This is a genomic window from Micromonospora sp. NPDC048839 (assembly GCF_040649915.1).
Classification (GTDB): domain Bacteria; phylum Actinomycetota; class Actinomycetes; order Mycobacteriales; family Micromonosporaceae; genus Micromonospora.
The window spans coordinates 190120-301792 of record NZ_JBEZGL010000001.1; the positions used below are offsets into that span (position 1 = coordinate 190120).

The following is a 111673-nucleotide window of genomic DNA, read 5'->3' on the forward strand; positions in this document are numbered from 1 at the left end:
GACACCGACACCGACACCGACACCGACACCGACACCGACACCGACACCGACACCGACACCGACACCGACACCGACACCGACACCGACACCGACACCGACACCGCGCACCCGGGCAGCACCGACGCGTCCAACGACGGAAACGTGGCGACCGACGGGCCGATCACCGCGAGCGCGTTGCCCGGCACGGCCTTCCATGGCGAGGGACGGGCGCAGGCCGATCCCGACGCCGTCCTCGACCGGGCGCGGGCGGCGCTACCCGGTGTGGCCGCGCACGCTGGTGTGCAGGCCGTGGCCGCCCTGGCCGACGGGACGTACCAGGTCACCCGCGCTGACGGTAGCCAGTTCAACCTCCGGGTGGACAGCGGGCCGGTGGCCGACCGCGCGGTCGCGGCCAGCGCGTTCGACCCCGACGGTACGGCCGTGGTGACGGTCTCCGACCGGGCGGCCGACGCGGTGATCGATCGTGCGGTGGCCCACGAGGTGGCCGAACTGGCCGCCGTCGGTCAGCCACTGGCGGAGGGTACGGCGGTCGTGACGCCGCTCAGCCCCGCTGACGTGGCCGAGCTGGTGACGGCCGCGCACCAGGTCCGGACCGCCAACTCGTCGTCCCGGACAGCGGTGCGGCGGGAGTTGTCCGCGGTTGTGGACCGTCTGGGTCTGCGTGACGGGATGCTCGGTTCCGAGCAGAAGATGGCCGCCCTGCCGGCCGACGTGCGGGCCGAACTGGCCGACGCGACAAGCCACCGTTCGACGTGGGCGAGCGAGCGTTTAGGGCTGCGAGCCGAGCGCCGCACCGCCCTGGCGGAAGCGAACGGGCGCCCGGTCGGCCTGCCGCGGATGAGGACGTACCTGGCCACGCATTTCACCGTGAACACGCTCCTGGTCGCGCTGGCGACGAAGCTCACCCTGGATGCCGGAGGACGGCCGGAGGTCGCCCTGATGCTGGGCGCCGGCGCGGTCGTCGGAGCCGTCGCCACCGGCCCGGCGAAGTGGCTGGCGAAGCGGTCCGGCCTGGCTGCCGAGGACCGGCGGGCGCGGTACGACACCCGCCAGGACGCGCGTACCGCCGCGGAGACGGACACCACCGCGGCCGAGGCACTCGCGGCCCAGACCGGGGACGCCAGCCCGGCGGTCCAGGAGTTGGGTGAGGCGGTGACCGGGCTCGGTGAGCAGCTCGCGGCCGTCCATGAGCAGTTGTGGCAGGGCGAGCGTCGGCAGCGGCTGATGGGCCAGCCCCGCCAGTTCCCGCCGGTCGGCGGTGACCCAGCGGCGGCCGGCCGGGACTCCGGCAACGGTACGACGTCGACCGACGGCCAGGGCGGTCCGTCGCAGGTCGGGCTGACCCCGCACGAGCAGGGGCGACTTGCCGAGTTGCGCGCTCTCGCGGCCCGGCACGACGGGGCGCGGCCATGGGCCCGGCCCGGCGCCGGCCGGGAGATCAGGGCGCTGCTGGACAGCCTCGGGCTGCGGCAGGGCACGCCCGGTGTCCAGCAGCGCCGGGACCTGCTGCCGGCCGACGTACGGCCGCTCGTCGACCGGTTCGGCGGCTCGCGGACGGCGGCGGTGCGGGACCGGGCCCGGGCCGTGGTCGACCGCCACCCGGCGGATGGTCAGCGGCCGGGCAAGGTCGCGCCGTGGTGGATGTCGGTGACGGAGAACGCACCGAACCTGCTGACGGCCGCCACCATCGTGGGGGTCGGCGACATCCTCGGCCAGCTGCAACTCGGCTGGTCCGGCATCGCGGGCGCGCTGGCCGCAGCGGCGACCGGCGTGGCGGTCGACCCGGTGGTCGCCCGCAAGGAGGCCGCAGCCAAGGACGCCCGGGACACCTGGGACGTGGACCATCCGGCGCTGCCGGCGGAGGCGCTGCTGTCGCAGGCTACCCAGGCGCTCATCGACCCGATCAGTGCGGTGGACGCTCGCGCCGCGGAGGCTGTGCAACGCACGGTCGACCTGGGGCAGCGCCTCGCCGACCTGGAACGCCGGCTCGCCGAGTCGCAGCGACGCAACGGTGTCGCCGACTCGTTCCGCAACCTGCTCTTCGGCAATCCGGCCTGGGCCGGGCTGGCCCCGCCGAACGCCAACATTCCTGCGCCGCGTCCGTCCACCGACCCGGCGACGTCGACCGGTCCGGCCGCGGCTCCGTCGGCCGATCCACGCACGCCGTCCCTGCAACGGCTTGCCGAGCTCGCCGCACGGCACGAGGCCGCGGGTCCGATGGCCCGCTCGTCGGTGGCCCGGCAACTGCGGGTCCTGGTCGACCAGCTCGGCCTGCGCGAGGGTACGCCGGGCGTGGACCAGCGCCGTGAGTTGGTGCCGGCGGAGCTGCGGCCGGTGGTCGAGCGGCATGGTCGTCCGGGTCTGCCCGACCGGGCGACGCAGTGGCTGAGCCGCACGCCGGCACAGGCGACGGACAGCACCGCACGGCCGAGCAACGTGCCGAACCTGGGTGTGTACGCGGTCGAGCAGACACCCGGACCGCTGATTCAGGCCGGTACGACGGTCGGGGTGGCCCAGGCACTTCAGGTAGCCGCCGGGGCCGGACCGGGCAACATGCTGGCCGGTGGGCTCCTCAGTCCGCTCCGCGACCTGCTGCTCAAGCGTGTCGAGGCCCGGTTCAAGGACGCTCGACGGACCTGGGACCTGGCCAACCCCAACCCGGCGATGGACCCGACCGCACGGGTGGCAGGACTCGCCGGCCCGTCAACGACGACCCTGACCGACGCCGCTGGTCAGCTCGACGTGGCGTCGCGGCGCCTCGGCGACATCAACGCGACCCTGGAGGGGCTGGCGCAGGGGCGTACCACCGCCCCCGGCACCACATCTCCGGAGACCGGCGCCACCACGCCCGGTTCGACCGACCCCACGGCGGGGGCCGACCCCGCAGCCGCCACTGGAACCCCGGATTCCGCGGCCACCACCCCGGACCAGAACCAGGAAGGGGTCGGTCCGGACCCGCTGAGCAGGGCGGACGCCTGGGAGGTGCAGACGGCCGCGCACCACGTGCGTACCGCTGATCGGGTTTCTCTGAAGCCGGCGTTGCGCGAGCTGCACGCGGTGATCGATCGGCTGGGTCTGCGGGACGGCATGCTCGGGGCGCCGGACCGGGTCGCGCAACTACCCCCCGAGGCCCAGCAGGTGGTTGCCGAGTTCGGTGGCGACCGGTCGGGCCGGGCGCGGCAGCTCCGGACGCTCCGGGGCGAGCGGCGATCCGCCGAGGATGCCCGTCCCGCGGGCATTCCCCGACTGCGGACCTACCTCGTGTCGAGCGTGCTGACCACCGCCGCGACCGCCGGTGCGGCGACCGCGATCGCATTCGCGGTGGCCAGTCCGCTGGCACCGGTGATCCCCATCGCCGCAGTAGCCGCCGCGCCGGTGATCGGGTTGGCGAAGTGGCACGCCAAGCGGCAGAGCCTCGCCGCCGACGATGTGCGTACCCGCTTCGACGGGCGTAGCGATGCCCGGGATGCCGCGAATCGGGTCGACCAGGTCATCGATCGACTGAACGAGCCGGTCGCCGAGCTGGAACAGGCGGCCGACCGGGTCGAGGGTCGCCTGGCCGCCGCCGAGGTGGCCACCGACCGGTTGGCCGAGCGGCTGGCGGAGACCCACCGCCGCAACGGCCTGCTGTCCCGCCTCCTGGGCACCGCCGACAATGGTCGGACCGACCCGGCCGCGACCAACCCGGAGAGCGGCGGCAACCCGGATAACCCCACGGACCCCGCCGGCAACGGCGACCCCGGCACCGACTCGGGGCGGATCACTGCGGCGGCCGTACCGAACTCGGGCTTCCACGGTCTGGGGCGCCCGACGGCCGACCCGGCGGCGGTGCTGGACACTGCCCGTGCCGCGATGCCGCAGGTAGCCACGTTCGCCGGGGTGAACGAGGTCACCGCGGTCGGGCCGGACACCTTCGAGGTGCGCGCGGCCGGCCTGAATCCGCTGCGGGTGCAACTGAGCGTCGGCCCTCTGACCGACGGGGTGGTGGCCCAGTCGACGCGCAACCCGGACGGGTCGTTCACGGTGACCGTCTCGGACCGGGCCGTGGACGGAGTGGTCGCCCGGGCGCTCGCGCACGAGGTCGCGGAACTGGTGGCCCTGCACGAGGCCGGGCAGGCCCTGGTCGGGCCGCTCGACCCGGGCAACGTCCAAGGGCTGATCGACCCGGCCGGGCTCACCGCGCACGACCGGGGTCGGATGGCCGAGATCCGCCAGCTCGCCGCCGAGTACGAGACCGGCGACCAGGCCACCCGCCTCGCCGTGCGGGCCGAGATCGACGCCCTCGTCGACCATCTCGGCCTGCGCGTGGGTGATCCGGCCGCACGCGCGCGATGGGCTGCCCTACCGCCTGACGCGTTGGCGCACCTGATGCGACTGAGCGTGCCGTCGGTGACGCCCGAAGCGGTCGCCGCGGTGCTGAAGGGCAGCCCGACGCCCACCGACGTCGAGCGGTTCCGGATGATCGACTACCGGGCCCGACTTGCCCCGGACTTCCAGGTGCCGGCGACCACCGAGCTCGACGCGCGGCTGCGCGAGCTGGCGGTGCAGGGTGAGCAGGCCCAGACCAGCCTGCCGCGGATGCCCGCGTACGCAGGGCAGATCATCGCCATGCTGCCGGCTCAGCTGGACCTGATCCGGCAGGTGGATCCGCAACTCGCCGACCGGATCGCCGCCCAGGGCGTGTACGTCGACCTGACCGGTCAGTTCGACCTGCGTCCGTACGCGGTGGACAGCCAGCCCGAGATCGGCCTGGGTGACGCCCGGCCGGCGTTCGACCTGGGGACGCCGGATGGCCGGCAGGCGCTGCTGGCCGAGGACCGGGTCCGGGCACGCGCCACGTTGCGCGGCCGCACCAGCGGCCGGCCAGTCCGGCTGCTCAGCACCCACGACTTCCACTACCTGGGCGCGGGTCGGGTGATGGGTCTGGTGCCGGATGCGCTGACCCAGTTGTTGGGCGGGTTCAGCCCGATCGCCGAGGCGACGACCGCGGAGACCACAGTCGCCGTGGGCCCGGCCGAGACCGCCGTGGTCGCCGACCGGGTCACCCTGCCGGCCGCGGAGGCGGGCAAACCGGGCGTGGTGTACGGGCAGGCGCTCGACAGTCGGACCGGCCAGCCGCCGCCGCTGTTCGACGGGCCGCCCAAGCGCGAGGACGTGCAGCAGGGCATGCTCGGCGACTGCGGCATGATCGCGGTGATCGGCGCGGTGGCCGGCCAGGTGCCCGCCGCGCTCGCCGACGTGTTCCACGTCAACTCGGACGGCACGGTGGACGTGCTGCTGCACGAGACCAGCCTGCCCGGCTCGTCGGTGACGCCGACCGGGCGGCGGCTGCGGATCACCGTCCAGCCGGACGTGCCGCTGCAACCCGGCCCGGACGGGCCGCCGCGACCTGGCCGGGACGGCCAGACGGCGTACGCGGACCAGTCGACGGTGGGCGTGGCCTGGGCGTCGCTGCTGGAGAAGGCGATCGCCGCGGTCGACCGAACCTGGACGCAGGACCGCCACGACCAGTGGCAGCGGCAGTGGACCAACCAACCCGGCGTGAACGACACCCAGGCTGCCCCGCTCGGCTATGCGCGACTCAACAACGGCAGTTCGCGGTTGGCGCAGGCGGAGCTGCTCAGCCAACTGACCGGCCTGCCGACGTCGGTAAACCAGCTGGACACCACGCCCGGTCAGGAGGCCGTCGCCGAGGCGCGGCTGGCGGAGCTGTTGGCCGCCGGCAGTCCGGTGATCACCGGCACCCGATCGGCGTCGACGTACCCGACCGGGACGCTTCCACACGGCCTGTACGCCGGACACGCCTACGAGGTGGTTGGTGTCGCCAACGGTGAGGTGCAGCTGCGTAACCCCTGGAACAGCAAACACCCCACACCGATGCCGGTGCGCGCCTTCCTCGACCTGATGAGCCCCTGGTACGCGCACGTCGAGCTGGCCCGTACCGCGACCCCGGCGGTGCCGGGCTCCTCGTTCAACGGGCTGGGTCGGCCGGCGGCCGACGCCGTGGCGGTGGTGGACGCGGCCCGGGCCGCGCTGCCCACCGTGACGGCGGCCGTACGGGCCCACCAGATCGTCGCGGTCACCGCGGACCGGTTCGAGGTGCGGGTGAGCGGCCTGGACCCGCTGTCGGTGCGGGTGGCGGCCGGCCCGCTCGCCGACGGCGCGGTGGCGCAGACGGTGCGGCACCTCGACGGCTCGTTCACACTCACCGTGTCGGACCGGGCGACTGACGCCGCGGTCACCCGCGCGCTTGCGCACGAGGTGGCGGAGCTGGTGGCGCTGCACGACACCGGCCAGGCACTGGTCGGCCAGCTGGACGTGGACCACCGCGACGGGCCGATCGACCCCACCGGCCTGACCGCCCAGGACCAGGGTCGGCTGGCCGAGCTGCGGGTCCTCGCCGCGTCGTACGCCGGCGCGGGTCCGGCGGCCCGGCTCACCCTCCGGACCGAGATCGACGCCCTGGCCGAGCACCTCGGGCTGCGCCTGGGCACCCCGGACTCGCATGCCCGCTGGGGTGTCCTCCCCGGCGACGTGGCCATCCACCTGATGCAGTTGAGTGTGCCGCTGGTGAGCCCGGACTCGATCGCCGGAGTGCTCCGCGGCATGCCGTCGAGCATGGTCGAGCGCTTCCGCGCGATCGACTACCGGTCCCGGCTGGCGCCGGACTTCACGGTGCCTGCGGCTGCCGTGGTGGATGCCCGGCTGCGCGAGCTGGCGATCCAGGGCGAGCAGGCGCAGTCGAGCCTGCCGCGGATGCCGGCCTGCGCCGGGCAGATCATCGGCCTGCCGCCGGCTCAGCTGGACCTGATCCGGCAGGCGGATCCGCAGCTCGCCGACCGGATTGCCGCCGAGGGTGTGTACGTCGACCTGACCGGCCGGTTCGACCTGCGCCCGTTCGTGCTCGACGGCGTATCGGAGATGAAACTGGCGGAGTCGACGGCGGCCTTCGACCTGGGTACGGAGGTGGGGCGGCGGTCGCTGCTGGCCGAGGATCGGGTTCGCACCCGGGCCGCGTACCGGGCCGAGTACGGCGCGAACCCCGCCGCCGTGGCGCTGCTGAACACGCACGACTTCCACTACCTGACGACCGCCCGGGTGCTGGCCCTGGTGCCGGACGTACTGGCCCGGGCGTTGCACTCGTTGGTGCCCGGCGCGCCGCCGCTGGACGTGGAGGTCGAGGCGACGGTCACGGCCCACGAGACCGCGGTGGTCGCCGACCGCGTCACGCTGCCGGCCCCGAAGAAGAACCAGGTCGTCCCCGAGTACGGCCAGGCGCGCGACCCACGGACCGGGCAACCGGCGCCGCTCTTCGACGGACCGCCTCGCCGGGAACAGGTGCGGCAGGGCTTGCTCGGGGACTGCGGGATGCTGGCCAGCGCTGCCGCCGTCGCCGGTTACCGGCCCGACGTGATCGCCCAGCTCTTCCAGCCCAACCCGGACGGCACCGTCGACGTGCTGCTGCACGAGAGCACCCTGCTCGGCAACGCGATCAACCCGACGGGCCGGCGACTGCGGATCACCGTGCAGCCGGACGTGCCGCTTCGTTCCGGCAACAACGGCGTGACCGCCTACGCCGATCAGTCGGCCAACGGCAGCTCCTGGGCGTCGCTGCTGGAGAAGGCGCTCGCCGCCGTGGACCGGACGTGGAGCGCCGAGCGGCACGTGCAGTGGCAGCGCGACTGGCTTTCGTGGCAAAGGCCACCGGATCCGCACATGGCGGCGCCGACCGGCTACGCCCGGCTGAACGTCGGCAGTCGCCCGCGGATGCAGGCGGAGCTTCTCACCCAGCTCACCGGAGTGCCGAGTCGTGCAGCGATGTTCGACAGGACACCAGGGCGGGAGGCCGCCGTCGAGGCCCGGCTGGCCGCACTACTGGCCGCCGGTAGTCCGGTGATCACCGGCACCAAGTCGGAGGATCGCTACCCGCTGGCGATCCGCAAGAGACTCCCACACGGGCTCTATGCCGGACACGCCTACGAAATGGTGGCGGTCAGCAAAGGTCAGGTGCAGCTGCGCAATCCGTGGAACAAGGACCACCCGACGCCGATGACGGTGCGGGAGTTCCTCGATCTGATGGACCCGGAATACGCCTACCTGCAGCCACAGCCGGCCCCGCCAGTTGCGACTTCCGGAGCTGCCGCAGCACTTCCACTTCCGCCTCCACCGTCGCTACCACTTCCACCCCCGCCGCCGCTTCCGCCGCACCTTCCGCCGGCACCGCCGTACTCGCCGGCGCCACCGGAGCACGTGCCCCGCCGGCACACCCTCGGACGGACCCATCTGGAAGAGCCGAGGTTCGTCATCGTGTACTACGCCCTGCTCGCGGGCGACGGTACGGTGAGTGGGCTGGGGGTCGTCGAGCCGTCCGAGCAGGGGCAGCGCTCGGCCCACTGGACGGTGGGCGGGGCGCCGCCCGGTGCGGGGGGGTCCCTGCCGGTCGGCCGGGCGGAGGCCGAGCGGATCGCGCGTGAGGTGCTCGGCTTCGCGCTGCCCGACGAGGCGACGTTGCACGACATGCTGGACGGGTGACCGTGCCGAAGAGAGAGCTGGGAGGAGAGCCGTTGCGCTCCTACACGGACGTCATGTGGATCCAAAACAACGCGCCGTCGGACATCGGCCCGGCCCGGCTCGGCGTTCGGTGGATCGACGAGGGCCCTCCGGTCCAGGCGGAGATCGTCGTGATGCCGCACTGGGACGAGGAGTCCCCCCACTACGAAGTCACCCTGGGCGGGACCTTCCCGGTAGGTGACGAGACCTGGCGCTTCGCGGACGTCGACATGGAGAGCGCCGACGAGTGGCAGGTGATCGTCCGACGGGTCGACGAGAACGAGGTGATGACGCCGCCAACCGGCCACGTCTGGAAGCGAATGCAGCTGCGGCCGTACGGTCAGCTCGACGAAGCGCAGCTGCTCGCGGTCGAGGCCGAACTCGGCACCTCGTTGCCTGCGGACTATCGCGACTGGCTGCGGGAGAACAACGGGGCGCAGCCCGAGGTCGAACATCATGTTCCCGGTCTGCCGTTCGCGCTCACTCCGGAACGTCCCCTGCTCGGCGTCCACCCGCAGTACCCCCCGTTCGACCTGGTGCACGCGCAGCGCGTACACCGGGATCCCTGGCTGTCGCCGGACCTGCTGGTCATCGCGAACCTCTCCGGCGGTCTCCTGGTGCTCACGCTGCGGGAGCGCGACGAGGAACGGGAGGGTGTCTACTTCCTGCCGGACACCGCCCTGGGCGGGCCGGCAGGTCCCGCGGGTGCTGCCGCGCGTGAACGGCACCTCATACCGATTGCCCGCTCGATCGGCTATTTCCTGGGCAGGCTGACCCCGATCGAGCTGCCCGACCTGCCGCCAGTGCAAATGATCTGGCCCGGTGAGCCCGGCCACTCCCAGCACGAGGACCAACAGCGATGACCACGACGCAAACCTCGCAGGCCGTGCTGCTGCCGGTCGGGCAGTTCTTCGGCACCTTCTATCCGGTGGCCGGTTCGGCCGAGCGTTATCACCGGGTCCGCCTCGGCGACGAGGTGTGGGAGCTGGACGACCAGCGCTTCACCCTGTGGGCGCTGGCGCACGGCACCGGCGACCGACCGGCCGAGCAGCCCTGGACGGTGCCGGCGGTATCCGAAGCGGCGGCGAGCCAACTGCCGGGCGTCGACAGTGCGTCGTTGCTGCACGGGCTGCTGGCCGAAGGTCTGGCCGTCGAGGTCGCCCCCGGCGAGGCGGTGGAGTTCGCTCGCCGGCACCGGGTCGGCGCCCGCATGCTCGGGTTGGGCAACAGCGCCGAACAACCCTGGCTCTGGTCGATCGGCTTCTTCGAGCGTCCGGTGGTGAGCGTCACCCGCACGGTCTACGACCTGTGGGAGCGGTGCCCGTCCGGGGAGAGCCTGTGGACGATGTGCCAGGCGCTCGCCGACGAGGAACGGGAGGCCGGCGGCACCGAACCGGAACTGGTTGACCCGGAACGGCTGCTCACCTCGTTCCTCCGCACCGCCCACCCCCTGCTCAGGGCCAGCGTCGTCTACCTGGATCCGCTGCCGTGACCGATACGACGAGGAACCCCGCGATGACCGCTTCGTTGATCCTGCCGGTGGGCTGGTACACCGGGGAGTTCCACCCGGCCGTCGGCGCCCCGGTGAAGTACCACTCGCTGAGCATCGGCCGCCTCTCGGTGACCATCGAGGACCCACAGGCCTTTGCGGTCTGGGCCGCGGCGCACCGCCCCCTCGACCGGCCCGAGGCGACCTGGGACCGGGCTGCGGTTAGCGAGGCGGCGATGCGGCTCGGCGTGACCCACCCGGACCGGATCGTCGCGGAGTTCCTGGAGGACGGCCTGCTGGTGGAGGTCACGCCGGACGCACCGGACGTGGAGGACTTCGCCCGCGCTCACCGGGTGCAACCGCTGATGGTGTCGCTGGGCAACACCCCGGAGGATCCGCTGCGCCACGGCATCGGTCTCTTCGGTACCGCCCCGGTGCTGCGGCTGCCGGCGCTGGCGCACGACCTGTGGCAGTGGAGCAGCGTGGGCGCCAGCCTGTGGGACGTCTGTCAGGTCTTCGCCGACGCCGGCGCGGAGGCCGAGGTGGCGGACACCCGCGAGCACGACCCCCGGCACCTGCTGCGTGAGTTCCTGGCCGTGTTGCCCCTGCTGGTCGGCGCGAACGCCGCCTGCCTGGACGAGGCCCGCCGCTGAGGACCGCCGCATCCGGGACCTGGCCGGCCTGAGAAGCGGCCGCTGGACGGCATCGCGCCGGCTCAGACCGCCTGCGGCAGCATCCCGGCGTACGCGGCGCGGACCGCGGCGAGCCGGTCGCGCCGGAAGCGGCCCGGCTCCCGCCGGTGCAGATCGCGTCCCTGCTCGGTGGTGAAGGCGGCGACGGGCACCACGTCCTCGCCGGGCGGGACGAACTTGAGCACCTCGTCCAGGGCCGCGACGGCCCGGATCAGCGTGGCGCGGGCCCGCTGCGCCGCGTCCCCGGTCGTTACCTCTGCCGGCACCGACCTGGCGTACCCGTCGGCGACCCGGAGCCACTCGCCGGGATCGAGCAGGTGTGACGGCTCGTCCCCGCCGTAGCGGAAATCACCTGCGGGAGCCACGGCGGGCTCGGCCGGCAGCCGGAAGATGAATTCGCGTGGCTGGCCGCAGGTGGGACATTCGCCGGTGTAGCGGGCGGCCAGGTCACCGTCCTCGAGCGCCACGACCGCGCTCTGCCGGGGAAACCGCGTCTCCCCGCAGGAGCAGGGCCGCAGGTCCATGTAGAGGTGCGCCTCCGCGTTCGTGCGACTGGGGGGCAGGATCATGCGCTCCACCGTACCGACCCTTCGCCCTTGCCGACCGCCCCGCACGGTAGCGCCCATGCGTCGACGAGCGATCGTGGCCAGTTTCTGGCACCGTGAGTACGGCGCGACGTGTTGCCGGGTGCCGGTGACGGCCGTATCGAGGGGGTTACGTGGACTTCACGCTGTCGACGCGGCAGGGGCGGATCGGCACCGTGGTGGAGGTCGCCGGCGACCTGGACATGAGCACCACGCCCGAGCTGAGGGACCAGCTGCGTCTGCTGGCGGAGAGCGGGGTCCGTGCGGTGGTGGTCGACCTGACCGGCGTCGGTTTCCTGGACTCCAGTGGCCTGGGCGCGCTCGTGGTCGCCTACAAGGATCTGCGGGAGCGGGGCGGTTCGCTCTCCCTGGCCGGGGTCGGTCGCTCGGTGCGCACGGTGTTGTCGATCACCTCGGTCGACCGGGTCATCGACGTCTTCGACTCGGTAGACGACGCCGAGGAGGCGGCACGGGTGTCGTGACCGCCCTCGCTAGGGGAAGGTGCTGGCACGGGAGGTGTCCGCGCCGGCAGTGCTCGACCGCGATCCCTCGCCCCCGTACCAGTCGATGATGAGCAGTGTCGCGTCGTCGGCCAGGACCGGCCCGGCGATTGCCAGCACCGCGTCGGACAGCGCCCGGACCGCCTCGCGTGGGTGCAGTTGGGAGATGCCGAGCAGGGCGGCGGGCAGGTCCAGGTCGGCGGCGTTGCGTTCACGCATCCCGTCGGTGACGATGACCAGCCGGTCACCGGGCAGCAGGGACACCGCGCCGCTGCGGTAGCCCTCGTCGGGAAACATGCCCAGCGGGAAGTTGGCGGGCAGTTCCAGCGGCGTGGCCCGGCCGTCCCGGACCAGCATCGGCGGAACGTGCCCGGCGTTGAGCAACTCGCACCGCCCGGTCGCCAGGTCGATGCGACCCAGCACGGCGGTCACGTAGGCGCCTCGCACGTTGGCGTGCTCGGCGACGGCCCGGTTGGCCCCCTCGGCCTGTTGGATCAGGCTGTCGCCGCGGCGGCGGGTGTTGCGCAGGCTGCCCACGCCGAGGGTGGCGGTCAGCGCGCTGGCCACGCCGTGGCCCATCGCGTCGGTGACGCTGACGTGCAGCACGTCGCGGGCCACGCTGTAGTCGAAGGTGTCGCCGCCGATGCTGGCGGCGGGCTCCAGCCAGCCGGAGAGCGCGAACGAGCCGGCCTCGCAGGTGAACGAGGCGGGCAGCAGGCGGCGTTGGATCTCGGCGGAGAGAGAGAACGGGGTGCTGCGTTGACCCCATTCGAAGAGGTCGGTGTGCCGGCGGTTGGCGATGACCACGAACGCCAGCGCGTGCGCGGTGCGGGCGATCTCCGCGACCGCGGCGGTGTCCGGCTCGTCGGGCAGGTCGATCTCCAGCAGGCCGATGGCCTCGCCGCGCTCGGTGACGGGTGCGAGCACCGTCCAGTGGTCGTCTCCGGGGAGCACCAGGGTGGTCTGCTGGCGCAGTGCCCGCTCGTAGGGCCCGCCGTCGAAGGGGAAGACCTCGGCGGTCTCCGTGCCCTGACGCCGATCGGGGCGGCCGATGATCGTCTGGTGGGTCAGCCGGACCAGTGCCCGGCCGCTGAGGTCGGCGATGAGCAGCGAGACGCCGAGCGCGCCCAACGCCGTGGCGACGGCGCCGGTGACGGCCTCGACAGCCTCGACCGGAGCGGCCTCCTCGGCCGACTGGAGCATCCCGGCCAGCACGGCCTGATCGTTGTCCTCCACCCGTCGAGCATAGGCAACCACCGGATGCACCGACACGGTCTGCCGGCGGCGCGGTCCGTCGACCCCTCCCGCCGCGGTCACCGGACGACTGCCGGCCGCTCAGGTGAGCGGCCGGCAGCCATGAACGGGTACGAGTCCTCGTGCGGACGCCGACGGGTCAGCCGCGGATCCACCGTGCCGAAGGCCGGCGACCCGGGACCTACCGTTGCCCTCCCGCGACGGTCGCCGGGTTCAGCTGCGGCTCCATCGTTGGTTGGTCCCGCCGTTGCAGTCCCAGATCTGGATGCGCGTGCCGTTGGCCGTCCCGTTGCTGACCACGTCCAGGCAGCGGCCCGAACCAACGCCGGTGATCGAGCCGTTGGCATTGACCGACCACCGCTGGTTGGACTGGCCGTTGCAGTCCCAAATGATCACCGAGCTGCCGTTCGCGGTGCCGGCGCCGTTGACGTCGAGACACTTGCCGCCGAAGACGCGCAGTTCTCCGGCGGCGGTCGCGGTCCAGCTCTGGTTGCTCTGACCGTGGCAGTCCCAGATGATCGCCGCCGCGCCGTTGGTCTGCGAGGCGCCGTTGACGTCCAGGCACCGTCCGGAGGCCGCGTTGCGCAGGGGCGACGTGCCGCCCGGTGGCGGGGTGGTCGGGCTGGCGGTGGGCGACGTGGTCGGCGACGTCGTCGGGGTAGGGGTCGGGTCGGTGCTGCTGAACTGGGTGAAGAACCTCCACACCTCGCCCTTGGTCCAGGTCCGGGCGCCGCTTTCGCCGCCGCCGTCCACCGGGCCGGGGCCGTGCCCACCGTCGAAGGCGGCCCACACCACCGGATAGCCGGATCGGCAGCCGGAGTAGGTGGTGGTGATGTGGGTCAGGCTGCCCGCTCGTGGCTCGGGCGGGTTCTGCGCGGTGCACCCGTTGTTCCGGACGAACCTGTCCCGCAGGGACCGTCCGGCGGAGATGTTGAGCACCGAGTCCCCGAGGCCGTGGATCCCCATGTACGCGATCGGCTGGGTGCCGCCGCTGCACCCGCTGAGCTGCCCACCGGAGTAGACCGCGACGGCGCGGAAGACGGTCGCCCGGGAACAGGCGAGCGAGTAGCTCATGCCCCCGCCGTAACTGAAGCCGAGCGCGAACAGCTGCGTCGTGTCGACGCACAGGTCCGCCTGGATCAGGCTGATCATGTTGTCGACGAAGGTGACGTCCTGGCCGTTCGGGTTGGCCCAGCCGTTGCCGTTGCCCTGGGGGGCGACGAAAATGGTGCTGTTGTTCGCCTGCTGCCGCAGCCCGTAGTAGGACCAGGCCGCCCCGTCCGACCCGCCCCCGTCGACGTCGCCGGCGGTGCCGCCGTTCCAGTGGAATCCGAAGATCAACCGGTACGGATGGTTCCGGTCGTAGTTGTCCGGGATCCGCAGGATGAAACTACGGTTCTGGCCGCTGCTCTGGATGGACCGCTGACCGCTCGTCAACGTGGGCGCCTTGCCGCACCCGGCGGTCGCCGCGGCCGGGACGATGTCCGCTGCCGACGCGGTGGTGCCCAGGCCGCCGGCCAGTGCCCCCGCGCTCACGGTCACGACGACAGCCGCGGCCGTTGCCAGAAGACCAAGGATGGGTCTACGTCTTGTCATGATTGGGCTCCCGCCACTCGACACGAACTGACTTAGGCGCAGGGGTCCACGGCGACACCCACGCCGCTACGACGCGCCACTCCCGTCGCCCCCGCCGACCGCACTCCTGGCGGAGGAAACCGTGGAGGACGCGATGTGCCAATGGCGCCCGGCCGGCTCATCGCCAGAGGTTCTCGCGGCTGGCCCGCCGCCCACGCGGGACCAGTTGGTCGATGAATCGTCGGCGACGGACACCGTGGTTGCCCGATCACCAACGGTTGACCGCCGGACGGTGCCGGATCGCCCGGCTAAACATCGAATCAATTCGCCTCGACGCTAGATCGCACAGTGAAATATGTCAATGCCGTGTCCGGCGGGTTGCGGCCCGGCGGGAGCCTGGGTAGGGCCTGCCCCACCGGCGGCCTTCCCGCTCACTGGCTGTCACCTGGACGGCCCACTTCCTAGCGTTGCAGGCAAGTCATCGAACACGACTCCTGTCCTCCGGAGGTGGCCAGTGCATCCATCCATCGAAGACCCGCCCGCCAGGAACCGAGCACCAGCCGGTACGCCCTCCCGGATCGTCGACGTCGACGCGTTGCGCGCCGTGGCGCTGCTCCTCATCCTGATCGTCAACATCGCCTTCTTCGCCGACGGCTACTCCTTCCAGCTGGTTCCGGATCCCGCGCACGACTCGTGGGGCGACCAGGCCGTTCGGTGGCTCGTCGAGGCGCTCTTCGCGATGAAGGCGTACCTGCTCTTCTCCTTTCTGTTCGGCTACAGCTTCACGCTCCAGCTCGATTCCGCCGTACGGCGCAACGTCGATTTCGCCCCACGATTCCGGCGACGACTGGCCGGGCTCTTCGTGCTCGGAATCCTGCACGCGGTGCTGCTGTTCCATGGCGACATCCTGACCACGTACGCACTGCTCGGTCTGATCCTGCTCGCCATGCGGCGAGTCGCCGTCGGGACCGCGCTGCGCACCGCCGTACTGGTGACCGGCGGTATCGGCTTCGTCCTCGCGCTCGCCGCCACCGGCGGGATGCAGCTGGTCACCGATCCGGCGACGGCGCTCGCGGCCGGGCAGCGGTCGACCGAGGCGCTGCAGGGCGGGTTCGGCTCGCTGATCGCCGAGCACGTACGCCAACTGCCGGCGATGGTCGGCGCGCTCCTCGTGCAGGGGCCGCTCGCCTTCTCGGCCTTCCTCTTCGGTCACGCGGCCGGGCGACGCAAGCTCCTCGCCAGCATCGGCGAGAACCGGCAGCTCCTGCGCCGGGTGCAGCAGGTGGGCTACCCGATCGGCCTGGCCGGCGGCGTCATCTTCGCCTCGGGCGGGGGCACCGCCAACCTGACCGGTCTGACGGCGGGCGTGCTCACCGCGCCCCTGCTCGCGGCGGCGTACGCGGCCAGCCTGCTCCAGTTCTTCAGGAGTGACCGGGGGCGGCGGGTCGTCGCCGTGCTCGCGCCGGCCGGCCGGATGTCCCTGTCGAACTACCTGGGTCAGTCGCTGCTCTGCGTGCTGGTGTTCACCGGCGTCGGGCTCGGCCTCGCTGGCAGCGTCGCTCCCGCGGTCGTCGTCCTCATCGCGGTCGCGATCTACGGTGTGCAGCTCGCCGTCAGCGCGGCGTGGATGGCGCGGTTCCGGTACGGGCCGATGGAGTGGGTGCTGCGGGCCTGGACCGAGCGGCAGTGGCCGCCGTTGCGGTCCGCCGACCGCAGCTCGGCGCCGCATCGATAGGTCTCCACGTCTTGGCAGCGACGCGTGCCTCCGCTACCGTCCATGGGAACGCTCCCACACAGTTGGAAACGTCTATGTGACCAGGAGGCAACACGTCGTGGCTATCCTCTCCTCGCTCCGCAGCAGATCGGTGGCCACCAGCCTGGCGGCCGTCGCGGGCGCCACCGCTGTCGGCGTCTGCCTCACCGTTGGCAGCGCCTCCGCGGGCACGCTGTCCGGATCGCTCTACCGCGACCCGAGTTCAGCGGTCGTACGCTGGGTCGCCGCCAACCCCGGCGACTCGCGTACCGCCGTCATCCGCGACAAGATCGCGAGTCAGCCGCAGGCCCGCTGGTTCGCCAACTTCAACCCCTCCACCGTGCAGTCCGAGGTGTCCGGGTTCATCGGCGCGGCCAACGCGGCGCAGCAGATCCCGGTGCTGGCGGTGTACGAGATCACCAACCGGGACTGCGGCGGGGCCAGCGCGGGTGGGGCGCCGGACCTCAACCAGTACCAGACGTGGGTGACCAACTTCGCCAGGGGCCTGGGCAACCAGACGGTCATCATCATCCTGGAAACCGACTCGCTCGCCCTGCTGACGTGCCTGAGCAGCGCCGAGATCAACGCGCGCAACCAGGCGATCTCGACTGCCACCCGGACCATCAAGTCGGGCAATCCCAACGCCAAGGTGTACCTCGACGCCGGGCACTCCACCTGGAACAGCGCGGGTGAGACGGCCAACCGGCTCCGGGCGGCCGGCGTGCAGTACGCCGACGGCTTCTTCAGCAACGTGTCGAACTACAACTCCACCTCCAACGAGGCGAACTTCGGCCGGGCGGTCATCTCCGCCCTCAACGGCATGGGCATCTCAGGCAAGCGCCAGGTCATCGACACCAGCCGCAACGGCGGTGCCAGCGGCGACTGGTGCGGTGACGACAACAGCGACCGGCGCATCGGGCAGTACCCGACGACGAACACCGGCGACAGCAACATCGACGCGTACCTCTGGGTGAAGCCGCCGGGGGAGGCCGACGGCTGCCGCTACACGGCCGGATCGTTCCAGCCCGACCTGGCCTACAGCCTGGCCAACGGTGTGCCCAACCCGCCCACCACCGCCCCGCCGACGTCCGCGCCGCCGACCACGGCTCCGCCGACCACGGCGCCTCCGACCACGGCCCCGCCGACGACCGCGCCTCCGACCACGGCCCCGCCAACCACGGCTCCCCCCACCACCCCGCCGCCGACCGGTAACGGCTGCTCCGCGTCGGTGGCGGTCAACCAGTGGTCCGGCGGCTTCACCGCGAGCGTGACGGTCACCGCCGGCTCCGCGGACATCAACGGCTGGACCACGACCATCACGCTGCCCAGCGGCGCCGCGGTCACCGGCGTCTGGAGCGCCCAGGCCAGCGGCACCAGCGGCACCATCAGGTACACCAACGTGAGCTACAACGGACGCGTCGGCGCCGGACAGTCGACCACCTTCGGCTTCCAGGGCACCGGCACCGGTCCGGGCGCGTCGGCCATCTGTGCGGCCAGCTGACCCCACCCGATGTCACGAGCCCGGCGCGGAGGACCTCTCTCCGCGCCGGGCTCCGTGCGCGCCCTGCGGTACGGCCCGGCCGGCACCGGAATGACGGACAGGCCCAATGGGGTGGTGGATCCGTCGACTCAGTTGCTCCCGTACACAACGGACTCAAGCAGCAGCTACGGATTGTCCGACCGGTGGTAGGTCGGGATGGCGACTGCCGGTTTCCCGGTGCCGGCTTCTCCCCCTCCGGGACGTCTCGTGGCAGGCGAGCACCGCGAACGCCGCGGCCGTCAGCAGGCCACCGAACAACGGGATGACGCGTACCCCGAACGTCGCCAGCAGGCCCGCACCGATGAGCGAGCCGGCGGCGAGGCCGACGTTGAACGCGACGCTGAGGCTGGCCGATGCCATGTCGGTGGTCGACGGGGCCACCTGCATGATGCGGTGCTGGATTCCCGCGATCAGCGAGCTGAAGGACATCCCCGCCACGGCGAGCAACGGGATCGTCAGTGCCTTGCTCGCTCCCACCCCGTAGAGGCCGAGCATCGCGGCGGTGATGAGCCCGAGCAGGCCCAGTACGACACCGAGCGGGAACCGGTCCAGGACCCGGCCGACCGCCCAGGTGCCGGCGACGCCGAACGAGCCCTGGACGAAGAGCAGCAGGCCGAGGGATGCGGCGGCGAACCCGCTGACGTCGAGGAGGAAGACGGTCATGTAGGTGAACGCACCCATGGCGCCGGTGACCGCGAGGATGGTGGCGACGATGAGCACGACGAAGCGGGATCGATCCGGCATGGGTCCGAAACCGCCCGCACCCTCTTGCGGTGTGCTGCTCGGCAGGAGCAGGACGACCGCGATGCAGGTGACGAAGCCGAGGATGGCCATCGCGAGGAAGGCGGCCCGCCATCCGGCCTGCCCGCCCAACCAGGTGCTCAGCGGTACGCCGAGGACCGGGCCGAGAGCGTTGCCGATCGACAGTCGAGCCACGATGCGGCCGCGGATGTTCGCGGGGAACATCGAGATCGCTACGGGGAACACCACCGCCCAGAAGACCCCGTTGGTGGTGGCGGACACCAGCCGCGCGGCGAGCAACACCTCGTAGGAGGTCGCGAAGGCCGACACCGTCGTCGCGGCGGCGAACACACCGAGGGAGCCGGCGAGCAGTGGGCGCCGGGGCAGTCGCCGAGTGACCCGGGTCAGCGGGAGCGCCACGATCATGACCACCACGGCGTATCCGGTCACCAGCAGACCGGCCTCGGACCTGGAGCGGCCCAGGTCTGGGGCGATCAGCGTGAGCAACCCGATCGGCAGCACTTCGGTGGTGACGTAACAGAAAGTGGCGGCGGACAACGCGGCGAGGGCATAGGCCGCGCGTCGTTGGTGCGCCATTGGCTACCTCCCAGATCCTGGACAAGGCGGAGCAGGAAACAGCCAGGCAGCGGTACGCGGAGGCCCCCTCGATCATCTCGACGGCGTCAACATCGCCGGTGCACTGACGTGATTCCAGCAAAGCGGGTTTTGACGGTAGCATAGACAGTCGGAAATTCCTCGCTGTGAGACGGGCCGACGCTGCCCTCCTGAATGCCGCGCAGCGGGCTGACCGGCTCTGCTCCGGCGGACCGCAACCTCCTTCGATGTCATAGGTGGTAGCCTTTCGGCATGCCCCTCGACGTGTGCCAGCTACCGTTGGTTGGTGGGCACCCCGTGCTCGATCTGGTCAACACACGTGAGCGAGGGGGCGCGTCGCCGCACGACTTCCTGTCCGACAGCTCCGCTCTGCTGCGCTGGTCGGTCCGGGTGGGCGTGATCAGCGACGCGGAGGCCGACGAGATTGGCCGGGCGTGGCGCGACGAGCCCGCGGCGGCGCACGCGGCAGTGGCCGCCGTCCGGGACATTCGCGAGGCGCTGCATCTCGTGCTGCTCGCGACGATCACCGACGCGGACGGCGGCACGGCAGGTGACCCGGTCGCGGCCGGCGCCGCGTTGGTCGCACTACATCAGCGCTGGTCCGGCGCTGCCGCCCGAGCGAGACTCGTGCTCGACTCGTCGCGGGTGCGGCTGACCTACGGCACGGTGCCGGCCATGGTCGTGCCCGACCGGATCGCCGCGGCCGCCCTCGACGTCATGCTGACGGCCGACCTGACCCGGGTACGCCGCTGCCCGGTGCTCGAGGGCGGTTGTGGCTGGCTGTTTCTCGACCAGAGCCGCAGCGGATCCCGCCGTTGGTGCCGCATGGCCGACTGCGGTAACGCGGTAAAGGCGCGACGACTCACCGAACGCCGCCGTGCCGCCCGGACGGCCGGCCCGTAGGCAGTGACGAAGGTTGGCGGGTCAGCGGCCTGCCGTGCTGGTGGACCTCCTGGCTCAGCCGCTCTCGTCGACGAACGTGTAGTAGCTCATCCGGAACCGTTGCAGCAGCGCCTGCATGAACTCCGGACCGGCCTCCGGCGGCACCCGCCCCGCGCCGACCGGGACGCCGTTGTCGTAGAAGTCCTGTGCGAGCGCGCTCCATTCGGGGTCGAGGACGGTCAGCGACACCGCTTGGCCCGGCTGCCAACGGAACTCGGCAACCCGCCGGTTGGTGTGCTGGGCGAACGCGTACAGCGCCACGCGGGTCAGCGCCTGCTCGGTCATACCTGTCTCCTGTTCACCACCGCTTCTCTGGTCACCACGGGCTCGCGAAACGCGCCCCGCCGGATCGCCGCCCGGCCTCCGCCTCGGCCCGACCGCCTTGTGCGGGGTTGGCTGCTGTTCCACTTCGCGTGTGGCGATTATCCATGTCGGACGCGCGGTCGGCGGCCCGGTAGGGTTAGCCCTACCCCGTAGACGAGTGCCAGCATGATCGGTATCCGGCCGCCGTTTCGGAAGGCTCGGGGTATGCACACGACCCGCCGGATGCGCACGCTGGTCGCCGGGGTTACCGCTGGGGCTTTGGCGCTCGCTCCTCTCTCGGCGGCCTCCGCGGCGCTCGTGACCCGGGAGAGCCCTGCCGGGGCGCCGGTGGGGGCACCGGCCGCCGAGCTGACCGGCATCGGGCAGTTGGTGGATCAGGTCGTCTCGACCCAGCTGGCGCGGGACCGGATCCCTGGCGCTGCGGTCGTCGTCGTGGCCGGCGGAAAGCAGGTCTTCGCCAAGGGATACGGCGTCTCGAACGTTCCGGCCCGAACGCCTGTCGATGCGGCCTCGACCGCGTTCTTCACCGGCTCGGTGGCCAAGATCTTCACAGCGACGGCGGCCGCGCAGCTGATCCGGCAGGGCAAGCTCGATCCGAGCGCCGACGTGAACACCTACCTCAAGGCCTTCAAGATTCGCGACACCTATCCCGGGCACCCGGTCACGGTGGCGGATCTGCTGACCCACACGGCGGGCTTCGACGACGACCCGCGCGGGGTCGCCGTGGCCGACCCCGCAGCCGCGCCGGCCCTGGGGGAATACCTCGCCGCGCACCAGCCCGACCGGGTCCGCCCGCCGGGAACCCTGGCGCGATACGACAATTACGGCGTCGCGCTGGCCGGATATCTGGTGCAGGTCGTCTCCGGCCAACCGTTCGCACAATATGCCCAGGACCACGTCTTCGGACCACTGGGGATGAGCGGCACGACATTCGTTCAGCCGCATCCGGCCGCGATCCAGGCGCGCGTGGCGGTCGGCTACCGTCCCGTAGGTCGCGGCCAGGTCCGCGAAGAGGGCCAGTACGGCGCGTGGTCACCGACCGGGGCGGGCACGGTGGCCACCGCGACCGACCTGGGCACCTTCATGATCGCCCAGATGGCCGACGACCCACGGCTCGGCGCGGGCGTCGCCCAGTCGCTGCGGGAGCAACACTTCACGATGGACCCACGTCTGCCGGGGATGGGCTGGATGCTGCAGCACGCGCCGCGGAACGGACAGCCGATGCTGTTCAAGAACGGCGACGTCCCGGGCTTCCACGCCAATCTCGCGATGCTGCCCGACCAGAAGATCGGGATCTACGTGGTCTACAACGGCGACGGGACGAACGGCGTCGCGAGCTGGAACGGCAGGGACCTCATCCACCAGATCGTCGACCGCTACGTCCCGGACACGAGTCCAGCACCGAAGGCGGTCAGCGGGATCGACACGTCCGGTCTGGCGGGAAACTATCGCGTCAACCGCATCAGCCACACCCAGGTGACGAAGGTGGTGGCGCTGCTCTCGACGGCCACCGTCGCCGTGGCCCCCGGCGGCTCGCTGACCACGAGCGGTCTGTCGTTGAATCCGAACGCGGGCGACCAGCACTGGTACCCGATCGGCACGGGACTGTTCCAGGAGCAAGCCGGACAGGCTCAGCTCGCCTTCGACGGCAAGGGCAATCTGTTCACGTCGGACGACCCGACGGTCGCCTTCACGAAACTGGCCTGGTATTCGTCGCCGACCCTGCACCAGATCATGCTGGGGGCCGGCGTGGTGGTCCTGCTGGTGGCGTTCCTCTGGTTCCCGATCCTGGCGTTGGTACGACAGCGGAAGGGCAAGCCGGCGCACTCGCGCTGGGCGCGAGCGGCGCGGGTCGCAGCGTGGCTCACCGGCGGACTGACGACGCTCTTCATCGGCTGGCTCGCCGTGCTGGCGTCAGACATGAACGCCCTCACCGAGTCGGTCGTTCTCGGCTCGGTGGTGCTGACGGTCCTGCTGTCCCTGAACGGAATCGCGGTGGCGACAACGGCGGTGATGATCGCCGGCACGGGAGCGGCGTGGGCCAGACGATGGTGGACCGTAACGGGCCGAATGGCGTACACGATCACGACCATCGCCGCCATCAGCTATCTGATGGTGGCCTTCACCTACAACCTGATCGGAACCCCGATGGGCTGAGGGCGCGCGGCGCGCGCCGCAGCGCACCTGATCACCGTCTGAGTGGCGTCGCCGAAGATCCCGAAGGTGTGGCTCCACGGCCGACCCCGATCCGAGCCCCACCGCATCCGCTCCGCAGGGCCCGACCGAGGGTGACGGGGTCTACCTGTTCCACTACGTGGCTGAGTCGCTGCCTGGGGAGTTGGCCGACGTGGCCCAGCCCGCAACGGGGCAGACGGGCCGGGGGGTACCGCGGGAGGATTCGCCCGAGGTGGTTGGCACTGCAGAGTGGGCGCGAGGCGGTCACCGACCCTCGGCTACGACACGTGTGACGACCAGCGAGCACCGATGAGGGAGAAATACGTGAACGACGAGGTCACCCAGTACATCAACAAGGCGCAGCCGTGGCAGGTCGAGGTTTGCGAGAAGCTGCGCGCGATGATCGACCAGACCGTTCCGGGGGTGGACGAACGACTCCAGTACGGCAAGCCGCACTACCTCAAGAACGGCCACTACGCGGCCGTCATCGCGGTGGCCAAGGCCAAGGTCTCGTTCATGGTCTTCAACGCGACGGACGTCCCCGAGGTCAAGGGATTCCTCCGGGCGATGGGCAAGGGGGAGCGCAAGACCGTCGACATCACCGAAGGGCAGGACGTCGACTTCGGTGCACTCGCCGGCATCCTGGAGAAGACCACTGCTGGCCTGTAGCCGCCGGCATGCCGCGATCGTGCCGGCCGGCGTCCGTCCGGCCGTCCGGCGTTCCAGCACCCGACTGTGTACGACGGCCTCGTGGCCGTCGCTCAGCAGCGGCACGAGCCGATGCCGTCGGTGGATCCGGTGATCAGGACGCGTGCCGTGTGAACTCCTTGGCGCCGGACGAGGCGGTGCCAGACCACTCCTCCGTCGGAGCGGTGCTGTCCGGCCCGGCGAGTCGCTGGTCGTCGACGGGAGTTGCAGGACCGGGTGTCTTGGGCAGTCGGGGTCTGTTCAGGAAGTTGGTGAGGAATAGCAGCAGCACTGCGCCGGCATAGAGCAACGCTCCGATGACGAATGACGCGCGGTAGCCGGTTTGTTATGCCGCACCGAGGACCGGGCCGGCGAGGAGGGCGCCGATCGGGATGGTGTTGGTGTACAGCGTCGAGGCGCGTCCGCGTTCACGGGGCATCAGGTCTTGGACGTAGGTGATGCCGAGGCCACCGACGGCGGCGACCGTTGCCGCGTTGAGTAGCTGCGCGGCCATGAGTTGCCAGACGTCGGTGGCGTAGGCGACCGACACCATGTAGGCGAGGCCACAACCAGTGCCGATGACGAGCAGCCGGTGTATCGGGACGCGGGTGGCGAGATACCCGAAACCGATCATGAGAGGTATCTCCAAACCTGCGCAGAGCCCCAAGAGCAGCCCGGCGCTGCCGATACCCGCGTCGAGTTCGCGCAGGACGAACAGCGGTAGGGCTTGGACGGCGAGATTGCTGGCGGCGTAGAGAAGCGTGAAGGCGCCCACGCTCATCCAGATAGCGGGGTGCCACGTGGCGGCCTCCACCGCGGGCGGCAGGTGATCATGTTCGGATGTTGCCGGTTGTCGCCGCCGGAGGACCGCCAGGACCACGACGGCGACCGTGACGTACATCAGCGCGGAGAAGGCGTAGGTCATCGCGAAGCCGCCGGTGGCCAGCAGCAGCGAGGCAAGAGGTGGGCCGGCCACCCAGGAGACGGAGAAGAGCATGCGGAACGTGCTCATCCGCATCGCGACGTTGCTACCGCCGACCAGTGATTCGCGGGCGTAGGCAAAGATCTGGGGCATCACCGCGTTGGCGACGGCGGTCAGCGTCACGGTGATGAGGAGAATGAGCCAGTAGTTGCGGACGACCGCGGACAGCCCGCTCGATGCGACACCGGCCAGTGCGGTGATAAGCAAAATCCCGCGGCGGTGGGGCAACCGGTCGGAGAGGCGGCCGAACAGGCTGGCGACGATGACCGTACTGATCGGTGCGGCAGCAAGAAACACCGCGATGCCAGTGGTGTCAGCGCCCAGGGCTTCGTCGAGAAACAGAGTCAGGTAGGGAGTGGCCATCGCGGCGGACAATCCGACCGCGATGAAGACGATGCCGAGAGCGATGAGATGACGACCACCTCGGCCCTGCTCTGGTGCTTCTGACACGAATTCTCCGAGGCTGTGTGAGGCATGGGCGTACTCATCAAGACAACGCGCCTGGACCTGAGTCGCACATCCAAGTCTGTCGACGTACTCAGCTCAGCGGTCGATCGAGGCCATGTTGGCGTCGTCGTGGCCGGCGCCGGCGGCGGGCGTGAGCGAGTCGAGGCGCTTGAGTTGGTCGGCGGTGAGTCTGACGGTGTCGGCGGCGGTGTTCTCCTCGACTCGGGACACCCGACGGGTACGGGGGATCGGGGCGACATCGTCGCCCCTGGTCAGGATTCACGCGTGCGCGGTCTGCGCGGGCGTGACGCCGATCTCGGCGCCGATGGCCTTGACCTCGTCGACGTCCTCTGGGCACTCCGGTGCTGGGCGAGGTTGGACGACAGCGACTTCCGCAAGAACCACCCTCGTTTCACCGGCGAGAACCTCCAGCGCAACGTGCGCCTCGCCGATCAGGTGCAGGCGATCGCCGATCAGGTGGGCGTGACCTCGGCGCAGGTGGCGCTGGCCTGGCTGCTCGCCCAGGGCGACGACATCCTCCCCATCCCCGGCACCAAGCGGGTGAACCGCGTCGAGGAGAACGTCACCGCAGACACCGTCACGCTGACGGCCGAACAGATCGCCGCCCTCACCGCGCTGCCCGTGGCCGAGGGCGGCCACCACGCCGACGAGCAGATGCGGTTTATCGAGCGCTGACTGCAGGGGCCGGCCCTCTCGTGTCGGCCGGCCCCGCCGAGGGCACCCACGTGCAGCACCCGTACGACGCCGGAAACACCGTTAGATCCACAGACCCGATGACCTGCGGCTCTTCGCTTCTTGGCCTCGTGTGCCGGTCGCTGCGTGGTCCAGATGCGATCGCTTGCTGAAGATCAGCAGACCACGCCCTTCGGTCCTCGGCGGCCCTGACCGGTTGAGGAGCGACCTGTGGGGGAGGTCAATCTGCTGTCGGGGTGGGAGCCTGCCACAGGGTACTGACCGGCATGGCGCGGAGTCTGTCGCCGAATGGCAGCGTGGAGGTTCCGGTATAGAGGACGATGCCGGCGACGAAGTCATTACCGAGGCGCTCGGCGAGCCGGCGTAGCCCGCGGAAGTCGTCGGGTCCGACGGTGGTGGCTGCTTTGACTTCGATCCCGACCACCTGACCAGCTCGGTTCTCGAGCACCGCGTCGACTTCGTACCTGCTCTGGTCGCGGTAGTGGGACAGGTCGACGAACTGCTCGGACCAGGTGAGCTGCCGGGACAGCTCGGACAGGACAAATGATTCGAGCAGCGGGCCGAACGGTGCGCCCGGCCGGAGCAGTGCCCGGGCGTCGGTCGCGATCTCGTTGGCGGCGATGCCCGAGTCGACGAAGATCAGTTTCGACGCGGCGGTGGCGCGGGTGCCCAGGTTGCGGGACCAGCCGGGAATCCGTTTGATCAGGAAGATCTCTTCCAGGGCTTGGAGGTAGCGGGCGATCGTCGGCCGGCTGAGCCCGAGTGCGGATTCGAGGGAGTTGGCGGCGATGATGGTCGCGGATCGGGCCGCAAGCAGGCGTACCAGTTTGCGTAGCTCGCCCTTGTGCTGGATGTCGAACAGTTGGCGGACGTCGCGGTCGATGAGCGCCTGGACGTAGGCGTCGAGGAATCGTTGGCGGCGGCGTGGGTCGGTGCGGGTGGTGGCCTCGGGTAGGCCGCCGCGTACGATTCGGGCCGCGTAGTCGGCGCGGGTCACGTCCGACTCGTGTCGCAGGTCCGGGCCGAGCGCGAAGACGGCGTCGATGAATCCGTCCGGCGCTGCGTCGAGTTCGCCCTGGGATAACGGCCGCATTTTCGATCTGCGGGGACCTTGGCTTTCGATTTGCGGCATCAGGTGCGTTCGGTACGCGGTCGCTTGATGTTCGATTTGCGGGCCACGCGAGCGAGGTGTTCGTGGAAGGGGTCCACCGCTACGCCGCGTTGCTGCGGGTCGCGGCGAGTTCGGGGAAGGTCTCTTCCCAGCGTTGGCGGAGTTGGGGTGGCAGCCAGAGGGTGGGCCAGCGCTGCTGGAGGAGGTCGGTGTCGAGCCAGGGTGTTCAGATCCTCGACCGTACTGGCTTCGGTGAGCACCACCTTGTACATGCTGGCCAGGCGTGCGGTCCGGTCAAGGTCGTACTCGGCCTGCCCGGACCAGTCGAGATGACGCGGAAGCGTCACCGTGCCCTCGGTCGGGGCCGTGCAGCGCGGTAAGGGTTTCGGCCACCACGTAGGGCCTCCGGTCACCGTAGGGCCGGTAGTCAACGTCCTCTGGGCCTGCATCCACGATAAGACCCCCTACCAGCCCAAACAACCAAGATCAGCTGAGCTGGCGCTGTGCGAAGTCGCGTAGAGACTCCGCCAGCGGAGGTCAACCCGGGTCAAGGCGTGCCACCTCAGGCCAGTCGGGGTCAACGATCATGGTCGCTGACCCGTCTGGTGTGATCCACGTTTGGTCGTCGGTCGGGTCGGCCCACTGGGTCAACGCAGGCCAACGGGGGGCACTCCCTGCCAGCGCGGGTCGACCCGCAGGTCGCGAGACTGGCCACTCGCGCCCCCGTAGCTCAGGGGATAGAGCATCGGTTTCCTAAGACGACGCTCCGTCGGTGTCCACGAGCCGACGGCCTGCGGCTTTCCTACTGTCACCCCTTGCGTGCCGGTCGCTTCGCGGGCTCGCTGCGATCGCTTGCCGAAGATCAGCTGGAACGCTGTGGGTCCTCCGGGTGCAGCTTGACATTGCCGCGAGTCGGGAGCCGAGTCATCCTTCCTCGTCGTCGAGCAGATCGCGGCGCCACTCCGCGAATCGGCTTCGGAGATCGTCCAGCGCTGGGCCGGTGACGCCGTACTGGGCGAAGTCGTCGGGATCGAGCTCGTTGGCTTGTCCGAGGGCGTCGGCGAAGATGCGCGGGTCGAAGCCACGGTCGGCGCGCTGCGCGAGGGCGACGAGGGCGTCGCGGGTGTAGCGGCCGGATCGGAGTGTGGCGTCGATGTCGATGAAGTCCCGGGCGAACGCTCGCCCGTAGAGGGCGCTCATCTTGTTCGCGACCGCGTCGTCGGGGTGCAGTACCGGTCCGATCGCCATGAGGATCGGTTCGTTGGCACGCCAGTCCACGCCGAGCTCGACCTTGGAAGCCCGCACACCGTCGGTGACGGCCAGCCGGGCGAAGGTGTCGTACTGCCGCTCGGTCTCGACGGTCAGGCCGTCGCCGCGGTAGGCGTGCACGACGGCGACGACCGCGGCGGTGAACTCGTCGCGACGGTCCCACGCGGTGAACAGGTCAACGTCCTCACTGGGCCGCTCGACAAGCCCGGCGGCCTGAACCGCGTAACCGCCGGCCAGCGCGAAGCCGTAGCGATCGGCCGCCGCGAGCCCGGTGCGGGCGAGGCGTTCGTGGAAGGGGTCCACCGCTACGCCGCGTCGCTGCGGGTGGCGGCGAGTTCGGGGAAGGCTTCCTCCCAGCGCTGGCGGAGCCGGGGTGGCAGCCAGAGGGTGGGCCAGAGCCGCCGGAGGAGGCCGGCATCGAGCCAGGCGTGCAGATCCTCGACCGTGCTGGCTTCGGTGAGCACTACCTTGTACATGCTGGCCAGGCGTGCGGGCCGGTTCAGGTCGTACTCGGCGTGCCCGGACCAGTCGAGGTGACGCGGAAGCGTCACCATGCCCTTGGTGGGGCCGTGCAGCGCGGCGAGGGTTTCGGCGATCACATAAGGCTTCCGGTCGCCGTAGGGCTGGTAGTCCGCTGGTGGCTGGGGTGATGTCCTGCGCCGGTTGATGTTTGTCGCCCGCCGGACTTCCGGTCGGAGTGCCTGACGGATCGTCTCCCGGCTGTATCCGGTGACCCGCTGCAGATCCACCGGCCGCCACCCGGCCGCGTGGAACGCCCGCAGCTGCTCGTCCCGCTCGGTCAACGCGGCGGCCCGCGTCGCCTCATACCGGGAGACAACCGCCTGCAACTCATCCTCGGAGAACCGGCCCATGACCGCTAACCTACCAGGCTAGGCCCAGCACGCTTGGCTTACGTCATGTCTCTGTAGCCGGCGGACCAGTCATGATGATCGCGATGGGATGCGTTCATGTCCTGGTGAAGCCGAGTGTCCGGTATCCGGGCATGCGGCGTGGGAGTGAGGCGGCGAGGATGGGGGTGGCTGGGTCGTGGTAGTCGTGGACCTCGGCGACGTCCTTGCCGGGTGCGGCGCGGATGACGCGGCCGGCGCACTGGACGAGTAGGCCGTCGTAGGAGATCGGGCCGGCGAGGAAGAGGGTGTCGAGGGCTGGGGCGTCGAAGCCTTCACCGATGAACGGTGTGGTGCCGATGACGAGCAGGCCGTCGCCGGTCTTGGCGCCGTCGAGCCGGTGAACGATGGTCCGGCGTTCGCTGGTGCTCATCGCGCCTTGGAGCACGAGCGCCTGGTGTCCGCGTGCGGCGAGCAGAGCGGTGAGTGCCCCGACCTGGGCGACCCGTCGGGTCAGGACGAGACAGTTGCGACCGCGGGTCAGGGCTACGGCGACATCTTCAGCGATCTGGGTGTTGCGGGGCTCGTCGAGGGCCAGTCGCCGGTGTACCTCGGCGAGCGCGCCGGGGGCGTCAAGGTCGACGTCGCCGGGCTGGAAGATGGTCTCGTGGATGAACAGCGCTCGACGGGGTCCGGCGTCGGTGTACATCGCTGCCGCGAGAGTGCCTTGTTCCTCGTCGGTCAGGGTGTGCCGGACGGGTCCGAGTTGCCAGGTGACGAGTTGGCCGAGGCCGTCGCGTCGGGTGGGGGTGGCGGTGAGACCGAGCCAGAACTGCGCGGCGATCCGTTTGACCGAGTGTTCGTACGCGGCGGCGCCGAGGTGGTGGCATTCGTCGACGATGACGTGCCCGTACCCCTGAGTCAGGGCGGCGACGTCGTCGCGCCGCGCCAGGGAGGGCAGCAGCGCGATGTCCACCGTGCCCGTGAGCTTGCGTCGGCCGCCACCGAGTTGCCCCGGCCTCAATCCGAGGAACTGTTGGATCCGGGTGCGCCACTGGTCAGCGAGCGCTTTGCGGTCGACGAGGACGAGGGTGGAGGTGTTGCGTTCGGCGATCACGGCGCAGGCCATGACGGTCTTGCCGGAGCCGGGTGGGGCTACCAGGATCCCGTCGTCGTGGGCGAGAAGCGCGCTGACCGCGTTGGCCTGCCTGCTGGTGAGTGCGGCGGTGAACGCGGCGTCGATCTCGGTCCCGGGGTTTCGTGCGTCCGTAACGGCCAGCCGGGACCCGGCCCGCTCGACGATCGTGGCGATGGAGTGCCGCAGGCCCCGCGGGAGGACCAGGCGGTCATCGAGGGTGAGGTCGTAGCCCTGGATGAAGCGCGGGGTGTCCCAGGTGGATTTGCGGAGTCGCTGCAGCTCGTAGAACTTCGGGTTGGCCATGGCGGCGGCGTGCTTGAACGTCGCCAGCGCGGCGGGGGTGAGTTGTCTGGCGTCGATGCTCAGCCCGGCGCCTGCCTCCGCGTGGACCACCGGAGGGAGCGGAGGGTGGACCTGGGTCGCGGCGGACCGGCTCATCGTGGCGACGTCGGCACCGGTGGCGGCTTGCTTGGCCTGCCGGGCGACGTGTTCGGCGTCGCCGGGGCTGAGCCGGTCCAGCGTCGACAGGAACGCCCACTGGTCCGCGTGCGGCTCGAGGGTGCCGAGGTCGAGAAACGTGGTCAGCCCGTCCTTGCGGCGGCGGCCCTGCAGCGGTGCGGCGATGAGGTTGCCGAAGCCACCCTCGGGCAGGACGTCCTGGTTGGGAAAGAGACGGTCGTACGACCGCAGGTCCATCGACCCGCGCAGCACCATCGCCTCGCGCAGCAGGACCGTGCCGACGGCGCGCGCGGTGGCCGCGGGAACAGCGCCGGTGAAGAAGATCCACACGTGGGCGCCGCGGCCTGACTGGGAGATCTCCATCGCGGCGGGCACCGCGCTGGCTCGTGCCGCTTTCACGTAGGCGAGGGCGTCGAGCATCGCCGTCGGCCCGTCGAAGTCGGCCACGACGAAATGACAGGTGTTGCCGGGCATCAGCGGGTACAGGCCCATGAACACGTCGCCGACCAGATGCGCCGCGACGACCTCCGTCGTCCGGTGCAGGTAGGCGGCACCCCGCCGGTCCATACCCTTACGCCAACCGCCCGCGACCGCGGGCATCCAACCGGCGGCACCGGTACGGACGTTGTCCCACCGCACGGCGTACACGTCGGCCCGTGCCCGGAACCGGTCGACGAACATCGCCAGCTTGTCCCGAGTCGGCGAAGCCATGGTGACCAGCCCCGGCGGCTCAACCGGCGCGGACAACTGCTCCGGCGCCGCAGATGTGTCCTGGCCGCGCAGCTCCAGCAGACGCGCCAGCCGGGCGTTCTCCGCCCGTAACCGCTCCACCTCCCGCCGAAGATCGACGAACTCGGCTACCGAACCCATGCCGACCATCCTCGCGCATCAGGCTCCGGGCACCGCGAGACCGGTCCGCTATCCTCCGCCGATGGCATCGAAGGGCAACGCCACGTTGCAGGCGATGATCGAGGAAGCCACCGTCGACGCGTACGGCGACGACGAGCAGCTCACCGGCCTGTTCGCCATGATCAAGGAGCATCTGGCGGTGCCGTTCACCACCACCGTCCTCGGCGTCGAGGTCACCGTGCGGAAGGTCGATCTGACCGCTGACAGCATCGTCGCGGTCTGCGCCCGAGGTCGCCACCGGCAGGGGATCGACCTCCTTGATCTGCCGCTACCCACCCCCGCGCCGGACGGCGCCGGTTGGATCGACGTCTATCGGCACTGGGCCGGAAGGTAGGCCACGATGAGCGAGTACCAGTACTACGAATTCGTCGCCGTCGACCGGCCCCTCACCGGCCGGGAGCGGGCCGAGCTGCGGTCGCTGTCGACCCGGGCCGACATCACCGCCACCAGCTTCGTCAACACCTACGAGTGGGGCAACTTCAAGGGCAACCCCCGCACGCTGATGGAACGGTACTTCGACGCCCACCTGTACCTGGCCAACTGGGGAACCCACCAGCTCATGCTGCGGCTACCGAAACACCTGCTCGACCCCGCAACCGTCGCCCATTACTGCCAGGGCGACAGCGCGTCCGTGTGGACCGCCGGCGAGCACATCATCATCGACCTCCACGACGACGAGGACGGCACCGACGAGTGGGACCTCGACGGCCACGGTCTGCTCACCTCGATCATCCCGGTCCGGGCCCGCCTCGCCGCCGGCGACCTGCGCCTGCTCTACCTGGCCTGGCTGCGCTGCGTACAGTCCGAGGAGATCGCCGACGACGAGCCCGAACCGCCCGTCCCCGGCGGACTGGGCACCCTCGACGCGCCCCTCACCGCTGTCGCCGAGTTCCTACGCATCGACTCTGATCTGATCGCGGTTGCGGCGGCCGGGTCAGCGCCAGCCGCCGCCGGTGAACCGACCGCTGCGCAACTACGCACCTGGGTCGTCGGGCTGCCCGCTCGGGACAAGGACGCCATCCTGACCGACCTGATCACCGGCGGCGACAACCACCTACGCAGCCGACTGTTGCGCCGCTACCGCGACGCACACCCCACCGACGCGGCCACCCCGACGGCCGCCCGCACCGCCGGGGGACTACTCGCCACCGCCGCGAAGTTGCGCGCCGAACGGGAACGACGGGACGCCGACCAGCGCGAACGCGAGCGGGTTCGCCGGGAACGGTCCGCCGCAGCCGCCCGGCAACGACACCTCGACGCTCTCGCGGTCGACCAAACCGCCGCATGGCAGCGGGTTGACGAACTCATCGCCACGAAGAAACCCCGCGAGTACGACACCGCAGTTCAGCTCCTCGTCGACCTACGCGATCTCGGCGAACGCGACGGAGACAGCACATCGTTCCGACAGCGGCTGGCCGAGCTACGGGCGGTGCACGCCCGCAAGCCCAGCCTGCTCGAACGCCTCAACCTCGCCGGCCTCGACACCTGACGCACGGTTCGCGGCCCGGTGACCCTCGCCAGAGTGTGGGAAGGTCGTGAGGCCACCGCGGCGTATCGGGGACGCTCCGGACAGCCGACGCCAATGGCAGGAGGCTCCAGGCGTCCGCCCGGACCCGCAACCAGACATCGAACCGTGTCGTTCACGAGGGTGGACCCGGAGGGCCGGGTGACTGTCTGGGTGTGTGCTGCCGATGTCATGGCCAGCTAGGAGTAGGACGCCCCGGCCCTCGCTGACAACCGCTGTATCAGCACTGGATGGAGACTTGCGACCGATCGCCCTTTCCGAAGTTGTGGCTACTGAACCGCGGCGGGTCCACGCCCCTTGACCAGCACGAGCGAGAAGGGTGATGCCCGATGGGCAGCCTGTGGGCCGGCGTCGACGTCGGCAAGACCCACCACCACGTGTGCGTCGTCGACGACGACGGCACCGTAGTTCTGTCCGAGAAGATCCCCAACGACCAGCAGGCCATCTCCGGCATCGCCGGGCGGCTCGGCAAACGCCGCAGGCCGATCACCTGGGCTATCGACCTACGTGGCGGACCCGCCTCGCTGCTGCTGGCGGTCCTGTTCGACCGCGGTGCGGACGTCCGCTACGTCAGCGGCACCGTCACCTCGCGGATGGCGGAGGCGTTCCACGGCGAACGCAAGACCGACGCCCACGACGCCTACGTCATCGCCCAGACCCTACGCATGCGCAACGACCTTCCGACCCTCACCGTGGCCGACGAGGTGCAGCAGCAACTGAAGCTCCTCGTCTCTCGCCGCCTCGACCTGGTCGCCGACCGCGTCCGCATCACCGCCCGCATCCAGGACCTGCTCACCATGATCAGCCCCGCCCTGGAGAAGGCACTGAACCTGAGTAGCAAAGGTGCGCTGTGGCTCCTCGCGCAGTGGCAGACCCCCGCCGGACTGCGCCGAGCTGGTGAAGCCCGCATCCTGGCCTACCTGCGCCAGCACGGCGTCCGGGCCGCCAAGGCCCTCGCCGCCAAAGTCCTCACCGCCGCGCGCACGCAGACCGTCGCCGTCGCCGGGGAGGCCACTGCGGCCGGGATCGTGGCCCAGATGGCCACCGACCTGGAAGCGGTCAACGACCGCATCACCGCCATCGAGGAAACCATCGCCGCCATCGTCGCCGACCATGAGCTGGGGGAGATCGTCACCAGCCTGCCCGGCATCGGCACCACCCTCGCCGCCGAGTTCCTCGCCCACGCCGGCACCCTCACCACCTACCCCAGTGCCGCAGCACTCGCCGCCCACGCCGGACTCGCGCCGATCTCCCGCGACTCAGGCCGCTGCCAAGGCCACCAGGTCCGACCCCACCGCTACCACCGCGGGCTACGCCGGGTGTTCAGCATGTCCAGCTTCACCGCCCTGACCCACTGCCCACGATCCCGCGCCTACTACGACAAGAAACGAGCCGAAGGAAAGACCCACCGCCAAGCCACCGCCGCCCTGTCCAGACAACGCCTCAACGTCCTCTGGGCCTGCATCCGCGACAAGACCCCCTACCAGCCCAAACAACCAAGATCAGCAGAGGTGGCGCTGTGCGAACTCGCGTAGAGACTCCCTCCAGCGGATGCCAACCCGGGTCAACGGGGGCCAACGCGGGTCACCGCGGCCGACCGCCGGTCGCAAACCGGGGTTTGTGTGCTCGAGCTGTGGTCCTGGGCTGGGCGAACGGCGGTCCGGGTGACGTGGGCGAACGTGGGCCACTCCCTGCCACCCCAGGTGAACCCCAAGGTCGCTAGACTGGGCCCTCGCGCCCCCGTAGCTCAGGGGATAGAGCATCGGTTTCCTAAACCGTGTGTCGCAGGTTCGAATCCTGCCGGGGGCACCTTGTTATGCAGCCGAAACGCCGTTCGAGCTGGCGATACGCACACTGTTCGATTAGAACAGGTGTGCAACCGTAGGTCACCGGAAGCCGTCGTTTGTCGCAGGTCGCGGAACAGGTACGGAATGACCTTGAAGGCATCTGCCCAGGTCAGGAGACACGGCCGAAGCAAGATCCGGAACGGCGAACATCATGCGGGCCAGGCCACGCCGGTCAGAGCCTCAGAGATCCGCTCGTTGACGGTTGCCTCCGCGCCGTCGATGCACTTGGCGTAGACCTTCAGTAGTACGTCCACGGAGTGTCCGGCCCGGTCGGCTACCTCGGTTGCCGGCACACCAGCGTTCAGCCACAGCGACACGGCGGCGTGCCGCAGGTCGTACGGCCGACCAGCGAGCGGAGAGTCAACCTGGCGCGGCGTCAACGCCAGTCGACGCGCCTCATCCCAGACGCGCGAGTAGGTCGAGGCCGCAACCACGTTGCCCCGCTCACTCTGGAACAGGCGGCCGTCCTTGGCGAACCCGAACCGTTCGATGTGGGCGCGCAGGATCGCCACAAGCGCGGGCGGGATCGGTACGCTACGCGGCTCATCCTCGGCTCGATGCTTCAGCCCTCGGTCGTCGTGAACCTCGCCGCTGTCGGTCCACCGCTTGCCCGCCTGGGGTCGACTCTTGGCCAGCGTCAGCCGACCCCATCCTTTCTCGGGTAGGTCGCAGTCCTGCTCTCGCAGCGCCAACGCTTCTGCTGGACGGAGCGCGGCGAAGTAGAGGCAGGCGAAGAACGCGACCAAGCGCTCACCACGTTTCGCCTTCCGACCTCGCTGGCCAACGTAGGTGGCAGCGATCAGCAGTTCCAGCGCTTGGCGCTGGTTGACGACCACCCGACGATCGACGACCTCGGCGATCTTCTTGCGCTGCGACCGCACGCGAAGCTTATCGATCGGGTTGAACTCCAACTCTTCCAGCTCGACCGCGTACTGAAGCGCGTTGTAGAACACCGACCGCTTACGACGCGCGGTGGTCGCGGCGGCCGGCTTGCCGTCGAGCTTCACCACCAGGACGTCGAGGGCACTCCGAACGGTCCCCGCTTCGCGGAGATCAGGCAGCGGCAGGGAAGCGTGGCGCAGCCAGCGCACCGCGTCAGCGATGTGCGGCGGCATGTCCAGGCCACGAGCTGGCGGCGGCAGGACGTAGTTACGCAGCGCTTGGCGAAGCAGCTCGACCGGCGGTCGGTCGGTGGCATCCTTGACGAGTGCCGCTGTGACGGCGGCGAGCGCTTCGATCATGCTGTCTCGCGACTTGGCCGCAGCGCCCGCCCACTTCATATCGGCGTACTTCTTGGCGAAGTCCAGCCAGGTCGTAGCCGCCGGGGTTTCCGTCATCGAGTCGGGTAGCCCGGTGTCAATGTCGAAAGCCTCGCCCTGGTTGGCGGCTTGCATCAGGTCCGAGCGGAAGCTGTCGGCCAGTGCTCTCGTGACGAACGTGCGGGACTTCTCGCGGCCAGCCACCACCCACCGGACGGTGTACGACCGCTTGGCCTTCTTCGACCCGCCAGCCCCGGTGTTGGCTTTGATCGCCCAGATGCGAACGCGACGAGACTTCACGCCGCCACCTCGCGCCGCTGTTCCAGCCAGATTCGGAGGTCTTTCCTCGATATCCGAAGCTCTCCGTTGGGAAGCCGGATGCAGGCCGGGGCGATACCGAGTTCGCGCCACCGGTAGAACGTCCGGCGGGACACGTTGTTGAGCGCGGCGAGCACCTCCGGAACGGTCATCAGGTCGTCATCCACGGTCAGAGTCCTTCCTCCTGTCGAATCAAGCGGCGACCGGCGTGGAGCCGGCCGGGGTGGTGCCGAGTTCGTGGGCGAGTTCTTCGCGACCGGTCGCGTGTCGGGCGCGGGCCATGGCGGCGGCGGTGTTGGCGAGCAGGGCGTCTCCGGTGGTGTGCCAGCCGACGCCGGCGAAGGTGAGGGTGCCGACGATGAGCGTCGTGTCGTCTTCGTCGAGGTGGTCGACGGCTTTGATGGGGTCGGTGACGTCCTGGTCCTGGTCGTCGTTGCGTCGGTAGGTGACGCGGGTGTCGCGCAGGAGTTGGAAGGTCACCGAGTAGCGGCGGGCTTTGGTGAGGAAGTGGCCGCCGAAACCGAGCATGTGCGCCCAGCGCCGCAGCCGGGCGTAAGGGCTGCTCGTCACCGGTTTGATGGATTCGGCGTCAAGGCTGGCTTGACGGTCGGCGATGCAGGCGGGGCAGGCGGCGTAGCGGGTGTGGGTGCCGCAGTCGGGGCATTCCCAGCGCTTCACGAAGCCGGGCCGAGGTCGGTGGTCCCGGGGCCGCTGTGAGAGCGGAATGGGTGTGCTGGTGGGTCGGCCGAGTCGCCAGCAGGCGTCGATGAGGCGGGCGGTGTGGTCGCCGTCGGGGTCGGCGTAGTCGCCGATGGTGTCGGCGTCGAGCCTGACGGAGCGGTGCCCGGTTACCTCGGTGCTCTTGGTGGCGTACTTGGCAAGGTAGCCGGCGACCATGCCATCGGTGACCTCACCGCTCCCGGTCAGACTGATGGGTCGGATGTCGAGGCCCTTGGACGGGTCGCCCCACACGATCGACCAGCCTTCGGGCCGGTCGGGGTGGGTGGGGGTGGTGTAGCCGACCTGGTCCACGGCGTGGCGGATGGCGTCGTCGAGGTCGGCGGCGGTGAACCCGGGCGGTGGTGGAATGACGGCGGTGGGATCGGTGGGATCGACGCCGTCGAGGCGCACCAGGGCGTGGAAGTGGACTGCTCCGCGTGCTTGGAACTCGGCGGCTTTGCCGTGGGACAGCCGAACCGGGGCGACCGTGCGGACCTTGCCCGCGTCGGAGACCATCCGGGCCGGTGGGATGCCCCGTCGGCGGGCGAGTTGGGCGAGCCACCGTTCCGCGGCTTGCTTGGTGCGCCGCCACAGTTCGCCTGCGAACACGTTCCAGACGACCTGGTGGTCGTGGTCGTAGCAGTCCAAGCACAGCGGCTGACCGAGCACCTGGTCGCCGGGTTCGTGGCGTGCCCAGCACACGGCCGGGCGACCGTGGGCGCAGAGGCCGGCGGTGGGGTCGGTGCTGCGGCGGGCGTGGCAGGGGTCGGGTCGGCAGTCGCAGCGTTTGCGGTTGGCGCAGGTGTGGCGCTTGACCGCCCGGTTGTGCACGGGGCCGAAGGACGGTGCGGTGAAGGTGGCGAACACGGCCGGGTGTCGAGAGACGGTTTCGGGGACGCCCTTGCCGCCGACGAGGCCGGCGCGCAGGAGTTGGTAGGCGTCGCGTTGGTAGACGCCAGCGCAGGTGGGACAGACGGTGGCGCGGCGGTTGCCGCACGCCTTGTAGATCGCGGCGTCGGGCATGTGGTCGGTGTGCCGGGCGTCGAGGAGTCGGCCGGTGGTGGGTTCGACGGTGAGGAGCTGCCCGGCGAGGCGGATGGGGCGGGTGCAGCCGGCGGCGGCGCGGACGTCTTCAAGGCGGCCCGAGACGGGCCGCACGCGCCGCCGCCTGGGCGCGCGTCCGTCGCTCCGCTGCCGCTCCGACTCCGGCCACGCAGAACGCCCGGCGGCTGGCGCGGAGAGCGGGAAGCCCGAGGGGCCGCCGCTGACGGTAGCGCCGAGGGTGGTTGAGGTTCGTGGGCCGGCAGCCGGCCGGGGCCGCGCCCGTTCGGCGCGGCGTAGGGAAGGGCACGCCAGGTCCGTGCGGCGGTCGCGGCGGCGGGTGGGTTGCGGTTACCGCGCCTCCGGCGGGGGCGCAACGACTCCGGGATGGCCGGGGGTCCGTCGGCGGGTTGCGGTCCGTGGGTGGTTGCGCAGGACCATCCCGCCAGCCGGCGACCCGGGCGAGCCGAGCAGACCACCACCCGGCCCGCCAGCGTCCGAACGTGCGTCAAGGTCCGCTTGACGTGGCGGACCGGGCGGAGGCCCGCTCCCCCAGGAGGGCGGGTCGGCGGCAGACGGGATGGCAGGATTGGCCTCGTTCTGACGACCAACGGAAGGCACCAGGATGTCTGGCTGGGTTGATCTCTTGAGTGAGTCGCACGGCATCCGGGCGATTTATGATGAGGACCTGCCGGCGCTGACGTCGGTTGACCTCCATGAGTTGGTCCTGCATCGCGACGGGCCACGCGCTACGTTGCGCTTTGACCTTTCCCAGTTCCCTAAGTCGCCACCAAAGAAGTGGGCGGATCAAGGCTTCAACGTCGTTCAGGTCCAACTCACGCTGGTGGATGTGCTGCACCTGACCATAGTCGGTTGGACGACTCGCGCTCTGCTTGACATCAATGTCGAGCGCATGGGCAAAGCGCTTTCGTTGAGGGCTAACAATGGCCCGGTGGGTATCAACATTGACGCCCGATGGCTTGTTCTGTCACACCTGTCGGCCTATTGCGGTGCCTCGGCTGAGTGACTATCTGGGTGACGACGGGTACGAGCGGCGGCGGACGTCCACGGACGATCCCAGACGGTTGCCGCAGGGACATGCCCATAACCGCGCAGGTCAGCGAGCCGTGTTGGTTGCCTGGGGGTCAAGGAGTCCTCGGGGGCACACACGGGGCACAAGACAGCGTGAAACGTCGGCAACCAGCCGTCAACGCCGTGAGTTCAGGAGCGAACGTGACCAGCGCGTCGACCAGGCCGCAGCAGGTCAGGCGAGAGGGAGTCTAAGTTCCGCTTCAACGTGTGAATCTGGCGGCTGCTCTTTGTCCGCAGGGTGGACACGCGCTTGACGGCGCACCGGGGCGCAAGCCTGTCACTTCTTCGGCGGCCACGGTGACGGGTTCTGGGAGATCCACCAGTAGCCGGCGTATCGCGGGTTGTAGTGCCAGCGCGAGCGCCGCACCTCGTCTGTCCGGGGAGCCCAGTCCCGGTATGGCAGCAACGCCATTCGAGACGCGATCACACCCGCCATGTACGGCCATGCGATCGCAGTGATCAGTACGTCCCGACGTCGGTAGGAAACCCGAGGGGCGAGCCATGGCGTCACCGCCACCGGCAGGACGGAACCCGCCAGATACCCGAGCCAGTAGCCGCCAGTCGCATCCCAGACGAGGTAGTGGACCCCAATCGCTGGCAGCCCGATGAGGGTCCAGATGAGCACCGCACGCAGGCCCCGGGCTAGCCCTTCGCGCGGCCTGCCTGAATCAAGTGGATCGTCTGGCACTCGCGGGACGGTAGCCGCGCCGGTTGCAAACTTCAAGGGCGAGCCAGGTAGAGAGTCATCCGGAACATACGCGGAACGATCAAGCACATCACGGCGGAGCCTTCACGCGAATCCCCTGGTGAGGCGGCAGATGGCCCAGCAGCCGCTAAACCGTTCCTAAACCGTGTGTCGCAGGTTCGAATCCTGCCGGGGGCACCTCGAATCAAGCGCGCCCTGGGCCTGCCCACTTGGCCTGCCGGCGATCTCCACGTCAGCGCGGCGCGCCGAGAACGATGCCGACGATCTAGTCGCCGACGAAGCGCAGGCACAGGGTTGCGCTGTCACGGCATGTCTCGGCCAAGCGTCGTACGGCATCGAGGATCCGCTCCTCGTCCGGCCCCTCTGCCTGCTCGACAAGGACATTCAGCTCACCGAGGAACTGAGGCATCTCCACCGACGTGAGTTCCAGCAGGCCGTAGGGGTCGATCCGGTCCAGCATCGGCGTCCTCCCGTGCTGCTGGACCCGCTCCAGCACCGTGGCGAGGTGAAAGTGCGCGTCACCGATCTTTGCTACCTGCGACTCGTGACGTCTGCGTGGGCTGGTGCCCTGCTGCTCGACTCGGATCAGCTCGACATCGACACCCATGCGGCCAGTCTAAGGCCGGCCGCAGGGGTGCCGTGACGATGAGATCCACCGCGAACCGGCGTCGACCCTCAGCGCCGTCCCAGCATCTCGGCGACCCGGATGAACCCGTCGGTGCCGTGGCCCAGTCCGATCACGCGGCGGGCCATGCCCTCGGCGGCGCGCATCACGCCCGCGTCGATGCCGTGGGCCTCGGAGGTGTGGACGATGTGGGCCATGGACGATGCCGCCGAGGTGATGGGGTTGTCCTCGCCGGAGAAGCTGCTGCTGTCCACCTCCTCCGCGGTCTGCTCGAAGATCGGCGGAAGGATCGCGCCGATGCCCTTGGCGAACGGGGCCAGCTCTCGTGCGGTGACACCTTCCGCCCGCGCCACCGCCAACGCGTGCGCGTAGCCCGCCATCGCGGTCCAGAAGATGTCGAGCAACGCGATGTCGTACGCCGCTGCCCGGCCGATCTCGTCACCGAGGTGGGTGTGGGTGCCGCCCAGCGCGTTCAGCGCCGGCCGGTGCTCCTGGTAGAGGTCGGTCGGTCCGCAGTGGATGAACACCCCGTCCGGCGTCCCGATGGTGGGGATCGGGGTCATGATCGCCCCGTCCAGGTACCCGATGCCGTGCCGTGCCGCCCATCGCGCGGTGTCCCGGGCCCGGTTCGGAGTGTCCGCGGTCAGGTTCGCGACCGTGCGCCCCCGGAGCGCATCGGTGACCGCGTCGGGTCTCAGGATGGCGTCCGACGCGTCGTAGTTCACCACGCAGACCACGGTCAGCCCACTCGCGGCGACCGCCTCCTCGGCCGACCGGGCGGCGGTGGCACCCCGCTCGACCAACTCTCGTCCCCGGCCCGGGGTCCGGTTCCAGACCGTGGTCCGCAGGCCGGCGTCCAGGAACACGCCGGCCAGGGCTCGTCCCATCGGCCCCAGACCCAGCACCGTGACAGACTTTTCGGAGTACGAAGACACGATCCAACTCCCGGAAAGCATAGTAAAAACAGCGAATAGGACGGATATGACGCGCAGTCGTGTACAGGACCTGAATGTCTGCGGGGTGACCGCCGCGATCGCCGTGATCGACGGCAAGTGGAAGACGGCTCTGCTCTGGTTGCTGGAATCCGGTCCGCACCGGCCCGGCGAGCTGCGCCGTCAACTGCCGGGCCTCACCGAGAAGGTGCTGACTCAGGCGCTTCGTGAGATGGAGGCCGACGGACTGGTGCACCGGGAGGTGCACGAGGTGCTGCCGTTGAAGACCGTCTACTCGCTGACCGCGTTTGGCCGGGACCTCTCCGAGGCGCTGGCCCCCGTTTCCGACTGGGGCCACCGTCGCCTGGAGAAGCTCATCGAGGCCGGGGGGCCTCCTGAACCATCGGCCACCTCCCTGTGATCCGGCCCTCGCGACTGCCCACCACCAGACTCACGCCGCGCCCACGCGCCGGCAAGTACCCACAAATAAGTGGCTACGGCAGGCGGCGCGGGGCCGTCGGGTCACCAGTGGTAGGCCACGTTCACCGCCAGCGTGGCCACCGTCGTGGTGAAGAAGACGGCCGGCCCCACCAGTTGGCGGGAGCCCACCCGCAGGTGCGCGATGAGCGCGCCGACGAAGTACAGCACGAGGCCGGCGGCGGCGAGGGTGCCCAGCAGCGGTACGGCGAATCCGACCAGCAGGCCCAGGGATCCCGCCGCCAGCGTCAGGCCCAACCGGGGCAACCACGAGTGTGGGACGCGCTTCATGTCGGCCTGGGCCTTCGGATAGTCGTGGCCGATCAGGTAGGTGACGGCAGCGATGCCGGTGAAGACCGAGGCGAGAATCGTGAGCGTGACGTACGCGGCGAACATGTGCCCTCCCTGTGGTTGTCTGCCTCAAGGACGGATCGGTGCCGCGGATTGTTACCTGAGGAGCTGTGACCTGGGGCACAGCGTGTGCCACGTCGGGTCGTGTCGGGCGTCCGACGCAGCGTGGGCTGCGCGAGACCCGCAGCCCACGCTTGTGACGCCGACGATGTGCCGGTCGGTCAGAGGAACGCGTACATCTCCTCGTCGGCCGCCTCGGTCTCGCCGGCGGGTGGGGCTTCCACCGTGACCGGCTTGCCGAATTCGCTCATCCGCATCTCGGTGACGAGGTCACCAAGCGACTTCGTGGCGATGGTGTAGGAGAGCGTGGTGAGGCGCCCGTCGGCGTCGAGGGTCGCCTCGAACGGAATCGCCGTCGGGTCCTTCGCCAACTTGGCGGTCGACTCGAGACCTTCCCGCATTCCGGCCTCGGCGCCGGCGACCTCGGCCGCCTTGTTGAGATCGGCGATACCGGTGTAACGGCCCTCGCCCACCTCCTGGGCGGAAACGGTGCCGCCGACGAGGCCGGTCTGCGACTTGAAGTCGAACGACTGGCGCAGCGTGCTCGTCGACTTGAGCTTGCCGAGGTCGATCTTCATCCAGGGCTTCTCGCCCTCCATCGACTCGGACTTGATGTAGGCGGTGTTGTCGAGCATCCGGACCTCGATCGGTTCCGGGGCCTTGCCGCTGATCTGGATCGCCTTGGCGACGGGATCCAACTTTCCGCCGAGGGTCATCGACTGGTTGCCGGCCTTGATCGAGGCTTGCATGCTGACCGTGCCGGCGATGCTGCGGTCCAGGCCCTGCTTGACGGCCGCGACCGGTTCGAGTTTGGACGGTGCGGCCGCCGTGGCGTCGGGCTTCGCGGAGTCGTCGGACTTGGTGCCGCAGCCGCCGACGAGGGCGACGGCGAGGACTATCGACAGGGTGGGAATCAGTCGGCGCATAGACGTGACCCTAATAAACGGCCGCTACCGGATTTTCGCCAGTGGCGGCAGCGCCGGCAGAGCGGGACGGATCAGACAATCGTTGGCAGTTGCTCGGCTCGGGTGATCACCTGGTCGATGAGGCCGTAGTCCCGGGCCTGCTCGGCGGTGAACCACCGGTCGCGGTCCCAGTCCTGCTGGATCTCGGCGAGGGTCCGTCCGGTGTGCTGGGCGATCAGCTCCTGCATCGTCCGCTTCACGTGCAGCATGTTCTCGGCCTGGATGGTGATGTCCGAGGCGGTGCCGCCCATTCCACCGGACGGCTGGTGCATCATGATCCGCGAGTGCGGCAGCGCGTACCGCTTGCCGGCTGCGCCCGCACAGAGCAGGAACTGTCCCATCGAACCGGCGAACCCGAGCGCCAGCGTGGCAACGTCGTTGCGGACGTAGCGCATCGTGTCGTAGACCGCCATCCCCGCGCTCACCGACCCGCCCGGCGAGTTGATGTAGAGGAAGACGTCCCGCTCGGCGTCCTCGGCGGAGAGCAGCAGGATCTGCGCACAGATCTGGTTGGCCGACTCCTCGGTCACCTCGGTGCCGAGAAAGACGATCCGTTCCCGCAGCAGTCGCTCGAACACCTGGTCGCCGAAGGACGGCTGCGCGCCGTCCAGCATCCGTACCCCGGAGGAGATCACGCCGCCGCCTTCCACCACGCCGGCGAGCGGTGGGACCGCCCGGTGGACCGGCCCCTCCAGCGTGCGGGCCACGGTGGTCGCTGGCCCAGTGATTCTGCCGCCGGCAGATCCGCCGACGGCAGAACCGGCCGGCCTACGCGGCGGTCAGCCGCCGCGCGCCCGCCCGAGCCCACGCACAACCCCGCAGAGCGGCGGTACGCGGACCGGAGCGCCAGCCACCAGCGGAGGCCATCGCCCCGACGCAGAGGGTCGGGCCGCTCGCCCCGGTTGCCCGGTGTGGGATCGGCCTGCTCGTCCGCAGGGCGTGCTGGCGCGCGACGTGTCGGACGACCTCGGCCCCTTCGGTCCGGCTGAGTTGCGCCCGTGGTGCGGCCGGGATGCGGGGCTCGACGCGCCGCAGGTCGTCGCGGGCCTCCTCCAGCAGGTCGGACAGGCGGATGCCGAGCGCCCGGCAGATCGCCGCGAGCACCTCCGACGAGGCTTCCTTGCGGCCCCGCTCCACCTCGGACAGGTAGGGCACGGACACTCCGGCGGTGGCGGCCACCTCGCGCAGCGTGCGGCCCTGGCCCTGACGCAGTCGGCGCAGCACTCCGCCGATGACTCGTCGCAGCAACGACATGCCGGCCTCACTTTCGCGGTCGTCGTCGGGAACACCCTCATCATGCCCTTCCCCGGCCGTCCGGGCCGTCCCATCCTTTCTCGGTCGCGTCGTCCGCTGCGCAACCCGGACGTGCCGGGGGCGGCGTACCCGCTATGTTGTGCTCGTGCAGGCGACGGTGGCGGGGCAGGTTCGACGGTGATCCATTTTCCCGCGCAGCGCAGGGGGCCGTTGAGCGCGCTGAGCCTGCGGCTCGCCGCCGCCCTGGGCCTGGTCTTCGCCGTGGTCGCGGCGGTCTACCTGGGCCGGGACGGCTACCGTGATGTCAACGAGGACGGCCTCACCCTGCTCGACTGCTTCTACTACGCGGTCGTGTCGCTCTCCACCACCGGCTACGGCGACATCACGCCGGCCGCGCCGTCGGCCCGGCTGGTGAACGTTCTCTTCATCACCCCGGCCCGAGTGATCTTCCTGATCATCCTGGTCGGTACCACCCTGGAAGTTCTGACCGAGCAGTACCGGACCGGCCGTCGCCTGTCGCGGTGGAGGAGAGCCGTGAAGGACCACGTCATCATCTGCGGCTACGGCACCAAGGGCCGCAGCGCGGTCTCCGCTCTGCTGGAGAACGGTCTGGACCGTTCGCGGATCGTGGTGGTGGAGCGCAGCGCCGCCGCCCTGCGGCAGGCCACCTCCGCCGGTCTGGTGGCGATCGAGGGCTCGGCGACCCGCTCGTCGGTGCTGAACGAGGCACATGTGAAGAACGCGAAGGCCGTGATCATCGCGACCGACAGTGACGATGCGTCGGTGCTTGTCGCGCTCACCGTCCGACAGCTCACCGCCGGGCAGGTCCGGATCATCGCGGCGGCCCGCGAGGCGGAGAACGCGCCGCTGCTCAAGCAGAGCGGCGCGCATCACGTGATCGTCTCGTCGGCCACCGCGGGTCGGCTGCTCGGCCTGTCCACCTCGGCTCCGCCGCTGATCGACGTGGTGGAGGATCTGCTCACCCCGGGTCAGGGCATGGCGCTGGCGATGCGCTCGGCGGAGCGGGACGAGGTGGGTCGTTCACCACGCGAGTTGGACTCGTTGGTGATCGCCCTGGTGCGGCGGGGCAAGGTGGTCACCCTGGCCGACCGGGCCGGTGCGGTGATCGAGACCGGCGACATGCTGGTGCATGTCCGCGACGATCGTCCGCAGTCCGCGACGACCTCCTGACCGTCCCGCCTCCGCACGGCTGACCGCCCGTCCCCGCACGGCTGACCGCCCATCCCGCACGGCTTGTCGTCCGGCCGCGGGGGTGGCTTGCCGTCAGGCCGGTTGATCGTCGGGGCGGCGGTGCAGGCGCGGCGCGTCAGAAGGTCTCGTCGGCGGCGCAGATCGCCTCGGTGCAGCTGACCGGCGTCGTGGCGGAGGCCCGCCGCAGCAGCTCGTAGAGCGTCTCCCGCTCGCTGGGAGCCAGCGCCCCCAGCACCTCGTCCTCGGCTCCGGCGAGGGCGCATTCGGCCTCACTGAGGCGTTTTGCGCCATTTTCGGTGAGATCGACGACGTGTCGGCGCCGGTCCTCGGGTGAGCGGCGGCGCTCGATCAACTGCTCCGCTTCCAGGTCGTTGAGCAGCCCGACGATGTTGGTGCTGTCCATTTCCAGGATGGAGGCGAGCGCCTGCTGGCTGGTGCCGCCGCCGGCGCGCAGCACGGTGAGCGCGACCAGGTGCCGCGGCCGTAGGCCGAGCGGCGCCAGCACCGACTCCGACCGCAGCCGCATCCGCCGGGCCAGATGGTCCAGGAGCGCGCCAGAGCGGTGCTCCGAGGGGGCGGGTAGCGGGGCGGACATGTGACCCAGTCTACCGAGCTGATGGAACATCGGCCTGCTATAAATAGTTGGTGCTGCACAGACGATCCTTGGAGGAGGAATAATGCATCTGCTGCATATCGACTCGAGCATTCGGGGTGACTGGTCGGTCAGTCGTCGGCTCACCGCCCGCGCGGTCGACAGCTGGCGCGCCGCCCACCCGGACGGCACGGTGACCTACCGGGACCTCGGCGCGGAACCGCTGCCGCACCTCGACGCGGCGGGCGGCCTGGCTCGGATGACTCCGCCGGACCAGCACACCCCGGCCCAGCGCGAATCCTGGGAACTCAGCGGGCGGCTGGTCGACGAGGTGAAGCAGGCCGACGTCGTGCTGCTCGGGCTGCCGCTCTACAACTACGGCGCGCCCAGCAGCGTCAAGTCCTGGGTCGACCACCTGATCGTCGCCGGCCTCACCTACGACCCGGCGACCCAGGAGGGCCTGCTCGGCGGCCGCGAGTTCGTGGTGCTGGCCACCCGGGGAGGCGGCTACGGTGAGGGCACCCCGCGGCACGGCTGGGACCACGCGGAGCAGTGGCTCCCGCACGGCCTGTCGATGACCGGCCTGGAGCCGCGCTTCATCAGCACCGAGCTGACCCTGGCGCCCTCGGTGCCGGCGATGGCCGAGCTGATCCCGCTGCACGAGGCGAGCCTCGCGGCCACCGAGAAGGAGATCGACAACCTCTGGACGCCGGCTTCCGCCCAGCGCTGAGCCAGCGCCGGCACGTACGAGAGCGGCCGCCCCCGGTTCGGGGACGGCCGCTCTCGTCAGGTCGGACAGGTCAGAGAATGGTCCAGGTGTCGCCACTGGTCAGCAGGCCGGCGAGCTGCTGCTCGGGGGTCTCGGTGACCGTCGCCTTGGCGGCCGCGAGCTGAGCCTGCACCACGCTGTCGTAGGACGGTCGGTCCACCGAGCGGAACACCCCGATCGGGGTGTTGCGCAGGTCCAGGCCGGGCAGCCGGGACAGCGCGAAGGCGTACGCCGGGTCGGCCACCGTCGCGTCGTGCACGACGATCTCCTCCGGGCGGACCGAGCTGGTCTCCCGGACCTCCAGGCCGAACGCGCCCGGCGGATGCACCACGCAGAACTGCCCGTCCGCGCCGAAGGTGATCGGCTGCCCGTGCTCCAGGCGGATCAGGTAGTCGTCGCGGGTGGACGGGTCCTTGAGCTGCTCGAACGCCCCGTCGTTGAAGATGTTGCAGTTCTGGTAGATCTCCACGAACGCCGAGCCCTCGTGCTCCGCGGCGGCGCGCAGCACCGACTGCAGGTGCTTGCGGTCGGAGTCGATGGTCCGGCCGACGAAGCTGGCCTCCGCGCCGAGGGCGAGCGAGAGCGGGTTGAACGGGGCGTCCGCCGAGCCAGACGGAGTCGACTTGGTGACCTTGCCGACCTCGGACGTCGGGGAGTACTGACCCTTGGTCAGACCGTAGATCCGGTTGTTGAACAGCAGGATCTTGAGGTTGACGTTGCGCCGCAAGGCGTGGATCAGGTGGTTGCCACCGATGGAGAGCGCGTCGCCGTCGCCGGTGACCACCCAGACCGACAGGTCCGGCCGGGACACCGACAGGCCGGTCGCGATCGCCGGGGCGCGGCCGTGGATCGAGTGCATCCCGTAGGTGTTCATGTAGTACGGGAAGCGCGACGAGCAGCCGATCCCGGAGACGAAGACGGTCCGCTCGCGGGGGATGTTCAGTTCCGGCATGAACTGCTGAATGGCCGCGAGGATCGCGTAGTCACCGCAGCCGGGGCACCAGCGCACCTCCTGGTCGGACTTGAAGTCCTTCGCGGTGAGCTTGAGGGCGACGGGCTCAGACATTCTTCAGGACCTCTTCCAGCGTCGTCTCCAGCTCGGTGGCCGTGAACGGCAGGCCACGGACCTGGTTGTAGCTGATCGCGTCGACCAGGTAGCGGGCCCGGATGACGTGGGCGAGCTGGCCCAGGTTCATCTCCGGGATGACCACCCGGTCGTACGCGCGCAGCACCGCACCGAGATTGGCCGGCATCGGGGCCAGGTGCCGCAGGTGCGCCTGGGCGATGGACAGCCCGCGCTGGCGCACCCCCCGGCACGCCGCGCCGATCGGCCCGTACGTCGAGCCCCACCCGAGGACCAGCACCCGGGCGTCGCCGTCCGGGTCCTCCACCTCGATGTCTGGCACCGGAATCGTCTCGATCCGGGCCGCCCGGGTGCGCACCATGAAATCGTGGTTGGCCGGGTCGTAGGAGATGTCTCCGGTCTTGTCGGCCTTTTCCAGGCCACCGATCCGGTGCTCCAGCCCGGCGGTGCCGGGGATCGCCCAGGGTCGGGCCAGGGTCTCCGGGTCACGCAGGTAGGGCAGGAAGGTGGTGCCGTCCTCGCCGTTGGGCTCGGTGGCGAACTCGACCCGCAGGTCGGGCAGCGACTCCACGTCGGGCAGCAGCCACGGCTCGGAGCCGTTGGCGACGTAGTTGTCGGACAGCAGGATCACCGGGGTGCGGTAGGTCAGCGCGATCCGGGCCGCCTCCAGCGCCGCGAAGAAGCAGTCCGACGGGGACCGGGGTGCGATCACCGCGACCGGGGCCTCGCCGTGCCGGCCGTAGAGCGCCATGTTGAGGTCGGCCTGCTCGGTCTTGGTCGGCATGCCTGTCGACGGGCCGGCGCGCTGCACGTCCACGATCACCAGGGGCAGTTCCAGCGCCACCGCGAGGGAGATCGTCTCGCTCTTGAGTGCCACGCCGGGGCCGCTGGTGGTGGTCACACCGAGCGCTCCGCCGTACGACGCGCCCAGCGCCGCGCCGACCGCGGCGATCTCGTCCTCGGCCTGCACGGTCGTGACGCCGAAGCGCTTGTGCTTGCTCAGCTCGTGCAGGATGTCCGACGCGGGCGTGATCGGGTACGCGCCGAGGAAGACCGGCAGTCCGGAGCGGACCCCGGCGGCGACCAGCCCCAACGAGAGCGCCGCGTTGCCGGTGATGTTGCGGTAGGTGCCCGGCTTCATCTTGGCCGGCTTGACCTCGTAGCGGACCGCGAAGTCCTCGGTCGTCTCGCCGAAGTTCCAGCCGGCCCGGAAGGCGGCGACGTTCGCCGCGACCAGCTCCGGACGGGACGCGAACTTGCGCTCCAGGAATCGCAGCGTCGACTCGTAGGGCCGCGAATACATCCAGGAGAGCAGGCCGAGGGCGAACATGTTCTTCGACCGTTCGGCGTCCTTCTTGGACACCTGGTAGTCGGCGAGCGCGCCGACGGTCATCGAGGTCAGTGCCACCGGGTGCACGACATAGCCGGCCAGCGAGTCGTCGTCCAACGGGCTGGCCTGGTAGCCGACCTTGGCGAGGTTGCGCTTGGTGAACTCGTCGGTGTTGACGATGATGTCCGCGCCGCGCGGCAGGTCGGCCAGGTTGGCCTTGAGGGCCGCCGGGTTCATCGCCACCAGCACGTTGGGCGCGTCGCCCGGGGTGAGGATGTCGTAGTCGGCGAAGTGCACCTGGAAGCTCGACACACCGGGCAGGGTGCCGGCGGGAGCCCGGATCTCGGCGGGGAAGTTTGGCAGCGTGGAGATGTCGTTGCCGAGCTGCGCCGTCTCCGAGGTGAACCGGTCGCCGGTCAGCTGCATGCCGTCGCCGGAGTCACCGGCGAACCGGATGACCACCCGGTCGAGCTGACGGATCTGCTTGGTCACTGTGCCACCTTCGTTCGCGACTGCGGGGCTCGCAAAAGCTCGCCTTGCCCGGCCACGGGACCTCCTTGACGCGACGTTTCGCCGCACCGCCCCAGGCTGGTCCGGCCGCTGTCGTACCTCTTCTGAGAGCCTACGTCTAAGGGAGCCCTAACCATCGCCGGAGGTCCGCCGACTGGGACCCGAATGCGAGTAGGAATGCCCGCCTTTGCGAGCTTTTGCCCCGCCCGCCGTAATTCAGATCACCAGAGGTTGCACGCCGGCGGCACCGTACCCACGCGGTCCGGGGCTACTCGTCGATCAGTCGGCGGTCTGCGACACCGGCTCGGGCGTCGGGCCGGAGAACCGGCGACGCAGCGAGATGGTGGCCAGCGTGAGGGCCAGCACCACCAGCAGCGTGGAGACCACGATCAGGATGATCGCGGTACGCCGTACCGAGGTCGTTCCGTCGTCGGCGGCAGCACCTGCGGGAAGCACGCCCTGGGAGCCGGCCGGCGCGGGCGGCGAGACCACGGGGGTGGCCAGCGCGGCCGCGGCGGTGATCCGGAAACTCATCTGTACCTGCCGGGTCGCGCCGCTGCGGGGGTCGAGTTGGCCGATCACGGCACCGGACAACGGTGCCTCCCGCTGGGCCTGCGGCGTCGCCTCCACCGGCAGCCGCAACTCGGCGGTCCGGCCCGCCGCCACCGTGCCCACGTCGCAGCGGATCCGGCTCGGGTCGGACGCCACGCAGCCGGACGGCGGGGTCGGAATGGTCACCCCGGCCGGCAGGACGACCTCGACCCGGCCGGCGGCGTCGACCGTGCCGGTGTTGCCCAGCCGGAGCGCGAGGGTGCTGGCGGTGCCGCTGATGTCGAAGGCGACCTCGTCGGCGGCCAGCGTGATGCCGGGAACCGGGGGACCGGGCGGAAAGAGCACCGCGAACCCCTGGTCGTCGACCGCTTCCCCGGGCACGCCCGGCGCGTCCGCGACGACCTGGACGGAGCCGGCGAGGGGCATCTTCTGCCATGCGGTGCCGTCGACCCGCAGGCGGAGCAGAGCGCTGAACCGGACGCCGGCTTCGACCGTCCAGGCCCCGCAGTGGTACGTACCCCCACCGGCGGCGGCGCAGCCCTTCGTCCCCGCGTCGGTCAGCCCGACCGGCAGCGTGTACGAGAGGCGGATCCGTTGCGTCGTCGTACCGGTGTTGTTGACCGTGACCTGCAGGGTGGTGGCCGTGCTGGCCGCGTTCCAGTACGCCTTGGAGAGCGTGACGTCCTGGGTGGTGACCTGCACACCGAGCGGGTTCGCCGGGGGCGCCTCCGCGCCCGGGGCGGGCGGGCGGACCGGCGGCGCCGGAGGTGCCGGCAGCACCGGGGGTGCCGGAGGTGCCGGAGGTGCCGGGGGCGCCGGTGTGGGTGGTCCGCCCGGCGCGGGCGCGTTGTTGCTCGGTGCCGGCGGCTGCGTCTCCGGCGGTGGCGCGGTGGTCTCCGGTGCCGGCGGCTGCGTCTCCGGCGGTGGCGCGGTGGTCTCCGGCGCCGGGTCGGTCGGCTCCGGAGACCCGCCCGGCTCCTCGGTCGGGGGCGGCTCGTCCGTCGGGCTGGTCCCAGGCTCACCCCCGGGTTCGCTGACCGGGTCGGTGAGCGTCACGACCGGGTCCGCCTCCGGCGTTGCCGCGCTGGCCCAGGCCGGCCCCATGGCGAGCGCCGCGAGCAGACCGAGCGCCAGCGAGGTCCCCAGCAGGGACATGGGGTGCCGCCCCGCCGCCCGCTCACCGGGCGATGCCTTCAGGCGGGCCATCTGTCCTCCGGTGCATGGGTGGGTGTCCAATGGTCGGTAACAGTTGCCCCGGCGCACTAGTCCCGACAGGAAACAAATCCGTAACGTGTTTGGGACGGCCCTTCCGGGCGGACGGTAGGCTCCCGACTGTGACCGGATACCTGGGCTCGTACGCGACGCTCGGGCTCTTGCTGCTCGCCAGCGTCCTGTTCTTTGTTACGGCGTTCTCGGCCAACCGGGTGTTACGCCCCGCGCGTCCGGCCGACCCGCCGGGCAAGCGGGCCAGCTACGAGTGCGGGCTCGACCCGGTCGGCGCGGACTGGGCACAAATGCAGATCCGTTACTACGTGTACGCCTATCTGTACGTGCTGTTCGCGGTCGAGGCGGTGTTTCTCTTCCCCTGGGCGGTGGTCTTCGACCGGCCGGGCTTCGGCCTGGTGACGGTGGTGGAGATGGCGGTGTTCGTGGCCGTGCTCGCGCTCGGCATCCTCTACGCCTGGCGCAGGAACATCCTCCGCTGGACCTGATCGTCACCGCGTCCGGCGACCGGTCGGGTCAGCCCTCCGTTGGCGGTCGGTCACGGCGACGACCGGTCAGGCCAGGCCCCGGCGGGTCGCCGACGGTGGGCGGTCGCCGCGGATCGAGGCCACCATGTCCAGCACCCGGCGGGTCGGGCCGACCTGGTGAGCCCGGAACACCCGGGCGCCCAGCCAGGCCGAGACCGCCGTCGCGGCGAGCGTCCCCTCCAGCCGTTCCGGCACCGGGAGATCCAGGGACTCACCGATGAAGTCCTTGTTGGAGAGCGCCACCAGCACCGGCCAACCGGTGTCGGTCAGCTCGCCCAGTCGGCGGGTGATCTCCAGGGAGTGCCTGGTGTTCTTGCCGAAGTCGTGTGCCGGGTCGATGAGGATGCCGTCGGGGCGTACCCCGGCTGTCACCGCTCGCTCGGCGAGCCCGGTCACCGTCGCGACCACGTCGGTGACCACGTCGGTGAAGGCGGCCCGGTGCGGCCGGGTGCGGGGGACCAGGCCGCCGGCGTGCGAGCAGACCAGGCCCGCGCCGGTGCGCGCGGCCACCCGGGCCAGGGTGGGGTCGGCGCCCGACCAGGTGTCGTTGAGCAGGTCGGCGCCGGCTGCCACGGCCTCCGTCGCCACCTCGGCGCGCCAGGTGTCGATGGAGATCACCACCTCCGGGAACGCGGCGCGGACGGCGGCGATCGTGTCCACCGTGCGGCGGATCTCCTCGACGACGTCCACCTCCGCGCCGGGGCCGGCCTTGACGCCGCCGATGTCGATGATCGCCGCACCCTCCGCCACGGCCCGCTCCACCGCGCGCAGCGCGCTGTCAGCGGCGTAGGTGGCCCCCCGGTCGAAGAACGAGTCCGGGGTGCGGTTGACGATCGCCATCACCACCAGCTCGTCGGGGGCGAACGTGCGCCCGCCCAGCCGAAGCGCCCCGGCCATGCCCGCCTCCCGAGAGTCCGCCGTCGCTGCCACGTCGGCCGACCCCGACGCTAGTCGCTGGTCCGACCGCGACCCCGGGCGGCGTCGGTACGGATCGCGATCGGGACGGGTGGCGGGGTCGCTCCCGGCCGGCTGCCGTGCCACGATCAGTACATGGGTCAGCTTCTGCTCCTCCTGGTCGTGGCATTGACGGTCGCGGCGGTGATATTCGGCGTGACGGTGCTGGTCAGCGGCCGTGATCCCGGTCTGGCGCCCGCCGAGCCGGATTCGCAGGCCGTGGCGCTGCCCGGCACCCGTCCACTGCGCGAATCCGACGTGGGGGCGGTCCGTTTCGACACCGCGTTGCGCGGGTACCGGATGTCCCAGGTCGATCAGGCGATGCGACGTGCCGCCTACGACATCGGCTACAAGTCGGAGCTGATCGGCGTACTGGAGGCGGAGGTCACCGCGTTGCGTGCCGGCCGTATCGACGACGCGGACGTGCTCCGCGACGCCCGTGTTCGGTCCGTCAGCAAGGCGACGGCCGCGGACGCGGCCGAGTCCGACGCGGCCGAGTCCAGCACCGCCGAGTCCGACGCGGCGACGCCCGACGCGGACGCGGCGACGGCCGACGCGACCGGCCCCGGGGCTGCCCCGGTCGGCTCGACCAGCGCGGGTCCGGAGCCCACCGCCACCGCGTCACCCGCGGATTCCGACGGTGTGGCGCCGGCCGCCGTGCCGTCCGGTGGTACGGCGGGCGATCCTGAGCAGACCGACGGCGGGTCCGCCGACGGCACCGGGCAACACGGCGCGACGGTTCGGTCGGAGTCGGCGTGACCGGCCCGGGGGGCGCCGAAGATCTTCGTGAGGCCGCCCAACCCGGTGCTGGTGAGGTAACCGCCACGGTGATCGTCGACGCTCCCGCCGAACGGGTCTTCGCCGCCCTGCTCGCCTGGGAGCGCCAGTCCGACTGGATCCCGTTCACGCGGGTGCGCGTGGTCGAGGGCGACGGGCGCGAGGGCAGCCGCATCGAGGCCGTGACGGCGCTCGGCCGGGCCGTGCTGCGCGACGAGATGCGGGTGGTCCGGGTCGACGAACCCTACGAGATCGGCGTGGTGCACTACGGCCAACTGCTGCGTGGCCCGGGTGTGCTGCGCTGCACCCAGCTGGGTCGGGACCGTACCCAGGTCGTCTGGCACGAGTGGTTCCACCTGCCGGGCGGCCGGGCCGGTCGACTGGCGTGGCCGGTGCTCTGGCCCGGCTCCAAGCTCGGCCTCACCCAGGCGCTGAAGAGGTTCGCCCGACTGGTCGAGCAGGGCCGGCTGCCCTGACCGCGCCGGCGGCCAGCCGGTGCCGGCGCCGATGGGGTGTCGGAGCGATGCCCTAGCGTGTACGACGTGACTGACCTGGTGATCGGCGCCGACGGGCTGGCCCGCTGCGCCTGGGGGTCGAGCACCCCCGACTACGCCATCTACCACGACACCGAGTGGGGTCGGCCGCTGCGCGGAGACGACGCGCTCTACGAGCGGATGACGCTGGAGGCGTTCCAGTCCGGGTTGTCCTGGCTGACCATCCTGCGCAAACGCCCGGCGTTCCGGCTGGCCTTCGACGAGTTCCACATCCCGACCGTCGCCGGATACTCCGACGCCGACGTGACCCGGCTGCTCGCCGACGCCGGCATCGTCCGCAACCGGGCCAAGATCGAGGCGGCGATCGCCAACGCCCGCGCCGCGCTGGAGGTGCCGGAGGGGCTGTCCGCCCTGCTCTGGTCCTACGCCCCGGAGCCCCGACCGGCCCGCCCCGCCTCGTTCGCCGAGCTGGCGCCGATCACCACGGAGTCGACGGCGATGGCCAAGGCGCTCAAGAAACGCGGCTTCCGATTCGTCGGCCCGACCACCGCGTACGCGCTGATGCAGGCCACCGGCATGGTCGACGATCACATCGTCGGCTGTCACGTCACCCTGTCCACGGCGACATGATGGGATGGCAGGCATGACGACCGAGACCGCGTACCGGGCCGGTGGATCCGGCCGTGCCGACGGCGTGGGCGCCTGGGCCGTGTTGCTGCCGGCCGAGCGGTACGAGGCCGAGCGGCTCGTGCACCACGACACGCTGGAGTTGACCGGGCTGACCGACAGCAGCCGGCCGGGCACGGGAGACCAGGTGGCGGTGCTCGTCGACGCGCCCCCACGGCTGGTCGCGCTCGGCCGGGTCCGTGCGCCGGCTCGGCGTCACCGCGAGGACCCGGACGACCCGCAGTCCCCGGTCGAGCCGGGGACGGTCGTGGTGTCGTACACCCGGCGGGTTTTCGACGAGCCGGTGCCGGCCGACCTGCTGACGCTCGACGGGCCGGTCACCGCGTTGGAGCCGGCGGCCTTCCGGGCGCTGGCCGACCAGCTCGGCCCGCCCCCGGAGCGGCGCACCTGGCTGGTCAGCCTGGACCTGCCGATCGAGGCCGGCACGCGGGCGGAGGCGGTCCGGCTGTTCTGGTCGTACGTGCAGGAGTTGGGTCCGCGTGAGCTGCCCGCCTTCGTCTCGCCGTCCGACGACGAGCTGGCCATGCAGGCGTTCGTGCTGGGCGCGGAGGCCAACCAGGACCCGGAAGAGGACGACTAGAACAGCTTGTCCACGCGTCCCCGCCAGTCGGCGAGGATCGGTCCCGGGTCGGTGTTCAGCACCCGTTCCAGCAGCGTGGCGTAGACGTCCCGGAAGTCGGTCGTGTATTTCAGGTCGCCGTCGTCGAGATCGGTGAGGCTCGGCGGTGCACCGTGCCAGCCGCCGCGTACGCCGGCACCCAGCAGCAGCACGTCCGAGGCGGTGCCGTGGTCGGTGCCGTCCGAGGCGTTGGCCCGGACGCGGCGGCCGAACTCGGAGTAGACCGCCACCACCACCTTCCGACCCGCCTCGGTGCGACTCATCCGGTCGGCGAACCCGGTCAGCGCCCGGTCCAGCTGACCCAGCAGGACGGCCTGCAACTGCTTCTCGTCGGCGTGCGTGTCGAAGCCACCGAGCGACACCGAGAAGGCCCGGGTGGACACTCCGGCCTCGACGCACTGCGCGACCAGGTCGAGTTGCGCGTCCAGTGGGGTACGGGCTCCGCCGGTCGCCGTCGCGGGCGCCTGCTCGCCGTCCGGGTCCGCCACGTCCGGGTCGGCGGAGTCGCGTACCTGGCGGATCATCTCGTCCACCGACCGCAGGTCGGCGAAGCAGGCGGCGGCCCGGCCCCGGGCCGCCGACTCGCCCGCCTCGGCGGCGGCGAGCGCGGTCAGCGTCTCGGCGGGCAGCCCCTTGGCGGCCTTCCGGTCGGCCACCGGCACGGCCGCGCCCGCGCTCCGCTCCCCGGCCAGCAGTGGCGGCAACGCCGGCTCGAAGGAGACCGCCAGCCGGGGGTCGCCACCGGCGGTGTCCAACCAACGACCCAGCCAACCGGTGTTTCCCGGCCGGTCCGGCTGCGCGGTGTGCCAGATGTCCATCGACCGGAAGTGGCTGCGGTCCGGCTTCGGGTAGCCGACCCCCCGCACGATCGCCAGGCCATCGCCCGACCAGCGCCGGTGCAGGCCGGCAAGTGCCGGGTTGAGGCCGAAGCCGTCGTCCAACCGCAGCACCTCCCCGTCCGGGTACGCCAGTTCGGGACGGGCCGCCCGGTAGGCCGGATCGCCGTACGGGATGACCGTGTTGAGCCCGTCATTGCCGCCGTAGAGGGTCACCAGCACCAGCGTGCGGGCCTGTGGATCACGGTCCCCGCCGGTGTCCAGCAGGTCCCGCAGGCGGTACGCGCCGGCGCCGGCGGCCAACGCGCCCGCGCCGACCACCCCGCTGGTCAGCAGGAACCTGCGTCGGGTCTGGGTGTCCATGTCGACTCCTCCGCTCAGCTGACTGTGTATTCGGGACTGACCAGGCCGGCGGCCAGCAGCTTGCGGGGCTCGCCGGCCAGCGGGGTGAGGGCGGCCCGGGTACGAGCGCTCCAGCCGTCGACCACCAGCAGTCGGGCCAGCGCGTCCGGCCGGCCGGCGGTGGGCGCGGCGGTCAGCCGGGCCAGCACCGCGGGACTGACCGCGGCGGCGAGTATCCCGGCCGTCCGCAGCCGTGCCTGCAACGACGAGGTGGTCAGCCAGGCGGCCCCGGCCGGCCAGCCGCCCACGCTCGGCGGTCGCAGCGGCACCTGGTCGAGCGCGTTCAGGCCGGCCAGTAGTTGCTTGTGTTGCTGCTCGGGCAGGGCGGAGGGCCGGATGCCGAGCTGTCGCAGCGCGCCGACCAGCCACTCCACCGGCTGCTTGACGAGCGTGCCCCTGGTCTGGGCGAAGGCCGGCGCCGAGAGGATCGCCCGCAGGGTCGCGATGGTGTCCGCGCCGGCCAGGCCCTGCGGTGCCGGGATGTCGGTGCCGGCGTAGCGGAACCAGAGCCGCCCGGCCACGAACGTCGCCGCTGCGGGCTGGGCGGCCAGCAACCCGGCGTACGCCTCGGCGTCGAACCGGCCGCTCTGCCCGAGGATCGTCTTCGCACCGGGGTCGTGCCGTTTGGCCTCGAAGCGGGCCGCCCCGGTACGCCTGTCGACCACCCAGCCCGTCAGGGCACGCGCGCCGGCCTTCACGTCGGCCTCGGTGTAGGCGCCGATGCCGAGGGTGAACAGCTCCATCAGCTCGCGGGCCAGGTTCTCGTTCGGGGCCTTGCGGGTGTTCTTCTGCCCGTCCAGCCAGATGATCAGGGCGGGGTCGCGCACCATCGCGGTGACGAGCGGGGCCAGTGGCCCGCGTCCGTGCCGGCGCAGCGTGTCCAGTTGGCCCTGCATCACCCGGGCCGACTTGACCTTCTGCGCGCTTGTCGCCCAGTGCCCGTGCCAGAAGAAGATCAGCTTCTCGCTCAGCCCGTCCTCGGCGGCCACCATCCGGTCCAGCCACCATCCGGTGACCTGCTGGAGCTGCTTGCGCCGCTCCGCGTTGGCCTGCTGCCGCTGCTCGCGGGTGGAGTCCTTGGTCAGCCCGGCGTACGGGTCGGGGGACAGCGTGGGGATCGGCGTGGCCGCCGCACCCCGGTCCGTCGCGGGCGGGGTGAGCAGCCGGTCCAGGGTCGCTGCCGGGCCGGCCCGCTCGGCGGCGTCCACCTCGTCTGCGGTCGGCCCGAAGGTGGCCCGGCGCAGCAGATGCGCCACCGCTTCACGATCGCTCATACCGGCCGACGCTAGGCGGCACGTGTTCGAGGACGGTAAGGGCGGCGTGCGAATCGCGTTCAGCGTCCCTCGAAGACCGGTTTCTGCTTGCCGACGAAGGCGAGCGTGGCGGCGCGGTGGTCGGCGGTGGCACCGCAGATCGACTGGGCCTGCGCCTCGGCCGCGAGGGCGTCGGCGAGGGTGCCGGCATCGGCGATGGAGAGCTGCCGCTTGATCGCCCCGTAGGCGACCGTCGGGCCGGCGGCGAGGCGGGCGGCCAGCTCCTGGGCGGTCGGCAACACCAACTCGTCGTCATCCACCAGGCGGTTGAGCAGGCCGATCCGGCAGGCCTCCTCGGCACGGACGGGCTCGGCCAGCATCAGCAGCTCCACCGCCTTGGCGTGGCCGACAAGCCGGGGCAGGGTCCAGGAGGCGCCCGTGTCGGCGGCGAGGCCGACCTTGGCGAAGGCCATCAGGAAGCTGGTGGTCGGGCCACCGATGCGGATGTCGGCGAGGAAGGCCAGCGACGCGCCCGCACCGGCGGCCATGCCACGGACCGCGGCGATCACCGGCTTGGGCAGGTTGGCCAGCCGGGCGGCGATCGGGTTGTAGTGCGCCCGTACGGTGCCCAGGGGATCGCTCGTGGAGCTTTCCAGCGTCGCCACGTGCTCGCGCAGGTCCTGACCGGCGCTGAACGACCCGCCCGCCCCGGCCAGCACGACCGCCCGGCAGGACCGGTCGGTCTCCAGCTCCGCCAGGGCGTCCCGCAGCGCCTCCTTCAGCGCCACGTCGAGCGCGTTCATCGCGTTCGCCCGGTTCAGCGTGAGGGTGACGACGGCGTCGGTCCGGTCGACCAGCAGCGGCTCGGTCACGTGTCTAACGACCCTTCTGTCGAACGAGGCGGTTGCCGGCGTCGAGGCACTGTTCGACGTACCGGTCCGCGGCCGGACGCAGGCGGGCCGCGTGCCGGTCGAAGAAACTGGCCGCGGCGGTGCCGGGCCAGCGTTCGGGCAGCAGCGCCGGGGGTAGCTGCGGGTCCCGGAAGAGGAACGTACGCCACGCGTGCACCAGCCGGAACCGGGTCGCGTACGCCTCCTCGTCGCTGCTGCGCACGGTGACGGCGGAGAGCAGTGGGCGCTGGTCAGCGACGAACTGCTCGTAGGCGCGGCCGATCTCGGTCAGGTCCCATGCTCGTCGGACCACGCCCATCGCACCGGGGGTGCCGGCGAAGTGTGCGGCGTTGAACCGCTCGAACCGGATGCCGGCCTCGGCGAGGATCAGGTCGACGTCCTCGGCGGGACGGGTGGCGACCCAGGTCTGCTCGTCGAGCGTGCCGTAGCCCAGGAAGCTCAGGTTCGCGGCGAGCCGCTGGCGGTCCCGTCGGGAGCCCGGGGCCTCCAGCACCAGCAGATCGAACCGGCCGTCCCAGGTGATCCGGCCGGTCCGGTAGATCCGGGAGGCCGCCTCGTCGAGTCGTCGGGCGGCTTTCGGTGTGATCGAATATCCCGGTCCGGAGATCAACCGGAGCGGTTCGAGCCAGCCCTGACGCACCATCCGGGACACGGCGGTGCGAACGGCTGGCGGTGCGATTCCCAGCGGCGCCAGCAGTTTGACCAGGGCAGCAACCGGTGCGCGGCCACCCCTCGGTCGGAGGTGGTCGCCGTACAGGTCGAAGAGTGCCGACCGTGCCTGCATGACCGCACATTGTGACAGGCCTTCTCAAGATAAGCTAGATGCTGTTACATCAATGCTGCTCCGGTTTGGGTCCGGCGGTGTTCATCAGGGAAAATCGCTGTCGACACCCCCGCGACCGTTGCGGGTGGTCGTGACGAAGTGGCTGTGGGGCAACCCACCGACCCTGGTGTAGGTCTGAGGGGAGACAACATGGCGGCGATGAAGCCGCGGACGGGCGACGGTCCGCTGGAAGTCACCAAGGAGGGGCGGGGCATCGTCATGCGGGTCCCGCTGGAGGGCGGTGGCCGGCTCGTCGTCGAGATGACTCCCGACGAGGCCAACGCGCTCGGTGACGCGTTGAAGGCGGCGGCCGGCTGAGTAAGGAGTGGTCCGGGCGGCTCGCACCGCCCGGAGCGTTCCGTGACCCTGAGCCACCGGTACCGCCGGTGGCTCAGGGTCTTCATCACTGCGGGCAGGTGGGCTGAGTTCCGCTCCGCGACACTTTCCTGGAGGTACGGTTCCGCGTGCTCGCCATCCGTCTGATCGCCGAGCCCGACCGGCTCGACGTCCTCGTCCTGCCTGTCCGTCCCGTCGATCCGGCAGCCGGAGGTGACGCCTCGGCCGAGCCCGTGTCGACCACCGCGGCCCCGCCGGACGACACGGCCGACGAGGCAGCCGCACTGGTGTCGGCGGCCCGGCTGAACGGCCGAGCCGGCGAGATCCACACCCAACTGCGCCCCGGGCGTACCCCCGGCCGGCTTCTGCTGCTCGGCATCGGCGACGGTGGCGAGGCGGCCTGGCGGACGGCCGGCGCGGCCCTGGCCCGCTCCGCCGCGGATGAGACGCATATCACCATCGCGCTGCCGGCCGGGCTGACTCCGGCCGCGGTGCGCGGGTTGACCGAGGGGCTGCTGCTCGCCTCGTACCGGTACCGGCTGACCGAGGCCGGCGACGCGCCGACGCTCGACGGCATCGACCTGCTGATCGACGACCCGGCCACGTTCGAGGCCACCGTCGCCACGGCCCGGACCACCGCGGCGATGACCCATCTCGCCCGTGACCTGACCAACACGCCCTCCTCGACGAAGACCCCGCAGTGGTTCGTCGACCAGGTGACGTCCGCCGCCGCCGACCTGCCGGACCTGCGACTGCGGGTTCGCGGCCCGGCCGAGTTGGCCGCCGAGGGCTTCGGCGGGATCCTCGCCGTGGGCGGCGGCTCGGCCAGTGGCCCCCGGCTGGTCGAGCTGGACTGGCACCCCGCCGACGCGCGTACCCACGTGGTGCTGGTCGGCAAGGGCATCACCTTCGACACCGGCGGCATCTCGATCAAGCCGGTGCCGGCGATGAAACTGATGCGCAAGGACATGGCCGGCGCGGCCGCGGTCGTCGCCGCCACCCTCGGTGCCGCCGCCCTACGGCTGCCGGTCCGCATCACCACGCTCGCCCCGCTCGCCGAGAACATGGTCAGCGGCTCGGCGTTCCGCCCCGGCGACGTCATCCGGCACTACGGCGGCACGACGAGCGAGACGACCAACTCCGACGCCGAGGGCCGTCTGGTCCTCGCCGACGCTCTGGCGTACGCGGTGCAGCAGCTCAAACCGGACCTGCTGCTCGACCTGGCCACCCTCACCGGCGCCAACGCCGTGGCGCTGGGCAAGCGCACCGCCGCCCTGTACAGCGAGAACGACCAACTGGCCGCGGACGTGCTGGCCGCGACCGAGGCGGCGGGCGAGTCGGCCTGGCGGATGCCGCTGCACAACGACTACGCCGAATACCTGGGCAGCGACATCGCCGATCTCTACAGCGCGCCGGCACAGGGCGCCGGTTCGGTGCTGGCCGCGCTCTACCTGCGCGAGTTCACCGGTGAACTGCGGGACCGCTGGCTGCACCTGGACATGTCGGCCCCGTCCTGGGCGGACGGCGACCAGGCCGAGGTCAGCCGCGGCGCCACCGGTTGGGGCGTTCGGTGGTTGCTGCGCTGGCTGGCCAGCGTCGACTGACCAGGGTCAGCACTTCACCGCGGCGAGCACCCCGTGTCCGACCGGAAGCAGCGCGGGGATCCAGTGCTCCGACTCCCGGACCGCCTTGATCGTCTCGCGGACCGTCACCGTCTCCGCGTCCCGGGCGGCCGGGTCACCGATCCGGCCGCTGGCCAACACGCCGTTGAGCGCGAGCACTCCACCCGGGCGCAACAGCCGTAGTGCGGCTTCCACGCAGGCACGGAAGCCGGTGGCCTCCGCGTCCACGAAGACCAGGTCGTACGCGCCGTCGGCGAGCCGAGGCAGCACGTCGAGCGCCCGACCGGTGATGATCCGCGTACGGCCGGCCGCAAAGCCGGCCTCGGCGAAGATCCGCCGGGCGATCCGCTGATGCTCCACCTCCACGTCGATGGTGGTGAGCACACCGTCGGCGCGCATGCCGCGCAGCAACCAGACACCGCTCACGCCGGTGCCGGTGCCGATCTCCACCACCGCGCGGGCGTTACCGGCGGCGGCCAGCAGCCGCAACGCCGCTCCCGCGCCTGGGGTGACCGCGTCGAGGCCCACCTCCAGGGCCAGGCTACGGGCGGTGCGCAGGACGAGATCCTCGGTGACGTACGACTCAGCGAACTGCTGAGCCTGGGCCGTCGAACTGCCGGTACCGGCGACCATGGCGATGGGGCACCTCCGGGGGCGGTGCGTGGTGCGGGGGCGGGTTGGCACTGTGAGCGTAGAGGCGACCGCCAGGGGGCGCAGTCGGGCCTCCGCCTGAAGCGATCACCGGGGCAACCGCTGACTCCACCGCGCGCATCCGTGCAATCCTGGAAGCGGCATCCCGTCAGCCGCGACCGAACCGGCCCGTGGCCGGGCGACGCGGCGCGGGATCCGGGGACGGACTGGGAGGCACCGACGTGACCGACGGCTGGGACTGGCGCCGGGGCGGTGAGACTCCGGCTCCGGCGCGACCGCCCGGGGCAGAGGCCCCGCCGGCGGGATCGCCAACCATGCCGGGGGCCGGCAGCACGCCTGCTGTGGTGCCGCCGGGCAGCGCGCCCGTTGTGGTGCCGCCGGGCAGCATGCCCGTGGTGCCGCCGGGTGGCATGCCCGTTGTGGGGCCGGGGAGTGCGCCCGTTGTGCCGCCGGCTGGCGTGCCGGCAGCCGGATACCCGCCGGTGCCGCCCGTGGGGCCGTCAGCGGGTTGGCCGGCACCTGTCGCGGGCGGACCCGGCACGGCCGGGGCGTCGCCCTGGTGGTCGGACGCGCTCGCTGATCCCTGGCGGGACCCGGCGGCGCCGACCGCGGTGGTGGTGCCGGGGGTGGTGGCGGTCGGCTCCGAGCCCGAGCCGGTCACCGATCCGGACGCGCCGGGTCGACCGACGCTACGCCAACTGCTGCTCATTCCCGTGATCACCGCGCTGCTGGCCGGCACCCTCGGCGGGGCGCTGGGCTACGCGTTCGCGGTTCGCGGCGGGGCTGCCGGAGTGGTGCTCGGCGGTGCGCCGGCAGAGCCCCCCGCGCTGGCCCAGCGCAAGCCGGAATCGCTGGCCGGTGTCGCCGAACGGGTCCTGCCCAGCGTGGTCACCGTCCGCGTGAGCAGCCTCGGCGGGACCAGCGAGGGCTCCGGCTTCGTCGCCACCGCCGACGGCCACGTGATCACCAACGACCACGTGGTGGCCGGCGGCAGCGGCAAGGCCTCGGTGGTCTTCAACGACGGCAGCACCGCGCCGGCGACGATCGTCGGTCAGGATCCGGAGTCGGACATCGCGGTGATCAAGGTGAGCCGTAGCGGGCTGCGACCTGTGGAGTTCGGCGACTCCGACGCCCTGGCCGTCGGTGACCCGGTGCTCGCCATCGGCTCGCCGCTGTCACTGGCCAACACGGTCACCGCCGGCATCGTGAGCGCCCTGGACCGGACGATGCAGGCCGGCGAACCCGGCGGTCCGATCCGCTACTACGCGGCGATCCAGACCGACGCGGCCGTCAACCACGGCAACTCGGGCGGGCCGTTGGTCGACGGCGCCGGGCGGGTGGTCGGGGTTAACTCGACAATCAAGTCACTTGTCGCCGAGGGGCAGGAGGCGGGCAACATCGGGCTCGCCTTCGCCATCCCGATCAACCAGGCCAAGCGGGTGACCCAGGACATCATCGGCACCGGAAAGGCCCGGCGTACGGTGATCGGTGCTCGGGCGGACGGCCCGACCGGGGTCGCCGGAGGTGGCCTGCGGCTGGCGGAGGTGGCGCCGTCCGGCCCGGCGGACAGCGCCGGGTTGAAGGTCGGTGACGTCATCCTCAAGATCAATGGTCGGCCGATGACCGAGCCGACGGACCTGACCGCGTTGGTCCGCAAGTTCGCGCCGGGATCGGTGGTATCCGTCGAGTTTCGACGGGGCTCCGACCGGCAGAACACCTCGGTAACTCTCGCCGCCGACGCGAAGTGAACCCGGCTCACCCCTTGCTCGAACGCCGCCTGGCGTGCGTAGTCTTGCTGCTGACGCGGAGAGGAGGCCAGCGGGATGTTCGAGAACCTGAACTGGTGGGAGATCGGGGCGCTGCTGCTCCTGGCGCTGCTGATCTTCGGTGATCGGCTGCCCGCGGTCATCAACGACGGCCTGCGGCTGGTACGCAACCTGCGCAACATGGCCCGTAACGCCACCGGGGACCTGAGTCGTGAGCTGGGCACCGACATCCAGCTGGAAGACCTGCACCCGAAGGCCTTCATCCGCAAGCACCTCCTCAGCGAGGAGGACGAGGCGGCGATCCGCAAGCCGTTGCAGGGCGTCTACGACAACCTTCGCGCGGACGTCGGCGGCGTGCACGACGACCTGAAGGACGTGGCCAGCGCCGCCGACCTGCGGTCGAACGGGACGCGGCCCAGCACGGCCACCAGCAGCACCACCCCGGCACCCCGCGCCAGCTACGACGACGCCACCTGACCGACCCGCACCTGACCGACCCGCGCCTGCCCGGCCCGCACCCGGCCCGGCGCCCGGCCCGGCGCCCGCCTTGATCGACTCGATTTTCAGGAAGTCGGCCCTTCAACCGGCCCAGGATGCCCCGACTTTCAGAAGCCCGAGTTGATCACTCGGCTGTGCCGGCTGCGCGGCTGTGCCGGCTGCGCGGCAACGCCGGCCGTGCGGCAACGCCGGCCGTGCGGCAACGCCGGCCGTGCGGCAACGCCGGCCGTGCGGCAACGCCGGCCGTGCGGCAACGCCGGCCGTGCAGCGGGTGCCGGCTGCGCGGCGGGTGCCGGCTGCGGCCACCCACCGACACGACTCAGCCCGCCGGCCAAGAGCGGCCGACGGGCTGACGGTGGACGTGGTGGTCAGCGACCGGCGGGCTTGAGACCGAGCGGCTTGCCGAGCAGCGACTCACGGCGCAGCGCGAGCCGGTCGGCGATGGTGCCGAGGGCCTGCGCGGCCGGGGACTCCGGCTCGGCCAGCACGATCGGGTTGCCCGCGTCGCCGGCCTCACGGACCCGGGTGTCCAGCGGGATCTGACCGAGCAGCGGCACCTGAGCGCCGATGGTCCGGCTCAGCGACTCGGCGACGGCCGTGCCGCCCCCGGAGCCGAAGATCTCCATCCGGGAGCCGTCCGGAAGTTCCAGCCAGGACATGTTCTCGATGACGCCGACCACCCGCTGGTGGGTCTGCAGGGCGATCGCGCCGGCCCGCTCGGCCACCTCGGCGGCGGCGGTCTGCGGGGTGGTGACGATCAGGATCTCCGAGTTGGGGAGCAACTGGGCCAGCGAGATGGCCACGTCACCCGTGCCCGGGGGAAGGTCGAGCAGGAGCACGTCCAGGTCGCCCCAGTAGACGTCGGCCAGGAACTGCTGCAACGCCCGGTGCAGCATCGGGCCGCGCCACACCACTGCGGCGTTGCCGGAGGTGAACATGCCGATGGAGATCACCTTCACGCCGTGCGCCTGCGGCGGCATGATCATGTCTTCGACCCTGGTGGGCCGGGCCTCCGTGCCGAGCATCCGGGGCACCGAGTGGCCGTAGATGTCCGCGTCGACCACGCCGACGGCGAGTCCACGGGCGGCGAGCGCCGCCGCCAGGTTGACCGTCACGCTGGACTTGCCGACGCCACCCTTGCCGCTGGCCACCGCGTACACGCGGGTGCGCGAGCCGGGCTGGGCGAACGGGATGACCGGCTCCTCGGTGGCGCCCCCGCCGCGCAGCTGCGACTGCAACGACTGCCGCTGCTCGGGGGTCATCACCCCAAAATCGATCTCCACACCGGTCACGCCGGGCACCGCGGCGAGCGCGGTGGTGATGTCCGTACGCAGCTTGTCCTTGAGCGGGCAGCCGGCGACGGTGAGCAGCAGCTCGACGCGTACGACGCCGCTGGCAGCGATCGTGGCGGAGCGGACCATGCCCAGCTCGGTGATGGGCCGGCGGATCTCCGGGTCGTTGACGGTGGCCAGGGCGGCCTGGATCGCGTCCTCGACGGTGCTCACGGGTGCTGACATGCCCGCAATGCTACGTCGCGGGGCATCCGTTGCCGCTGCTGCCCGGGGTGGTGTGAGCCAATCGATGACCCGCGGATCAGCTGTCCGACAGGCGCGGCCCGGTGCCGTCCGGCCGGACGTCCCGGGTGAAGTCGCCGTCCAGGTCGTCGCGCGGTTCGTCCAGGCCGACACCGTCGGTCGGCCGGTGGCTCCGCTTCTCCTGCCGGCTGTCCCGGTCGTGCTGGCGGCGTTCCAGGCGTTGCCGGCGCTGCCCTGCCTCGTCCAGCTCCTCGGCCAGCCGGGTCAGCTCGGAGCGGAGGAAGTCGCGGGTCGCCACCTCACCCAACGCGATCCGCAGTGCCGCGATCTCCCGCGCCAGGTACTCGGTGTCCGCCTTCTGCGCGGTGGCTCGCCGCCGGTCCTCCTCCAGGGCCACCCGGTCCCGGTCGGCCTGCCGGTTCTGCGCCAGCAGGATCAGCGGCGCCGCGTAGCTGGCCTGCAACGACAGCACCAGGGTCAGGAACGTGAAGGTGTACGGGTCGAAGCGCAGGTCCGCCGGGGCCAACGTGTTCCAGACGAACCAGATCGTGATCACCACCGTCATGACGACGATGAAGTTCGCGGTGCCCATGCCCCGGGCGATGCCCTCCGACCACCTGCCGAACGCCTCCGCGTCGAACCGGGGCAGCTTGATGCCCCGTGGCTCACGCGGTTGGTCGAGGCGTTCGTTACGCCGCCGCTCAGCCATCCGCGCCGTCCAGCGTCGCGTCGGTGGTGCCCGGGGCGGCCAGGGCGTCGCGGTCCCGCCAGTCCCGGGGGAGCGAGTGGTCCAGCACGTCGTCCACTGTCACGGCGCCGACCAGCCGGTTGCTCCGGTCGATCACCGGCATGGCGACGAGGTCGTAGGTGGCCATCCGACGGGTGATCTCCGGCAGCGGGGTGGTCGGGCGCAGTGGGTCGATGTCGTTGACCACCACCTTGCCCAGCAGGTCGGCCGGCGGTTCGCGGAGCAGTGCCTGGAAGTGCACCATGCCCAGGTAGCGACCGGTCGGGGTGTTCTGTGGCGCCCGGGTCACGAAGACCTGCGCGGCGACGGCGGGGGAGAGCTGTGGCTCCCGGATCCGGGCCAGCGCCTCGGCGACGGTGGCGTCCGGCGGGAGGATGACCGGCTCCGAGGTCATCACACTGCCCGCCGTGCCGGGGGTGTACTTCAGGAGCTGACGTACCGGGTCGGCCTCGTCCGGCTCCATCAGGTCCAGCAGCACGTCCTGCTCCGGTGGGGGCAGCTCGTTGAGCAGGTCCGCCGCGTCGTCCGGGTCCATTTCCTCCAGTACGTCCGCGGCCCGTTCCCGGTCCAGTGCGGCGAGGATCTCCACCTGGTCGTGCTCCGGCAGCTCGCTGAGCACGTCGGCCAGCCGCTCGTCGTCCAGCGCGGCAGCCACCTCGTTACGCCGCGCGTCGGGCAGGTCCTGGAGCGCGTTGGCCAGGTCGGCGGGGCGCATGTCCTCCAGGACGGCGAGCAGGTTGGCCGTACCCCGGTTGTCGGCGATGCCGCTGAGCCCGCGCACCCGGTCCCACTCGACCTGGTGCAGGTGGCCGCGGCGGCTGAGCCGACCGGTCTGCTCCCGTACGGCGACGCGGGTCAACGACCACTCACCGCCCCGGGTGCACTCCATCGCGACGTCCACGACCGCGCCGGGCTGGCCGCCCGGGTCGAGCTGCACCCGCCGGTCGAGGAGTTCCTGCAGGACCAGCAGCTCGTTCGGGCGCTTCTCGAAGCGGCGCAGGTTGAGGGTGCCGGAGCCGAGCACGACGGCGTCCGCGTCGATGGAGGTGATCCGGTTGATGGACAGGAAGATCCGGCGACGCATCGGCATCTCGGCGACGAGACCCACCACCTCCGGGGGTCGTTTGGTGGCCCGCAGCCGGGCCACGGCGTCACGGACCCGCCCCACCTGGTCACCGTTCGGGTCGAAGACGGCGACTCCGGCGAGACGGGCGATGTAGACCCGGGTCGGCGTGCTCACGGGCACCAGCCTAAGCGCCTAGTGTTTATCAACATGTCGACCTTGGCCTACGAGATCGTGGACGTCTTCACCGACCGCCCCTTCGCCGGCAACCCGCTGGCCGTGGTGTTCGGCGCGGAGGCGCTGGCCACCGGGCAGATGCAGGCGCTCGCGCTGGAGTTCAACCTGTCCGAGACGGTGTTCGTGCTGCCACCGACCCAGGTCGGTGCCACCTACCGGGCCAGGATCTTCACGCCGCTCGAGGAGTTGCCGTTCGCGGGGCACCCGAGCGTCGGCGCGGCGGTCACCGCGAGCCGGCGGGGCATGTTCGGTGTGGGGCAGGTCACCCAGGAGTGCCATGCCGGGGTGCTGCCGATCGAGGTGACCGCGACCGGGGCGACGCTGACCGGTGGTACCCCGACCCTCGGCCCGGAGTTGGACCCGGAGCCGTTGCTGGAGATCGCCGGGTTGGCCGCGGACGACCACGTCGGTCCCGCCCCCCGCGTCGCGGGCTGCGGGCTGGAGTTCCCGTACCTGCCGGTGCGTCCGGAGTCGGTGGCCCGCGCGCGGGTCAACGCGGCGGCGGCGCAGCGGTACGGGGTGTCGCACGTCAGCGTCTTCTCCTGGGACGCCGCCGCGCAAACCGCGCACGCGCGGGTGTTCGTGCCGGGGATGGGTGTCCCGGAGGACCCGGCGACCGGCTCGGCGGCGCTCGGCCTCGGCGTCTGGCTGGTGGCGACCGGGCTGCTGCCCGGTGTGGGGCTGTCGGAGTACGCGGTGCGTCAGGGTGTGGAGATGAACCGCCCGTCCGCGCTGGCCTGCACGGTCACCGCGGTGGACGGGGTGGCGGTCGGTGCGACGGTCGCCGGTCAGGTGATGCCGGTGGCCCGGGGCGAGATCACCGTCCCGCCCTTCGTGGGTTGAGCTGAGGTGCCGATGCGGGAGGATGCGGGTGTGACGGACGAGAACGCCCCCGGGGGCACACCGCTTGTCGACGAGGCGATGAAGAAGGCCGCCGTGGCCTGGGTCAGCGTGTCCGGCGGGCCGGCGCTCGCCCTCTGGTGCGCCCCACTGGAGGGCGCGTTGCTGGTGGTCTCCGGGCCGGGCGAGCAGGCCGCGCCGGGGCTGGCCGACGCGACGGAGGCGCAGGTCACCCTGCGCGGCGATCACGGCGGTCGGATCGTCACCTGGCCGGCCCGGGTGAGCCGGGTGCTGCCGGGCACCGAGGCGTGGGACACCGCCGCGCCGCTGGTCGCGGCGAAGCGCCTCAACGCGCCGGGTCCGACCGCCGACCTGGTGGCCCGCTGGGCATCCGACGGGTGCGCGGTGAACCGGCTCGCCCCGACCGGTACGTCGCTGGCCGGCGCGGACCTGCCCGCCGACGCGCAGGCCGAGCCACCCCGGCCCACCCCGGCGGTCCGGGCCACCCGCAAACCGTTCCGCCTGCACCGGGTCCGTCGCCGCTGACGGCGACGGCCCACGGGAGGGCCGTTGCCGCTGCTGGGGTCAGCCGGCCGGGACCACGTCGACGTAGCTGTCGACGAGGGTGAGCACCTCACCCAGGGCGCCGAGCGTGGGGCCTCGCCAGTCCAGGTCGGCGTTGAACACCATGTGTGTGGCCAGGTCCGGCGCGGCGAGTCGGACGGCGGTCATCCCGGCCCGCTCGGCGCCGGTCAGCTCCTGGCTGCCGCCGTCACCGACGTAGAGGCAGTCGGCCGGTGCCAGCCCGAGCCGCTGGCAGGCGGTCAGGTAGAGCACCGGATCCGGCTTGCATCGCCCGACCTGCACCGAGTAGACCCGTACGTCGAGCAGTGGGGCGACCGCGAGTTGGGGCAGGAAGGCCGGCAGTTCGTGCGTGCAGTCGCTGATCACGCCGGTCCGCAGGCCGCGTTGGCGCAGGGCCGCCAGGACGGGCACGGCCTCGACCCGCAGCCAGGTGTCCGCGCGGACCGCCCGGTGCCGGGACGCCACCGCCGCCCGCACCGCATGGTCGCTGGGGTGTACGCCGGCCTGGGCGCACACCCAACGCAGGGTCGCCTCCGCGTCGCCCAGCCGACCGCTGGCCCGCTCGTAGTAGGTGCGGTTCAGCACCTCGGTCAGGACCTCGGTGGGACACCCGAGCAGCTCGGCGGTGCCGACGTGCGCGACGCCACGCTGCACCGAACGGGTCAGGGTGCCGAAGAAGTCGAACAGGACCGCCTGGTAGCTGGGCATGGCAGACGCCTCCGGGCGGTCGAGGGTCGCCGACGCGAACCCGCGTGATCGTAACGGAGTGCTGACGGTCCGTGTTGTCCGTCACACGTGTGAGGATTACGTCCCGTGTCCCCACCTCCGCACCGTCCGTCCCCGGACCTGGCGACCACCGGCGCGGTCGGCCTGGCCGTGGTCGCCGTGTCGTCGTCCGCGCCGCTGATCGCGTACGCGGCCGCTCCCGCGCTGGCCATCGCGTTCTGGCGCAACCTGCTCGCGGTGGCCGTGCTGAGCCCCTTCTCGCTGGCCCGGCGCCGCGCCGAGTTCCGCAGGCTGACCGTGGGGGCGGGGCGTCGGGAGGGCCTGTTCTGCGTCCTGGCCGGGGTCGCGCTCGCCGGGCACTTCGCCACCTGGGTGCCGAGCGCCCAGCTCACCTCGGTCGCCACGTCCACCGCCCTGGTCGCCACGCAGCCGGTCTGGCAGGGGCTGATCGCCCGCGCCCAGGGGCGGCGGTTGCCCCGGGTGGTGTGGATCGGTATCGCGGTGGCGGTCGGCGGCGCGGCGATCACCACCGGGACGGACGTGGGTGTCTCCGGTGCGGCCGTCCTCGGTGACGTGCTGGCGCTGACCGGCGGCGTGTTCGCGGCCGGCTACACCGCCTTCGGCGAGCGGGCCCGCGCCAGCATCAGCACCACCACCTACACCACCATCTGCTACGGGATCTGCGCGCTGATCCTGCTGCTGGTGTGCCTGGTCGGCGGCGTACGGCTGACCGGGTTCGACGGGCACACCTGGCTGGCCATCCTGGCCCTGGTGGCCGGCGCCCAGCTGCTCGGGCACTCGATGTTCAACTACGCCCTGCGGAAGATCTCGGCGACCACGGTGAGCGTGCTGATCCTGCTGGAAGCCCCCGGCGCGGCCCTGCTCGGCTGGGCGTGGCTGGGGCAGCTTCCCCGCCCGTACGCGCTTGTCGGGATGGCGCTGCTGCTGTTCGGGGTGGCGGTGGTGGTGCTCGGCGGTGGTCGGGCCGCTCGCCGGGTCGCGCCGACCGCGCTGCCGACCGACCCGACCCCGCTGGCCGACTGATCGCGCGACACGGCGCGGCGACGAGGTGAGGAACATGGACACCGGTTCCCTCCGCAGGGTGCCCGCCCGGCGTCTATCCGGGTGAGGAGGGCGATCCGTTGACGACTGAGGACCGCACCCGGGACGGCTTCGTCGATTTCGTCCGGGCCGAGACCGCCGGGCTGACCCGGTTCGCGTACCTGCTGACCGGCGATCGGCACCACGCCGAGGACCTGGTCCAGGTTGCGCTGGCCCGGGTCGCCGTGCGCTGGGAGCGGATCGAGGACCCACCCGCGTACCTGCGTCGGGTGCTCTGCACCCAGGCCGCCAGTTGGTGGCGCTGGCGGCGGGCTCGCCCGGCGGAGCGGCTGGGCGGGGCGCTGCCGGAACGATCCGGTCCGGGTGACGACGCCGATCTGCGGTTGGTGCTGTCGGCGGCGTTGGCCCGGCTGACCGTGCGGCAGCGCGCCGTCCTCGTGCTGCGCTACTACGAGGACCGCACCGAGACGGAGACTGCGGAACTGCTCGGCTGCCGGGTCGGCACCGTGAAGAGTCAGACCCGCCACGCTCTCGGCCGACTCCGCGTCCTCGCCCCCGAACTGGCCGAACTTGTCGGCCGTGACCCGCAGGAGGTGGCCAGGTGACCGCCCGACTCTCCGCGGCGCTGCGCCGCCTCGCCGACGACGTGCCGCCGGCACGCGTACCGGAGGGGCTCTTCGACGCGGCGCGGACCCGGCACCGCCGTCGCCGGGCCGTCGTCGCCGGCGCGCTCGCCGTCCTGGTCCTACTTCTCGGCACCGGGTACGCGCTGCACCCGGTGGCCCTGCCGCTGCCCGCGGGCCCGCGGCACGAGACCCCGGGCCTGCCCACCAGGCTCGTCGACCCGCCGCTGCGGACCGCCTCGGTCGGCTACTCGGCACCTGGCGTGGCGGCGATGCTCTTCGGTGGTCCCGCCGTGCGCACCAACTGGTTCGAGACCCGGATGGGTGTGGTGGCCGCCGACGACGACCGCTACCGCGTGCTGAACGGCGATCCGGCCGTCGCGGGTTTCGAGGCGACGCTCTCCCCGGACGGCCGGTACGTCTGGGTGGGCGATTCCCTCCTCGACCTGACGTCCGGGAAGACCACCCCGGATCGCCCGAACGGCTACCCGCTCGCCTTCGCGCCGAACGGGAAACGGTTGGTCTACGCCGACGACGACACCACGTTCACGTCCCCGAACACCTACGCCACCCCCTACGTGGGGGTCTACGACCGGGATCGGGGGACGGACGTGCTGCGGGTGTCGGTCTACACCACCTGGGTCCCGCCGGGGCGTACGGCCGCGCTGTCGTCGGACGGCGGCGATCTCGCCCTCCAGATCCGCGACGAGGTCTGGCTGACCCGGGTGGGCGACGCGGGCGCGGATCTGGTCGCCAAGCCGTACCGGAAGCTCCCGCTGGCGGGCGGGCGGCTCGCCGGGGCCGGGTCGTGGCTGCCGGACGGCCGTTCGGTGGCTGTCCTCGACCGGTCCACCTGTACCGACTGCCCGGTTCCGTCCTACCGGAGAACCTGGACGCTGTCGGCGCGGTCCGCGGCCGACGGCACCCCGCTGGCCGGCGCCGCGTTCCCGCCGTTGCGCTCCCGCTCGTTCGTGCACCTGCTCGGCTGGCGCTCGGCGGACGAGGCGGTCGCGTTGGTCGGTGTGCCGGGTCCGGCGGCGGTGGACAGCCCGGAGGAGCACGACATCGCCTGGGGGCCGTATCACGAGGTCGGCACGGAGGCGGTGGAACTGGTGGCGCTACGTCGCGGGGCGATCGCGCCGGAGGTGCTCTTCCGGACGCCGGAGGGCATCACCGACCTGTCGGTCGCCGCCGACCTCGCGATCCGCGGCGCGGTACGCGAGTCCGGCCGCCCCCACTACGGGCCGCCGCCGTTCTGGGCGCTCGCCGTGGGGTTCGTCCTGGCGGTTCTCGTCATCCGGGCCGTGCTGCGCCGCTGGCGCGGCCCGCGAGGGCTCGGACCTAAACCTCGTGCACCTCGATGACCCGGGTGGTCGGCGCGGTGTCACCGAGTGCGGCGCGCAGCGCGGCCCGCTCCGGGTCGACGAGGAACGACTCGTAACCGGCCCGCCCGTCGAAGCGGATCACGTGCACCTCGGTCTGCCCGTCGGTGCCGCGCAGCCGCCGGTCCAGGTGGCCGCCGTGCCGCCCGAGCAGGGCCAGCACCGCGTCCTCGTAGCGCTGCCCGGTGGCCTCGGCCCCGGCGGGAAACTCGACGAGCGCGACGAGCGTCAGCATGCCGGCCACGCTAGTCGAGACCGACGGCCTTGGCGCTGGCCTCCCACAGTCGGGCGGCCAGTTGTGGATCAGCTGCTTTCCGGTACGGGCCACGCAGGCGACGGTCGACGTAGTAGGCGCCGTCGACGAGTCGGGAGCGGTCCTGACTGGCCAGCCAGACCAGGGTTTCGGCGGCCTTCTCCGGGCTGCGGATCGGAATGACCCGCATGCCGAACGCCACCAACCTGCTGTCGTTCGCGAACCGGGTGCGCACCACCCCGGGGTGGAAGCTGTACGCCGGAATGTCCGGCCAGCGCCGCACCGCCTCGGCGGCGAACAGGACGTTCGCCTGCTTGCTGGTGCCGTACGCGCCCGTCGAGCGGTAGCCGCGCAGCGGGGCGTTCAGGTCGTCCGGGTCGAGCTTTCCGAATCGGTGTGCGCCGGAGGCGGTCACCACGATCCGGCCCAGCCGGTCGGCGAGCAGGTTGGTCAGCAGGAACGGGGCAAGGTGGTTGGCCTGGATCGACATCTCGAAGCCGTCGACGGTGCGCAGGGGTTGCAACGCGATCGCGCCGGCGTTGTTGGCGAGCACGTCGATCCGGTCGTACGCGGCCCGGATTTTCTCGGCCAGTCGGCGCACGTCGTCGAGGCTGGCGAAGTCGGCCCGGAACAGCTCCGGACGCTCACCGGAGGCCTCCCGTACCCGAACGGCTGCGGCCTGCAGGCGGGCCGGGTCCCGCCCGACCAACACCACCCGGTCACCCCGGCACGCCAGGTCCACGGCGGCGGCCAGGCCGATGCCGGAGCTGGCCCCGGTCACCACCACCAGTCGACGCCCAGTGAGATCTTCCACAGGTCCATTCACCCCGGTCATGGCGCGAGGTTACCGTGGCGTCACAAGGCCCTTTAGGAACGTTAAGTTTTCGTGGGTGGCGTCGGCATGCCGCCGGACGCTGGAAGGAGCGCATCCAATGGCCGCAGTCGGTCGTCCCCGCCGGTCGTGCCTCGCCGTGCCGGGTTCCAGCGTCAAGATGCTCGGCAAGGCACAGGGACTGCCGGCCGACCAGGTCTTCCTGGACCTGGAGGACGCCGTCGCCCCACTGGCCAAGCCGGACGCGCGCAAGAACATCGTGGCCGCGCTCAACGAGGGCGACTGGGCCGGCAAGACCCGGGTCGTGCGGGTCAACGACCTGACCACCCCGTGGACCTACCGCGACGTCATCGAGGTCGTCGAGGGCGCCGGCGCGAACCTGGACTGCCTCATGCTGCCGAAGGTGCAGACCGCCGAGCAGGTGCACTGGCTGGACCTGCTGCTCACCCAGATCGAGAAGACGCTCGGCCTGGAGGTCGGCCGGATCGGCATCGAGGCGCAGATCGAGAACGCCGCCGGTCTGGTCAACGTGGACGCGATCGCCGCCGCCTCGCCGCGCGTGGAGACCATCATCTTCGGCCCGGCCGACTTCATGGCGTCCATCAACATGAAGTCGATGGTGGTCGGCGGCCTGATCCCCGACTATCCGGGCGACCCGTACCACTACATCCTGATGCGGATCCTGATGGCCGCCCGGATGCACGACAAGCAGGCCATCGACGGTCCCTTCCTGCAGATCCGGGACGTCGACGCGTTCCGCGCGGTGGCCAAGCGCTCGGCGGCGCTGGGCTTCGACGGCAAGTGGGTGCTGCACCCGGGTCAGATCGACGCCGCCAACGAGGTCTACCAGCCGGCGCAGGCCGACTACGACCACGCCGAGCTGATCCTCGACGCGTACGACCACTACACCTCGGAGGCCGGCGGCAAGCTGGGCGCGGTGATGCTCGGCGACGAGATGATCGACGAGGCCTCCCGCAAGATGGCGCTCGTGATCGCCGCCAAGGGCCGGGCCGCCGGGATGAGCCGTACCTCGTCGTTCACCCCACCGGCCGAGTGACCGGTCGGGCCGGGACGACCGCCGCCGGCTGTCGGTCCGGCTCGACAGTCGGCGGTACGTCGACCCCACCCGTTGGTCAGTAGCTGCTGTCGTTGCCTGCGCCCGTGGTGATCGCGAAGATGATCGCGCCAACGTAGAAGAGGATCAGCAGCCCGAGCAGCCCGGTGAGGATCCACCCGACGATGATGGCGGCCTTCGCCATCCCCGCACCGCCCTCGCCGCTGAGCCGGATCTGTTTCTGCGCCACGTGCCCGAGGATCGCGCCGACCGGCGCGGTGATGCAGGACGCGATGCCGACGAGCGCGAGCACCAGCGCCGCGATCGCCATCCCGTTGGTCTTCTGCGGGTAGCCGTAGCCGGGGTACTGCGGGGGATAAGCGGGCGGGCCGTAGGCGGGGGGTGCGTAACCCTTCATCGGCTCACCGAACGGCGGCTGGCCCCCGGCATACGGGTCGACCGGCGCGTACGGGTCGGCGGGGCCGGGTTGGGCGGGCACCGGCTGACCGGCCACGAGGGTCGGATCCGGTGCGTGGCTCGACGGCTGAGCCGACCACGTGGGGTCGGACCAGTTGCCGGGCGGCGGGGGATTGGTCATGCGAGCTCTCTCCGTCAGGTCGGGTGCGCCGTCAGGGTAGCCAGGGGTGACCAAACCCGTTGCCCCCACTACCGGGTGCCGCGTTGCTCGGACCGGTCCTAACGGGCAGGATCCTGGCATGGCATTCGACGCGCGCGCCGCGGACCGTTCCGGCAGCCGACCCAGACGGGACGTCAGCCGCCCGGGTGGAGCCCGACGCGCCCGCGCGGCCACGCCGGCGGGCAGCCCCGGCCCGGATGAGCCGGTCGCGCTCGCCGACCCGGTGACCATGCGCCTCGACGGGCGGGTCGCCCTGGTGACGGGGGCGGGCAGCCCGGACGGCATCGGGTACGCCACCGCCCGGCGGCTCGCCGACCTGGGCGCGCGCGTGGCAATCGTCTCCACCACCCGGCGCATCCACGAGCGGGCGACCGAGCTGGGGGTGACCGGCTTCGTCGCTGACCTCACCGACGAGTCCGAGGTCGGCGCGCTGGCCGACGCGGTCGCCGAGCAGTTGGGCGACGTCGAGGTGCTGGTCAACAACGCCGGCCTGGCCAGTCGAGCCAGCCAGGGGGTGCTGCGGCCGGTCGCGCAGCTGACCTACGACGAGTGGCGCGGCGAGATCGACCGCAACCTGTCCACCGCGTTCCTGTGCAGTCGGGCGTTCATCGGTGGGATGGCCGAGCGGGGCTGGGGCCGGATCGTCAACCTGTCGGCCACGGCCGGCCCGGTCAACGCCCTGCCCACCGAGGCCGCGTACGCGGCCGCGAAGGCCGGGGTCGTCGGGCTGACCCGGGCGCTGGCCATGGAGATGATCGCGGACGGCGTGACCGTGAACGCGGTGGCGCCCGGCACCATCTACACCGCGGCGTCCACGATGGCCGAGATCAAGCAGGGGCTGGGCACGCCGGTGGGCCGACCGGGTACTCCGGACGAGGTCGCCGCCGCGATCAGCTTCCTCTGCTCGCCGGCCGCCTCGTACATCACCGGTCAGATGCTCGTGGTGGACGGCGGCAACAGCGTCCGCGAGGCCCGGTTCCGCTGACCGGCGTCGCGGGTCAGTATCCGCCGTTGTCGCCGTTGTTGCCGAGAGCCACCAGGGCCAGCCAGCCACAGCAGGCCAGCACGGTGAGCCCGGTGAACACGTACCCGAGGATCAGCCCCCAGGTGGCGAGCTGGTCGCCCTCCTCGCCGCTGGTGCGGATCTGCCGCTTCGCGACGTGACCGAGCACGGCGCCGGCCGGTGGAAAGACGAAGGCGAAGACCAGCGACAGGATCGCCAGCACGTTGGTGCCCCGGCCTGGTCCGGACGGCGGCGGGCCGTACTGGGCGTAGGGACCCTGCGGGGGGTACGGCGGCTGCTGACTCCAGTGCCCCGACTGGTGTGGCCCCTGCTGCCCGTACGGCGATGGTTCGTCGGCTGGCGGCCCGTACGGTGAGCGTTCCGTCGGCAGCTCGAACGCCGGCTGGTCCGGCTGTGGCGCGTACGGCGACTGGCCGGCCGGCGGCGGCGCGTACGGCGACTGGTCCCGGGGTGGCTCGTAGGGTGACGGCGGTTGCTCGTCTGCTGGTGGTCCCGACGGCGGCGGGTGGCTCACGCGCTGTCCTCCTCCTGCCGGTGCCGGAAAAGTCCCTCTTGCCGGACGCTACCCGTAGCGGTGAACCTTTTCACAGCGGTTGTGTGGACTGGTCACCTTGGCCTCGTCGGTCCGGGAGGCCGATACTGACCCAGCGTTCAGTTACCCACGAGTAGTGCGCGGATCCCCGGAGGCTGAGATGGCCCGACTCGCCCAGACGCCCGGCCTGACCGATGTGCAGACGTCGATCCTGGAGACCGTCCGGGACTTCGCCGACAAGGAGATCATCCCGCACGCGCAGCGGCTGGAGCACGCCGACGAGTACCCGACCGACATCCTCGACGGCATGCGCGAGATGGGGCTGTTCGGCCTCACCATCGACGAGGAGTACGGCGGGCTCGGCGAGTCACTGCTCACCTACGCGCTGGTGGTGGAGCAGTTGTCCCGGGGCTGGATGTCGATCTCCGGCATCGTCAACACCCACTTCATCGTGGCGTACCTGATCTCCCAGCACGGCTCCGCCGAGCAGAAGGCCCGCCTGCTGCCGAGGATGGCCACCGGCGAGGTGCGCGGCGCGTTCTCCATGTCCGAGCCGGAGACCGGCTCCGACGTCTCGGCGATCAAGTCCCGCGCCGTCCGGGAGGGCGACAACTACGTGCTCAACGGCCAGAAGATGTGGCTGACCAACGGGGCGTACTCGTCGGTGGTGGCCACCCTGGTCAAGACCGACACCGGCGCGGACTCCGTCTACGGCAACATGAGCACGTTCCTGCTGGAGAAGGAGCCGGGCTTCGGCGAGACCGCCCCCGGCCTCACCATCCCCGGCAAGATCGAGAAGATGGGTTACAAGGGCGTCGAGACCACCGAGATGATCCTCGACGGGGTGACCGTGCCCGACTCCGCGATCCTCGGCGGCGCCGACCAGGTCGGCCGAGGCTTCTACCAGATGATGGACGGCATCGAGGTGGGCCGGGTCAACGTGGCCGCCCGCGCCTGCGGCATCTCCATCCGCGCCTTCGAACTGGCGGTCAGCTACGCCCAGCAGCGCAAGACGTTCGGCCAGCCGCTCGCCAAGCACCAGGCGATCGCCTTCAAGCTCGCCGAGATGGGCACGAAGATCGAGGCCGCGCACGCCCTCATGGTCAACGCCGCCCGGCTGAAGGACGCCGGCCAGCGCAACGACGTCGAGGCCGGGATGGCCAAGCTGCTCGCCTCCGAATACTGCGCCGAGGTCGTCCAGGAGGCGTTCCGCATCCACGGCGGCTACGGCTACTCCAAGGAGTACGAGATCGAGCGGCTGATGCGGGAGGCCCCGTTCCTGCTGATCGGCGAGGGCACCTCGGAGATCCAGAAGACCATCATCTCCCGCGGCCTGCTCAGGGAGTACAAGCTCTGACCCCAGGTGAGTCAGGTCAGGCGGGTCAGGTTGGCGGCGGCTCGTTCGACGATCAGGCACCGGTCCTCGACGTAGTCCATGCCCGACTCCTCGGCGATCTGCCGCGCCTCGGCCGAGACGATGCCCAGTTGCAGCCAGACCGCCGGGGCGCCGATCGCCGCCGCGTCCCGGACCACCTGTACGGCGTCGGCCGCCGGCCGGAACACGTCCACCAGGTCGACCGGGTGCGGGATGTCGGCAAGCGACTTGTACGCCCGCTCCCCGAACAGTTCGTCGACCGTCGGGTTGACCGGGATGATGCGCCAGCCGTAGCGCTGCATCTGCAACGGCACGCCGTGTGCGGCCTTCAACGGGTCGCGGGACGCGCCCACGACGGCGATCACGGCGGAGTCGGCGAGGATCTGCGAAGCGGTACGCACCCGCCGACTGTAGCTCTGTCCGGGACGGGTCGGTCCCCACTCAAGACGGGGCTGGGTCGCAGCGAAGGGCGCTCGCTCTCCGCGTGGCTGCCCGGCAGGTCGATGTGCTGTTGAGCGGTATACCTGTGAGTCATATCTATGACTCACAGGTATACCGGTCACTACCGCATCCGTCCCCGAAGGGTGACCGACAGTCATCGCTGGCCGCCGGATGCGCCCTGCCGGCCCGGCCAGGGTCAGGAATTCCTTGTCTAGAGCAGGGTGAGCTGTTCGGAGGCCGGCGCTGCGGGCGGCTCGGGCAGGCTGCGGTTGTCGCCCCGCTCCCCGCGGTGCAGCCCGTGCCGGCGGGACGCGATCCGCACCCGCGCGGTCAACTCCCGCTGGTACGCCTGCGGGGCGTAGGCACCGGCCCGGTAGAGCTCGCGATAGCGGGGCACGAGGTGCGGGTGCTCCCGGGCGAGCCACTGCGCATACCACTCCCGGGCACCGGAACGCAGGTGCAGGGGCAGGGCGGTCACGCTCGTCGCGCCGGCCGCGGCGATCGCCGACACGGTGGCGTCGATCGACTCGTCGCTGTCGCTGAGGCCGGGCAGGATCGGGGCCATCAGCACCCCGACGGAGAAGCCGGCGTCGGTGAGCGCCCGGACGGCGTCCAGCCGGCGGCGAGGACTCGGCGTGCCCGGCTCGACGGAACGCCAGAGCTGCTCGTCGACGAACCCCACCGAGAAGGAGATGCCCACGGTGGTGACCTCGGCGGCCTGCCGCAGCAGGGGCAGGTCGCGAAGGATCAGCGTGCCCTTGGTGAGGATCGAGAACGGGTTGGCGAAGTCCCGCAGGGCCGCGATGATCTGCGGCATCAGCCGGTAGCGCCCCTCGGCCCGTTGGTAGCAGTCGACGTTGGTGCCCATCGCCACGTGCGCACCCCGCCACTTCGGCGCGGCCAGCTCCCGCCGGACCAACTCACCGGCGTTGACCTTGACGATCACCTTCCGGTCGAAGTCCGCACCGGCGTCGAGATCGAGGTAGGTGTGCGTGCTTCTCGCATAGCAGTAGCGGCATGCATGAGAACAGCCTCGGTACGGGTTGATGGTCCACTCGAACGGGACGCGGGACTGCCCGGGCAACCGGTTGAGGATCGACTTGGCCTGCACCTCGTAGAAGGTCATCCCGGCGAACTCAGGCGTGTCGAAGGTGCGGGCGATGGCGCCGGGCAGCGCCAGCGGCAGGGGTGGTGTCGCTGGCGCTGCCCGCTCGGGGTCTCCCTCAACCGGGGGAGCGGTGAGGTTGTCCCAGCGCATGGCCAATATTCGAACACGCGTACGAGTGGAGTGCAAGTGACCCGCCGTACACCGGTGGTCGTTCGGGTGGTCGGAGAGGGGAGGATGGAGGGTATGGAGACGTCGACCTTCGTCTACGACGGGGACTGCGCGTTCTGCACGCAGTGCGCCGAGTTCATCGCTCGCCGGATTCCCACGGGCGCGCGGGTGGTGCCCTGGCAGTTCTCCGACCTGGACGCGCTCGGTCTCACCGTGGCCGAGTGCGAGGAGGCCGTGCAGTGGGTGGGGGCGGACGGCGTACGTGCCGCCGGTCCGGATGCCATCGCGAAGCTGCTCGCCGACAGCGGCCCGGTCTGGCGGATGGCCGGGGCGGGCCTGCGGTTCCCGCCAGTCCGCGCGGCGGCCTGGCCGGTGTACCGCTGGGTGGCGCGCAACCGGCACCGCCTGCCGGGCGGCACGGCGGCGTGCTCACTGCCGCAGGAGGCGCGCGAGCGGCTCTACGGTCCGGCCGGACGTCCGACCACCGGGGCCTGATCGCCGAGCGGTGTCCGGTCCGTGCCGGCGCTGACCCGATCCTGGTCAGGCGGCGGCGACGCGGTGTCGACGTCCGCCGAAGCTGATTCGGGGGTGTCCCGGCCGGCGAGCCGGCGGGCCCAGACCACCGGGCGGACCCGCTCCAGCGGCAGGAAACTGGTCATCGCGGCCAGGTGCGGCGCGAACGAGATCGTGATGGTCGCGATGGTGACCACGTGGAACGAGTAGAAGAAGCCGACCATGGCGATCCGCCAGCGGGCCGGCAGCAGGAAGACCACCGGGCTGAGCAGCTCGAACGCGACGATGCCGAACTGGGCGACGATCAGCAGGTGCGGCACCTGGGCGATCAGGTCGGCCAGGTCGGTGCCGCGCCGGATGATCGCGCGGGCCAGCACCGAGCCGGTCAGCCAGTCCAGGCCGCCGAAGCGCAGCTTGGCAAAGGCGGCCAGGAAGTACGTGCAGATCACGGCGAGCTGGGTGACGCGCAGCGCCCACCCGCCGGCCTCGGTGCGGGTGGTGTCGCCGTGGCGGGCTCGACCGGCGGTGGGCAGGACGGCCAGTGCGACGAGCAGCCCGATCCGGTCGTGGTCGACCTTCCCGTAGCTCATCGCGATGATCATCCATTCCAGGTACAGCGCGCAGACCGCCCATCCGAGTAGTCGGGGCGCACGCCCGGTCGCGGCGAGGAGCGCGAGTAGCAGCAGCGACCAGAAGATGACCGCCACCAGCGCCGGGGTGGGCGTCGGTAGTGGGAGCAGGCGGCCGACCAGCAGCGGCTGGTACAGCTCGCCGGGCACGCTGACCCGGGTGCGCACCCAGGGGGTGAAGAACACCAGGTCGGCGGCGACGAAGAGGTAGATCACGGTCCGGAACGCGGCGATGCGGCCGCGCGGCACGGCCTCGGTCAGCCAGCGGCTCATCGGGGAGCCTGCCAGCGGACCACGGTCTCGTCGGTGTGCTTGCCGGTCGGCCGGCCGCCACGGATGCCGTGCCAGCGGATGACGATGCGGATCTCGACGAGCGCGGCGGCATCCGGGTGGCGTTCGGCGTACGCGTCGGCGACCTCGGCGAGCAGAGCCGGGTCGGCGGCGTACCGGTCCTGTTGCCCCTCGATCTCGGCGCGGCGGATGCCTGTCGCGTTCTGGTCGAGGTCGACGACGGCGCCCGTGCTGGTCACCCCCTCGACGCGGGTGTCCGGCGCGGGTGCGTTCGGCGGGTTGGAGGTGGAGTACATCCGGAACGGGCCGAACGGGAAGTCGTCGTCGCTGCCCCAGAAGGTGCCGGCCAGCAGCAGGACGAGACCGAGTGCGGTCGCGCCCAGCCGGGTCACGCGCCCGCGGGTGGTCAGGGTCTCCATCAGGTCGTGACGATACGGGATGTACTGGCCGCCTCGGGTCCCTCCGACGGTCAGGTGGGCCTGCCCAGGCAGGTGATCACGGAGGGGGACACGACGAAGGCCGGGCCCCTGCCGGGCCCGGCCTTCGGATGCCGTCGTGGAGACGACTCAGTGCTTGTGCTCGGCCAGCTGCTTACGGACGTCGTCCATGTCCAGTGCCTCGACCTGCTCGATCAGGTTTTCGAGGGCGGACTCCGGAAGGGCGCCCGGCTGGGCGAAGACGATCACGCCGTCGCGGATCGCCATGATCGTCGGGATCGACCGGATGTCGAACTTCGCGCCCAGCTCCTGCTGAGCCTCGGTGTCGACCTTGCCGAAGACGATGTTCTGGTGCTTCTCCGAGGAGCGCTCGTAGACCGGGGCGAACCGCTTGCACGGACCACACCAGTCGGCCCAGAAGTCGACCAGGACGATGCCGTCGTTGCCGGTCACCTCGTCGAAGTTCGCCGAGGTCAGCTCAACGGTTGCCATTGCACTCTCCGATCACCGCGGTTTGTCTACGTCCCGTAGAACCAGGGCTGACCGTATCGAATTCCCGGGCGGTCCGGCCCGAAACGTGCGGGGCCTGCGGGGGGCGCTGCGGCTCATCGACCCACGTCTGTTCATCTCGATCTGCGGAACGCAAATGCATGACGCACTTGCGTGACCTGCGGTGATGGGAGCGTTTCCAGGGAGATCCACCCGTCCGAGCACTACGAATCGGTAACTTGGTGCCTGACGAGGAGGTATCCGGCCTGCGGAGATCGCTGATCAACTCCCGCTCCGTCACCGAGGGTAGTGTTACAAAAAGATAAATGTGACCTCGGTCTCTGTCGGACCTACGCATCCGTAGGGCAGAATTCTCCCCATCAGAGCGTGGGCGGCGGGTGCCGGGGAGGGCCCCGCCGCTCATTGCGTCTCCCCCCGTCTGAGTGACAGGTGTGACATTTCCGCCGTGGTCGCTCCCGGCCGGTTTCCTTAACCACCGGTAAGGCATGCTGTGCCGAACTCCATCGCCTCCCGTCGAAGGGGACCAGGATGCAGTTCGGCCGCTACTACGAGGAGTTCGAGGTCGGCGCGGTCTACCGGCACTGGCCGGGCAAGACCGTGACCGAGTACGACGACCACCTCTTCTGCCTGCTCACCATGAACCACCACCCGCTGCACCTGGACGCGCACTACGCCGCGACAGCCAGCCAGTTCCAGCGCAACGTCGTGGTGGGCAACTACATCTACTCCCTGCTGCTCGGCATGTCGGTGCCGGACGTGAGTGGGAAGGCGATCGCCAACCTCGAGGTCGAGTCGCTGCGGCACGTCGCGCCGACCTTCCACGGCGACACCATCTACGGCGAGACCACCGTGCTGGACAAGCGTGAGTCCGGCTCCAAGCCCGACCGGGGCGTGGTGTCCGTGGAGACCCGCGGCTACAACCAGGACGGCACGATGGTCTGTGTCTTCCGCCGCAAGGTCATGGTCCCCAAGCGTGAGTACGCGGCCACCGCCGTCGGAGAGGGAGTGGATCCGGAGCGGCCCAGCTTCCCCGAGCCACGCTGAGCGACGCGCCGGGCCGACCTCCGCCGCACCCCGGACCAGCTCACCCGCCAGCGGGTTGTGTGGCGAAGGGGCGCTGTCCGGGTCGCGGGGGACATATGCTGACGCCGGAGGTTCCGATGAGCCACTCCGTCGCCGGAGAGCCGCCCTCTGCCGGCCGTCGCGCCGCACCCCTGACCACCGCTGTCTACTCCGCCGCCGAGTGGGATCTGCTCATCAGCCTGCCCGGTCGCGTTCTCGTGGCCACCGCGGCGCCCCGCCCCGGTCGCCCGGATCGGGGAGTGCTGGCGGGTCTGACCGGCCTGGACGCCGTGGCCGCGGGCCGAGCCTCCGACAGCGACCTGGTCCGTGCGGTGGTCGCCGCCATCTACGCCCGTCACGACGGCACGTCGCCGCCGGTCGAACGCCTCGCCGACCTGGTGGACCTGCTGGCCGCCTGTCGGGCGGCGAGTCGCGTCCTCGGGCGGCGCGCCGACCCCGCCGACTCGGCCGCGTACCGCCAGTGGGTGCAGTCGGTCGCGGCCCGGGTCTGCCGCGCGGTGCCCGGCCCCGGCGAGCGCCGCGTGGACCAACCCGCCACCCCGGCGGACCGGCGCTTCCTGGACCGACTCGGTGCCGCGCTCGGTCTGGGCTGACCGGCAGGCCGTCGCGCCGAGCGCCGGCACGGTCCGTACCCTCTGGTGATCGTGACCGACGACCAGCTTGAGGTGGGCGTGGGCCCCTGGCCGGGGGACCCACCGGACGACCCTCGCTATGACCCGCAGTTGCTGGCGGAGGGGGATCGGCGCAACGTCGTCGACCGCTACCGCTACTGGCGGCACGAGGCGATCGTCGCCGACCTGGACCGGCACCGGCACGGCTTCCACGTCGCGATCGAGAACTGGCAGCACGACTTCAACATCGGCACGGTGGTCCGCAACGCCAACGCGTTCAACGCCGCCGAGGTGCACATCGTCGGGCGGCGTCGGTGGAACCGGCGCGGTGCCATGGTGACCGATCGCTACCAGCACGTGCGACACCACGAGACGATCGAGGAGTTCGTCGGCTGGGCGGCCGATCGGCGACTGCCGGTGTTCGGCATCGACAACCTGCCCGGCTCACTCCCGCTGGAGACCGGCACCCTGCCCCGGAGCTGTGTGTTGCTGTTCGGTCAGGAGGGACCCGGTCTCTCCGCGCCGGCCCGCGCGGCGTGCGACCAGCTCTACTCGATCGCCCAGTACGGCTCGACGAGATCGATCAACGCGGGCGTGGCCAGCGGTATCGCGATGCACGCCTGGATCCGTGCGCACGCCGGCGCGCCGCCGGACTGACCCACGTACGGTGCCGAATCGGACGTTCCGGCTTGACGTGCCGGCGGTCCGGGGAGACGGTGGGGATGTGAGTGTCGCGGTGAGTTGTCCGAGATGCGGGGGCCCGGTACGGGCGCCGGATCTGATGCACACCGACTCGAGGTGCGTGCGCTGTGGCCCGGTGCCGCCGTTGCACGTGCCCGAGCACATCGGAGCGGAGATCGTGGCGAGCGTGGTGGAGCAGATCACCGCGACCGGCGATCCACCGGTGACGCCGTTGTGGTGCCCGTGGCCGCTGCCCCCCGGTTGGACACTCACCGGCGTGGCGTACGCCGGGGACGACCGGACGGGAGTGCGGGCGACCGCGGTGGCCTGCGCCGGTCCGGCGCCACTCGGTGGTGGTCCGGCGGATCTCGTCTTCGTGGCCGAGGAGCCCGGTGTGGGCCTGGGCACCCGACTCGCCGGGCTGTCCGGCCCGGACCCGGGGCCGGAGTTGGTCGGCGCGCTTACCGATCCGGGGCCAGGTCACCCCGACCACGTCGGACAGGCGAAGATCAAGGTCGGCGGCCATCCGACTCCACTGTGGTTGGTTAATTCCCCGACGGATCGAAGCGCGTACGCCGGCGAAGCTCGGGGAATGTGGCTCCATGCGATAGCCTGGCCGGCGAGTGCGGGTCATCTCCTCGCGGAAGACGTCGTGTTACACGACCTGACCGAGTGGACTCCGCCCGAGCTCGTGTACGGCGCACCGTCCCCGTACCTACCCGGGAGGGCTTGACAAGCTTTCCGGGTTGACGGAGAACGGACGCAGATCTTCACTGTACGACACCACACTGATACTCTGGGTGCCGCTGCGGTAATGGGACCCGGCGCCGCGCGAGAGGATGGCCCGCCATGGTCAAGAAGGTCCTCACCTGGGCCGGAATCGCATTCTTGATCTTCTTCGTCGCCTACCGGCCAAACTCTGCGGCGGATGTGTTCAAGTCGCTCGGCGGCGGGATCATGGATATCGCCCAGGGGTTCGGCGACTTCTTCACCAGCCTCGTCGCTTAACCGCCGATGGGCAGCCCTTCCGGTCCACCCTTCGACCCGGACGGCCCCGACCGGGAACGTCGCGAGCGAGACACCGAGCCGATCCCACGGATCGGGCCTGATGACGGCCCGGACTACGGGGCCGGTCCCGGCCTGTCCGACGGTCCGTCCCTTTCGGACGACGTCGGCTATGGCGACGGGCCCGGCTACGCCGGCCAGGGCCGTTCGGGTCGAGGGTGGATCCGGGACCCGGAGGCCGGCTACCAGCAGCCGCAGATCTCCGAGGACGAGCTGGCCGGGTTGCGCGCCGACGCGACGGGCGCGACTCCTCGGCGGGTGCTGCCCCTGGAGGACGAGCCCAGCTCGCTGGTCGCCCGCTACCTCTTCCCGACCGAGCGCTACCGGGGTGAGTGGAAGCGGCACTGGATCCACCTCACCAACCCACTTCTCATCGGCGTCGCGGCGACCTTCGTGCTCGGCTACCTCTCCGGCTTCCTCGCCGGCAACGACGTGGGCGTGCTGACCACCATCGCCGTGCTGCTCTGGTTCGCGGTGATGGGGTGGGTGGCGTGGAAGGTCGCCGACTGGTGGTATGACCGTTTCATCCTGACCAACAAGCGGGTCATGGTTGTCAACGGCATCGTGACCCGCAAGGTGGCGATGATGCCGCTGGTCCGGGTCACCGATATGAAGTACGAGCAGACGCCGACGGGGCGCGCCCTCAACTACGGCACCTTCGTGCTGGAGTCCGCCGGCCAGGAACAGGCGCTCCGCGAGGTCAAGAATCTGCCCAACCCGAACGAGCTCTACCTGCGTGTGGTCGAGGAGATGTACGAGCCGCAGGCAGTCGAGGCTCGGCTCGGCAAGGAGGCCGACGAGGCCAAGGCCGACGACGGGGCGTGAAGGTTTCCGACCGAACATCGGAGCAAGTGCGCACCTTTCGCCATGGACCGGTACGCCTCTGACGTGGCACTCTGCCAGGACGGCTGGGGCGTGGAGGTGGGCGGTGGCGAGCAGGGATCCGTTGGAGGAGCAGTTCCGCGAGTTCGTCGCGGCCCGCTCCGCCGCGCTCCTCCGCACCGCCTATCTGCTCGCCGGCGACTGGGCCACGGCCGAGGATCTGCTCCAGACCGCGCTGACCAAGACCTACCTCGCCTGGAAGCGGCTCGGGGGGATCGAGGCCGTCGAGTCGTACGCCCGACGCGTGATGGTCAACACGTCGACCAGTTGGTGGCGGCGACGCTGGCACGGTGAACGCCCCACCGAGGTGCTGCCGGAACGCGCCGGTGTCGACGAGATCTCGCAGCAACTCGACCGGGACCTGCTCTGGCGGCACCTCCGCGAGTTGCCCACCCGGCAGCGGGCGGTGCTGGTGCTCCGCTACTACGAGGACATGTCGGAGGCGCAGACCGCCGCGATGCTGAACATCTCACCGGGCACGGTGAAGAGTCAGTCGTCCCGGGCGTTGGCCACCCTGCGCCGTCGGATGGGCGCCGACACGCCGGACCTGACCGCCGCAGCCGGTGCTGCCGGTCGGCCGGCGACAGCCGGTGCTGGCAGTCGACCGGCCGCTGCCGGTGCTGCCGGTCGGCCGGCCGCCTCTGCCGGCCGGTCCGGCGGCTCGAGCGCCCCGACCGGACCGGCCCCGACCGCCGGTGCCGCCGCCGCGCGCAGAGCGCGCCAGTCGGCCGGCCGCCCCGAGCCCCGCCCGGCCACTCCCCGCCCGGCCGCGCCGCAGCCGATCGGCCCGCAGGTCGTGCTCCCCTCCGCCCCGGCGCCCGTGCCCGTCGGCACTGGCCCCGGGGAGCAGCAGTGAGCGCATTGCCGGGCCAGCCCGACAACCGGACGGACGGCCCGCGGCGTTCTTACCAGGTGCGGCCGGAGGAGTTGGAAGGTGCGGTGCGGGAGACCCTCTCGCGCCAGGTCGCCCTCGCCCGCCCACAGGGCGTCGACCCGGCGGGCCAGGCCATCCGTCGCGCGAACCGGATCCGGCGGCGGCGTACCGCGGTCGGCCTGGCCATCGGGGCGGTCGCCACCGTCCTGCTCAGCGCCGGCATGGCACAGCTCGGGGCCGAGACCGGACGCGAGGGTTCACCCATCGTGGTGATCGGTGACCCGGACCTGTCCGGTCGGCCGATCCCGACCGGCAGCGCTTCCGGCGCCGATCCCTCGCCCGGACCGTCGGCGGCCCTGCTCGGGACCGAGACGCTTGTCGGCCCCGACGGCCGACGGCTGGTGCTGCCCGACGTCGGATCGGCCGAAAGCGCCCAGCCCCTGTCCGGTGGCGGCGGTTGGCTGGTGGTCAGTACGCAGACCACCGCGGGCCGCTTCCTCCGGGTGGTGCAGAACGACGGCCTGGTGCAGGTGCTGCTTGCCGGAGCGGGTTCGATCGTGCTGGCCCCGGACAGCCGCCAGGTCGCCTGGCGGGACGGCAGCGATCTGCTGGTGGCGGGGGTGGTCGGCGGTCAACTCATCGGTGCGGCGCGCACCGCGGCGCCCGCCGGAGCGGTGCCCGTCCGGTTCGTCGGCGACAGCGTGCTGGTCCGACCCGACCCGGCGGACGCCGGCCACGCCCTCTGGCGGCCCGGCGCGGGGCCGTTGACCGAGGCCGTCGACCAGGAGACCCTCAACTTCTACGGGAGGCTGCCCGACGGGCGGCTCGTCGGGCAGATCTCCACCGACCCGGGTCGGACCTGCCTGGCCGTGCTCGACCCGACCCGTCACCTGCACCCCGTCGAGACCGGCTGCGGGCCGGAGCTCAGCCAGGACGGCGTCGGAGAGATCTCCGCCGACGGGCGGTGGCTGTTGGTGAACGGGCGGGTCGGCAAGACCAGCCAGGCACTGCTGGTCGACCTGCGGCGGCTTGGATCGAACCCGACAGCCGTCTCGGCCGGGCCACCGATCACCGGTGCGATCGTCTGGACCGACGAGACCCACGCCTCCTACCTCGACGCCGCCGGCGCGCTGGTCCAGGTCGACGTCGCCCGGGTGCGGGCAGGGACACCCGCGAGCCCCGCCGCGGTCTCCGGAGTGCCGGCCGGGGACCGGCCGGTCCTGGTGGCCGGCCTCTGATCCGCTCGAGGTGACCTCCGTGAGCCGGGCTCGGTTGTACCTCGGTAGCGTCGGACGGTGACCTCGCGTACCGGCTCCGCCCCGCGTATCGACCTGCACACCCACTCGACGGCCAGCGACGGCACGCTGCCCCCGGCTGAGCTGGTTCGGGCTGCCGCCGAGGCGGGGCTGGACGTGCTGGCGATCACCGACCACGACACCACCGCCGGTTGGGCGCCGGCCGTGCGGGCGCTGCCACCGGGACTACGCCTGATCCGGGGGGCGGAGCTGTCGTGTCGATGGTCCGGCACCCGGCCGGCGGTGCCGCTGCACCTGCTCGCGTACCTGTTCGACCCGGACCACCCGGAACTGGTGGCCGAGCTGGGCCGGGTGCGAGCCGCCCGGGAGGAGCGCGGCGAACGGATCGTCGAGCTGCTGCGAGCCGACGGCATCGACGTGAGCTGGCCGGACATCCTGGCCGGTGCCGGCGGCGGCACCGTCGGCCGCCCGCACATCGCGCAGGCGCTGATCCGGGCCGGCCTGGTCGGCAGCACCCGGGAGGCGTTCGGCCCGGACTGGCTGGGCGAGCGCTACCGGCTGCCCAAGGACGACATCGACGTGTTCCGGGCGATCCACCTGGTCCGGTCGGCGGGCGGCGTGCCGGTCTTCGCCCACCCCCGGGCCACTCGGCGCGGTCGGGTGGTGCCCGACGAGTTGATCGCCGAGCTGGCCGCCGCGGGGCTGGCCGGGCTCGAGGCCGACCACGAGGACCACAGCCCGGCCGAACGGGAGCACGTGCGGGCGCTCGCCGCCGAGTTGGGAATGTTCGTCACCGGCTCGTCGGATTTCCATGGCACCCACAAATCCGTCCAGCTCGGTGCCTTCACCACGAGCGTCGATGCGTACGAGCGGATCGTCGCCGACGGGGTGACCGAGGTCGCTTCGGGCTGATCCGGGTATTTTGCCCACTGTGGCGCGGCTAGGTTGATCACGTGGATCTGAAGCTGTTCGGCGAGGTCTTCGTGACCCTGCTGGTGATCACCGACCCGCCGGGCATGATGCCGATCTTCCTGGCGTTGACCGGCCCGCTGCCCGCGCGGGACCGTAACCGGGCCGCCTGGCAGGCTGTCACGCTCGCGTTGGGCGTGATCGTGGTCTTCGCGGTGGCGGGGCAGACCCTGCTGGACTACCTGCACGTGGACCTGCCGGCGTTGCAGGCGGCCGGTGGGCTGCTGCTCGTGCTCGTCGCACTGGAGCTGCTCACCGGGAAGACCGACGGCCCGAGCACGGACGCCACCTCGAACATCGCGCTGGTGCCGCTGGGCACCCCGCTGCTGGCCGGTCCGGGCGCCATCGTGGCGACCATGCTCTTCGTCCAGCAGGCCGACGGGTTCGCTGACTTCACGGCCATCGCCGTGGCGATCCTCGCCGTGATGCTCGCGGTGTGGATCGTCCTCCGCTTCTCCGGCGGCATCGTGAAGATCCTCCGGCCGGGCGGGATCGAGGTGCTGACCAGGATCGCCGGTCTGCTGCTGGCCGCGATCGCCGTGCAACTCATCGCCGACGCGGTGTTCGCGTTCGTCACCCAGTACGTGAACATGACCTGACCGGCTCCCGCACGGTGTCGGGGGTGGGTGGCAGGATCGCAGGCGTGCGACGATCCTCCTCAGCGGGACGGCCGGCGGCCGGTGGCCGGGCTCCCCGACAGCGCGCCGGCGATGCCGAGCAGCTTGGCTTCGAGGGCATGCCGGAGCGCCTGTTCGTCTGCACCCCGAGCAAACTCGGTGCGTACGCGGACTGCCCGCGCCGCTACCGCTACTCCTACGTCGACCGGCCGGCCCCGCCCAAGGGCCCGCCGTGGGCGCACAACTCGCTCGGCGCCAGCGTGCACACCGCCCTGAAGAACTGGTATGCGTTGCCCGCCGACCGGCGTCGCCCCGAAGCCCTGGCCACCCTGCTCAAGGGCACCTGGGTCCGCGAGGGTTACCGCGACGACGAGCAGGAGCGGGCCGCCTATCGGCGGGCGCTGGGCTGGTTGGAGGCGTACGTCGAGACGCTCGACGCCGACTCGGACCCGCTCGGCGTGGAGCGGGTGGTGGCGGTCAAGACCGCGGTGCTGGCGTTCAACGGCCGCACCGACCGGATCGACTCACGACCCGGGCCGGATGGGCCCGAGCTGGTCATCGTCGACTACAAGACCGGCCGCACCGGTCTGGACACCGACGACGCCCGGGGTTCGCAGGCGTTGGCGCTCTACGCGTACGCGGCCGAGCGGGTGTTCCGCAAGCCGTGCCGTCGGGTGGAGCTGCACCACCTGCCGACCGGGACGGTCGCCGGCCACGACCACACCGTCGAGTCGCTGGCCCGGCAGTTGACCCGCGCGGAGGAGACGGCCCACGACATCATGGCCGCCGAACGGGCGGTCGCGGACGGCGCCGACGCGGACGAGGCGTTCCCGGTGGCGCCCGGCCCGCGCTGTGGCTGGTGCGACTTCCGGCGACACTGCCCGACGGGCGCGCAGGTGCCGGGCAAGGAGCCGTGGGCGGCCATGGACCGGCACGTCGACGGCTGACCTCGGGTGGCGGCGGCCCGGTCAGCAGGCCAGTTGGCTGGCGGCGTGACGCGCGGCCCGCTCCTTGGCGGCCTGGATCAACGGCCCCTCCAGGTAACGACGGGGCACGGCGGCGAACGCGAGCCGCAGCGCGCGCACGGTCAGGTCCGCCGACACCGCGGTGGTCGGCAGACCGAGCCCGCCGTACATCCGGCGCGCCCAGGCCGGCAGCAGTGCGAAGGCGGTGCCGGCGATCCCCAGGTACGCCCAGCGGGGTGGGCCGAGGGTGAGCCCCAACCGGGCCGGCAGGCTGAGCTTCCACGGCAGCGGCGGAGCGGTGAGGAAGATCGCCGTCTCGGCTGCCTCGCGGGTCATCCGCAGCTCCGGCCGTACGTCGCGGTAGTAGTCCTCGACCTCGGCCGCGGTGCCCGGCACGGTGGCCGGGTCCAGACCGACCAGCTCGGCGGATCGGCGCTGCTCGGTGTAGTAGCCGTCCACCTCGTCGTCGCTCAGCGGCAGCCCGGCTCGCCGGGCCGTGCTGAGGAACGACTCCACCTCGGTGACATGCACCCAGCGCAGCAGGTCCGGCTCGTCGATCCGGAACTCCTCGCCGGTGCGCAGGTCGGTGGCCCGCAGCCGGTCGTGCAGTCGGCGCAGCCGGGCTCCGGCCGCCTCCGCCTCCACGGTGGTCCCGTAGACGGTGGTCGCGACATAGGTGGCGGTGCGGACCAGCCGGCCCCACGCGTCGGTGCGGTAGTTGCTGTTCTGCGCGACCCCGGCCATCGCCCGAGGGTGCAACGCCTGGAGGTAGAGCGAGCGCAGGCCGGCGACGATCAGGATCGGCTCCTCGTGCACCTTCCACGTGACCGAACCTGGACCGAAGAGGCCGAGGTCATCGGAGTCCACCGCCCAAGAGTGCCACGCTCGGGCCGACCCTGTCGGACACGTCCCGTCGGCGCCGCGGGGTCACACGTCGGCGGCGCGGCGCTCCCGGCAGCCCGGGCAGAGACCCCAGAAGGTCACTTCGGCCTCGTCCACCTCGAACCCGTGCGTCACGTTCGGCTCCAGACACGGTGCGCTGCCCACCGCGCAGTCGATGTCGGCGATCTCGCCGCAGCCCCGGCACACCACGTGATGGTGGTTGTCGCCGACACGCGCCTCGTAGCGGGCGGGACCGCCGGCCGGCTCGATCCGGCGGGACAACCCGGCCCGGGACAGCGCGCCCAGCACGTCGTACACCGCCTGGGTGGAGACCGAGTCGAGGCGTTCCCGGACGCGCCGGCTGATCTCGTCGACCTCCAGGTGACCGCCGTCGGCCAGCACGTCGAGCACGGCGAGGCGGGGCCGCGTGACACGCAGGCCCTTCGATCGCAGCAGCTCCTCCGCGGCGGACATGCGCCAATGACAGCACGCGCGACAAGCATCGACAACCGTCGCCCGGCCCGGGTGGTCGCCGACACAGCCCGGGAAGATCGGGCCTGCGGCCTCCGACGGTGAACCCGATCGACGCGGCGCGCGTGTGACCGGTCGAGAGCCTGCGGACGGCCCGGTCGGACCGTACGCCTGCGCTCTCCTGACCATGATCCACCTGGAGGGTTCGATGTTCGAGGAGATCCTCGGTCTGCCGGGACACGTCCTGGTGGTCCACGCGGTCGTCGTGTTCGTGCCGCTGCTGGCGGTGCTGGCCATGGCGTACGTGGGGCTGCCGCGGTGGCGGCACCGGCTGGACTGGGCCCTGGGCCTCCTCGCCGTGGCGGCGCCGGTGACCGCGTTCGTGGCCGTCAGGTCGGGTGAGGTGTTCACCGACGCGCTTGTCGCCCGGGGCTTCCAGGGACCGATCCTCGACCAGATCTTCGATCACTCCCGCTACGGCGACATCCTCTTCCGGATCGTGGTGCCGCTCGGGATCGGGGCCATTCTGCTGCTGGTGGCGACCAGTGGGCATCCCCGGGTGCCGCGGCTGCCGACGCTTGTCACCCCCGTGCTGGCGGTGGCGGTCGTGGCGCTGTCCATCGCCGCCCTGGTCTACGTCTACCTCACCGGCCACAGCGGCGCCGAGGCCGTCTGGGGCACCACCCTCTGACCCGCTTCAGAAGATGATTCGCGAGCAGAGCAGGCAGACCACGACCACCAGCACCACGGCGGCCCCCACCCCGAAGCCGTAGGTGACCCGCTGCGAGCGCTGCTCAGCCGCGTCCAACTCGGCCATGTCCTGCGGCGGCAGCCGTCGTGGCGGCGCCGGCCGCAGATGTACGGGTGGCCGCCACCCGGCCGGCGGCGGCACGGTCGGCGGCGGGCCGACATAGCCGCTCGCGGGGGTGCTCGTGGACGCCGCGGAGGGCTGGGCCGCCACCGCTTCGTCACCGGTGCCGGGCCGTCGCCAGTAGTCGTCCGGGGTGCTGCCACCGCTGGGGGTCGTCACGCCGTCCGACGCTACCAACGCGACCGGCGGCCCGTCCGCTTCTGCGCGACGCGCCACCGTCGGCGACCGGTCCACTGCCCGTCCGCTGCGCTAGTCTTGCCGCTCGTGAGCCCCATGGACCCCGGCAACCAGGCCGCGCCGGACGACGACCGCACCGTCGACCTGAGCGAGGACTTCGTGGTGCTGCCCGAGCAGACCTCCGACGACACCGACCGGGGCTGGGGCGAGCGGGCGGCTGGCAACGACGACTGGCTGCTCGCCGAGCGTCCCCCGCACTGGGACTGACGCCGAGCGCGGCGACCTCCCGGCGCGGCTCAGTCGTGGACGACAATCGCGAAGCGCGTGCCCTCCGGTAACCCGGCGGTGCGTTGCGCCTGGTCCGGACGAAGCGCCAGATAGAGCGTCGGGGACCTGTCGGTCGGGTCGGCGCCCAACACGTCCAGCACCAGCGCCGCCGGAGCGAGCAACGCCGCTGCCGTGCCCACCCCGCCCGGTGGCACCGCGAGCAGGTCGACCCGGACTCCTGGACGGGCCACCGCCAGGGCGGCCGGCTCGGCCAGCCGGACCGGCACCCCGACAGCGCCGTTCGGCAGCGGCAGCGGACCCGCCGTGCCGCTGTCGGTGGTTGTGCCGCCCCTGGACGTGGCAGCCGTTCCCGTCGGCCCCTCGGTGGGCGCGGCGGGCGGCGGGCAGCCGGTCGGCGTGTGCAGGACGGCGGCGGCCAGGCCGAGCAGGGCGGCGACCAGGCCGGCCCGGAGCAGGACGGGTCCGCCGGGCAGGGCTGGTCGGCGCAACGGACGTAACGCCCGCGCGGAGTCTGGATCGCCCATCGCCTCTGTCGCCTCCCGCCCAGGGACGTCGCAGTGACGACCCATGGGCGGCAGACTAGGCGGCTCACGCCCTGGTCAACCGGCCGTTCGCCGGCGCCTGTGGATAACCGGACGGCCTGTGGACAACGCCCGTCTGCCGGCTCGATCTGCTACGCGGACGGTTGGGCCGAGCCCGGCAGTGCGCTGATCGACTCGGGGTCACGGAAGCCGGGGTGTCCGGCCCGCCTGGACGGGCCGCGTTCCGTGAACCCGAGTGGATCAAAGTGTGGTCGCCGAGCGAGTCGACGCTGGCGGGTCAGGACGCGGAACTGGCCGCCGCGGCCTTGCCGCCGCCGCTCGACCCGCCGGACGAGGACGACCCCGACGAGCCCGAGCCCGACGAGGACGACCCGGACGACGACCCGGACGACGAACCCGACGACGACGAGGACGAACCCGAGGACGACGAGCCAGACGACCCGGAGTCCGCACCCGAGGACGATGACTCGGACTTACCGGGCTTGCCGGTCGTGCCGCCGGCCGTCGCCTCGGAGCCGGACGCCCGGGAGTCGGTGCGGTAGAAGCCCGAACCCTTGAAGACGATGCCGACCGAGTTGAAGACCTTCCGCAGCCGCCCCTGACACGCCGGGCACTCGGTCAGCGGCTCGTCAGAGAAGGACTGCACCGCCTCGAGCTGGTGACCGCACGTGGTGCAGGCGTACTGGTACGTGGGCACGTTCTCCTCCGGATCTGGGCTCAGCCAGTTGGCACTCGACGTATTCGAGTGCCAATGGTGCGTCATTCGCCCCGGGTTCGTCCAGCGGACGTGTGAGGCGCGACATCATGCGGCGCACCCGGGCCGGCGTCAAGCGTACGCACCCCGTCGGCGGGGGTGACGACCGCGCGGACACGACGGTCGTGTGGTTCCGCCGGCAGCGCCTCGACCAGCTCGCCGTCGTGCAGGGGAACCACCGTCAGCGTCGTCTCGGGCACCCGGGCCAGTGCCCGGTCGTACGAACCGCCGCCGCGTCCGAGTCGCCGACCGAGGCGGTCGACGGCGAGAGCCGGTACGAGCACCAGGTCCGCCTCCGCCGCGGCGGCCACCCCGAGGCGGGCGCCGGTCGGCTCCCGGATACCCCGGCCGGCGGCGATCAAGGCCCCCGGCCCGGTATACGCCGCCCAGTCCAGATCCAGGTCGTCGAGGAGGACCGGCAGCAGCAGCTCGGCGTCGGCCGGAAGGGCCGCTCGCAGCACCTCCGGCAGGTCCGCGCCGCCCGGCTCGGAGCCGACCGGCACGTACGCCGTCATCCGGCGGGGGCGCAGCCGGCGTACCAGCGTGACCAGCTCGGCCTGCACGCGCCCGGCGGCGACGGCCCGGGTGGGGCCGCTCAGCGCCCGGCGGCGGGCGAGCAGCTCGACGCGGGCGTCCCGCTTCGCCATTCGGGTCACTTCCGCTTCATCAGAAAATTCCGCCACGCAACACTCCTGACGCAACGCCTCTCTCACGGTTGCACTGTGTCAGCATCGCAAGCAACGGAGGCGGAACTTCCGGGGGGACCGAGTGACGCTACGCGGGCGGTTGACGGCAGCCTTCCTCGTGGTGGTGCTCGGCCCGGTCCTGCTCGGCGCGCTCTTCGTCGCCTCCACCGTCAGCGCCGTCGACCGCAGCCGCTCCACCGAGCGCCTGGCGGTGGCGGCGTCCACCGTGCGGACCTCGGTCGACGCGCTCTGCCAGCAGCTCCGCGCCACCGCCGACGTGCTGGCTCTCAGCGCCGATCCGTCCGTCGCCGCCGCCCAACTGATCGGCCGGGGCCTGGTCGCCGCGGTGCTGATCACCGACGTGAGCGGCGAGACCACCTTTCTGTCGCCCGGGGCGCCGTCGACCCCGTGGCGGGACTGCTCCGGCCCGACCACGGATGTGACAGGTCCGGTCCGCGCGCTGGCCGTCCACGTCGACCTCCGCGACCGCGGCGGCGCGCTGCTGGGCACGGTGACCGCCGCGCAACGTGTCGACCCGGCATTCGTGGCCCGGCTGGCGGCGGTGACCGGGGTGGCGGTCACCCTGCTCGACAGCGGAGCCAGCGCCGCCCGGGTCACCCACACGACCGAATCCCGCGAGGTACGCGACGCGGTGCTGGCCGCCGCCAGCGCCGTCAACGGTGAGCGGGTGACCGAGACCAGCCAGGGCCGGTACGTGCGCAGGGTCGGACCCTCCGACGCGCAGCCGCTGCCGCTCGTGGTCTCCGTGCCCAGCGAGCGCCCGGCGGGGCTGCACGCCACGCTGATCGGGGTGGTCGTGGTGGCCGCGCTGCTCGCCGTGCTGACCGCCTGGCGACTGGCCCGGATGACCACCCGACCGCTGATCGAGCTGGCTGGCGCGGTCGACCGGGTGGCGCACGGCGACCTGACCGCCCGGGTGCCGGTGCGCAGCCGCGACGAGTTGGGCCGGCTGGCCGCCGCGTTCAACCGGATGACCCGGGAGACCGGCTCCTACGTCGCGGCGTTGACCAGCAACCGCGACCAGCTCCGCGGTCACCTCGCGGTGCTCGGCGACACCCTGGCCAGCACGCACGACCTGCAACGCATCCTGCGGGTGATCCTGCGCAGCGCCATCGGCGCCACCGGCGCGCGTGCTGGCGCCGTGCTGCTGGTGGAGACCGGCGGGATGCTCGTCGCACAGTGCACCGAGGGGTTGGACGGGCGCTGGCCGGAGGCGGACGCGGACGGGCCACCGACGCTCCGGGTGCCGGTCGGGGTCGGTGTGGTCGGCGCCGTCGCCGCCACCGGGGAACCACAGCGGGGGAGGGCGGAGCCGACCGACGCACCGTCGATCGAGCCACGCTGCCGCACGTACGTCGCGGTCCCGTTCGCCACCCCGGGCTCGGCCGCGGCCACCCTCAGCGGATCCTCCGGCCCCGCCGACGAGGCCGGCGTGGCGGCGGCGCTCGGCGTGCTGGCCCTCTACGACCGCCTGGGCGCCGACGGGTTCGACGACGACGACCTGGCCACCCTGCGCACCTTCGCCGGACACGCGGCGGTGGCTGTCGACAACGTCCGGGTGCACGAGGAGGCCCAGCGGCTCTCCCTCACCGACCCGCTCACCGGGCTGTGGAACTACCGCTACCTGCGCGAGTCGATCCGACGTGAGGTGGAACGGGCCAGCCGCTTCGGGCGGATGCTCAGCGTCCTCGCCCTGGACCTCGACCGGTTCAAGGACGTCAACGACACGTACGGGCACGCCGCGGGGGACACGGTGCTGGCCGAGTTCGCCAGGCGGATGCGCGGCGAGATCCGCGAGGTCGACCTCGCCTTCCGGCAGGGCGGTGAGGAATTCGTGCTGTTGCTGCCGGAGACCGACGCGCGGGGCGCGGCGATCGTGGCCGAGCGGCTCGGCGCGTCGGTCCGCGAGACGCCGATCGCCGTCGAGGCGTACGCCGGGCCGGTGCTGGTGACGGTGTCGGTGGGCATCGCCGTCTACCCGGACAACGGCAGTACCGGGCGGGAGGTGTTGGAAGCCGCCGACGACGCGCTCTACGCGGCCAAGGCGGCCGGCCGCGACACCTACCGGGTCGCCGAGGTACGCCCGGACGTGGCCACCCGGGAGATACCGGTGCTCGCGGGTGCGGTCAGTCCACCCGACGGGCTGCCGCGCGCCGGCCAGCCGGTGCCTCTCAACCGGGAGCCGGGCGGGTCCGCCCGGTCGGAGCCGGCGGTGGGCGTACCGGAAGGGTCGCCGGCGCACACGTGGCCCGACCCGGCCGACGACCCGGCGGACATCGACGCGGATGCGGCCCGCGCCGGCCCGGATCCGGCGCGGCCGGGGCCGGGTGGCGGCGCGTCTTCTGGGCCACACCCGCCGCGACAGAGCCGTGGCCGATAGTCTCGCGGCATGTCGGAGCACTCAGCGAACCCCTCATCGACGGCCGCCTCGAACGGCCGTCCCCTGGCGGTCAAGGCCGTCATCCCGGCCGCCGGACTGGCCACCCGGTTCCTGCCCGCCACCAAGGCGGTGCCCAAGGAGTTGCTGCCGGTGGTGGACCGGCCGGTTCTGCAGTACATCGTCGAGGAGGCCACCCAGGCCGGCATCGGTGACGTGTTGCTGATCACCGGTCGGGGTAAGACGTCGATGGTGGACCACTTCGACCGTCGCCCCGACCTGGAGACCAGGCTGGAGGAGAAGGGTGACACCGAGCGGCTGGCCGCGGTGCGTCGGCCCAGCGAGCTGGCCGAGATCTACACCGTGCGGCAGCCCGAGCAGCTCGGGCTCGGCCACGCCGTCGGGTACGCCGAGTCGCACGTCGGCGACCAGCCCTTCGCGGTGCTGCTCGGCGACGAGTTCGTCAAGCCGTCGGAGCCGCTGCTGCCGGCGATGCTCGAGTTGCAGGCCCGCACCGGCGGTGTGGTGCTCGCCTTCTTCGAGGTCGACCCCGCCGAGACCAAGCGGTACGGCATCGCCTCCGTCGAGCCCGCCGAGGCGGAGCTGACCGACATCGGTGAGGTCGTCAGGGTGACCGGGATGGTGGAGAAGCCGCAGCCCGAGGACGCCCCGAGCAACCTCGCGGTGCTCGGCCGGTACGTGCTGCCCGGCAAGATCTTCGACGCGATCCGGCGGACCAAGCCCGGCAGCGGCGGCGAGATCCAGCTGACCGACGCGATGGAACTGCTGCGCACCGAGGGCACCCCGGTGCACGCGATCGTCTACCGGGGCACCCGCTACGACACGGGCATGCCGCTGGGCTACCTCCAGACGGTGGTGCAGATCGCCGCCGAGCGCGAGGACCTGGGCGCCGAGTTCCGGTCCTGGCTGGCCGACTTCGTCAAGGCCGACGCGGCAGGCGGATCTGGTACATGACCGCGACGGCCGACGCCGAGGCGGCCGCGAACGAGTTGACGCCGCTCGCCGACTACCTGGGCAGCGTGCTGCGCAGGTTGCGCGCGCTGCCGCCACTCGACCTCGAGCTCACCCAGGCGCACGGCAACGTCCTCGCCGAGGACGTCGTCGCGCCGCACGCCTTCCCGGCCTTCGACCAGGCGGCCGTGGACGGCTACGCGGCGCGCTGGGAGGACATTTCCGGAGGGGGCCGGGGCCCGAGCTACGTCCCGGCCCCCTCCGGCACGCGCGGTGGCCGGACCATCCGGCTCAACGTGGTCGGCGATCTCGGGGCGGCGAGCTGGCGGCCGGTGCGACTCACCCCGGGCTCGTGCTTCTCGGTGGCCGCCGGTGCGCCGCTGCCGGTCGCCGCCGACGTCGTCGTCCCGGTGGAGTGGACCGACCAGGGCATGGCCGCGGTGGAGATCTTCCGCACCCCCAAACGGGGGTACGGGGTCCGGCGCGCCGGTGCGGAACTGCCCGCCGGCACCCTGCTCGCCCGCGCCGGCACGTACGTCTCCCCGGCCCTGGTCGCGGTCTTCGCCGCCACCGGCATCGGGCACGTGGTGGTCCGGCCCAGCCCGCGGGTGGTCATCGTGGCCACCGGTGACGAACTCGTCGACGTGGGTCGGGGCAGTCAGCCCGGGCAGGTCGTCGACGCGAACTCGCACGCGCTGACGGCCGCCGCGGCCGAGGTGGGCGCACTGGCGTACCGGGTGGGGATCTGCGACGACGACCCGGAGGGGCTGCGCGGGTTGCTGGAGGACCAGACCCTGCGCGCCGACCTCATCATCACCACCGGGGGCACCGGCACCGGCCCCGGAGACATGGTGCGCCGGATCCTGTCCCGCCGCGAGGGTGGCCGGGTCGGGCCGGTCACGTTCACCGACGTGGCGCTCTATCCCGGCACCGCGCTCGGGTTCGGCACGGTCGGCGCCGAGGAGGTGCCGGTGGTCTGCCTGCCCGGTGACCCGGGTGCCGCCCTGATCGGGTTCGAGGTGCTGGCCCGCCCCGCCATCCAACTGCTCGCCGGCGCCGAGCCCGTGTTCCGCCCCAGCGTGCGGGCGCACCTGCTGGAGACCGTGTCGTCCCCGGCCGGGTTGCGCGAGTTCCGGCCGGCGCACGTCGCCGAGCGGCGCGGCGGCGGGTACACGGTGCAGCCACTCAGCGGTGGACCGTTCACTCTCTCCGGGCTGGCCGAGGCGAACGGGCTGCTGGTGCTCGGTGAGCGGGTCACCACCGCCGCGGCCGGCTCTACCGTGGACGTCCTGCTGCTGGACCGCCGCCGGTGACGGTGTCCCGGTCGGACGGTTGGCGGGTCCTGGCGGGTCCACTTGCGCGCGTCACCGCCTCGCGCGGGAGACTGTAGGGGTGAGTCTCTTCGGACCCCCGCGGGCACCGGGCTGGCCGGTGGAGTTGGCGGACGGCCCGGTGTTGCTGCGGCCCTACCGGCGCTCCGACGCGGTGCCGTGGTCGGAGATCCGGCGGGCCAACCGGGCCTGGCTGGCGCCCTGGGAGTCGTCGTTGCCCGGCGGTTGGGACGAGCTGAACTCACCTGCCGCGTTCCGCTGGGTGCTGCGTGACCAGCGGCGCTCGGCCCGGGAGGGTGACGGCATGCCCTTCGCGGTCTGCCTCCGTGAGGGCAGTCGGGACCTGCTGGTCGGGCACATCAACGTGGGCAGCATCGTGCGACGGGCGCTCTGCTCCGGCTATGTCGGCTACTGGGTGGACGCCCGGGTCGCCGGCCAGGGCGTGATCCCGACGGCGCTCGCCCTCGCCGTGGACCACGCGTTCGGCCCCGGCGGGCTGCACCGGGTAGAGGTCAACATCCGTCCGGAGAATCGGCCGTCGCGGCGGGTGGTGGAGAAGTTGGGATTCCGCGAGGAGTCGTACCACGTGCGCTACATGCACATCGACGGCGCCTGGCGTGACCACATCGGATACGCGATGACGAGTGAGGAGATCGCTGCCGAGGGCGGCCTGCTGGCCCGCTGGCATCGGGTACGCGCCTCCGCCCGCTGAGAGGCTGTCCCACGGACGGGATCGGCGCGGCGCGACGGCTTCCTGGTCGGTCCGCCGTAACCTCAAGTAACTGCAAGTTGCGGCGAGCGCTCTCCGGCCGGACGATCCACGCACCTAGGCGCGATCGGTGGAAGATCCTGCGGTGGGGTGGCGGTTGCTCCGAATTCGGTGACGGGAGGGGTGAGGGTGCCGACCTCGGTGCTCCTCGCCGTCCTCGCCGCCGCCGGCCTGCTCGCCCTGGCCCCGGCGTTGGTTCGCCGGTACGACGCCACCGAGCGGTTGGTGGCGGAGCGGGCGCAGTCGACGGCGCGGGTGCTCCAGCGCCGCCGGCGGCGACGTACTGTCCCGGGGCGGCAGCCGGTCCACCCGCCGCGCTCACTCGTCGTCACCCTGAGCGAGGATGCGACTACCGGAGTGTTGACCGCGCCGGTCTCCGGGCCGCAGGCCGGCCGCCGCTCCGGTCGACTGCGCGCCGTGCCACCCGCGCCGAAGCGGTCCCGCCGCCGCCCGTCGTCCCGCCGTCAGCACACCCCGGCCGTGTACCGGCGTCGCCGGGTGCTCGCCGCCCTGCTGCTGCTCAACGTCGTCGAGTTGATCGGTGTGCTGTTTGCCAGCCCGGGCTTCTGGATCGGCTTCGCGGTCACCTTCCTGCTCCTGACCATGTACGTCGTCCACCTGCGGGGTCGCGCCCTCGCCGGGCGCCGCCGCCGCCGCGCCCGAGCCCGGGAGGCCGCCTGGCTGGCCGCCCGGCAGGCCGAGGTACGCCGGGAGCAGGCCCGCCGCGCAGCGGCCCGCCGGGAGGCGCAGCGCCGCCTGGCCGCCCAGCGCGAGGGGGTACGCCGAGCCGCGATGGGCCTGGACCGCCCCGGCGACCTGCCGGCGGCGGTCAACGGTGGCTCGGTCTCGTACCGACGGGCCGGCGGGCTCCGCGGGCGCCCCTACGAGGCCGGCCGAGGCGCCTGACCGCCAACGTCCCGTGCCGGCCGTCGGCTCGCCGGCCGTCGGCTCGTGCCGGCCGTCGGCTCGTGCCCACGTCCGGGCCGTCGGCTCGTGCCCACGTCCGGGCCGGCGCCCTGGCTGGCGGCTTGGCTGGCACCCGGGCGGATGGCTTGATCGACTCGGGTTCCAGGAAGACGGCCGGACCAGCGCTTGATCGACTCGGTTTTCAGGAAGAGGGGGTGTCGAGGCGTCCCGGATGCCCCGATTTCCCGGAACCCGAGTGGATTACCGGGCCAGGTGGAGCGCTGCACCGGGGGCGGATTCGCGGTGGGGGCCGGCGACCTGTTAGCCTTGCTGCCGGCCCGCCCGGTGTAAGCCGGGTGGGACCGAAGCCGGTTCGCCGGTGGGGGGCTGTGGCGCAGACTGGTAGCGCACCTCGTTCGCATCGAGGGGGTCAGGGGTTCAAATCCCCTCAGCTCCACCACGTAAGAGCAGGTCAGGGCGGGTTCTCGTAAGATCGAGAGCCTGCCCTTGATCATTTGACCGTCAGGCGACCGGCGGGCGGAGCCCTAAGCCTCTACACCCGTAGGTGAGCGCGGTGAAGGTCGGTGGGCACCGCGTTAGCTGAACCGCTCGGTCGTCACGGGTATCAGACCCTGCTGTCGCAGGACTGTCGTCAGGTCGGACAGGGTCGAACCCACCGTGTCGTCGGCGGCGGCGCCCAGCAGGACTGTCACGTCCAGAGCCCAGGCCCGGGTGTGGGCGACCCGTCGTAGCTCCCAGCCGAACCGGTCGCCGCCCTTCTCCAGGTGACCGCTCGCGGCCGATGCGCCCGTGGCGTCAACCGGCGTACGCCAGCTCGCCCGGAGGCTCGTCACCTGGTCCGGATGGAGATCCTTGGCGAAGAGGACGCGGTAGACGCGCCGCTCGTGCCAGCCGGCCGGCGGCTGTGCCGGGCCGAGTCGCAGCGGCGCGGCGGTCGCGATCGGCTGGTGGACGAGGAGGTACGAGCGCAGCTCCGTGTCGTCGGGCAGTTGCCCGCCACCGAGCGTGCGGTAGTGACCCTCGGCCTCGGCGCGGGAGGTGGGGACCACCCGCGCCGACGTGTCCGGGTCGGTGCGGATGCTCCGGCTGAGCGCGGCGGTACTCCACCAGCCGGCGGCCGGCGTCCAGCCCGCGCTGTGCAGGCCCGTGCTGATGTGGTCGTGCTCCCGGGTGAACTCCTCGACCACGAGCCCCGCGACCGCGCGGGTCGGATCAGGGTCGTCGGGTCGAGGCAGTACCAGGTAGTAGTCCAGCGAGGACGGTGACCGGTGCGCCGTGGTGACCGCTGGACGAGGGGCGGTGTGCACGGGGTCGGCAGCCATCTGTGCCATCTTTCGTGGTGCTTCCGTCGTGGACCCGGCCACCGTAGCGCCTGGCGGCCGGGTCGTGCCGGCCGCCAGGCGGGACGGATCAGGACCGGGTGAGCTTGACGGTCGAGGTGTCGGTCACGAAGACGTACTCGTCGTACGGGATGTCGTAGGCGATGGCCCGGGTGATGGCCTCGGCGAGCCCCTTGCCGAACGGGGTGGTGCCGGTCGGGACGGCCGCGGCCGTCCATTGGACCTGGCTGCCCGGGGTGCAGGTGACCTGGGTGGAGAAGCTGCCCCGAACCAGCACCTTCCGGACGATCTGCGTGACGGTGCCGTCCACGGACACCGAGATGGGCTGGTTGCAGGTCACCGTGCCGTGCAGGACCGCGTTGCCGTTCACCCGGTGGGCGATGCCGTCGGTCGCCACGGCGAGTGCGAGTTGCAGCCGCTCGGGCGGCGGCGGGTTGGCGATGTGCACCTCGCCGCGAGCGGCCGCCGTCGCGCCATTGCAGTACTGCTCGAAGGTGGCGTCCAGGGTCTGCACGTAGCCGTTGGAGCCGAACACCGCGTTGACGATCGTGAAGGTGCCGGTCGCGTCGTCGCAGCCCCGCCCGTTGCCGGACAGGTCGAGCCCGGGGCCGGCCCCGTTGTACGGGTATCGGCTCGTTGTCTCGTAGGTGCCCGGCACCAGCGCCGCGCTGCCGGGCGCGTCGAAGGTGAGCGACCACTGGTCGCCGTTGTAACCGCTGATGCTGACCGTCACGCGGCTGTTGTCGAGCGGGCTGTCCGCCGTGAGTTGGTCGCTGTCGTCGGTGGAGTACGAGTAGGAGCCCCCACCGGTGATGTAGTCACCGGGGTCGCCGCCGAAGGAGACCGATCCGGACTCCACGGTCTGCGCCTGTGCGGGTGCGGTCAGGGCCAACCCACCCGACACACAAACGATCGACAGGGCGGCTGTGACTGCCGCCTTACGCCAGGATCCCTGCATCCCCGTTCCTCTCTGAGGCAAGACAGCCGCACGGGCGGTTGCCCGGCGGTTACTGTCAGCTCATTACGGCACGGATTGATGGTCATAGTCGGCCGGTGCGACAAGCCGTACAAAGAGGAGTGTCCGCCACCAGTCACCGCGAACGACCCGAATCTGGCCGGCCGTCGTCGCCGTGCTCAACCGTGGGCACCGTAGGTCAGCGCGATTCCGCTGCTGTCATCTCACCGACACGCCGCAACCGTGCGGTCTGCTCGCGGGTGACTCAAGTAGTAATCGGCGCTCGGGCTCAACCGGGCTCACACGGGGAGAAAAGATGACTCACACCGCTCGACGGACGCTGGCCGGCGTCACCGCCGCCGGCCTGCTGACCGCCTCTCTCGGCGTCGCTGTCTCCGCACCGGCGACCGCCGCGCCCAGGGCCGCCGCCCTCGGCACCTGCAAGATCAGCACGCTGCCGTACCCGACCGACACCTACCGTGCCGATGCGAACGTCATCGACCCGACGGGCCGCTTCGTTGCCGGCTCGGCCCTGCGGATCGAGGGCACCGACAACCAGTACCTGCTGCTGTTCTGGGACCGGAATCGGCTCACCGAGGTCGAGGCGCCGAGCATGGCGACCCCTGCCGACGTCAACGCCGACGGCGTCGTGATCGGCAACGGCTGGGGCAACAGCGGCCAGCCGTGGCGGTACCGCAACGGCAGGGTCGAGCAGCTGCCGGTGGTGCCGTCCTCCACGGGCATCTCCGTCACCGCCATCAACAAGGCCGGCGACATCGTCGGCCTCGGTAATGACATCGACACCGGGGAGTTCTTCGCGGTGCGCTGGCCGGCGGCTCGGCCGGGCACGGTCGAGGTGCTCGACGCCCCGGCCAATGCCCAGCCGCGAGGGATCACCGCGAACGGGACCATCGTCGGTACCGCCGGTGACTTCGGGTACTGGACCAGTTGGGTCCGCCGGCCGAACGGCCGGTACGACGCACTCACGGTCCCCGGCGCGCAGATGTCCTATGTCAGCGAAGCGGCCGGTCAGTGGGCGATCGGCCATGTCGACCTGCCGGACAGCATCTGGGTCCCGGTGCGCTGGAACCTCCGGGACGGCTCGTACACGACGCTCGACCCGCAGTCGCCGTCGTTGGAGGACGTCAACGCCAAGGGCGTCGTGGTGGGCGCTGACCGGGTCGTGCGGGGTACGACCTCCCGGGTGCTGCCGGGAGGCAGCGACGGGGTGGGCATCGGTGCCCGGTCCATCTCCGACACGGGCACCATCGTCGGGTTCCGCAACGGGGAGCGACTCACCCCGGTGCGCTGGACGGGCTGCTGACACCACGGACAACTGACAAGTGGGCGGGCACCCGTACGGGTGCCCGCCCGCATCGCGCCTGGGTTACGAGTTCCGGCCGGTGATCCCGATCGCGTTGGTCCTGGCGTCGTCGTCCTGATTGGTGCTCACGACGGCGGCCACGATGCCGCCCGCGCAGCAGAGCAGGGTGAGCACGGCCGTGGTGATCGCGACGACCACGGCGGTTCTCTTGGAGGCGTGTGTCCGTGCCGTCGCCGGTGCGACGAGCGGATAGCCCGGCAGCCCGGTCACCGGGAATCCCCGACCGGTGCCGGCCGCCGGATACGCGGCACCCGAGAACGGCGGCTGCGGTGTTGCTGGAACGGGGCGGTCCGGTGGCTCCAGGTTCGACTGCTGGCGGTGGTGCGGCCCGACGGTGGGCTGGGGGTGGGTCACCGTACTCCTTGACGCCTCGGTACGTGCGGTTCGAGAACTCCACCGACGCTACCGTGCGGGGCCGATGGCCCTCGGCGGTCAGCGCAGGGGGAGCACCGCGGCGGTGCGGACCAACCCGTCGACGACCACGAAACGGCCGCTGATCGACGCTGGCGGATCGTCGACCCCCGCCTCGTCCAGCCGGGCCCGTGCGATCCGGGCCGTGAACGTGCCCGCGTCGGGATCGATGTCCAGTCGGGCGTCCTGGAAATCCAACCAGCTCCCGACGACCGGATGCCAGACCTTGTAGACGGTCTCCTTGGCACTGAACAGCACGATCGGCCAGAAGGTGCCGCCGGGCAACCGCGCGCAGTCGGCCTCCTCCTCGGGCAGCAGCACGAGTCGGCGTACTCCCGGACTGATCTCGCGGTGTTGCTCGGCGTCCATGCCGACGGACCGGATGTCGGTGGCATGCGCCGCCGCGGCGGCGCAGTAGCCGGCGGTGTGGGTGATGGCGCCGACCACCCCCGCCGGCCAGACCGGCGCACGGTCGGCGGCGGCCGGCACGGCGATCGGTGGCAGGCCGAGCTCGGTCAGCGCTCGTCGGGCGCAGACCCGCCCGGCGGTGAAGTCCCTCCGGCGGGTCGGCACGGCCTGGTCGCCGAGGCACGCCTGCTCGGCGGCGAGCAGCTCGCCGACCCAGTCGGCCGGCCCGGCGACGGCCACCGCGACTGTCGGCGGCAACAGGTCACGCATTGCGCTGGCTTACCCGTCGGTAGGAATGGAGGATCGGGTCAACCGTCAAATTTCCGACTCCCACAACCGGAGAAGGTACCGCAAGGATGTAACACCGGAGGGCCGCGTACCGCCCTCTCTGATGGCTCCGGGGGGACCACCATCGAACCTGGCCGGGCACCGCTGCTGGCCAGCCCGTGGACATTGGAAGGACGTGCGATGACCGATGGTGCCGAACGGGCGGGGGTGCGGGCCGAGGACCACGCCCCGAAGACCCCCTGCTGGAGCTGCGGCTCCTGCGGTGACGAGTGGCCGTGCGCGACCAAACGCAGCCGGTTGTTGGCTGAGTACGGCAGTGATCGGGCAATGCTCAGCGTCTATCTGGGCTCCTGCCTCGCCGCCGCCACGGAGGACCTGCGCACCGCCCCGGTGATGTCGCTTCAGGGCCGCTTCATCGGCTGGCTGCCCCGCCGACCTCGACGCGACTGACCGCTGGTGGCCCCGCCGTCGGGCGGGGCCACCAGCGGGGCCGGACGCCTCAGCGGCGCCGCGGCCGCCGGGTCATCGCGAAACCCACCACGCCGGCCACCGCGGCGAGCACGCCGCCGATGCCGGTCCAGACCCACCGCGAGCCGAGATCCGGCAACCAGTCCGCGAGTGGGTCGCCCTCGTCGTCGGCATCCGGGTCCACCGGGGGTACGGCGTTGAGCACCGTGCCCGCCTTGGTGTTCGGCACCAGCGGCGCGGCCAACTCACCGTCGTCGGCCGAGGCGCCCCGATCGCCGATGGTGCCGATCAGCAGGTCCACGTCGATCGGCGCGCCCAGATCCGCCTCTGGCAGGTCGATCACGGAGAGCCGGACGACGTACGAGCCGGGCAGCGGGTCGGCCGACCAGGGCTCGGCCCACGGCCGCACCTCGCGCAGGGTGCAGCCCAGCGCCACGCTCGTCGCCGTGGCGTCCACGGTCGGGGTCTGCGCCCCCGCCGTGCACGCCTGACGCCGCCGTAGACCGTCGAAGACGTCGACCGTCCAGGTGGATGCGCCGCTGCGCCCCTTCGGGAAGGTGACGGTGGCGCTGATCTCCTGCACCTGACCGGCGGTCGCCGGGAACGACCAGTAGAGGTGGTCGCCGATCGAGGCGTCCACCCGCACCGGTTGTCCGGCGGCGATCGGGGTGGCGCTGAGGAACGACGTACCGGCTCGGTTCACCGGGGTGGCTCCGGGGGAGGGGGTCGGCGCGGCGACGGCCGGGGCGGGAAGCAGCGCGGCTCCGCCGGCGGCGAGCAGGGCCGCCAGCGAACGCGACAGTGCGGTACGCATCAGTTCTCCCTCCAGGTGGCGACCCACCAGCGGGTGAGCAGGCCGGCGAGCAGGCCGGCGAGCAGCCCGACGACGGTGAGCAGGGCGAGCAGGGCCCAACCTCGGCCGAGGTCCGGTCCGTCCGGCGCGGGCGCGGCGGCGACCACGTCGATGGTCAACTCCACCGGCATGCCCGGAGTCGCCGCGGTGCCGGGGCGTGGGGCGAACGAGTTGCTGACCACCAGGCAGACGGTGGTGGGTTCGACGACCGGGGTGGCGCTCTCCTTGATTCGCGCTGCGTCCTCGTCGTCGGCCGTGGCGGACCAGCGCAGTCCGGCGGAGAGCACGTCGGCTCGCCCGCTGCTGGCGTCCGCGCCCCGGACCAGTTCCCGGCCGTCCGCCGCGGTGGCCCGCAGCAGCACCCCGTAGTCCCGGTTGACCGCTCGGTCCAGCGCCATGCTCACCGATGCGCGAAGTTCCTGCCCGGGGCGTACCGGCACCCGGTAGTAGCGGTGCTCGGAGAACGCCTCCCGGTCGGCGTAGACGCCGGGGGCGAGTAGTGGCGCCGTGTCGCAGGCGTTCGCGCCGCCGACGACCGTCGGCGCCCGGGTGTTGGTGTCGCCGGCCCGCTCGACGAGCTGCTTGATCCGGCCGGTCAGCTCCTCGGCGCTCTGGGCGGCGGTGTAGGTGCCGCCGGTCGCGCTGGCGATGCAGAGCAGTTGTCGGCGGACCTTCTCGTCGGGAGCCAGGCCGAGGGTGTCGACGACCAGGCTGGTGCCCTGGGCGGCGAGTTCCCGGGCCACCTCGCACGGGTCCGGCGGCGCGCAGGTGTCCTCTCCGTCGGTGATCAGCACGATCCTTCGGGTGGTGGCCCCGGTGCCCAGGTCCTGTGCGGCGGAGCGCAGTGCCAGGCCGACAGGTGTGAACCCGGTCGGCCGCAGCGTCGCCACCGCGGCCTTGGCCGCGCTGCGGTCCACCGGACCGACCGGCACGATCTGCTGGGTGTCCTGGCAGCCGACCTTCTTGTCCTTGCCACGGTAGGTCGCGCCGAGCACCCGGATACCGAGCTGGGTGTCCTCCGGCAGCGCGTCCACCACCTCGTTGAAGGCCTGCTGGGCGACCGAGATCCGGCTGCGTCCGTCGATGTCGGCGGCGCGCATCGAGCCGCTGACGTCGAGCACGAGCTCAACCCGTGGAGGCTCGGGAAGCGGCTCCTCGTCGGCCTGCGCCGGGACCGGCCCGGCCAGCGCGGTGGTCGCCAACAGTCCGAGAAGGACAGCCGCCGATCGTTTGAAGTTGATCACGGCCCGCAGTGTAGTGAGATCCACTTTGGATGATCACTTGGGATGGTGGGGGTTGGCGGCCGGCCACCCCCGGCCCGAGTTGACGAGCCGCACTGGCCGGCCCCATCACGCGCTGGGTCCACGTCAGGTCACCCTCGGTCAACTGCACGATGGCAAGCATCGGCTCGGCCGCCATCGGTCGGAAATCTGACTTAAGTTGACCCGTTGTGCCGGTGGTGCGCGGTGGTTAAGCTCTTCATGCGCGCCCCAATCGCCCGCTTCCCCCGTGGCAGGCGATCGGGGCGCGCGTCTATGTCAGAAGGGCCCGCACGCTTCGGCGTGCGGGCCCTTCTCCGTCGCGCTATGCGGCGCGTCGCCTGTCGGTGCTTATATCCACCGGCCGTCGAGCCACATTCGGGACAACCAGTCCGCATACGGGATGGTCTTGCCGACGAAAATCGGATAAAAGTACGCGAAGCAGAGCGCCACCAGCAGCACGTACGCCCCGGCCGCGATGCTGCCCACCAGTCGGCGTTCGTAACTCGGGTCACCGGGCACCAGCGGCGTCACCGTGCCCACGGCACCCCCGGCCGGAGCGATGAGCGCACCCAGCACGTACACCACCGCCAGCACCAGGAAGGGCAGCGCCGGCGCGGCGTAGAACGAGAACATCGTCCGGCCGTCGAGGGCGAACCAGAACCACGGCAGCAGCCCGGCGGCCACGGTGAGCAGGATCGCGCCGGCCCGCCAGTCGCGACGAGCCAGGCC

Annotated in this window: 112 protein-coding genes, 2 tRNA genes and 3 pseudogenes (1 of these 117 cut by a window edge); 59 read left to right on the plus strand and 58 right to left on the minus strand. The window is 71.4% G+C overall.

The window, feature by feature from the left end; genetic code table 11:
• Window positions 1–141: 141 nt before the first annotated feature.
• Genes AB0C25_RS00885 through AB0C25_RS00900 form a run of 4 tightly spaced genes read left to right on the plus strand, consistent with a single transcriptional unit; the run spans window position 142 to window position 10692 of the window.
• A complete protein-coding gene (locus AB0C25_RS00885; RefSeq protein ID WP_357368271.1) occupies window positions 142–8532 on the plus strand; it encodes a hypothetical protein in 8391 nt (2796 codons plus the stop codon).
• Window positions 8529–9413, plus strand: coding sequence for a DUF6406 domain-containing protein (locus AB0C25_RS00890; protein ID WP_357368272.1), 885 nt, complete (start codon window positions 8529–8531; stop codon window positions 9411–9413). Before AB0C25_RS00885 ends, AB0C25_RS00890 begins: the two co-directional genes overlap by 4 nt.
• Window positions 9410–10042: a hypothetical protein gene (locus tag AB0C25_RS00895; RefSeq protein ID WP_357368273.1), complete on the plus strand. Its 633-nt coding sequence runs from the start codon at window positions 9410–9412 to the stop codon at window positions 10040–10042. The genes AB0C25_RS00890 and AB0C25_RS00895 overlap by 4 nt, the downstream gene beginning before the upstream one ends.
• A gap of 23 nt (window positions 10043–10065) precedes the next feature.
• Complete coding sequence (locus AB0C25_RS00900; protein WP_357368274.1) at window positions 10066–10692, plus strand: hypothetical protein; 627 nt, start codon at window positions 10066–10068, stop codon at window positions 10690–10692.
• 62 nt (window positions 10693–10754) lie between these two features.
• On the opposite strand, the gene AB0C25_RS00905 is transcribed toward AB0C25_RS00900, so the two are convergent.
• Entirely contained in the window at window positions 10755–11300 is a 546-nt protein-coding gene (locus AB0C25_RS00905) for a hypothetical protein (RefSeq protein ID WP_357368275.1), read from the minus strand.
• Between the two features lie 149 nt (window positions 11301–11449).
• Here AB0C25_RS00905 and AB0C25_RS00910 point away from each other — a divergent pair, with 149 nt between their 5' ends.
• Window positions 11450–11797, plus strand: coding sequence for an STAS domain-containing protein (locus AB0C25_RS00910; protein ID WP_357368276.1), 348 nt, complete (start codon window positions 11450–11452; stop codon window positions 11795–11797).
• A 9-nt stretch (window positions 11798–11806) separates the two neighbouring features.
• Here AB0C25_RS00910 and AB0C25_RS00915 read toward each other — a convergent pair whose 3' ends face one another.
• Window positions 11807–13051 carry a PP2C family protein-serine/threonine phosphatase gene (locus AB0C25_RS00915; protein WP_357368277.1) on the minus strand — a complete coding sequence of 415 codons (1245 nt, stop codon included), beginning with the start codon at window positions 13049–13051 and terminating at the stop codon, window positions 11807–11809.
• 231 nt (window positions 13052–13282) lie between these two features.
• Window positions 13283–14665, minus strand: a complete 1383-nt coding sequence (locus AB0C25_RS00920) for a lectin (RefSeq protein ID WP_357368278.1) — start codon at window positions 14663–14665, stop codon at window positions 13283–13285.
• 493 nt (window positions 14666–15158) lie between these two features.
• On the opposite strand from AB0C25_RS00920, the gene AB0C25_RS00925 reads away from it, so the two are divergent.
• Complete coding sequence (locus AB0C25_RS00925) at window positions 15159–16379, plus strand: DUF418 domain-containing protein (protein ID WP_357368279.1); 1221 nt, start codon at window positions 15159–15161, stop codon at window positions 16377–16379.
• A 97-nt stretch (window positions 16380–16476) separates the two neighbouring features.
• Window positions 16477–17898 (plus strand): glycoside hydrolase family 6 protein, encoded by a 1422-nt coding sequence (locus AB0C25_RS00930; RefSeq protein WP_357368280.1) that lies wholly within the window; start codon window positions 16477–16479, stop codon window positions 17896–17898.
• Window positions 17899–18051: 153 nt separating this feature from the next.
• On the opposite strand, the gene AB0C25_RS00935 is transcribed toward AB0C25_RS00930, so the two are convergent.
• Window positions 18052–19275 (minus strand): MFS transporter, encoded by a 1224-nt coding sequence (locus AB0C25_RS00935; RefSeq protein ID WP_357368281.1) that lies wholly within the window; start codon window positions 19273–19275, stop codon window positions 18052–18054.
• 270 nt (window positions 19276–19545) lie between these two features.
• Here AB0C25_RS00935 and AB0C25_RS00940 point away from each other — a divergent pair, with 270 nt between their 5' ends.
• Window positions 19546–20196 (plus strand): CGNR zinc finger domain-containing protein, encoded by a 651-nt coding sequence (locus AB0C25_RS00940; RefSeq protein WP_357368282.1) that lies wholly within the window; start codon window positions 19546–19548, stop codon window positions 20194–20196.
• Between the two features lie 54 nt (window positions 20197–20250).
• Here AB0C25_RS00940 and AB0C25_RS00945 read toward each other — a convergent pair whose 3' ends face one another.
• Window positions 20251–20520 (minus strand): hypothetical protein, encoded by a 270-nt coding sequence (locus tag AB0C25_RS00945; RefSeq protein ID WP_357368283.1) that lies wholly within the window; start codon window positions 20518–20520, stop codon window positions 20251–20253.
• 243 nt (window positions 20521–20763) lie between these two features.
• Here AB0C25_RS00945 and AB0C25_RS00950 point away from each other — a divergent pair, with 243 nt between their 5' ends.
• Complete coding sequence (locus AB0C25_RS00950; protein WP_357368284.1) at window positions 20764–22716, plus strand: serine hydrolase domain-containing protein; 1953 nt, start codon at window positions 20764–20766, stop codon at window positions 22714–22716.
• A 327-nt stretch (window positions 22717–23043) separates the two neighbouring features.
• Window positions 23044–23403 (plus strand): DUF1801 domain-containing protein, encoded by a 360-nt coding sequence (locus AB0C25_RS00955; protein ID WP_357368285.1) that lies wholly within the window; start codon window positions 23044–23046, stop codon window positions 23401–23403.
• A gap of 364 nt (window positions 23404–23767) precedes the next feature.
• Here the strand turns inward: AB0C25_RS00955 and AB0C25_RS00960 are convergent, their stop codons facing one another.
• Both AB0C25_RS00960 and AB0C25_RS00965 read right to left on the minus strand, forming a co-directional pair.
• Window positions 23768–24853, minus strand: a complete 1086-nt coding sequence (locus AB0C25_RS00960) for an MFS transporter (protein ID WP_357368286.1) — start codon at window positions 24851–24853, stop codon at window positions 23768–23770.
• A 93-nt stretch (window positions 24854–24946) separates the two neighbouring features.
• A complete protein-coding gene (locus AB0C25_RS00965; protein WP_357368287.1) occupies window positions 24947–25081 on the minus strand; it encodes a hypothetical protein in 135 nt (44 codons plus the stop codon).
• Between the two features lie 54 nt (window positions 25082–25135).
• Here AB0C25_RS00965 and AB0C25_RS00970 point away from each other — a divergent pair, with 54 nt between their 5' ends.
• Window positions 25136–25546, plus strand: a complete 411-nt coding sequence (locus AB0C25_RS00970) for an aldo/keto reductase (RefSeq protein WP_357368288.1) — start codon at window positions 25136–25138, stop codon at window positions 25544–25546.
• 238 nt (window positions 25547–25784) lie between these two features.
• Here the strand turns inward: AB0C25_RS00970 and AB0C25_RS00975 are convergent.
• The 5 genes and pseudogenes from AB0C25_RS00975 to AB0C25_RS00995 form a co-directional block, all read right to left on the minus strand.
• Window positions 25785–26645, minus strand: a pseudogene (locus AB0C25_RS00975) (DUF4143 domain-containing protein); the annotation flags it as partial.
• 130 nt (window positions 26646–26775) lie between these two features.
• Window positions 26776–27104 (minus strand): annotated as a pseudogene (locus AB0C25_RS00980) (hypothetical protein); the annotation flags it as partial.
• Between the two features lie 495 nt (window positions 27105–27599).
• Window positions 27600–28247: a nucleotidyl transferase AbiEii/AbiGii toxin family protein gene (locus tag AB0C25_RS00985; protein ID WP_357368289.1), complete on the minus strand. Its 648-nt coding sequence runs from the start codon at window positions 28245–28247 to the stop codon at window positions 27600–27602.
• Window positions 28248–28249: 2 nt separating this feature from the next.
• The gene (locus tag AB0C25_RS00990; RefSeq protein ID WP_355049061.1) at window positions 28250–28816 is read right to left on the minus strand and encodes a hypothetical protein; all 567 of its coding nucleotides are present in this window, start codon (window positions 28814–28816) and stop codon (window positions 28250–28252) included.
• A gap of 94 nt (window positions 28817–28910) precedes the next feature.
• Window positions 28911–31259, minus strand: a complete 2349-nt coding sequence (locus AB0C25_RS00995) for a DEAD/DEAH box helicase family protein (protein ID WP_357368290.1) — start codon at window positions 31257–31259, stop codon at window positions 28911–28913.
• Between the two features lie 61 nt (window positions 31260–31320).
• Here AB0C25_RS00995 and AB0C25_RS01000 point away from each other — a divergent pair, with 61 nt between their 5' ends.
• The 4 genes from AB0C25_RS01000 to AB0C25_RS01015 all read left to right on the plus strand — a co-directional run bounded on the left by AB0C25_RS01000 (window position 31321) and on the right by AB0C25_RS01015 (window position 34632).
• A complete protein-coding gene (locus AB0C25_RS01000; RefSeq protein WP_357368291.1) occupies window positions 31321–31632 on the plus strand; it encodes a hypothetical protein in 312 nt (103 codons plus the stop codon).
• A gap of 6 nt (window positions 31633–31638) precedes the next feature.
• Window positions 31639–32787, plus strand: a complete 1149-nt coding sequence (locus AB0C25_RS01005; RefSeq protein WP_357368292.1) for a hypothetical protein — start codon at window positions 31639–31641, stop codon at window positions 32785–32787.
• 365 nt (window positions 32788–33152) lie between these two features.
• A complete protein-coding gene (locus AB0C25_RS01010) occupies window positions 33153–34358 on the plus strand; it encodes an IS110 family transposase (protein ID WP_357368293.1) in 1206 nt (401 codons plus the stop codon).
• A 201-nt stretch (window positions 34359–34559) separates the two neighbouring features.
• Window positions 34560–34632, plus strand: a tRNA-Arg gene (locus AB0C25_RS01015).
• 187 nt (window positions 34633–34819) lie between these two features.
• Here AB0C25_RS01015 and AB0C25_RS01020 read toward each other — a convergent pair.
• Genes AB0C25_RS01020 through AB0C25_RS01030 form a run of 3 tightly spaced genes read right to left on the minus strand, consistent with a single transcriptional unit; the run spans window position 34820 to window position 38125 of the window.
• Window positions 34820–36229 carry a tyrosine-type recombinase/integrase gene (locus tag AB0C25_RS01020; protein ID WP_357368294.1) on the minus strand — a complete coding sequence of 470 codons (1410 nt, stop codon included), beginning with the start codon at window positions 36227–36229 and terminating at the stop codon, window positions 34820–34822.
• Window positions 36226–36414 carry a helix-turn-helix domain-containing protein gene (locus tag AB0C25_RS01025; protein ID WP_030504500.1) on the minus strand — a complete coding sequence of 63 codons (189 nt, stop codon included), beginning with the start codon at window positions 36412–36414 and terminating at the stop codon, window positions 36226–36228. Before AB0C25_RS01025 ends, AB0C25_RS01020 begins: the two co-directional genes overlap by 4 nt.
• Window positions 36415–36439: 25 nt before the next feature.
• On the minus strand, window positions 36440–38125 hold the full coding sequence (locus tag AB0C25_RS01030; protein ID WP_357368295.1) for a replication initiator: 1686 nt from the start codon (window positions 38123–38125) through the stop codon (window positions 36440–36442).
• Between the two features lie 508 nt (window positions 38126–38633).
• On the opposite strand from AB0C25_RS01030, the gene AB0C25_RS01035 reads away from it, so the two are divergent.
• Window positions 38634–39035, plus strand: coding sequence for an Imm50 family immunity protein (locus AB0C25_RS01035; RefSeq protein WP_357368296.1), 402 nt, complete (start codon window positions 38634–38636; stop codon window positions 39033–39035).
• 342 nt (window positions 39036–39377) lie between these two features.
• On the opposite strand, the gene AB0C25_RS01040 is transcribed toward AB0C25_RS01035, so the two are convergent.
• From AB0C25_RS01040 to AB0C25_RS01050, 3 genes are all read right to left on the minus strand, one after another.
• Window positions 39378–39788 (minus strand): hypothetical protein, encoded by a 411-nt coding sequence (locus tag AB0C25_RS01040; protein WP_328651430.1) that lies wholly within the window; start codon window positions 39786–39788, stop codon window positions 39378–39380.
• Window positions 39789–40071: 283 nt separating this feature from the next.
• Window positions 40072–40413 carry a hypothetical protein gene (locus tag AB0C25_RS01045; protein ID WP_357368297.1) on the minus strand — a complete coding sequence of 114 codons (342 nt, stop codon included), beginning with the start codon at window positions 40411–40413 and terminating at the stop codon, window positions 40072–40074.
• A gap of 68 nt (window positions 40414–40481) precedes the next feature.
• Entirely contained in the window at window positions 40482–41366 is an 885-nt protein-coding gene (locus AB0C25_RS01050) for an NAD(P)-binding domain-containing protein (protein WP_357368298.1), read from the minus strand.
• 46 nt (window positions 41367–41412) lie between these two features.
• On the opposite strand from AB0C25_RS01050, the gene AB0C25_RS01055 reads away from it, so the two are divergent.
• Window positions 41413–41784 (plus strand): helix-turn-helix domain-containing protein, encoded by a 372-nt coding sequence (locus tag AB0C25_RS01055; protein ID WP_357368299.1) that lies wholly within the window; start codon window positions 41413–41415, stop codon window positions 41782–41784.
• A gap of 101 nt (window positions 41785–41885) precedes the next feature.
• On the opposite strand, the gene AB0C25_RS01060 is transcribed toward AB0C25_RS01055, so the two are convergent.
• The 4 genes from AB0C25_RS01060 to AB0C25_RS01075 form a co-directional block, all read right to left on the minus strand.
• The gene (locus AB0C25_RS01060) at window positions 41886–42236 is read right to left on the minus strand and encodes a DoxX family protein (protein WP_357368300.1); all 351 of its coding nucleotides are present in this window, start codon (window positions 42234–42236) and stop codon (window positions 41886–41888) included.
• A gap of 176 nt (window positions 42237–42412) precedes the next feature.
• Window positions 42413–43177 (minus strand): hypothetical protein, encoded by a 765-nt coding sequence (locus AB0C25_RS01065; protein WP_357368301.1) that lies wholly within the window; start codon window positions 43175–43177, stop codon window positions 42413–42415.
• Window positions 43178–43248: 71 nt separating this feature from the next.
• On the minus strand, window positions 43249–43830 hold the full coding sequence (locus tag AB0C25_RS01070; RefSeq protein ID WP_357369006.1) for an ATP-dependent Clp protease proteolytic subunit: 582 nt from the start codon (window positions 43828–43830) through the stop codon (window positions 43249–43251).
• Window positions 43831–43984: 154 nt separating this feature from the next.
• Entirely contained in the window at window positions 43985–44470 is a 486-nt protein-coding gene (locus AB0C25_RS01075; protein ID WP_357368302.1) for a helix-turn-helix transcriptional regulator, read from the minus strand.
• A 177-nt stretch (window positions 44471–44647) separates the two neighbouring features.
• Between AB0C25_RS01075 and AB0C25_RS01080 the strand changes: the two genes are divergently transcribed.
• Window positions 44648–45661, plus strand: a complete 1014-nt coding sequence (locus AB0C25_RS01080) for a potassium channel family protein (RefSeq protein WP_357241056.1) — start codon at window positions 44648–44650, stop codon at window positions 45659–45661.
• Between the two features lie 136 nt (window positions 45662–45797).
• On the opposite strand, the gene AB0C25_RS01085 is transcribed toward AB0C25_RS01080, so the two are convergent.
• Window positions 45798–46277: a MarR family winged helix-turn-helix transcriptional regulator gene (locus tag AB0C25_RS01085; RefSeq protein ID WP_357368303.1), complete on the minus strand. Its 480-nt coding sequence runs from the start codon at window positions 46275–46277 to the stop codon at window positions 45798–45800.
• 82 nt (window positions 46278–46359) lie between these two features.
• Between AB0C25_RS01085 and AB0C25_RS01090 the strand changes: the two genes are divergently transcribed.
• The gene (locus AB0C25_RS01090; RefSeq protein WP_357368304.1) at window positions 46360–47004 is read left to right on the plus strand and encodes an NAD(P)H-dependent oxidoreductase; all 645 of its coding nucleotides are present in this window, start codon (window positions 46360–46362) and stop codon (window positions 47002–47004) included.
• 70 nt (window positions 47005–47074) lie between these two features.
• Here the strand turns inward: AB0C25_RS01090 and AB0C25_RS01095 are convergent, their stop codons facing one another.
• From AB0C25_RS01095 to AB0C25_RS01105, 3 genes are all read right to left on the minus strand, one after another.
• Window positions 47075–48109 carry a 2-oxoacid:ferredoxin oxidoreductase subunit beta gene (locus AB0C25_RS01095; RefSeq protein ID WP_357368305.1) on the minus strand — a complete coding sequence of 345 codons (1035 nt, stop codon included), beginning with the start codon at window positions 48107–48109 and terminating at the stop codon, window positions 47075–47077.
• The gene (locus tag AB0C25_RS01100; protein WP_357368306.1) at window positions 48102–49949 is read right to left on the minus strand and encodes a 2-oxoacid:acceptor oxidoreductase subunit alpha; all 1848 of its coding nucleotides are present in this window, start codon (window positions 49947–49949) and stop codon (window positions 48102–48104) included. Before AB0C25_RS01100 ends, AB0C25_RS01095 begins: the two co-directional genes overlap by 8 nt.
• Window positions 49950–50246: 297 nt before the next feature.
• Window positions 50247–51725 carry a hypothetical protein gene (locus AB0C25_RS01105; protein WP_357368307.1) on the minus strand — a complete coding sequence of 493 codons (1479 nt, stop codon included), beginning with the start codon at window positions 51723–51725 and terminating at the stop codon, window positions 50247–50249.
• A 128-nt stretch (window positions 51726–51853) separates the two neighbouring features.
• Here AB0C25_RS01105 and ndhC point away from each other — a divergent pair, with 128 nt between their 5' ends.
• Window positions 51854–52231 (plus strand): NADH-quinone oxidoreductase subunit A, encoded by a 378-nt coding sequence (gene ndhC, locus AB0C25_RS01110; RefSeq protein ID WP_088986508.1) that lies wholly within the window; start codon window positions 51854–51856, stop codon window positions 52229–52231.
• Between the two features lie 66 nt (window positions 52232–52297).
• On the opposite strand, the gene folP is transcribed toward ndhC, so the two are convergent.
• Entirely contained in the window at window positions 52298–53167 is an 870-nt protein-coding gene (gene folP, locus AB0C25_RS01115; RefSeq protein ID WP_357368309.1) for a dihydropteroate synthase, read from the minus strand.
• A gap of 153 nt (window positions 53168–53320) precedes the next feature.
• Between folP and AB0C25_RS01120 the strand changes: the two genes are divergently transcribed.
• The 4 genes from AB0C25_RS01120 to AB0C25_RS01135 all read left to right on the plus strand — a co-directional run bounded on the left by AB0C25_RS01120 (window position 53321) and on the right by AB0C25_RS01135 (window position 55762).
• Window positions 53321–53983 carry a DivIVA domain-containing protein gene (locus tag AB0C25_RS01120; RefSeq protein ID WP_357368311.1) on the plus strand — a complete coding sequence of 221 codons (663 nt, stop codon included), beginning with the start codon at window positions 53321–53323 and terminating at the stop codon, window positions 53981–53983.
• On the plus strand, window positions 53980–54477 hold the full coding sequence (locus AB0C25_RS01125) for an SRPBCC family protein (protein WP_357368313.1): 498 nt from the start codon (window positions 53980–53982) through the stop codon (window positions 54475–54477). Before AB0C25_RS01120 ends, AB0C25_RS01125 begins: the two co-directional genes overlap by 4 nt.
• Before the next feature lie 66 nt (window positions 54478–54543).
• Complete coding sequence (locus AB0C25_RS01130; RefSeq protein ID WP_357368315.1) at window positions 54544–55125, plus strand: DNA-3-methyladenine glycosylase I; 582 nt, start codon at window positions 54544–54546, stop codon at window positions 55123–55125.
• 13 nt (window positions 55126–55138) lie between these two features.
• The gene (locus AB0C25_RS01135; RefSeq protein ID WP_357368317.1) at window positions 55139–55762 is read left to right on the plus strand and encodes a hypothetical protein; all 624 of its coding nucleotides are present in this window, start codon (window positions 55139–55141) and stop codon (window positions 55760–55762) included.
• Here the strand turns inward: AB0C25_RS01135 and AB0C25_RS01140 are convergent.
• Genes AB0C25_RS01140 through AB0C25_RS01155 form a run of 4 tightly spaced genes read right to left on the minus strand, consistent with a single transcriptional unit; the run spans window position 55759 to window position 59987 of the window.
• The gene (locus tag AB0C25_RS01140; RefSeq protein ID WP_357368319.1) at window positions 55759–57000 is read right to left on the minus strand and encodes a DUF1501 domain-containing protein; all 1242 of its coding nucleotides are present in this window, start codon (window positions 56998–57000) and stop codon (window positions 55759–55761) included. The genes AB0C25_RS01135 and AB0C25_RS01140 overlap by 4 nt on opposite strands.
• 14 nt (window positions 57001–57014) lie before the next feature.
• Entirely contained in the window at window positions 57015–58313 is a 1299-nt protein-coding gene (locus AB0C25_RS01145) for a DUF1800 domain-containing protein (protein ID WP_357368321.1), read from the minus strand.
• A gap of 59 nt (window positions 58314–58372) precedes the next feature.
• Entirely contained in the window at window positions 58373–59164 is a 792-nt protein-coding gene (locus AB0C25_RS01150; RefSeq protein ID WP_357368323.1) for an enoyl-CoA hydratase-related protein, read from the minus strand.
• Window positions 59165–59168: 4 nt separating this feature from the next.
• Window positions 59169–59987, minus strand: a complete 819-nt coding sequence (locus AB0C25_RS01155; RefSeq protein ID WP_357368325.1) for a PaaX family transcriptional regulator C-terminal domain-containing protein — start codon at window positions 59985–59987, stop codon at window positions 59169–59171.
• 189 nt (window positions 59988–60176) lie between these two features.
• On the opposite strand from AB0C25_RS01155, the gene AB0C25_RS01160 reads away from it, so the two are divergent.
• Entirely contained in the window at window positions 60177–60344 is a 168-nt protein-coding gene (locus tag AB0C25_RS01160; protein ID WP_007455245.1) for a DUF3117 domain-containing protein, read from the plus strand.
• A 146-nt stretch (window positions 60345–60490) separates the two neighbouring features.
• Window positions 60491–61966 carry a M17 family metallopeptidase gene (locus AB0C25_RS01165; protein ID WP_357368327.1) on the plus strand — a complete coding sequence of 492 codons (1476 nt, stop codon included), beginning with the start codon at window positions 60491–60493 and terminating at the stop codon, window positions 61964–61966.
• Between the two features lie 6 nt (window positions 61967–61972).
• Here AB0C25_RS01165 and AB0C25_RS01170 read toward each other — a convergent pair whose 3' ends face one another.
• Entirely contained in the window at window positions 61973–62617 is a 645-nt protein-coding gene (locus tag AB0C25_RS01170) for an O-methyltransferase (protein WP_357368330.1), read from the minus strand.
• 509 nt (window positions 62618–63126) lie between these two features.
• Here AB0C25_RS01170 and AB0C25_RS01175 point away from each other — a divergent pair.
• The gene (locus AB0C25_RS01175; protein ID WP_357368331.1) at window positions 63127–64383 is read left to right on the plus strand and encodes a trypsin-like peptidase domain-containing protein; all 1257 of its coding nucleotides are present in this window, start codon (window positions 63127–63129) and stop codon (window positions 64381–64383) included.
• A 75-nt stretch (window positions 64384–64458) separates the two neighbouring features.
• Window positions 64459–64878 (plus strand): preprotein translocase subunit TatB, encoded by a 420-nt coding sequence (locus tag AB0C25_RS01180; protein WP_357368334.1) that lies wholly within the window; start codon window positions 64459–64461, stop codon window positions 64876–64878.
• 389 nt (window positions 64879–65267) lie between these two features.
• Here the strand turns inward: AB0C25_RS01180 and AB0C25_RS01185 are convergent, their stop codons facing one another.
• From AB0C25_RS01185 to AB0C25_RS01195, 3 genes are all read right to left on the minus strand, one after another.
• Entirely contained in the window at window positions 65268–66416 is a 1149-nt protein-coding gene (locus AB0C25_RS01185; protein WP_357368336.1) for an Mrp/NBP35 family ATP-binding protein, read from the minus strand.
• 76 nt (window positions 66417–66492) lie between these two features.
• Window positions 66493–67143, minus strand: a complete 651-nt coding sequence (locus AB0C25_RS01190) for a DUF1003 domain-containing protein (RefSeq protein WP_357368338.1) — start codon at window positions 67141–67143, stop codon at window positions 66493–66495.
• Window positions 67136–68422, minus strand: a complete 1287-nt coding sequence (locus AB0C25_RS01195) for a CBS domain-containing protein (protein WP_357241119.1) — start codon at window positions 68420–68422, stop codon at window positions 67136–67138. Before AB0C25_RS01195 ends, AB0C25_RS01190 begins: the two co-directional genes overlap by 8 nt.
• Before the next feature lie 33 nt (window positions 68423–68455).
• Here AB0C25_RS01195 and AB0C25_RS01200 point away from each other — a divergent pair, with 33 nt between their 5' ends.
• On the plus strand, window positions 68456–69325 hold the full coding sequence (locus AB0C25_RS01200) for a PhzF family phenazine biosynthesis protein (RefSeq protein ID WP_357368340.1): 870 nt from the start codon (window positions 68456–68458) through the stop codon (window positions 69323–69325).
• A 12-nt stretch (window positions 69326–69337) separates the two neighbouring features.
• Window positions 69338–69868 (plus strand): hypothetical protein, encoded by a 531-nt coding sequence (locus AB0C25_RS01205; RefSeq protein ID WP_357368342.1) that lies wholly within the window; start codon window positions 69338–69340, stop codon window positions 69866–69868.
• A 39-nt stretch (window positions 69869–69907) separates the two neighbouring features.
• Here the strand turns inward: AB0C25_RS01205 and AB0C25_RS01210 are convergent, their stop codons facing one another.
• On the minus strand, window positions 69908–70615 hold the full coding sequence (locus AB0C25_RS01210) for an HAD family hydrolase (protein WP_357368344.1): 708 nt from the start codon (window positions 70613–70615) through the stop codon (window positions 69908–69910).
• Between the two features lie 105 nt (window positions 70616–70720).
• On the opposite strand from AB0C25_RS01210, the gene AB0C25_RS01215 reads away from it, so the two are divergent.
• The 3 genes from AB0C25_RS01215 (at window position 70721) to AB0C25_RS01225 (ending at window position 73682) form a co-directional block, all read left to right on the plus strand.
• Complete coding sequence (locus AB0C25_RS01215) at window positions 70721–71677, plus strand: DMT family transporter (RefSeq protein ID WP_357368346.1); 957 nt, start codon at window positions 70721–70723, stop codon at window positions 71675–71677.
• Window positions 71678–71775: 98 nt separating this feature from the next.
• Complete coding sequence (locus AB0C25_RS01220; RefSeq protein WP_357368348.1) at window positions 71776–72300, plus strand: SigE family RNA polymerase sigma factor; 525 nt, start codon at window positions 71776–71778, stop codon at window positions 72298–72300.
• Complete coding sequence (locus AB0C25_RS01225; RefSeq protein ID WP_357368350.1) at window positions 72297–73682, plus strand: hypothetical protein; 1386 nt, start codon at window positions 72297–72299, stop codon at window positions 73680–73682. Before AB0C25_RS01220 ends, AB0C25_RS01225 begins: the two co-directional genes overlap by 4 nt.
• Here AB0C25_RS01225 and AB0C25_RS01230 read toward each other — a convergent pair.
• Together AB0C25_RS01230 and AB0C25_RS01235 are read right to left on the minus strand one after the other, a co-directional pair.
• A complete protein-coding gene (locus AB0C25_RS01230) occupies window positions 73660–73935 on the minus strand; it encodes a hypothetical protein (RefSeq protein WP_357368353.1) in 276 nt (91 codons plus the stop codon). The two genes, AB0C25_RS01225 and AB0C25_RS01230, sit on opposite strands and share 23 nt — an antisense overlap.
• Before the next feature lie 10 nt (window positions 73936–73945).
• The gene (locus AB0C25_RS01235) at window positions 73946–74767 is read right to left on the minus strand and encodes an SDR family NAD(P)-dependent oxidoreductase (RefSeq protein ID WP_357369008.1); all 822 of its coding nucleotides are present in this window, start codon (window positions 74765–74767) and stop codon (window positions 73946–73948) included.
• A gap of 118 nt (window positions 74768–74885) precedes the next feature.
• On the opposite strand from AB0C25_RS01235, the gene AB0C25_RS01240 reads away from it, so the two are divergent.
• Window positions 74886–75842 (plus strand): CoA ester lyase, encoded by a 957-nt coding sequence (locus AB0C25_RS01240; RefSeq protein WP_357368355.1) that lies wholly within the window; start codon window positions 74886–74888, stop codon window positions 75840–75842.
• A gap of 76 nt (window positions 75843–75918) precedes the next feature.
• Here the strand turns inward: AB0C25_RS01240 and AB0C25_RS01245 are convergent, their stop codons facing one another.
• Entirely contained in the window at window positions 75919–76437 is a 519-nt protein-coding gene (locus AB0C25_RS01245) for a DUF4190 domain-containing protein (protein ID WP_357368357.1), read from the minus strand.
• A gap of 118 nt (window positions 76438–76555) precedes the next feature.
• Here AB0C25_RS01245 and AB0C25_RS01250 point away from each other — a divergent pair, with 118 nt between their 5' ends.
• On the plus strand, window positions 76556–77461 hold the full coding sequence (locus AB0C25_RS01250) for an SDR family NAD(P)-dependent oxidoreductase (protein ID WP_357241149.1): 906 nt from the start codon (window positions 76556–76558) through the stop codon (window positions 77459–77461).
• 13 nt (window positions 77462–77474) lie between these two features.
• Here the strand turns inward: AB0C25_RS01250 and AB0C25_RS01255 are convergent, their stop codons facing one another.
• Window positions 77475–78014, minus strand: coding sequence for a DUF4190 domain-containing protein (locus AB0C25_RS01255; protein ID WP_357368359.1), 540 nt, complete (start codon window positions 78012–78014; stop codon window positions 77475–77477).
• Between the two features lie 178 nt (window positions 78015–78192).
• Between AB0C25_RS01255 and AB0C25_RS01260 the strand changes: the two genes are divergently transcribed.
• Window positions 78193–79389: an acyl-CoA dehydrogenase family protein gene (locus AB0C25_RS01260; protein WP_357369010.1), complete on the plus strand. Its 1197-nt coding sequence runs from the start codon at window positions 78193–78195 to the stop codon at window positions 79387–79389.
• An 11-nt stretch (window positions 79390–79400) separates the two neighbouring features.
• Here the strand turns inward: AB0C25_RS01260 and AB0C25_RS01265 are convergent, their stop codons facing one another.
• Entirely contained in the window at window positions 79401–79808 is a 408-nt protein-coding gene (locus tag AB0C25_RS01265; RefSeq protein WP_357368361.1) for a CoA-binding protein, read from the minus strand.
• A gap of 251 nt (window positions 79809–80059) precedes the next feature.
• Window positions 80060–81106, minus strand: coding sequence for an Rv2578c family radical SAM protein (locus AB0C25_RS01270; RefSeq protein WP_357368363.1), 1047 nt, complete (start codon window positions 81104–81106; stop codon window positions 80060–80062).
• Between the two features lie 93 nt (window positions 81107–81199).
• Between AB0C25_RS01270 and AB0C25_RS01275 the strand changes: the two genes are divergently transcribed.
• Complete coding sequence (locus tag AB0C25_RS01275) at window positions 81200–81619, plus strand: DUF393 domain-containing protein (RefSeq protein ID WP_357241161.1); 420 nt, start codon at window positions 81200–81202, stop codon at window positions 81617–81619.
• On the opposite strand, the gene AB0C25_RS01280 is transcribed toward AB0C25_RS01275, so the two are convergent.
• The 3 genes from AB0C25_RS01280 to trxA form a co-directional block, all read right to left on the minus strand.
• A complete protein-coding gene (locus tag AB0C25_RS01280; RefSeq protein ID WP_357368365.1) occupies window positions 81583–82539 on the minus strand; it encodes an HTTM domain-containing protein in 957 nt (318 codons plus the stop codon). The genes AB0C25_RS01275 and AB0C25_RS01280 overlap by 37 nt on opposite strands.
• Window positions 82536–82976, minus strand: a complete 441-nt coding sequence (locus AB0C25_RS01285) for a hypothetical protein (protein ID WP_357368367.1) — start codon at window positions 82974–82976, stop codon at window positions 82536–82538. Before AB0C25_RS01285 ends, AB0C25_RS01280 begins: the two co-directional genes overlap by 4 nt.
• A gap of 147 nt (window positions 82977–83123) precedes the next feature.
• Entirely contained in the window at window positions 83124–83486 is a 363-nt protein-coding gene (trxA, locus tag AB0C25_RS01290; RefSeq protein ID WP_074316526.1) for a thioredoxin, read from the minus strand.
• Window positions 83487–84032: 546 nt separating this feature from the next.
• Here trxA and AB0C25_RS01295 point away from each other — a divergent pair.
• From AB0C25_RS01295 to AB0C25_RS01345, 11 genes are all read left to right on the plus strand, one after another.
• The gene (locus AB0C25_RS01295; protein WP_357368369.1) at window positions 84033–84548 is read left to right on the plus strand and encodes a MaoC family dehydratase; all 516 of its coding nucleotides are present in this window, start codon (window positions 84033–84035) and stop codon (window positions 84546–84548) included.
• A 116-nt stretch (window positions 84549–84664) separates the two neighbouring features.
• Complete coding sequence (locus AB0C25_RS01300; RefSeq protein WP_357241173.1) at window positions 84665–85180, plus strand: hypothetical protein; 516 nt, start codon at window positions 84665–84667, stop codon at window positions 85178–85180.
• A 51-nt stretch (window positions 85181–85231) separates the two neighbouring features.
• The gene (locus AB0C25_RS01305) at window positions 85232–85855 is read left to right on the plus strand and encodes an RNA methyltransferase (protein WP_357368371.1); all 624 of its coding nucleotides are present in this window, start codon (window positions 85232–85234) and stop codon (window positions 85853–85855) included.
• A 79-nt stretch (window positions 85856–85934) separates the two neighbouring features.
• Window positions 85935–86612 (plus strand): DUF6758 family protein, encoded by a 678-nt coding sequence (locus tag AB0C25_RS01310; protein ID WP_357368373.1) that lies wholly within the window; start codon window positions 85935–85937, stop codon window positions 86610–86612.
• 116 nt (window positions 86613–86728) lie between these two features.
• Entirely contained in the window at window positions 86729–86887 is a 159-nt protein-coding gene (locus AB0C25_RS01315) for a hypothetical protein (RefSeq protein ID WP_007455302.1), read from the plus strand.
• A 6-nt stretch (window positions 86888–86893) separates the two neighbouring features.
• A complete protein-coding gene (locus AB0C25_RS01320) occupies window positions 86894–87769 on the plus strand; it encodes a PH domain-containing protein (protein ID WP_357368375.1) in 876 nt (291 codons plus the stop codon).
• Between the two features lie 103 nt (window positions 87770–87872).
• Window positions 87873–88682, plus strand: coding sequence for a SigE family RNA polymerase sigma factor (locus tag AB0C25_RS01325; RefSeq protein ID WP_357368377.1), 810 nt, complete (start codon window positions 87873–87875; stop codon window positions 88680–88682).
• Window positions 88679–89938, plus strand: coding sequence for a hypothetical protein (locus AB0C25_RS01330; protein WP_357368379.1), 1260 nt, complete (start codon window positions 88679–88681; stop codon window positions 89936–89938). The genes AB0C25_RS01325 and AB0C25_RS01330 overlap by 4 nt, the downstream gene beginning before the upstream one ends.
• Before the next feature lie 57 nt (window positions 89939–89995).
• Window positions 89996–90868, plus strand: a complete 873-nt coding sequence (locus tag AB0C25_RS01335; protein ID WP_357368381.1) for a PHP domain-containing protein — start codon at window positions 89996–89998, stop codon at window positions 90866–90868.
• A gap of 41 nt (window positions 90869–90909) precedes the next feature.
• A complete protein-coding gene (locus AB0C25_RS01340) occupies window positions 90910–91524 on the plus strand; it encodes a MarC family protein (protein WP_357368383.1) in 615 nt (204 codons plus the stop codon).
• A 44-nt stretch (window positions 91525–91568) separates the two neighbouring features.
• Entirely contained in the window at window positions 91569–92489 is a 921-nt protein-coding gene (locus tag AB0C25_RS01345) for a PD-(D/E)XK nuclease family protein (protein WP_357368385.1), read from the plus strand.
• A gap of 21 nt (window positions 92490–92510) precedes the next feature.
• Here AB0C25_RS01345 and AB0C25_RS01350 read toward each other — a convergent pair whose 3' ends face one another.
• Both AB0C25_RS01350 and AB0C25_RS01355 read right to left on the minus strand, forming a co-directional pair.
• Complete coding sequence (locus AB0C25_RS01350) at window positions 92511–93374, minus strand: oxygenase MpaB family protein (protein WP_357368387.1); 864 nt, start codon at window positions 93372–93374, stop codon at window positions 92511–92513.
• 60 nt (window positions 93375–93434) lie between these two features.
• Window positions 93435–93863 carry a Fur family transcriptional regulator gene (locus tag AB0C25_RS01355; protein ID WP_357368389.1) on the minus strand — a complete coding sequence of 143 codons (429 nt, stop codon included), beginning with the start codon at window positions 93861–93863 and terminating at the stop codon, window positions 93435–93437.
• Between the two features lie 205 nt (window positions 93864–94068).
• On the opposite strand from AB0C25_RS01355, the gene AB0C25_RS01360 reads away from it, so the two are divergent.
• The gene (locus AB0C25_RS01360; RefSeq protein WP_357369012.1) at window positions 94069–94551 is read left to right on the plus strand and encodes a hypothetical protein; all 483 of its coding nucleotides are present in this window, start codon (window positions 94069–94071) and stop codon (window positions 94549–94551) included.
• A gap of 6 nt (window positions 94552–94557) precedes the next feature.
• Here AB0C25_RS01360 and AB0C25_RS01365 read toward each other — a convergent pair whose 3' ends face one another.
• Entirely contained in the window at window positions 94558–94890 is a 333-nt protein-coding gene (locus AB0C25_RS01365; protein ID WP_357368391.1) for a hypothetical protein, read from the minus strand.
• Between the two features lie 105 nt (window positions 94891–94995).
• Between AB0C25_RS01365 and AB0C25_RS01370 the strand changes: the two genes are divergently transcribed.
• Complete coding sequence (locus AB0C25_RS01370) at window positions 94996–95175, plus strand: hypothetical protein (RefSeq protein ID WP_357369065.1); 180 nt, start codon at window positions 94996–94998, stop codon at window positions 95173–95175.
• A 29-nt stretch (window positions 95176–95204) separates the two neighbouring features.
• Here AB0C25_RS01370 and AB0C25_RS01375 read toward each other — a convergent pair whose 3' ends face one another.
• Window positions 95205–95720, minus strand: a complete 516-nt coding sequence (locus AB0C25_RS01375; RefSeq protein WP_357368393.1) for a flagellar biosynthesis protein FlgA — start codon at window positions 95718–95720, stop codon at window positions 95205–95207.
• A 212-nt stretch (window positions 95721–95932) separates the two neighbouring features.
• Here AB0C25_RS01375 and AB0C25_RS01380 point away from each other — a divergent pair, with 212 nt between their 5' ends.
• Entirely contained in the window at window positions 95933–96280 is a 348-nt protein-coding gene (locus AB0C25_RS01380; protein ID WP_357369067.1) for a hypothetical protein, read from the plus strand.
• A gap of 14 nt (window positions 96281–96294) precedes the next feature.
• Here the strand turns inward: AB0C25_RS01380 and AB0C25_RS01385 are convergent.
• Both AB0C25_RS01385 and AB0C25_RS01390 read right to left on the minus strand, forming a co-directional pair.
• A pseudogene (locus AB0C25_RS01385) lies at window positions 96295–96501 on the minus strand (FmdB family zinc ribbon protein); the annotation flags it as partial.
• The gene (locus tag AB0C25_RS01390; RefSeq protein ID WP_357368395.1) at window positions 96498–97175 is read right to left on the minus strand and encodes a 5-formyltetrahydrofolate cyclo-ligase; all 678 of its coding nucleotides are present in this window, start codon (window positions 97173–97175) and stop codon (window positions 96498–96500) included. The gene AB0C25_RS01390 and the pseudogene AB0C25_RS01385, both read right to left, overlap by 4 nt.
• Window positions 97176–97260: 85 nt before the next feature.
• On the opposite strand from AB0C25_RS01390, the gene AB0C25_RS01395 reads away from it, so the two are divergent.
• From AB0C25_RS01395 to AB0C25_RS01420, 6 genes are all read left to right on the plus strand, one after another.
• Window positions 97261–99579: a diguanylate cyclase gene (locus AB0C25_RS01395; RefSeq protein WP_357368397.1), complete on the plus strand. Its 2319-nt coding sequence runs from the start codon at window positions 97261–97263 to the stop codon at window positions 99577–99579.
• A 9-nt stretch (window positions 99580–99588) separates the two neighbouring features.
• Window positions 99589–100551 carry a UTP--glucose-1-phosphate uridylyltransferase gene (locus tag AB0C25_RS01400; RefSeq protein WP_357368399.1) on the plus strand — a complete coding sequence of 321 codons (963 nt, stop codon included), beginning with the start codon at window positions 99589–99591 and terminating at the stop codon, window positions 100549–100551.
• Window positions 100548–101861: a gephyrin-like molybdotransferase Glp gene (gene glp, locus AB0C25_RS01405; RefSeq protein ID WP_357241216.1), complete on the plus strand. Its 1314-nt coding sequence runs from the start codon at window positions 100548–100550 to the stop codon at window positions 101859–101861. The genes AB0C25_RS01400 and glp overlap by 4 nt, the downstream gene beginning before the upstream one ends.
• 79 nt (window positions 101862–101940) lie before the next feature.
• Entirely contained in the window at window positions 101941–102591 is a 651-nt protein-coding gene (locus AB0C25_RS01410) for a GNAT family protein (protein ID WP_357368402.1), read from the plus strand.
• 180 nt (window positions 102592–102771) lie between these two features.
• Window positions 102772–103554, plus strand: coding sequence for a hypothetical protein (locus AB0C25_RS01415; protein WP_357368404.1), 783 nt, complete (start codon window positions 102772–102774; stop codon window positions 103552–103554).
• 383 nt (window positions 103555–103937) lie between these two features.
• Window positions 103938–104014, plus strand: a tRNA-Ala gene (locus tag AB0C25_RS01420).
• A 136-nt stretch (window positions 104015–104150) separates the two neighbouring features.
• On the opposite strand, the gene AB0C25_RS01425 is transcribed toward AB0C25_RS01420, so the two are convergent.
• On the minus strand, window positions 104151–104897 hold the full coding sequence (locus AB0C25_RS01425) for a hypothetical protein (protein ID WP_357368406.1): 747 nt from the start codon (window positions 104895–104897) through the stop codon (window positions 104151–104153).
• An 88-nt stretch (window positions 104898–104985) separates the two neighbouring features.
• On the minus strand, window positions 104986–105873 hold the full coding sequence (locus tag AB0C25_RS01430) for a hypothetical protein (protein ID WP_357368408.1): 888 nt from the start codon (window positions 105871–105873) through the stop codon (window positions 104986–104988).
• Window positions 105874–106186: 313 nt separating this feature from the next.
• Between AB0C25_RS01430 and AB0C25_RS01435 the strand changes: the two genes are divergently transcribed.
• Entirely contained in the window at window positions 106187–107194 is a 1008-nt protein-coding gene (locus tag AB0C25_RS01435) for a hypothetical protein (RefSeq protein WP_357368410.1), read from the plus strand.
• Window positions 107195–107257: 63 nt separating this feature from the next.
• On the opposite strand, the gene AB0C25_RS01440 is transcribed toward AB0C25_RS01435, so the two are convergent.
• Window positions 107258–107608, minus strand: coding sequence for a hypothetical protein (locus AB0C25_RS01440; protein WP_357368412.1), 351 nt, complete (start codon window positions 107606–107608; stop codon window positions 107258–107260).
• A 78-nt stretch (window positions 107609–107686) separates the two neighbouring features.
• Window positions 107687–108343, minus strand: coding sequence for a 4'-phosphopantetheinyl transferase superfamily protein (locus AB0C25_RS01445; protein ID WP_357368414.1), 657 nt, complete (start codon window positions 108341–108343; stop codon window positions 107687–107689).
• 198 nt (window positions 108344–108541) lie between these two features.
• On the opposite strand from AB0C25_RS01445, the gene AB0C25_RS01450 reads away from it, so the two are divergent.
• A complete protein-coding gene (locus tag AB0C25_RS01450; RefSeq protein WP_357368416.1) occupies window positions 108542–108811 on the plus strand; it encodes a hypothetical protein in 270 nt (89 codons plus the stop codon).
• A gap of 49 nt (window positions 108812–108860) precedes the next feature.
• On the opposite strand, the gene AB0C25_RS01455 is transcribed toward AB0C25_RS01450, so the two are convergent.
• The 3 genes from AB0C25_RS01455 to AB0C25_RS01465 all read right to left on the minus strand — a co-directional run.
• Window positions 108861–109643, minus strand: a complete 783-nt coding sequence (locus tag AB0C25_RS01455) for a peptidase (protein WP_357368418.1) — start codon at window positions 109641–109643, stop codon at window positions 108861–108863.
• Entirely contained in the window at window positions 109643–110926 is a 1284-nt protein-coding gene (locus AB0C25_RS01460; protein ID WP_357368420.1) for a VWA domain-containing protein, read from the minus strand. Before AB0C25_RS01460 ends, AB0C25_RS01455 begins: the two co-directional genes overlap by 1 nt.
• Window positions 110927–111292: 366 nt before the next feature.
• On the minus strand, window positions 111293–111673 hold the 3' portion of the coding sequence (locus AB0C25_RS01465) for a phospholipid carrier-dependent glycosyltransferase (protein ID WP_357369014.1). 1281 nt of this gene lie beyond the right edge of the window; 381 of the gene's 1662 nt are visible here — the last part of the coding sequence; the start codon falls outside the window, past its right edge; it ends in the stop codon at window positions 111293–111295.

Excerpts from the sequence above, each read along its gene's own strand:
- AB0C25_RS01450 (WP_357368416.1), top strand. The coding sequence starts at position 108,542 with ATGACCGATGGTGCCGAACGGGCGGGGGTGCGGGCCGAGGACCACGCC.
- AB0C25_RS00955 (WP_357368285.1), top strand. The coding sequence starts at position 23,044 with ATGAGGGAGAAATACGTGAACGACGAGGTCACCCAGTACATCAACAAG.
- AB0C25_RS01430 (WP_357368408.1), bottom strand. The coding sequence starts at position 105,873 with ATGCAGGGATCCTGGCGTAAGGCGGCAGTCACAGCCGCCCTGTCGATC.
- AB0C25_RS01375 (WP_357368393.1), bottom strand. The coding sequence starts at position 95,720 with ATGGGCGATCCAGACTCCGCGCGGGCGTTACGTCCGTTGCGCCGACCA.
- glp (WP_357241216.1), top strand. The coding sequence starts at position 100,548 with ATGACCGCGACGGCCGACGCCGAGGCGGCCGCGAACGAGTTGACGCCG.
- AB0C25_RS01035 (WP_357368296.1), top strand. The coding sequence starts at position 38,634 with ATGTCTGGCTGGGTTGATCTCTTGAGTGAGTCGCACGGCATCCGGGCG.
- AB0C25_RS01135 (WP_357368317.1), top strand. The coding sequence starts at position 55,139 with ATGACGACCGAGACCGCGTACCGGGCCGGTGGATCCGGCCGTGCCGAC.
- AB0C25_RS01075 (WP_357368302.1), bottom strand. The coding sequence starts at position 44,470 with ATGTCGTTGCTGCGACGAGTCATCGGCGGAGTGCTGCGCCGACTGCGT.
- AB0C25_RS01105 (WP_357368307.1), bottom strand. The coding sequence starts at position 51,725 with ATGGCCCGCCTGAAGGCATCGCCCGGTGAGCGGGCGGCGGGGCGGCAC.
- AB0C25_RS00950 (WP_357368284.1), top strand. The coding sequence starts at position 20,764 with ATGCACACGACCCGCCGGATGCGCACGCTGGTCGCCGGGGTTACCGCT.
- AB0C25_RS01180 (WP_357368334.1), top strand. The coding sequence starts at position 64,459 with ATGTTCGAGAACCTGAACTGGTGGGAGATCGGGGCGCTGCTGCTCCTG.
- AB0C25_RS00920 (WP_357368278.1), bottom strand. The coding sequence starts at position 14,665 with ATGACAAGACGTAGACCCATCCTTGGTCTTCTGGCAACGGCCGCGGCT.
- AB0C25_RS01360 (WP_357369012.1), top strand. The coding sequence starts at position 94,069 with ATGTTCGAGGAGATCCTCGGTCTGCCGGGACACGTCCTGGTGGTCCAC.
- AB0C25_RS01090 (WP_357368304.1), top strand. The coding sequence starts at position 46,360 with ATGCATCTGCTGCATATCGACTCGAGCATTCGGGGTGACTGGTCGGTC.
- AB0C25_RS01045 (WP_357368297.1), bottom strand. The coding sequence starts at position 40,413 with ATGGGTGTCGATGTCGAGCTGATCCGAGTCGAGCAGCAGGGCACCAGC.
- AB0C25_RS01435 (WP_357368410.1), top strand. The coding sequence starts at position 106,187 with ATGACTCACACCGCTCGACGGACGCTGGCCGGCGTCACCGCCGCCGGC.
- AB0C25_RS01160 (WP_007455245.1), top strand. The coding sequence starts at position 60,177 with ATGGCGGCGATGAAGCCGCGGACGGGCGACGGTCCGCTGGAAGTCACC.
- AB0C25_RS01070 (WP_357369006.1), bottom strand. The coding sequence starts at position 43,830 with ATGCTGGACGGCGCGCAGCCGTCCTTCGGCGACCAGGTGTTCGAGCGA.
- AB0C25_RS01455 (WP_357368418.1), bottom strand. The coding sequence starts at position 109,643 with ATGCGTACCGCACTGTCGCGTTCGCTGGCGGCCCTGCTCGCCGCCGGC.
- AB0C25_RS01060 (WP_357368300.1), bottom strand. The coding sequence starts at position 42,236 with ATGTTCGCCGCGTACGTCACGCTCACGATTCTCGCCTCGGTCTTCACC.
- AB0C25_RS01005 (WP_357368292.1), top strand. The coding sequence starts at position 31,639 with ATGAGCGAGTACCAGTACTACGAATTCGTCGCCGTCGACCGGCCCCTC.
- AB0C25_RS01250 (WP_357241149.1), top strand. The coding sequence starts at position 76,556 with ATGGCATTCGACGCGCGCGCCGCGGACCGTTCCGGCAGCCGACCCAGA.
- AB0C25_RS01000 (WP_357368291.1), top strand. The coding sequence starts at position 31,321 with ATGGCATCGAAGGGCAACGCCACGTTGCAGGCGATGATCGAGGAAGCC.
- AB0C25_RS01055 (WP_357368299.1), top strand. The coding sequence starts at position 41,413 with ATGACGCGCAGTCGTGTACAGGACCTGAATGTCTGCGGGGTGACCGCC.
- AB0C25_RS01230 (WP_357368353.1), bottom strand. The coding sequence starts at position 73,935 with ATGCTGACGCTCGTCGCGCTCGTCGAGTTTCCCGCCGGGGCCGAGGCC.
- AB0C25_RS01260 (WP_357369010.1), top strand. The coding sequence starts at position 78,193 with ATGGCCCGACTCGCCCAGACGCCCGGCCTGACCGATGTGCAGACGTCG.
- AB0C25_RS00995 (WP_357368290.1), bottom strand. The coding sequence starts at position 31,259 with ATGGGTTCGGTAGCCGAGTTCGTCGATCTTCGGCGGGAGGTGGAGCGG.
- AB0C25_RS01280 (WP_357368365.1), bottom strand. The coding sequence starts at position 82,539 with ATGAGCCGCTGGCTGACCGAGGCCGTGCCGCGCGGCCGCATCGCCGCG.
- AB0C25_RS00895 (WP_357368273.1), top strand. The coding sequence starts at position 9,410 with ATGACCACGACGCAAACCTCGCAGGCCGTGCTGCTGCCGGTCGGGCAG.
- AB0C25_RS00935 (WP_357368281.1), bottom strand. The coding sequence starts at position 19,275 with ATGGCGCACCAACGACGCGCGGCCTATGCCCTCGCCGCGTTGTCCGCC.
- AB0C25_RS00990 (WP_355049061.1), bottom strand. The coding sequence starts at position 28,816 with ATGGGCCGGTTCTCCGAGGATGAGTTGCAGGCGGTTGTCTCCCGGTAT.
- AB0C25_RS01140 (WP_357368319.1), bottom strand. The coding sequence starts at position 57,000 with ATGGACACCCAGACCCGACGCAGGTTCCTGCTGACCAGCGGGGTGGTC.
- AB0C25_RS01145 (WP_357368321.1), bottom strand. The coding sequence starts at position 58,313 with ATGAGCGATCGTGAAGCGGTGGCGCATCTGCTGCGCCGGGCCACCTTC.
- AB0C25_RS01205 (WP_357368342.1), top strand. The coding sequence starts at position 69,338 with ATGCGGGAGGATGCGGGTGTGACGGACGAGAACGCCCCCGGGGGCACA.
- trxA (WP_074316526.1), bottom strand. The coding sequence starts at position 83,486 with ATGGCAACCGTTGAGCTGACCTCGGCGAACTTCGACGAGGTGACCGGC.
- AB0C25_RS01315 (WP_007455302.1), top strand. The coding sequence starts at position 86,729 with ATGGTCAAGAAGGTCCTCACCTGGGCCGGAATCGCATTCTTGATCTTC.
- AB0C25_RS01285 (WP_357368367.1), bottom strand. The coding sequence starts at position 82,976 with ATGGAGACCCTGACCACCCGCGGGCGCGTGACCCGGCTGGGCGCGACC.
- AB0C25_RS01425 (WP_357368406.1), bottom strand. The coding sequence starts at position 104,897 with ATGGCTGCCGACCCCGTGCACACCGCCCCTCGTCCAGCGGTCACCACG.
- AB0C25_RS01010 (WP_357368293.1), top strand. The coding sequence starts at position 33,153 with ATGGGCAGCCTGTGGGCCGGCGTCGACGTCGGCAAGACCCACCACCAC.
- AB0C25_RS01200 (WP_357368340.1), top strand. The coding sequence starts at position 68,456 with ATGTCGACCTTGGCCTACGAGATCGTGGACGTCTTCACCGACCGCCCC.
- AB0C25_RS01445 (WP_357368414.1), bottom strand. The coding sequence starts at position 108,343 with ATGCGTGACCTGTTGCCGCCGACAGTCGCGGTGGCCGTCGCCGGGCCG.
- AB0C25_RS01190 (WP_357368338.1), bottom strand. The coding sequence starts at position 67,143 with ATGGCTGAGCGGCGGCGTAACGAACGCCTCGACCAACCGCGTGAGCCA.
- AB0C25_RS01300 (WP_357241173.1), top strand. The coding sequence starts at position 84,665 with ATGAGCCACTCCGTCGCCGGAGAGCCGCCCTCTGCCGGCCGTCGCGCC.
- AB0C25_RS01355 (WP_357368389.1), bottom strand. The coding sequence starts at position 93,863 with ATGTCCGCCGCGGAGGAGCTGCTGCGATCGAAGGGCCTGCGTGTCACG.
- AB0C25_RS01270 (WP_357368363.1), bottom strand. The coding sequence starts at position 81,106 with ATGCGCTGGGACAACCTCACCGCTCCCCCGGTTGAGGGAGACCCCGAG.
- AB0C25_RS01210 (WP_357368344.1), bottom strand. The coding sequence starts at position 70,615 with ATGCCCAGCTACCAGGCGGTCCTGTTCGACTTCTTCGGCACCCTGACC.
- AB0C25_RS01275 (WP_357241161.1), top strand. The coding sequence starts at position 81,200 with ATGGAGACGTCGACCTTCGTCTACGACGGGGACTGCGCGTTCTGCACG.
- AB0C25_RS01120 (WP_357368311.1), top strand. The coding sequence starts at position 53,321 with ATGGGTCAGCTTCTGCTCCTCCTGGTCGTGGCATTGACGGTCGCGGCG.
- AB0C25_RS01320 (WP_357368375.1), top strand. The coding sequence starts at position 86,894 with ATGGGCAGCCCTTCCGGTCCACCCTTCGACCCGGACGGCCCCGACCGG.
- AB0C25_RS01295 (WP_357368369.1), top strand. The coding sequence starts at position 84,033 with ATGCAGTTCGGCCGCTACTACGAGGAGTTCGAGGTCGGCGCGGTCTAC.
- AB0C25_RS00900 (WP_357368274.1), top strand. The coding sequence starts at position 10,066 with ATGACCGCTTCGTTGATCCTGCCGGTGGGCTGGTACACCGGGGAGTTC.
- AB0C25_RS01170 (WP_357368330.1), bottom strand. The coding sequence starts at position 62,617 with ATGGTCGCCGGTACCGGCAGTTCGACGGCCCAGGCTCAGCAGTTCGCT.
- AB0C25_RS00940 (WP_357368282.1), top strand. The coding sequence starts at position 19,546 with ATGCCCCTCGACGTGTGCCAGCTACCGTTGGTTGGTGGGCACCCCGTG.
- AB0C25_RS01240 (WP_357368355.1), top strand. The coding sequence starts at position 74,886 with ATGGCCGCAGTCGGTCGTCCCCGCCGGTCGTGCCTCGCCGTGCCGGGT.
- folP (WP_357368309.1), bottom strand. The coding sequence starts at position 53,167 with ATGGCCGGGGCGCTTCGGCTGGGCGGGCGCACGTTCGCCCCCGACGAG.
- AB0C25_RS01185 (WP_357368336.1), bottom strand. The coding sequence starts at position 66,416 with ATGTCAGCACCCGTGAGCACCGTCGAGGACGCGATCCAGGCCGCCCTG.
- AB0C25_RS00905 (WP_357368275.1), bottom strand. The coding sequence starts at position 11,300 with ATGATCCTGCCCCCCAGTCGCACGAACGCGGAGGCGCACCTCTACATG.
- AB0C25_RS01065 (WP_357368301.1), bottom strand. The coding sequence starts at position 43,177 with ATGCGCCGACTGATTCCCACCCTGTCGATAGTCCTCGCCGTCGCCCTC.
- AB0C25_RS01155 (WP_357368325.1), bottom strand. The coding sequence starts at position 59,987 with ATGCAGGCACGGTCGGCACTCTTCGACCTGTACGGCGACCACCTCCGA.
- AB0C25_RS01095 (WP_357368305.1), bottom strand. The coding sequence starts at position 48,109 with ATGTCTGAGCCCGTCGCCCTCAAGCTCACCGCGAAGGACTTCAAGTCC.
- AB0C25_RS00945 (WP_357368283.1), bottom strand. The coding sequence starts at position 20,520 with ATGACCGAGCAGGCGCTGACCCGCGTGGCGCTGTACGCGTTCGCCCAG.
- AB0C25_RS01245 (WP_357368357.1), bottom strand. The coding sequence starts at position 76,437 with ATGACCAATCCCCCGCCGCCCGGCAACTGGTCCGACCCCACGTGGTCG.
- AB0C25_RS01400 (WP_357368399.1), top strand. The coding sequence starts at position 99,589 with ATGTCGGAGCACTCAGCGAACCCCTCATCGACGGCCGCCTCGAACGGC.
- AB0C25_RS01085 (WP_357368303.1), bottom strand. The coding sequence starts at position 46,277 with ATGTCCGCCCCGCTACCCGCCCCCTCGGAGCACCGCTCTGGCGCGCTC.